Source organism: Pseudomonas sp. P7779 (assembly GCF_013386315.1).
GTDB lineage: Bacteria > Pseudomonadota > Gammaproteobacteria > Pseudomonadales > Pseudomonadaceae > Aquipseudomonas.
Window position 1 is genome coordinate 54367 of the sequence record NZ_JACARZ010000040.1, and the last position, 113185, is coordinate 167551.

The following is a 113185-nucleotide window of genomic DNA, read 5'->3' on the forward strand; positions in this document are numbered from 1 at the left end:
ATTCCTGGAGCCGCTTAACGGTGCGACCGTAAACGAGACCCGCACCCAGTTGGGCCCGACAGTCGCCGTTTCACGGCGGTTGAATACCCTGGAAGGCGAGGTGATGGTGACCGTCGTCGGCGAGATCCCGATTGGCACCGCCGAGCGAATTGCGCTGTCACTACGCAGTGGCACCGTGCCCGCCAAGCCTTGAGTTGTTAATCCTATGTTCATCCTGATATTTCAATGTTGCGCAGGAGATAGTTGATGCCTGCCTCTGCCGAGAGCATGAAATGTCTGGATCATTTTTTTCACTTGCTAATATCCCCTATGTTTTTTATAGGTCAGGGCTTAACGGCCCTGGCCTTGTTTTGTTCGCGGAACAAAAATGTCGGTCGCAGTTTTCGGCGTTTATTGAACCCTGTCGCTCAACCCTGCTCGTCGTAACGGGAGCTGTATGTCGATACCACGTTTGAAGTCTTACCTATCCATAGTCGCCACGGTGCTGGTGCTGGGTCAGGCGGTTACCGCGCAAGCGGCCGAGCTGCCTGACTTCACCCAACTGGTGGAGCAGGCGTCGCCTGCCGTGGTGAACATCAGTACTACGCAGAAGCTGCCGGATCGTAAGGTCTCCAACCAGCAGATGCCCGACCTGGAAGGCCTGCCGCCGATGCTGCGGGAGTTCTTCGAACGCGGCATGCCCCAGCCGCGCACGCCGCGTGGCGGTGGTGGCGGCCAGCGTGAGGCCCAGTCCCTGGGCTCGGGCTTCATCATCTCGCCTGACGGCTACATCCTCACCAACAACCACGTGATTGCCGACGCCGACGAGATCCTGGTGCGCCTGGCGGACCGCAGTGAGCTGAAAGCCAAGCTGGTGGGCACCGACCCACGTTCCGACGTTGCCCTGCTGAAAATCGAAGGCAAGGACCTGCCGGTGCTGAAACTGGGCAAATCCCAGGACCTGAAAGCCGGCCAATGGGTCGTCGCCATCGGTTCGCCGTTTGGTTTTGACCATACTGTGACCCAGGGTATCGTCAGCGCCATCGGTCGCAGCCTGCCGAACGAAAACTACGTGCCGTTCATCCAGACCGACGTGCCGATCAACCCGGGCAACTCCGGCGGTCCGTTGTTCAACCTGGCGGGTGAAGTCGTTGGCATCAACTCGCAGATCTACACCCGCTCCGGTGGTTTCATGGGCGTTTCGTTCGCGATTCCGATCGATGTGGCCATGGACGTATCCAACCAGCTGAAAACCGGTGGCAAAGTCAGCCGCGGCTGGCTGGGCGTGGTGATCCAGGAAGTGAACAAGGACCTGGCTGAATCCTTCGGTCTCGACAAGCCGGCCGGTGCCCTGGTCGCGCAGATCCAGGACGATGGCCCTGCTGCCAAAGGTGGCCTGCAAGTCGGTGACGTGATCCTGAGCATGAACGGCCAGCCGATCGTCATGTCTGCGGACTTGCCACACCTGGTGGGCGCGCTCAAGGCCGGCAGCAAGGCCAAGCTGGAAGTGATTCGTGACGGCAAGCGCCAGAACGTCGAACTGACCGTCGGTGCTATCCCGGAAGAAGGCGCGGCGCTGGATGCGCTGGGCAACAGCAAGCCAGGTGCCGAGCGCAGCAGCAATCGCCTGGGCATTGCTGTAGTCGAGTTGACCGACGAACAGAAAAAGAGCTTCGACCTCAAGAGCGGTGTAGTGATCAAGGAAGTCCAGGACGGTCCTGCCTCCCTGATCGGCCTGCAACCAGGTGATGTCATCACCCACCTGAACAACCAGGCTATCAACTCCACCAAAGAGTTCACCGACATCGCCAAGGCGCTGCCGAAGAACCGTTCGGTGTCGATGCGCGTCCTGCGTCAGGGGCGTGCCAGCTTCATTACCTTCAAACTGGCCGAGTAATCCGCTAGTCCAATAAAAAGCCCCGCTCTCGATGTTCGAGAGCGGGGCTTTTTTTTGGCTGAAAGGTTTAGCCCATCATGTCTTTGATCATGCGTTCCTGGTCGATCAGTTCACGCTGGCGTGCGTCGATACGTGACGAAAGCGGGAAGTTGCTGCCGGCGCGACGCTTGGCGAAATCCAATTGCTGGATGGCCTGCTTGAAATCTCCCACCAGCGCGAAGTACTCGGCCCGGGCCTGATGCAGGCCGATGATATTGCCCGACAACCCACGGGTTTCCGCAACCTGGTACCAGACGTCCGGATCGTCCGGGCGAGACTTCAACAATCCTTCCAGGGCTTTTTCCGCGTCAGCGTTGCGGTTCTGCTTGAGCAGCAGATCCACACGAACCTGGTTCAGCGGATAGTTGCCTGGATATTGCGTCAACATTCGGTCCGTACGCTGCTGGGCATCCGGCAGGCGATTGTTGGTCATGTCCAGCTCTATCTGCGCCAGGTTGTAGGTGATGTCGTTGGGCGCCTTGGCCAGCAGCGGCTTGAGGTTTTCCCGGGCCAGGTTGAACTGGGCACCCTTGATCTGAGCGATGGCGAGGCCATAACGCGCGATATCGTTCTTCGGATTTTCATCCAGCTGGGCCTGGAAACGTTTGGCGGCCAGCCCCGGGGTGTCTTCGTAATACAGTTGCACTCGAGCACGGATCAGTTGATAGCGCAGGCTGTCCTCAATGCCACCCAGCTTGGCTTGCTCCGCACGGTTGCGGGTGTCGGCGATCCGCGATTCGGTTACCGGGTGAGTCAGCAGGAATTCAGGCGGCTTGGCATCGAAACGGTACTGGCGCATCAAGCGCTCGAACATGGTTGGCATGGACCGTGGGTCGTAGCCGGCTTTCTCCAGGTTGAGAATGCCGATGCGGTCAGCCTCTTGCTCGTTTTGCCGGGAAAAGCGCCGTTGCTCCTGGATCGCGGCGGCCTGGCTGCCGGCGATCGCGGCAATGCCCGCATCGCCTGCGCCAGCGGCGGCAGCGATGATGCCGCCGAGCAGCGCAGCCATCATCGGGATCTGCATGCGCTGCTGTGCTTCCACGCCTCGTGCGAAGTGACGTTGGGACAAGTGAGCCAGTTCGTGGGCCAGTACCGAGGCATATTCGCCTTCGGTCTGGGCGTTGAGGAACAGGCCGCCGTTGACCCCGACGATGCCGCCCGGTGCGGCAAAGGCGTTCAACTGCGGGCTGTTGATCAGAATGAATTCCAGGCGCCGGTCATTGACCTGGCTGGTTTCCACCAGCTTATAAACGCTGGATTCGACGTAATCCTTGAGCTGCGGGTCGTTGAGTTGCGAGACCTGGCCACGCAGGTAGGCCAGCCATGCCCGACCCAGATCGTATTCCTGTTTTGGCGAGACAATGGCAGAACTGGCGTCGCCAAGTGACGGCAGGTCGTCGGCGAAGCCTGGAGAGGCAAGCAGGCAAGCCAGCGTCAGCAGGGTAGGGCGCAAAAAAGTCATGCACAAAGCCTTTCGACAAAGAGCTTACTGTAGCCGGACACTGAGCTTCGGACCAGATATTCTAAGCGCCCTCGACGCCCACCCGGAGTTAGACCATGACCGACGCTGTAGCCTTCGATGCCGAACTGGATGCCAGTGGCCTTAACTGCCCGCTGCCCTTGCTCAAGGCCAAGCTGGAGCTCAATCGGCTGGCCAGCGGCGCGGTGCTCAAGGTGATCGCCACGGACGCTGGCTCCCAGCGGGACTTTCGTACGTTTGCCAAGCTGGCCGGCCACACCCTGCTGCATGAAGAAGACGAAGCGGGCGTCTATCGTTACTGGTTGCGCAAGGCTTGAATCGCTTGAATATGCTGTCCTTATCGCCTGAGGTTTATTGATGTTCAAAGTGTTACGAGACTGGATTCAGCGCTACTTCTCCGACGAAGAAGCCGTGGTGCTGGCCGTCCTGCTGTTTCTTGCCTTTACGGCCGTGCTCACTTTGGGCGGCATGCTGGCGCCGGTACTGGCGGGGATGGTGCTGGCATACCTGATGCAAGGCCTGGTCTCCATCCTGGAGCGTCTGCGCTTGCCGGGTGGGGCAGCGGTGGGCCTGGTATTTGCCTTGTTCATGGGGCTGTTGCTGGTATTTATCGTGATCGTGGTGCCTTTGCTGTGGCACCAGTTGATCACCTTGTTCAATGAGCTACCGGGCATGCTCGCCAAGTGGCAGTCATTGCTGCTGCTGTTGCCTGAGCGCTATCCGCACCTGGTGTCGGACGAGCAGGTCTTGCAGGCCATTGAGGTGGCTCGCGGCGAAATCGGAAAGTTCGGACAATGGGCGCTGACCTTTTCCCTTTCGAGCTTGCCGCTGCTGGTCAACATCATGATCTACCTGGTACTGGTGCCGATCCTGGTGTTTTTCTTCCTCAAGGACCGCGAGATGATCGGTCGCTGGGTGCGTGGCTATCTGCCCCGTGAGCGTGCGCTGATTACCCGGGTCGCCGAGGAAATGAACCGGCAGATTGCCAACTACATCCGCGGCAAGGTTATCGAGATCTTTATCTGCGGTGGCGTCACTTACATCGGCTTTGTCGCGCTGGGGCTTAACTACGCTGCCCTGTTGGCGCTGCTGGTGGGTGTTTCAGTGGTGGTGCCATACGTTGGCGCGGTGGTGGTGACGGTGCCGGTGATGTTGATCGCGCTGTTCCAGTGGGGCTGGAGTGATCAGTTCATCTACCTGATGGCGGTGTACGGCATCATCCAGGTGCTGGACGGCAACGTGCTGGTGCCGCTGCTGTTCTCCGAGGCGGTGAACCTGCATCCGGTGGCGATCATCTGTGCGGTGCTGTTGTTTGGCGGGTTGTGGGGCTTCTGGGGGGTGTTCTTTGCGATTCCCCTGGCGACGCTGTTCAAGGCGGTGCTGGATGCCTGGCCTCGGCAGGAGCCGGTGGTGGCGCCGTTACTCTGATATTTGTGGTGCCGGTGCAGGGCCTCATCGCGGGCAAGCCCGGCTCCCACATTGACTGAGTTGTCCTGTCGAACAATGATCACAGGTGGGGCTGGCTTGGCTGCGATAGCTATTTCAAAGCCAGCAGGTGAATCAAGCCTGGTTCAGCGCCTGTGCCGCTTCGAGCACTGCATCCACATGGCCTGGCACTTTCACACCGCGCCATTCCTGGCGCAGTACGCCATTCTTGTCGATCAGGAAGGTGCTGCGATCAACACCCAGGTATTCCTTGCCATACAGCTTCTTCAGCTTGATCACATCAAACAGCTGGCAAACCGCTTCGTCCTTGTCGCTGATCAGCTCAAAGGGGAATTCCTGCTTTGCCTTGAAGTTCTCGTGGGACTTCACGCTGTCCCGGGACACGCCAAACACCTCGGTGTTGGCCGCCTTGAATGCAGCATGCTGGTCACGGAAGCCCTGGCCTTCAGTGGTGCAGCCCGGGGTGCTGTCTTTCGGGTAGAAGTAGATCACCACTTGCTTGCCCTTGAGCCCGGCGAGGCTGAAGGTTTGCCCGCTGGTGGCCTGGGCTTCGAAGTCGGCTACCGGTTGGTCGATCACTACAGACATGAAGACTTCCTTACATAGGGTTCTGTGGGCGCCAAGGCTCGATCAGTGCGTCGAGGTTCAGGGCATCGGCGAAATCCAGGAACTGGTCACGCAGCCAACTGATCTGTACGCCGGCCGGCAAGGTCACGGTAAAGGTGGCGTTGAGCATGGTGCCGCCGGTCTGCGGAGCCTGATAGGTGTCGCAGGTCAGGTTTTCCAGCTCGACGTTGTGGTCGATAAAGAACTGGCACAGCTCGTTGACGATGTCCGAGCGGTAGGCCGAACTGACATAGGCCACGTAGGGCAGGGCCTGCGGACGGTTTTCCAGGGCGGCGCTGCGCACCACGTTGACCGTGAAGTCATGCTTCTTCGCCAAACCCGGTAAACCGGTTTCAAGGCGGGCCAGGGCATCCCAGGTCCCGGAAATCTGCAGGACCAGCGCACTGCACTCGCCATGGCGGGTCAGGCGGGAGGTCACGACGGCGCAGCGGTTTTCATGGCTGGCGCGGCACAGGACGTTAGTCAGCTCCATGGGGTTGGCGCCAAGGGCACTGATGACAAGGAATTGTTCGCGGACTGTGGGGGTGGACATGCAGCCTTCCTAAAGCGATGAGCGGTCGATACGATGCAAGCGGTATCAATCAAAGGATGAAGGGTAGCGAAAACCATCGCCAAGGGCTAGGAGGTGGCGTTTTCATTACGTAATCAGCTTCATCAAACCCCGCTTTGGCAGAATGATGGCGCTGCCGCGAACTAAGTTGATCCAGAACGCATCCTCAGGCGGTACTTCGCTTGTACAAGCATCTTGGCGCCAGTACCATTACCGCTCTCTTTTTCCGGCAGGAGCGGTTGCATGATTGCGGGCAGTATGGTGGCACTGGTCACACCCATGGATGCACAAGGTAATCTCGACTGGGACAGCCTGGGCAAACTGGTGGACTTCCACCTGCAAGAGGGCACCAACGCCATCGTGGCGGTCGGCACCACAGGTGAATCGGCCACACTGGATGTGGAAGAACACATCGAAGTGATCGAGTTCGTGGTCAAGCGCGTTGCAGGGCGCATTGCTGTCATCGCCGGCACGGGCGCCAATTCGACCCGCGAAGCGATCGAATTGACCAGCAACGCCAAGAAAGCCGGCGCCGATGCCTGCCTGCTGGTGACGCCGTACTACAACAAGCCGACCCAGGAAGGCCTGTACCTGCACTTCCGCGCCGTTGCCGAAGCGGTCGATATCCCGCAGATCCTCTACAACGTACCCGGTCGCACCGCCTGCGACATGAAGGCCGAGACCGTGATCCGCCTGTCCACCGTACCGAACATCATCGGTATCAAGGAAGCCACCGGTGACCTGCAGCGCGCCAAGGACATCCTGGCCGGCGTCAGCAGCGACTTCCTGGTGTATTCCGGTGACGACGCCACTGCCGTCGAACTGATCCTGCTGGGCGGTAAAGGCAACATCTCGGTGACTGCCAACGTCGCACCGCGCGCCATGAGCGAGCTGTGTGCCGCAGCCATTGCCGGTGATGCGGTCAAGGCCCGGGCGATCCACGAACAATTGGCACCGCTCAACAAAACCCTGTTTATCGAATCCAACCCTATCCCCGTGAAATGGGCGCTGCATGAGATGGGCCTGATGCCGGACGGTATCCGTCTGCCGCTCACCTGGCTCAGCGAAGCCTGTCACGAACCGCTGCGACAGGCCCTGCGCCAGTCCGGCGTCCTGGTTTAATTGAGGAAGCACTACGCATGAAGCGATTGGCCGGACTTTCCGCACTTGCCTTGATTATCTCCAGCACCAGTGGCTGCGGTTGGATCTGGGGCCCGGAAGGCTACTTCCGCGACCGCGGTAGCGATTACCTGGAAGCCCAACAAACCGCCCCGATGAAATTGCCGTCGGACGTCAATGTCGCCAAGCGCCTTGACCCGTTGCTGCCGATTCCGCGCAACGTGGCCGATGACACCGTCAAGGGTGAATACGAAGTGCCGCGTCCACAGCCGTTGTCGGCCGTGGCCGATGCCAGCGACTACAGCCTGCAGAAGAGCGGCGACACCCGTTGGGTCATGGCCCAGCGCCCACCTGCCGAAGTCTGGCCGGTGGCCGTGCAGTTCTTCCAGGACAACGGTTTCCGCCTTGACGAACAACGCCCGCAGACCGGTGAATTCACCACCGCGTGGCAGCACACCAGCGAACTGTCGGCATCCATGGCCAAGCGCCTGCAGGCCGGTGGTGTAGCCAATGACAGCGAAGCCCGCATCCGCGTGCGTATCGAGCCAGGCGTGCAACGCAACACCAGTGAAGTCTACGTAGTCAGCGCCGAGCGTCCTGCCGGCAGCACCGCCAACGTCGACTTCACCCCGCGCTCGGTCAACACCGGCGTGGACGCTGCCCTGGTCGACGAAATGCTCGCCAGCATGAGCCGTATTTCCGAGAAGGGCGGCTCCGTCTCCCTGCTCGCCGCCGGTAGCTTTGACACACCTAGCCGCGTCAGCCTCAGCGAAGACGGCAGCGGCAACGTGGTGCTCAACCTGGGTGAAGACCTGGACCGCGCCTGGTCGAGTGTCGGCCGCGCGCTGGAGCACGGCGAATGGCGCGTTGAAGACATCAACCGCAGCCTGGGCCTGTACTACATCAACCTGGCCGAAAAAGCCGAGAAGAAAGACGACGAGCCAGGTTTCTTCAGCAAGTTGTTCGGCAGCAAGCCGACCAAGGAAGAGATCGAGACCCGCGCCGAGCGTTACCAGGTTCGTTTGAGCAAGGTAGGCGAAAGCGTGCAAGTCACCGTCGAGAAAAACATCAACACCGTGGCGCCGGCAGAAGTGGCGCGCAAAGTGTTGGGCGTGATTCAGGACAACCTGGGCTGATCCGATGCGTTTTGCCGTTCTCGGCAGCGGTAGCCAAGGGAACGGCACGCTTGTAGCCCATGACGACACGTACGTCCTGGTGGATTGTGGTTTCTCCCTGCGGGAAACCGAGCGGCGCCTGCTGCGCCTGGGGGTTCACCCCGCGCAGCTGAGCGCGATTCTGGTGACCCACGAACATGCCGACCACGTGCATGGCGTGGGTTTGCTGTCTCGGCGCTACAATCTTCCGGTGTACCTGAGTCGCGGCACCTTGCGCGGGATGCGCAAACCGATTGAGCCCGCAGGTTTGCTGGCCGGTGGCGAACAATTGCAGATCGGTGCCTTGAGCATCGATGTGATTGAAGTGGCCCACGATGCCCAGGAACCGACGCAATACGTATTCAGTGACGGTGAACGGCGTTTTGGCCTGCTCACTGACCTGGGTTCGTACTGCGCCAAGGTGCTGGACGGTTACCGGGACCTCGACGCATTGATGATCGAGTCCAACCACTGCCGTGACCTGCTTGCGCGTGGCCACTACCCGGCCTTTCTCAAGCAGCGGGTCGGCGGGCAGTTTGGACATTTGAACAACCACCAGGCGGCGTACCTGGTGTATGAGTTGGGCTGGCAAGACCTGCAACACCTGGTCCTGGCCCACCTGAGCAGCAAGAACAACCTGCCGCAGCTGGCCCGGCAATGTTTTGTCGACACCCTTGGGTGCGACCCGGACTGGCTGCAACTGGCCGATCAAGATTCAGGGCTCGACTGGCGACACATCGCCTAGCCCACCTACTTAGCAAGCGGAGCCCATCATGGAAAAACGTGAAGAACTCTACCGCGGCAAAGCCAAATCGGTTTACAAGACCGACGACGCCAACCGCTTGATCCTGCTGTTTCGTAACGACACCTCGGCGTTCGACGGCAAGCGCATCGAACAGCTCGACCGCAAAGGCATGGTGAACAACAAGTTCAACGCCTTCATCATGCAGAAACTCGAAGCGGCCGGCATTCCGACCCAATTCGACAAACTGCTGGGCGACAACGAATGCCTGGTGAAAAAACTCGACATGATCCCGGTCGAGTGCGTCGTGCGTAACTATGCGGCCGGCAGCCTGGTGAAGCGTTTGGGCGTGGAGGAGGGCCTCAAGCTCAACCCCTACACCTTCGAGCTGTTCCTGAAAGACGACGCCAAGGGTGACCCGTTCATCAACGAATCCCACGTGGTGGCATTTGGTTGGGGCACCGCTGAGCAACTGGCTCGCATGAAGGAGCTGTCGCTGAAGGTCAACGACGTCCTGAGCAAACTGTTCGACGACGCCGGCCTGCTGCTGGTGGACTTCAAACTGGAATTCGGCGTGTTCCACGACGGCTCCATCGTCCTGGGCGACGAATTCAGCCCGGACGGCTGCCGCCTGTGGGACAAAGACACTCGCAAGAAGATGGACAAAGACCGCTTCCGCCAGGGCCTCGGTGACGTTATCGAAGCCTACGAAGAAGTCGCCAACCGTCTCGGCGTACCGCTGTAATCGACGCAAGCATCTGATAGCACGGAAAAAAATCGCTTTTGCGCTTTGCTTCCAGGAAACAGGCTGTTATGATGCGCGCCGTTGGAGAGATGCCAGAGTGGCCGAATGGGACGGATTCGAAATCCGTTGTACCTTCACCGGTACCTAGGGTTCGAATCCCTATCTCTCCGCCATACTTAGAAAAGCCCCGTAGATCAAGGTCTCGGGGCTTTTTGCATTTCAGAATACTACGTAAAGATTCTACGTAAAATACATCTCCTTTAGCGCTCCTTTTTAGCCTCTCTCTACGTCGATTGGCCTTATTCGCGACAACCCCAAGCACTTCAACCGTCATTCTCTTTGAGCGGCGTCGTGCGCATCTTCAAGCTAAGCCATGGCTATGTGTGTGCTTCGCCTATGGCCTGCCACACAGGTCCTATATTCAGACGATCCTGCCCCACTGGTTGAGCATGCCAGCGTGCCGAAGGGCGATCAGGTATGGCAGCACGGCGAAGCCTGTGAGCAGCGTGTCGATTCTGACGGCAATTGACTGCGTCAGATTGAAGGCAAAATCCTGGACAAGGCGATCCAGCGGTAAGTGGAGGCGGTAATACCGAGCGGTACTAGAGCCACACCAAGACCGTGGATGACCATTCAACCGAGTCGATTGAGGGCATCAAGACGCTTGAGGTCCTGGGCGCGCTCGAACTGCTGTCGGGTGGGTCTGCGAGCCTGGCGGCGGTGGATGATCTACACCAGGCGATCGGGCGGAAATTGAACTTGGTGGTAGGACAGAAGCACAACGCCACGGTGGCTGGTGATCTGGAGGAAAGGATTCAGGGGCTTCGCGAAAGCGTGGTGGCGGTCAGCCGGCGGCTGGCCACGCCCAAGACTTGGTTTGGGTTCGAGGAGGTGAGCGTGCTGCAGACGTTGTGTTATTTGCTCGCCCTAGTGCAGCAGATTAATGTCCAGTTCTCTGTTCATACCTACGGCGCGCCACCAGTTCCTAGCTCTGCAGCTGCGGTCACGATGAATGCTGAAACAGCTGCTTTACTTTTTTAGACAATTACATCCAATAACCTTATAAAAATGGCGAACGTCTATAGCCACTCTAATAGTTGTAATATTGATAATATGTGTCAAAAATTAACCGGAAAAAGCCGGTAATATCTACTGAGGCTGGAAAAACTAATAGGCAGACCTTGAGTCTATCAACCTGAGTCAGTTTATCCAGCCATCGGGTGGAAGTCCTATTTTCGATGAGATTTAGGTCTTCCGGGAGTTTTCACGGACTCGTACTTTATCCATTCCGATAAGTCGGCCAAGAAAGCTTGATCTTCCGGGCTTGAGGCCATTCTCGTTAGTCTTTGGATGGTTAAGTTGGATTTAGTGAGTTTTGATCTCATATATGTATCTTTATAAACTTCAGGTAGCGCATCAAACTCATCTTTCATCCTCCTGATTGATGATATGCTACCGTAGGTATCACCGGCCTGACAGCTTACGTCAGCCTCCCGATAATTTAGCTGAACTCGAGTATCGTAGTAAGTTTTTCTTAGGCCGTCATCGAGAAGATCGATCTTTAGACTAAGCTCTTCAGTTAAGGTTCTGACCTCTGAGAATTTATGCTGGAACATATATCCGCGACTTAGGCTGATAGCAACTTCTGCCGAGTTGCTATCTAACTTGCGCGCTATCTCGAACTGTTCGACGGCGTCATCTACAGATTCTTCTTCACGTAAAATAAACTTACCAAACCAATAATGTAATTGAGCGGTGTTCGGAGCTAATGCAATAGCTAACTCGTGACTTTCTCTTGCTTCAGGGTAGTTACCATTTTTCTGGTGGAAGTAAGCTAGTACACGAGGTACTTCAAAGTAATCTGGCGCTAATCGTCTTGCTTCTTCAAGAATCTCGTACGCGGGTTCATTTGCGGCTGCCCTCAAATGCTTCATCGCATCGTGGAGCATTTTTACAATCACGCGATCAGCTTTGGAGCGAACTTTAATGTTCATTGGTGAATATCGGTTTCCATTTGTGGCGCTCCGCATTTCTACTACGGAGTTTAATTTGTTTCTATTGGCTTTAACTTTTTGCTGGAAGGCATTTGAAGGGCGGTGATGCTTATTTAAATATGCTCTAGCTAGTTCTGCCAGTTGGTATGTTGTTTTTACGCTGCCGCCGGTAGGTTTGGATGATTCGGCTAGCATATTGGTTGTCATTAGTTCTTGTAATGCTTTTTGAATTCTGATTGCTTCGAAACCAGATAGATAAGAAAGCTCAGCTATATCTTTCCAGCCTGGAGCACACTGCATCGTTGTAGTAAGGTCTCGAGTATCTTGAGACAGAAATTGATATACGTTGCTCATGCAAAACTCAAGGAAGAGCGACGAGTTCTGCAGCACGGCTTCAGCAGCTACCCCGGTCTGAATAGCGCTAACAAACCATTTGATATATCCGGGATTTAGATACATTCTGTTCGCATATCTACGTAAGGTTGACTCATCCTGAGTAGCTAAAGACCCTACGTTTCTAAGTTGACCCAGGGTGCGTATCAGTTTAGCTGCATACCCTTCCTCAATGCCGCCAAGCTTTATGGGATACTCGTATGCGCCTAATCCAATTCTGGACGTGATAATTAGTTTGCTTCCGTCGGGCAAAGAACTCACGAACTTGTGGATGTTCTGGTCCATAATTGTTTCTAGGTTGTCAATGAATAATGCAATTTTGAAGGTGCCTAAATATTCTATGATCTCAGCTAGCGGGTCTCCCGATTCGATACCGCTTAATTGCGCTGATATTTCTTGAAGGACACCAACCGAACTAGTTATCGCTCCCTTAATGTCACGTATTTCATTGACGGTGATTTGAGTTGTTTTTGAAGTTACCCATACTACAGCATCGAATGGATTAACTTCTTCTTCTAATAGCTCATAAGCTACCTTAAGTGCTAAAGCGCTTTTGCCAACGCCGCCCTCCCCAACAATGGAAATTACTGGGAATCCGCCCAAGCACAGTTTTTTTATTTGCTTGACTTGCTGATCTCTACCGATCAGACCGGTTTCATCGAAGTCAGGTAGTGGCAAGTTGTGAGGTATTTTGTCTCTGTCAGCATCTAATAGTGGTATTTTTAGATCTAGAACAAAACTAGGATCGTCATCTAAGCGATTGAAGGTGTCTTGTAAATTTTCCCAGGAATAAAAACTATTCCCTACAAGGTCGTTGCAGAAGTCAGTTATCAGTGGAAGATCATCAAAGTTAAGAGGTCTGATGTGCATGACTCTGTTTCGAATAGGAATTATCTTTTCGAACTGTTTTGTTCTTGATTTGATCGCCTGACTAAATTCCTCATCAAAGCATGACTGGTTCGAGTTGATTATTTGATAAGTGTCGCCCAGATCAAAGTAGTCGATTAAATTATCAAGAGTGGATTCGTCATACGAAGATCCGATTTCTTTTTCTAGTCTGGATTTGCATCTTAGAATAAGTTGCTGATCAAATCTATGATCTTCATACCTCTCTCTTCCCAAACGACCTTTTATTGCTGTTCTTAAATCTTCTTCTAGTCCACTTAAAAGAGCATACACGGTCATTCTGGACAAACTATAAGCCATATAAAACATCCCTTTAGCTATGGGCTGATATTGTAAATTGAATTCGACTACCTATGATGGCACATTGGCTTGCCAACGTCCAACCCGCTACGAATGGCGTGCGAGTGTCTATAACGTATTGATATTATTAAAAAATATGCTCGTTCGCTTAACTTTACGCTCCTCAATGAACTATTTACACCTACATCCATTAAGATTCAGTCGTTTAGGCGATTGGTAATTATTCCGTGGCGAATTTTTCGGTCGAATGTGGGTGTGAGGCTCTCGTCGGCACTGCATGGGATTAATGAACAAATAAATGCGTATAAATGGAATAAGCCACTTTAAAAAAATATGGAAAAAAGCACTCCCCCTCCTGCCGACGGGGTTTGCGTCCTTTTTTTGTGCAAGCCCAGATGTAGCGCAAACGAACTGGCAGCCAAGGCGGGCCGGGACGCTCTACGGGCGACCGGCAATTTCACGGATTGCAAAGATTTGAAGAGAAGTGCAGGGCGGTCGCACAGCGACGTAGCAGGCGATCATGAACGGGGCAGGGTTGGAGGCCCCGGGTTCATTGGTTGAAAGGGAAGGAAACGTAGGAATACGGGCGTTTTCCGAAACGAGATAGATCTTTTTTCTAACCGTCTGTAGCTGTCTTTTAAGAGGCTGAGAGCTGCTATAAGTCACGAAACGTATGGGCCTCGTGGAGATTGAAGCGTTTCACAATTTGTCCTGCCTCCTTAGCTGGCTCCTGATCTCTTCAGGCGTGCCAAGCCTTGCTTGATATGCCCGGCGTTCTCACCGATTGCCTCTAAGGCCCCACGCACGTTTTCAGCTACGTCTACTGAGCCTTGTTGTTCCAAGCGTAGGGTGATCTCCATCATAGCTGTTTCAAGTGCCAACTGATTCTCATCCATCCTTTCAAGCACGTCTGAGAGCGAATATTCATGCGCCATATAAAGGTTCCTATAATGAACTCTCAGACTAACCACAAGCTGCAGGATTCGCCTCACAGACGGCTATTTTGGAACCAGTGCTGGGAAAAAAGTAATTTTGGTTAGGAAGGGCACTAATACTGCTGCAGCCCACGTAGTCTGTGGGTTTGACGCATTACCTTGAGGGGTAATATTTGGTAATGGCAAAGGTAATATTCGCCCAAGTGTCCGGTTTTACTGGGGATTGAGCTTGTCAGGAATTACCCGAGGAAAAGTTAATGACCTAACCTATAAATTACTAAATCATTACCTTTCTAAATATCTATCAAGCCATTTAAATTAAAGGTGTTTGCTATTTTTTATCAAGCGTATTACCAATATTGTCTTTTTTCCATTCCTCAACATAAACCGGCCGGCTTGCCGTTTTTTATCCCCCTTCAACCCTTGCGCACTAACCTGGTGCGAAAGCCATAGGACTGCCATGGGACTGAGAGTGCCGATTTTTTGGAGAGGTAGCATCGCTTTAGCCCGTGTAAACCGTGGACTTGCAATGTTAAAGTTACTTTGTGGGTAGTTTCGTATCTCTCCTTCACCGCCCCATTTAGAAAAGCCCGTGAATTCAGTTGCTTAGAGTTCGCGGGCTTTTCGTTTGTACTACTCTCGTATAGCGTTTTCTGCCAAACAAGAATTCAACTCGATCAAAAACCAGACTCGCGATGATGTTTTGGGTGATTACCACTCATACCAAAAGCTAACTTTGAAAATTCACCGCAAGCCCGCATCAGTCAATGCTTTCACAGTAGCCAACAAAGAACTTATCCTACTAACTTCGTACCCATGGATAAACATAAAAATTCTGAAGGTGCATAGGGCAAGTGCAGACTCTCCAAGTAGAGTGAGGTAACAGTAAGGAAGCCAAGCTTTACTCGGTACCTCCTCTATGCCCTTCACGAGCTATACAGCTGGAAAAAAGCTCCTGCACCCTGCGTATATAGGGCGTAGGAGCTTGCTCGTAAGTGCTCCAGCACCATCGCAGTGTGGTTAGGTTTTATCGGCAGTCAACAGATTAAACAGTTTGTTGACCTCATTCACATTGCTGCATAGGGCGTAGATTTCGTTTTCGCTGTTGGGGTCGTAGACTTTGAAGTATTTGTTTTTTTGAACGGTTTCAAGAGCCATTTGATTAATGTCGGAAAAAATCGGCATGCTGCGGTATGACTGCAGATCTTTCCAAGTTTCAAGAGTCATCGTAATTCCTTCAATATTACGCGTAAAGTCTACATTGTGTTCGTTTTCCATCGCTGACGCTCCATGAATAATCGAAATTGAAGATTCTATAGTAGCACAATGGTGCTTCCTAGAGAGCAATAGTTCAAAATTGGTACGAGTTATGAGCGTGTTTCTCTACGGTCTTGAGTAGGCGGGACTCATCCTAGTACGGGATTTTTAGGTAAGTGGTGGGGGGGCGTATACTTGGCCTGCCGGATTAGTAGATCCAGTCCATCACTGATATGGAAGTTGTTTCGGTGCGAGACTGGCATCAATCAATATCAGACGGATAATTGATTTCAATATTTATTACATGTTCGATGCTTATTTCCAGATAGTAGCACCCGACGGGTGCGAGTCAGCTGCATATACCGTCGGTTCGTGTGTCAACCAGGCGCAAGTACTCCAAAACAAAGAAAGCCCAGCGCCAGTATTTGAGTTAAGTAGGTGTGCTATTTTTTGAGTTCGTGGGTTTTGTGGATACTTCTAACTTTTTAATAAGTTCCATAAGGATTTCATGAGTGTTGATTGGGTACGGATCACTACCCGCTTTGGAGAAGTCCTTCCCGCTGAATATCCTAGAAGCAATGGCGGCTTTGATCTTGTGTCGCTCATCCTCGGGTAGGGAAGCTAGGAACGGCGAAACCGCCTTCATGTCGAGTGAGGTTTGCTGGTGCTGGTACTGCTGCTCCCTATGCTTGGCAGACTCTCTCGCTAAGTAAGCGGCTGGCACAGAAAGTAAGAACACCAAACTGACGCGGCTCAAGAATCTTGGCCATTCAAATTCGTTAGTAATGGTTGCGGCCACTGCAGTGCCCAGAACCGCTACAATAAGTGCCATACACGCTAAAGCACCATATCGCAGCCAGTCCGCCATCACCTTCTCATCGGTCGCGCTTTTCTCATAGTCGCCTGCAATCGCTCGGCCTGAAACATGACCCAGAATATTATTGATTTCTGACTTCGAACTCTCTATGGCTTCTACACCTTCAGCATATAACGCTACAATTTTATTGATCTCACCCTGTGCTTTATGTTCTAGGTGTTGAAGCATTTTTTCAAGTTCTGCGATACGAACTGAATTCTCATTCAGGATTTTTCTTGTTTTATCGTCATTATAAACATGCTCAATGGATGAGGGTCTGTTTTTGATAGCTTCCTGTAAAGACTCACAGTCTATTTCTAAAAGCTTCCCAGTGTTCCGAATTGCATCGTGTTGAATTCCCTGAACTTTCGCAGCCAGCTGTATCCCATAGATGCTAATCATTTTGGCATGCTTAAGCGCTTCTTCCATGCGGCCAGCATTGAAGAGCTCTTCATAATTTGAGAGTTCTTCTGCTATCCCGGAAAAGAGACTTAGCAAATCTCGAGATTCTAGTTTGCCCTCGAACAAAGACTGCAGATGATCTGAAGTACTGATAGCCGTTCTGACTTGTATGTTGATATCTTCGAACATGTCTGCTCGCTAGTTAATGATTTAGGAAGGCCGCCGGCCTTTTTCTGGAGTGGCTAGAAGCTACTACATTACAAAGCACTTTTCTAGACGGGGCACGACTATCCTTGATTTTGTTGCAAAAAATATGCATGAGCTCTGCCAGAGTAGCGCACTCCTTCAGCAAATCAATGTGCGTATTGGCAGCGCGACCTTTTTATAGGCAGCTGGAAAGGGGGAGGTCATGAATTAACGGGAAATTGGGATGGAGCCAGAGAATGTCTTTTAGGTGGGTATTTTCTATTGTGTATCAGCTATCTGGTGATCTCGTGACCTTTGTAGACCTTGGGAGCCATTCAGAGTTGTTCGGTTGAAAGCAAAAACAAACTCCATTAGGTCAGTTCTTGCTGGAACCTAAGATGACTAATCTAAGAAACCCACTCTAGTGGTTTTTTTTGAGCAAAATCAGTCAAAGAAAATTCAAGCCGCTTAGTCGAGCTGGGCCTTGTTTTATATGACCTGCATTTTCCCCAGGCGCTTCAAGCGCACCCCGGACATTCTCTCCTACGTCTGATGCGACTCGCTGCTCTGGCCATAACGTTAGCTTCCTGGCTGCCGCCTTTAGTGCCAATTGGTTCTGATAAGTCCTTTCCAGCACGTCCGTCAGAGAATACTCGCTCGCCATCGCTATCGACCTGCTTTCAAATTCTGAAGCATAGCAGTGGATGTGCTCGGCACCGGATAATGAGCGGGAGGATGAAAAGCTACTAAGCATGACAATCTAGGTACGAAAGTGGTACGCAGCTTTCAGTTCGGCTCTGTAGGGCAGGGAGTACGTGGCCTTCAGGTTTAGCAGTTCCAATCCATCATTGTACGTTTCCTGATTAGGCCTGTGAATAGACGAGAGGAGTCCGGCACTGCTCGGTACATCTTCGCAATCTCAGGGAACGATCGTCCGCGTTCTTTCAGGCAGCCCCTTTTTGCTTTGATCGAGCTACGGATGCGGTTTCCGTCGCCGAGTAAGTACGTTAAGTGACTTCTGTAGCCTCATCCTTCCTCTGCTAGAAGTTCTTCAAGGTCAATTGCCAGTTTCGTAAGCGTAATTCCAAGAATGCTGCACAGATCGCGGGCCTGTACTACATCCAGTCGGCGCGTCCCACTCTCAACGTCACTCATGAAGGATTGCGGGCGCCCCAGCGCTTTTGAGCACTGGACCTGGGTCAGGCCTGCCTCGTTTCGGTATTTCTTCAGCAGTGACAAGAGCACAGCGTGCTCATGTCTGTAGATCGTTTTAGGCATGGTCGTCAGCTATGGAGATTAGCTGCTCAACCTATATCTGCTTTTCAGATATCTGAATTTCAGATATTTTGTCCACTCAACACTCCAGTGTTTATAGGTGAGCACAATCATGAACGAACGAATCTACGTGCTGAACAGCCAGAGGAAGACTACCAATCACGTTCTGCATCTACTCCTGTGCATACCTACAGCCGGGTTGTGGCTAGTGTTTTGGTTTCTTGTCGCTATGCAGAATAGTAGGCATAACAGAAGAATTGATAAGAAGATCGCTCGAATACTGGAGCACAAAGAATCTGGGAAGTCCGACGTGGAAGCGTACCAGGCTATTCGCAACGAGGATCAATACAAGAACAAAGTATTGTTGATGATCATTTTTGTAATCGTTTTCATTGTCTATCTGAACTCTCATCACTGAGTGGTGTTGGCTAAAAAAGGGGGCGAAGTTGCATTTGTAAGCCTCTACTAGCTTCTTAGGTATCTCGTGTGCTGTAAGGTGAGGTTTGGGCTGCCTGGCAAGGGAAAAGCTCTCATATCGCACTACAGGGCCTTGCAGAGTGATAGCTCGCTGTTGTCCAACTATGCTTATACTTTTCGCTATGATGTAGCTTGAACTTATACAGCAACTTACATATGTAAATTCTGGTTGACAAAACAGGGTCATGTGGAGTATGTTTGCCACCTCTCCAGCAACCCAGCACTAAACGTTCTCGACTTTCCTTATTGCAACGTCAGGCGGCGGTTTTGTTCTGTCTGGGATTTGACCAGCTACTTGTCAGCAGTTCACTGAGGGCATCGTGCCCCCTATACATAGGTCAACTTGCCCCCAGTGACAGAGGGCAAGATACCCCATTATTAAGATAGAGGGTATTAAGAAAGAGAGTAGTAAGATTGGTAGCGCAAGAAGCACCCTTCGGGTCTTGTTGTACGGTAAAGCAAAAGAGCTTTCTGATCGCAGTCGATCATATGAATTGATCGTGCAAGGATCTTCAATCACCGGTGCTAGCACCATATACAAGTTAGATAGAGTTCACACGGGGCATCCTGCCTTCTGTGAGTTTTCATCGCGCAAGGAGACAAATGAAATGAACATTCAGTTTCGGTAACACAGTCGTGATTGGCTTAAGGGTGGTAACGGCGATAGTGGTCCAAGTGCAGCAGCTCGCGTTGCTCACATGATCGAAATGATAGCGCTGTATCGAACGGGAGTCTTGGAAGAATCCAAGTTCCTAGAACATATCAAGAACCTTTGAAAATACATGCGAGGAATACGATGACCGAACAATTTTGCAAGCTTACGCACGAGATGATGAGGGCAACACACTGGACCAGCAGAACAACTGGCGAACAATTTAAGCTCACTGGTGATCAGAAAGTTATGTGGACGTGGATGGAGAAGAGATATAAATTCTTTAGATCACTCGGCAAGGATTGGTTTGATAATCAAGAAGATATTGCAGAGTCTACAGGATGTGACCCAAGTACAGTGAAGCGCTTTATTAGCAGGCTGACACAGCATGGCTATATTGAGGTTGAGCACCAGAAAGGTAGAGGCTTTATACGAAGTAATAAGTATAAGATCTTGGCCCCACTTCAAGTGCATGCCAGCAAGACCTCTGTAAGCCCCTCTGAGCTTAGCTTCAGTAACATTTCACCCACGGCAAGGGTGGGTCTGGACGGGCCTCTAATCGACTCGCAGGAGCTTGTAGGAGAATTGATTCCTGCTTTTGAGAATGTACCGATTGGGGTATACGTAGATACGCCTCCAGAAGCGCCTGTTATCGTCCATGAGCGGTTGCAGGGATTCGGGTATGGTTTGGATGTCCACCCTAGCGAAGATGCCCCTTTGGTTAAAAGGGGGGCGGTCATCGAGTATATTAGTAATGACCCTCTACGTTGGTAGTGCTAGCTCTTCGTGCTGTCGATGGCGAAGTTGATGAACGCCGAACAGCAAATAAGCATGAATCTAGCATCTGCTTGGGTAAGTTCAGAATTCTCCATTAGGGCATGGCGTATACCGTCAGAGTCGTTGGTATATCCGTACAAAGAGGAAAATGCCTTCTTCAAGGCAGGGTGCAGTTTGTGACTCTTCTCCAGCACTTTCAAAGCGCCCTCGAGGGTTGCGGAGGGATTGCCTACTAAGTGTTTGGCAAGTGACTCAACAGAGCTAATGCTCTCTTTTATTGAATTCCGATAGTCAGGATTCTGTCTGTCGGTTAGCAAGCCCAGAGCTGTTTGAAGATGCGTCTTTACTCCGTTGTAACGGTCAGAGCCTAGTATCGCTTGCTCGATTTCATTAATTTCCTGTGGAGAAGTTATCGGGGTGATTTGCTCGGCGACGAATCGATATGCTGAGCTTTCGCGCTCATAGATTTCGTTGCAAGTGGCAAGAAAATTCTTTTTGTTTGTTTCTGGGCCATGTTGTGCAATGAACTCTACAAAGTCGTACACTTCGTACCATTGGAGTTTGTAGAATGTTGTTCTGATGTCGCTGAGGAAGTATTCCCAGTATGTTTCAATGGTGTCGATGGGTTTTTTGTAGTGAAACATATAAATTGCTAAGGCAAGCTGGTGCAGGTTGGAGCCTGTTACATAATCACCCCTTCCCATGCCGCTGTTGTAAGGAGGTTTATAGAGGCTCCAGTAAAACGCTGTTATAGCATTCCAGAGTGAGTTTCTTAGGTCCATATCCATAGATTCGGATTGAATGGCCTTGGTGCTCGGAGTGATACCGATTCGTTTAGAAAAGCTCATTATGCCCCCGGGTTTCTATTTTCTGGCGATACTACATGAATGTCGATGAGTTTTGGCAACCCTTGCAGTAACCTCTGAAAACTCTCTTTTAACCTTGTTATACGGCGTCCTTAACTGGAGTTGCGGGGATCATTATCTACGTTGGGATGGCTCGTAAGCCTCAGTTTCCGGGGCTTGAAGGTGGACATGGCTAAGCTTTTTCCCGTGACTGCGATCAAATCGAGGTTTTCACACTAAAACGCCCGTTCTGATCCGGAAATCGCTAATTTCTGCAACACGGCGACACCCAGCCCCAGCCAGCTTCCCGGTGGGCTAGTCTCTCGGTACCACTGCTCAAGGATGACCCGCCATGCCTACCAAATCAAACCCCGTTATCCTCGTTGCGGACCTGTTGACGCTGCTCTGGGAAAATCAGTTGGCAACTGCTGCGTCCATTGAGGAGTCGGGCGTTTGGGTCAGGTCTCAAGGTGGAGGTGACGCACATTCCCAAGCAGTGGAGGCGCTTGAGGCGCTAGACAGGAACGCCAGCGCCATCAGCAATGGAATCATGGCTCTACGTGGTCACTGATCACGTACCGATACGGGTATAGATCAGGCCGTACCGTTAATCGGCTTGTTTTCCCGTACCGAAAATACCCCTTTCGCCACCCTAGTCGGTACACCTATAATAGGTACATCCAAAACGGTATAGGTGGGGTGATTGAAATGTTCATACGTGCATACCTGCGAGCATCCACCGATGAGCAAGATGCTCTGCGTGCTAAGGCAGAGTTGAAAACGTTCGCAGCAGATAACGGCCAACGTGTTGCCAGCTGGTATGTCGAGAATGAATCGGGCTCAACCTTGCAACGTCCCGAACTATTTCGCCTGCTGGATGATTGTGAAGCTGGCGACATTCTGTTGATTGAGCAGGTGGACCGCCTTTCGAGGTTGAATGATGCTGACTGGAAGAAGCTACGGGCAATCCTCGATACCAAAGGTGTGCTGGTGGTGGCCCTTGACCTGCCTACCTCTCACGCTGCCATGCAACCACCCCGTAATGGTGACGACTTCACAGGTCGCATGCTGGCCGCAATCAATTCTATGCTGATGGACATGTTGGCCGCTGTAGCTAGGAAGGACTACGACGACAGGCGCCGTCGTCAGGCTCAAGGCATTGAAAAGGCTAAGGCCATCAATGTGTACCAAGGCCGTCCAGTGGATGCGAAGCTGCACAATCGCATCAAAGACTGCCTCTCCAGTGGCATGTCTCTTCGCAAAACAGCTACTACTGTTGGATGTGCTTTGAGTACGGTCCAGCGTGTAGCTAAAGCCTGACTGTAACGCCTCCCAGAGCCCGCCTTGAGCGGGCTTCGTTGCATTTGATATCAAGTGACAGCACGCGGCTCAATGCCTGCCAGAAGTGAGCCCAGCGGCGCCCAGTCATACTGTTATTTGTATCTTAAGACGGCTTACCAAGCCCACTGTCGCAGGTTGTTGAGCCGCCCCCGCAACTGTCTGGAATTCCGCCCAGCCACACTCAAACCACCCTTGACGGGCATCAAAAAATTCGGCGGGGCTTGGGTTCCAGCAGAAAAAGCCTTGGGCAGATCCTTCCACATGATTTCCCTACAGCAGCGCTGTAAGCATTGATTTAGAGCGGTTGTATATAACTACTTATTTACGGTTGTAATATACATAGGCACGTGGCGCGTCCGCTGCTGTTGCTCTACCCGAGAGCGGTAGCTCTCAAGTTGATCCGCCGTCGACGTTCCGTCGCAAATGAAGTTTTTGATAGCGACGCGCTATCAAGGTCAGGAATTTAATAGGCTTGAGCTGGTCCCAAAAAGGCTGATCGTATGGGCACAGTTGTGGATGGCATTCAAGTTGTTAACCCAGTTGAAACTGTATGTCATGATGGCACTTTGAACAGTCTAAGGAGCAGGGCGTGGAATTTTCGGACGAGTTTCTAGAAAACATCAATGAAGACCCTTTGGGCGTCGGGTTGTCGGTTTGTCGCACCGTAACAGGAAGATGTAAACCGACAAATGCGGAAAGCCATGGTCCACTCTTGCTAGAGGCGACTTTACTTTTAGGTTCGATGGTAAAGGGGGGGCTGCTGCAAACGCTTGCTACGCCACCAGTAATCAATAGCGGTAGCCTGCGCAGAGCATCTGATGCCTACTCGTATGTTGTGCAAATTCAACGGGAAATCGAAGCAATTCTGGCACGTGACAATGCCGTCCAATTACAGTCTGAGATGGAACAACGCTTCAATCGCCTTATAACTGGCACCTTTGGTTATGAGCTCACTGAAGGTGACCTCAATGAAGTGCAAGATTTGTTGAACCGTCTCCGTGACCTAGTCACAAAAAGTGAGGAGCTAACTGATAATCACAAGGAGCGTTTGCTAAAGCGTTTGGAAGAGGTTCAGCAAGAGCTTCACAAGAAGCTCTCCAAGCTAGATAAACTTTACTGCCTTGCCATCGAGGTTAGCGTAGTAGCGGGCACGATTGGCAAGAACGCAGAGCCTCTTGTAAAAGTCGCCAAAGCTCTTTTTGGTATATCTTATCGGACCCATGCCCACACAGAGGGGCTCCCATCTAGTACAACACCGCAACTGCTTGGAGACGATAGCGTCTCGAATCTGCTCGACTAGTCGAGAACTTTGCGGCAATGCTTTTCGCGTAAATGGTGTCTTCGCCACTATCTGTCATCAATATCCATTTTATATAGGCGACAGCTAGTGGCTAGGCATCGTGGGCAGCTTCCTGATGGCATCAAGCTTCTGTCTGGGTGATGAGCCCTTGCTGTATACATCGAACGTCACCGTTCCCGACTCATGACCAGCAATCTCCCTGATCAATCTGTCTGGTACATCTGCACGCACTAGCAGGGTGATGACCGTCGCACGGATCGAGTGGAATACGTGCGTACTGCCAAACCCTTGGGCCGTTTTCAATCTGCCAAACGCCTTGGACAGTGCATCTGACCGAATGCCGTATTTGTTCTTGCTTTCGGATGGTATTAAGAATCCATCGGCAGACGCGGCGGCAAGGCGAGCAACGAGCCTCTTTAGCTTGGGATGAATCGGAACCTGTCTGATTCCAGCGACAGTCTTTGAGTCCGTGATATCGAACATTGTCACGCCTTCGACAGTGATCACGTTCTCCGTGCGAAGCTGGCATAACTCCTCGATTCGTCCACCGCTGTAGGTTCCCAACAGGATCAAGTCTGCAAGTGTGCTTAGGCCCTGCTCCTTTGCCGCAGCATGAAGGGTGCCAATCTCCTCAATGGTGAAAGCTTTCCTTGCTGCTTCCTTTTTTGCCTTGCCCTTCATGGTGGGCAGGATGTGCTTTTCGAACGGGTTAACTTGGCCTTTATAGTTCTGTCGCCATTGCGGTTCATGCGTGCAAGCCCATTGCCAGAACTGACTACCAGCGAGCAGGTATTGCTGCTTGGTTTTGCTGCTGAGCGCCATACCTTGCAACCAAGTGCTAACTGCATCGAAGTCGAGAGGACTACCGGATTGTTGAAGGTGGTCCGATAGGCTCAACAGTTTCGCTTCCTGCTGGTTTACCGTCTTGAGTGCCACGTGATGTTCAAGGCGGTATGTGCGGAATGCTGCCAGACGTGTCTTGGTGATAGGGGAGCGAGCTTTGTAACTGGAAGGGTCTTTGATCAGGACTGCCAGTTCGTCCTTCTGGTCAGGGGTTAGGTTGTGACTTTCGGTAAGTCGTCTTCCCACAAACCCCTTGAACATGTCGGCCAGGTCATCCTCAAGTTTGATCATCCCCATTGGCTCACGCCTGCGGCGCTCAATCATCGCTTTAAGGGCTGCTACTACCTCCGGGTTTTCCATCGCATGCTTCACCGCTTCGGGATCAGGGACTGGCGGAGGTAGGATTCTCTCGCCGATTCTTTCTCGCTTGGCGCTAGTCGCCATTTGGTCAAGTTGCTCAACCATCATAGCTACGTTGTCTTGCCAGCCATCCGGCAACTGTTTGCCTTGCCGTGCGATTTTTATCTGACTTTTCCAAGCGTGAAGGATAGGCAGTCGACGGTATAGGGCCTCTTCTCTCGATCCCGTTTTCAACGATTGGGATAGCACCCGGCGACCGCCAAATGCTTCCCGCACGTCCTTGGGAACGTCCAGCCTTACGTGGTATGTCCCGCCTTGGAGTTCTAGGTTGTTTGCCTTTGCCATGATCACCTGCCAGCGGCCAATTCTACGTAAAGATTCTACGTAGACTCACATGGAAAGCCTTGTGGTACAATGATTGCTGGGGTTTTTCGTGGTGTGTGGTGAGTCCCTATCTCTCCGCCATTATTGAAAAATGAAAAACCCCCGATAACTTCAATGTTGTCGGGGGTTTTTTGCTTTCAGTCAGAAACTGCATAATGAATTCTGCTACGGTCTTCGTTAATTGGCGCTTCGGACATCGGTCATGAATTTTAAAAAAGTACTGGCGCATTTGCAGGCTGAAGTTCCCGAGCTATTGGCTGTGTATGTGTTCGGTAGCCAAGTGACGGGTGAGGCAGGTAGTGAGAGTGATCTGGATGTTGCGGTCCTTTCTGCGGGAGTGGTCGAGCCTTTATTGCTATGGCAGCTTTCTGGGGAGTTGGCCGATATCGTTGGAGTTCCCGTCGACTTGCTTGATTTGCGCGCAGCCTCAACGGTAATGCAATACCAAGTATTGACCACTGGGCGTCGGCTCTGGTCCGGGAACGTCCAGGCGGGTCTATTCGAGAGCTACGTCCTGAGCGAAAAAACCGCGCTGGACACGGCAAGGGCTGAGTTGTTGGCGGATATCCAGAAGGAAGGGAAAGTTTATGGTCGATGATGTTCTCATCAATAAAGCAGCCAGCATTGAGCGGTGCGTTGCTCGCGCCCGTCAGGAATACGATAAGGATCCCACCAGCTTCGCCACAGATTTCACGCGCCAGGATGCGGCGATTTTTAATATTCAGCGTGCCTGTGAGGCAGCGCTGGACATGGGTCAACACTTGATTCGTCGTGAGCGCCTGGGTGTTCCACAAGGAGCTCGTGACGTGTTTGAGTTGTTATGTCAGGGCGGTTGGGTCAATCCTGCGTTGCTGACCAACCTGAAGAACATGGTCGGGTTCCGTAACATTGCTGTTCACGAGTACCAGACGCTTCAATTGCCGATTACTGTAGCGATCATTACAAAACACCTGGATGAGTTTCTAGCATTTAGTTCGCATATTTTGACCAAGGATGCGGGGTTGGAAAATAAACAAGTCTAATCTGTAAATTTTCCATCCCTCTGAATAAGTTTTCCTGCTGCGGTGTTCACCACACAGACCACTCAGGAAACGCCCATGAACAATCCCGCCGACCGCTACGACCGCCTGACCCGCACCTTCCACTGGCTGACCGCCGCCCTGGTGATCTTCATGTTCGCCAGCGCCCACGTCTGGGAAAACCTGGAAAAAGGCACGCCACTGCGCAAGGGCCTGCAATCGGTCCATATCTCCCTGGGCATCGCCATGGCGGTGCTGATCGCTGCACGTATCCTCTGGCGTGTGTTCGGCGGCAATCACCCAAAGGCCGACAATCACCCTGCGCTTAACGTGGCCGCCAAAATCGCCCACGGCTGTCTATACCTGTTGTTACTGACGCAGGTGACCCTGGGCTTCCTGTTCCGCTGGGCCCAGGGCGAGCCCTTCAACTTTTTCGGACTGTTCCCGGTGCCAGCGCCTTTTGTGATTGATCACGAATTGCGTGGCACCCTGGGCGGCCTGCACAACAATGTCGCCTGGGCGATCATCGTACTCGCCGGGCTGCATGCCTGCGCCGCGCTGTGGCATCACTACATCCAGCGCGACAGCACGTTGCGCCGCATGCTGCCGGCCCCTCGTGGCGATCTTCCCTACTGAGTTTGCTGCTGTACTTTCCCTATCGTTACGGAGCATGAATGCCATGAAGAATCGTCCCGAGCACGCCGTTGGTTACCGCACCGCTTTGTTCTTTGGCGCCTGTATGGCCGCCGCGCTATTGGCCGGCCAGGCCCATGCCTCCGGTGACGAATCGGCGCCGCCCAAGCCCAACTGCCCCAAAGGCCAGGTCTGGGATACCAAGACCGGCAAGTGCGTGCTGCAAACCAGCAAGGCCACGTCGGACGCCGACCGCACCGACTACGCCTACCGCCTGGCCAAGGACGGGCGTTACGAAGAAGCCCTGTCACTGCTCGACACCCTGCAAAACCCGAACACCGCCAAGGCCCTGAACTACCGCGGCTACGCCACCCGCAAACTGGGGCGCACCGATGAAGGCATCAGCTACTACCTGAAGTCCGTGGCACTGGACCCCAACTACGCACAAGTCCGTGAGTACCTGGGGGAGGCCTACGTCATCAAGGGCCGTGTGGACCTGGCCCAGGAGCAACTGGTGAAGATCAAGGCGTTGTGCAGCACCACCTGCGAAGAGTACGAAGACCTGGCTGAAGCCATCGCCGCCGCGCCTCAGGCTTGAACCTGTGAGCGAACAGTCGGGAGATTGCCATCACCACAGACGCTGAGTTGCGCCGAGAGTTGAGCCAGCTGTTGCCACGTTTATGGCGATACGGGCTGGTGCTGTCGCGACAAAAGCATGTGGCTGATGACCTGGTGCAAGCCACCTGCGTGCGGGCGTTGGAGCGTGCAGGCCAGTTCGTGGCTGGCACGCGGCTGGACCGCTGGTTGCTGACGATCATGCATTCGATCTGGCTTAACGAATTGCGCGCCCAGCGAGTACGGCAAGGGCAGGGGTTTGTCGACGCCGAGCAGGCGTTGTCGTTCGACGGTGAAGCCCTGGCTCAGGACCAGGTCCTTGCCGCACAGGTGATCAAGCGCGTCAATGCATTGCCCGAAGCGCAGCGGGAGACTGTTTTTCTGGCCTACGTCGAAGGCCTCTCATACAAGGAAATTGCCGAAGTCCTGCATATTCCCGTAGGAACGGTGATGAGCCGGTTGGCCGCTGCACGCATGAAGCTGGCTGAAACTGCGCACTCAAGCGGCTTGTTGGATAAATCGAGCGGAGAACGACGATGACTCAAAATACACCACCGTCGGATGAACTGCTGGTGGCTTACCTGGACGGTGAGTTAGACCCTCGGCAGCGTCAGGTTATCGATAACCTGCTGGGGATCGATCCTGCCGTGACCGCCCGCTTGGAGCTGCTCAAGCGCGGCCACTTGCCGTTCAAATCAGCCTTCGATTCGGTTCTCGATCAAGCCCCTACAGAGCGTTTGCAGGTGATGCTCGATGCCTTGCCGCCGGCACAAACACCCACCCTGAGTCGACGCAAATTTCTCGCGGTAGCAGCAAGCTTTGCGGTGGCCGGTGTGGTCGCTGATCGATTGTTCATGACCTGGCCCCGGCCTGAGCCCGGTTCGGGCTGGCGTGCCTCGGTTGCCGAATACATGGCGCTGTATACGCCCCAGACCCTGGAAAACCTCAGCGCCGATCCCGACTCCCATATCGCCCAGCTGAGTTCGGTCGGGACCCAGCTCGGCCTGCCGTTGAACCCGGATGCAGTACACCTGCCTGGCGCCGAATTTCGCCGCGCACAAATCCTTGATTATGACGGCGTACTAATCGGCCAACTGACCTACCTCGACGCGCGCCACGGCCCGCTGGCGCTGTGCATTACGGCGGCGAAAAAAGGTGTGGTGGCCATGGCCACCGAACAGCGCCGGGGCATGAACGTGGTGTTTTGGTCCAGCCCGTCCCATGCGTTCATGTTGATTGGCAGAAACCCGTTCGAGGATTTGCAGATCATGGCGCGCAGTGCCGAGAAGGCTTTGTCGGCATAGCGTCAATGAGACGATGAGGGCGTCTGCAACGCCCGCCACCGAGCCGGCGTCGTCCCCTCCCAGGAACGAAACGCACGATAAAACGAGTTGGTATCTTCATAGCCCACCAGGCACGCGATCTCGTCTATCTCAATCGACGGCTCGGTGAGCAGATGCCGCACTACTTCCTGGCGGGTTTCCAGCATCAGTTGCCGAAAACTGGTGCCGGCCTCGGTAATGCGCCGTTGCAACGTGCGTTCGCTCATGCCCAGCTCCCGCGCTACCTCGACCATCTCGGGGCGGCCACTGGCCAGGAAGCGCTTGAGGGTGATCTTGACCTGATGGCTGATGCTGGCTGGTGTCGAGGCTTCGGCAAGCGCTGCCACCAGGCCCGGGTTCAGCATTTCGAGCATTTGCGGGTTGTAACCCGGAAAAGGTCGGTCCAGATCAGCGGCGTCCAGTATCAGCGCGTTGCGCCCGGCACCAAAACGCACGGAGCAACCGAAAAACTCGGCCAGTGCACGGCTGCCATCGTCCGGGCGAGCCAGTTCGACCTGCAGGGGAGTGATCTGCGTCCGTGCTCCCCGTCGCCCCAATTCAACAAACGTCGCAAACGCCGCATCCACCAGCAGCGCAGGCGGTAATTCTGGCGTGTGCAACCAGTCGATGGTCACCGTACAGGCACGGCCATCCTCGCAAACCAGCAGGCGCTCGGGTGTGCACAATTGCTTGAAGCGGGCGAGGCGGTGCAGGCCATCGCGATAATCCCGGGCGATAAAAGCGGCAAAGCTGGAGGGTGGAAGCGCGGTGATATCCAGCCGCGTCACCAGTAATATCCCGACAGCCGGATCAGGATTAAGTATGCGCACCGCCTCCCACAAGCGAAAGAACTCCAGCGTCGTCACCTGCCGCCGGTCTCGCCGCTCGCGGATATGCAGGGTCATGGGCAAGCGTGCCTGACGCAACACCACCGACGGCTCCAGCCCGACGCTCTGCAGCGCCAGCCAGAACACATCCGGTATGTTGAAACGGGGTTGGGTCACGTCAGGCATGCGCCACCTTTTTCAAAAGCGTGAGATTAATCCGAGGCTGACACGCTGAGGTCATGCCACTTCTTATCCGACTCGGCCAAGTCTGCCGCTGCCCGGGCGGCGTATTGCACGGCATCGCTGCCGATCAGCAAGCGTAGCGGGGCGTCTTTGTTCAGTGCCAGCTCCAGCACGATTTCGGCAACCCGGTCCGGACCCGTCGGCAGGATGCCGGGGGAGTTGAGCAATTCAACCAGGGCGCCGACCGTTTGTTGGTAGGGCTCACTGATGGCCGGAATCGTCATGGAACTGCCCGACCAGTCCGTGCGCATGCCGCCCGGCTCCAGCACGGTCACCTGGATGCCCAGTGGCGTGACTTCCTGTGCCAGTACTGTGGAAAATCCACCGACTGCCCATTTCGCACTCTGATACGCGGCCAGGCCGGCCATGCCGATGCGGCCACCCAACGACGATACCTGGAAGATATGCCCACGGCCCTGGGCGCGCAGCACCGGCACCACCGCCTTGCTCACGTGCACCACACCATAGAAGTTGGTGCTGATCTGCGCGGAAAAATCCTCCAGCGTCACATCTTCCACCGACGCCAGGTCACCGTAGCCGGCGTTATTGACCACCACATCCAGGCGACCAAAATGTTTCACCGCGGCATCCACCGCTTCCAGCACCTGCTGGTTATTGGTCACGTCCAGCGTGACCGGATAAATCGCCTCGCCGTATTCGGCCACCAGGTCATCCAACTGCTTGGGATTGCGCGCGGTGGCAACCACACGATCACCGGCGCGCAGGGCGGCTACGGTAATCGAGCGGCCGAGGCCGCGGGAACTGCCGGTGATAAACCATATCCTGGACATTCGAACACCTCTTCGTTTGAGACTGCGGGAGTAACTTGTGAACGAATGATGGTCGACGGGCCTCTCTCATACACTAGCAAGAGGCCGCCAAGTGACTTGCATATCACGCCATTTATTCTGCGGCCAACCGTGCCGACAGGCTTTCGATAAACACCGTCTCCGCCCGGCTCATCTTCTGCTCACGGTTCCACAGCAGGTGGATATCCACGTCGGTAATCCCTTCGTCTGGCGGCAAGCGCCAGAGCAACCCATGCTTCACATCCTCGGCCACCACATGAATCGGCAGGCAGCCCAGGCCAAACCCGGCAATCACCAGGCGCCGCACTTCCTCCAGGCTGGAGGACGACGCCACGATGCGCCCGCTGAAGCCCTGCTGGTCGCGAAAGATCGTCAACGGCGAGAGCATCCCGCCGATCTGGTCGCTGGTAAAACTCACGAAGTTCTCCGACTGCAAATCTCCCTCCGCCAGCCCGGTGCGTCCGAACAACGGGTGATGCCGCCCGCAAAAAAATGCATAACGCTGACGCAGGAACAGGTGCTGCTCCAGCCGTGGTTGCGGCCGGCGATTGAGGCTCAGGCCCAGCGTCGCGGTTTTCTCCAGCAGGGCGGCGACGATGTCAGAGCTGCGCATCACCTCAACGTCCAGGTCGACCCGGGGATGCTGGCGATGGAAGTCCGCCAGGAAGTCATCAAAGGTGTCCGAACTGATCCGGCTGATCATCAGCAACCGCACTTTGCCAAGCACCTCGTCGCCAGGCTTTTGCAGGGCGTTGCTCATCTGCGAGACCTGGCCATACATCTCGCCGGCGATCGCGAAAATCTGCTCGCCGGCTTCGGTCAGCACGAAGCGCGGGCCGCGCCGGGCGATCAACTGGCAGTCGAGCTGTTCTTCCAGGCGCTTGAGCGCCTGGCTGATGGCCGGCTGGGTGAGGTGCAGGCGGGCGGCGGCGCGACTGATGCTCAACTCCTGGCCGATCACCCGGAAGGTGCGCAACAGGTTCCAGTCCAGGCGGTCATTGAGCAGCGGATGAACATCGCGGCGATTTTCAGGCATGTCGACAGCTCGATAATAAGCAGGATTTATAATCGGAATAATAAATAGAAAATTGACTAATCATAGGGCCGAGACGAAAAATCACCCTCAACCAGCGCCATCAGAGCGCGTACGCCAGACCTTTCTCCTGCCAAAAAAATAACCAAAGGAGCCAGCCCCATGAAGCCTTCCGCTTCGCCGCAGCCGCGCCGTGCCGCGGCCGCCGCTTTCATCGGCACCATGATCGAGTGGTACGACTTTTACATCTACGCCACCGCCGCCGCGCTGGTGTTCGGTCAATTGTTCTTCCCTTCCGACGACAAACTGTTCAGCACCATGGCCGCGTTCGGCACCTTTGCCGTGGGCTTTTTCGCCCGGCCATTGGGCGGCATTGTGTTTGGGCATATCGGTGACCGTATCGGTCGCAAGAAATCCCTGGTGATCACGCTGGTGATGATGGGCGTGGTCACCGTATGTATCGGCCTGTTGCCGACCTACGCGCAGATCGGCGTCGCGGCGCCGGTGTTGCTGGTGCTGCTGCGCATCGTGCAGGGCATCGCCGTTGGCGGCGAGTGGGGCGGGGCGGTGCTGATGGCCGGCGAACATGCACCCAAAGGCCGTCGCAATTTCTTTGCCTCCTTTGCGCAACTGGGTAGCCCGGCGGGTTTGATCCTGTCGTTGCTGGCCTTCAGTGCGGTAACCCGTCTGCCGGAAGCCGACCTGCTCAGTTGGGGCTGGCGCGTGCCGTTCCTGGCCAGTGCCTTGTTGTTGATCGTCGGCCTGGCGATCCGCCTGGGCGTCAACGAATCCCCCGAGTTCTTGGAAGACAAAGCCAAGGCCGAAAAGGCCCGGACCATCACTCAGGATCAGGCCCCGGTGATCGAAGTGCTGAAAACGGCCTGGCGCCCGCTGCTGCTGTGCATCGGCGCCAACACCCTGGGGATTGCCGGGGTGTATTTCACCAACACCTTCATGATTGCCTACACCACCCAGCAACTTAACCTGCCGCGCTCGTTGATTCTGGAATGCCTGTTTGTCGTGGCCATCATCCAGTTCTGTGTCCAGCCGCTGGCGGCCTGGGTGGCGGAGAAGGTCGGTGCCACTCGTTTTCTGTGTGCGATGAGCGTGCTTGCGATGGCCTCGCCTTATCCGATGTTCGTGCTTGTCAGCAGCGGCCAGGCGCCATTGATCATCCTCGGCATCGCCCTGGCCGTGGTGTGCATGGCCTCGTTTTATGCGGTGATTGCAGGCTTCGTCAGCGGCTTGTTCGAAACCCGCGTGCGCTACACCGCCATCTCCCTGGCCTACCAAGTGTGCGGCGCACTGGCCGGTGGCCTCACGCCGTTGATCGGCACCTGGCTGGCCCATGAATACCAGGGCCAGTGGTGGCCGATGGCTGTGTTCTACAGCGCGATCGCGGCGGTTTCGCTGCTGTGCGTACTTGCGTTGTCCCGGCGTCACGCCACCGCCCACCGTCTTGAAATGGCTTGAAGCGTTTGATTGGAGAATGTGTATGTTGAAGATTAATGGCGAGCGCCTGTGGGCCAGCCTGATGGCCATGGCCGAAATCGGCGCCACGGCCCGCGGTGGCAGTTGCCGCCTGGCGTTGAGCGCCGAAGACCAGGCGGGCCGCGCACTGTTCAGCCGCTGGTGTGAAGAGGCCGGGCTGACCCTGAGCGTCGATGCCATCGGCAACCTGTTCGCCCGCCGGGCTGGCACCGACCCTGAAGCTGCGCCGGTGATGATGGGCAGCCACCTCGACACCCAGCCGGAAGGCGGGCGTTTTGATGGCGTCTATGGTGTGCTGGCCGGACTGGAAGTGATCCGCAGCCTCGACGACCACGGCATCAAGACCCGCAAACCGCTGGAAATCGCGGTGTGGACCAACGAGGAGGGCGCCCGGTTTACCCCGGCCATGCTCGGCTCGGCCGTGTTCACCGGCACCTTGGCGTTGGATAACGCGCTGGCCACCCGGGATGTCGCCGGTGTCAGCGTGGCGGATGCGTTGCGCAGCACCGGCTACAACGGCGAGCGCCCCTTGGGTGGCGCGGTGGATGCGTATTTTGAAGCGCACATCGAGCAAGGTCCTATTCTGGAAGACAACGCCAAGAGCATTGGCGTGGTCACCGGTGGGCAGGCGATTCGCTGGCTCGACGTGCGCGTGGAAGGCATGGCCGCCCATGCCGGGACCACGCCGATGCCACTGCGCAAGGACGCCTTGTACGGCGCCGCGAAGATGATCCAGTCGCTGGAAAACCTGGGGGCTGATTTTGCGCCTGAGGGCCTCACGACCGTGGGTGAATTGAGCATCGCCAAGTCGTCGCGCAACACCATTCCCGGCTTGCTGAATTTTACCGTCGACCTGCGTCATCACCGCGACGCCGACATAGAAGCCATGGAGCAACAGGTGCGTGCCCGCTTGCAGGACATCGCCGCCCAACGTGGTCTGAGCGTCACCGTCAGCCCGCACTGGATCAGCCCGGCGACACCGTTTGATGCCGAGTGTGTCGCCTGTGTGCAGTCCGCCGTGGATGCGTTGGGTTATGCCCAGCAATCGATTGTCAGCGGTGCTGGCCATGACGCCATCCACCTGGCGCGGTTCTGCCCCACGGCGATGGTGTTCATTCCGTGCGTGGGAGGCTTGAGTCATAACGAAGCCGAAGATGTGCTGCCCGAGGATGTTCGCCAGGGCACCGATGTATTGCTCAATGCCGTGTTGAAACGTGCCGGCCAGGCTAATTAACGAAACATTTCTGCAAGGTTGAACACGATCAAAATGTAGGAGCTGGCTTGCCTGCGATAGCGGTGGTTCAGGCAACAAATTTGTATCTGAGCCACCGCAATCGCAGGCAAGCCAGCTCCTACAGGTCCGGTGTTCAACCGCAGATGTGTGCCCATCAGGAGAAATCCCATGCGTACTTATTTCCACCCCGAACAACTCCTGCACCATCCTCGCAGCTACTACTCCCGTGGCCAGATGCGTACCCCGCAGGAAGTCCCGGAGCGCGCCCGCAATCTGCTGCTGGCCGCGCAAAACCTGGGCTTCGACATCCAGCAACCCCACGACCACGGCCTTGATCCACTGCTGGCTGTGCACGGTGCGGCCTACCTGGCCTTCCTCCAGGAAGCCCACCAGCGCTGGAAAGAAATCCCCGAAGACTGGGGCGACGAAGTCATGTCCAACATCTTCGTGCGCGAGCCCAACGCCCTGCGCGGCATCCTTGCCCAGGCGGCGCGCTACCTCGCCGACGGCAGTTGCCCGATTGGCGAACTCACCTGGCGCTCGGCCTATTGGTCCGCCCAAAGCGCCGTCGCTGCCGCCCGGGACATCCTCGACGGCGCACCCGCGGCCTACGCGCTGTGCCGCCCGCCAGGCCACCACGCGCGTTTTGATGCAGCCGGTGGGTTCTGCTATATCAACAACGCGGCGGTTGCGGCGCAGGCGTTGCGCGCTGGCTTCGAGCGCGTCGCCGTGCTCGACACCGACATGCACCATGGGCAAGGCATCCAGGAGATTTTCTACGAGCGTGATGACGTGCTGTACGTGTCGATTCATGGCGACCCGACCAACTTCTATCCGGGGGTTGCAGGCTTTGCGGAGGAGCGCGGCGCAGCCAAGGGGGAAGGCTTCAACCTCAACCTGCCGATGGCGCATGGCGCGAGTGAGGCGGTGTTTTTCCAAAAGCTGGAACTGGCATTGAAGGCAGTGAAGGACTTCTCGGCGGACGTGCTGGTGTTGTCGCTGGGGTTCGATATCTACGAGCTGGATCCGCAAAGCAAAGTGGCGGTGACGCGGGAAGGATTTGCGCGGCTGGGGGAGTGCATTCGTGGATTGGGGTTGCCGTGTGTGATCGTGCAGGAGGGCGGGTATCACCTGGAAACGCTGGACAGTAATGCTCAGGCGTTTTTTGCAAGTGCGCAGGCGTGGTCGATGTAACCCGCTGAATAAAGCGCCCCGGACTGCCTTGGAAATACATTCAAGGCGCGTCCGACCCGTGGGCCTTTTACGTCGATAATTTATATCTCTTAACTTCTGGTCGACACCCCTAAAGTCCCGCCCTGACTGGCCGAAACTCTGTCATACGATGTCGTATGCCCATAATGAGAACAATCGCCATGTCGCTCCGCAGCCTGTCCATCGCCCGCCGTGCGGGTCTCGGTTTTGCCTTGATTGCCTTGCTCGTGGCGCTGTTGGGGTTCTTTGCGCTCTCGAACATGGCAAGCATCCGCGAAAGCGCCGTGCAGGTTGAAAGTGGCCTGGTGCCGAAAATGCGCCTGGTCTCGGATATCCGCGAAATCATGCTGCGCATCCGCACTATTTCCCTGCGCATGGCCCTTGATCCCAATCCCGCGAGCCTCTCGCAATACCGCAGCCAGATGGACACCCGCAGCCAGGATCTGACGAAGAAACTGGCCGACCTGAATGCGGTGATTGATACCCCCGAGGTACGCAATCTTTATGATCAGTTCCAGGTCTCCCTGCGTCAGTATCAGCAAGGTCTCACTCAGTCATTCATCCTCGCCGACAAGCAGCAGACCGCCGAGCTGAACAAGTTGCTGCTGGTGGACATGAAGACCGTGGTCGACGGTTCCGGCAATCAGCTCAATGCCCTGGCCGACTATTACAACGCCCAGATAAACCTGCAGGGCCAGACGGCCGAGTTGCAGTACAGCCGCTCGCGCACGATGGTCTTCGGCTTCGTGCTGCTGGCCGCGTTGAGCACCGTGGCCTTGGCCTGGTTGCTGACGCGTAGCATTGTCGGCCCGCTCAGCCACGCGGTGCGCGTCGCAGAAAACGTCGCCCAAGGCGACCTGACGCAAACCGTTGAAGTGACCGGCGATGACGAAGTGACGCGCCTGCTGGTGGCGTTGCAGACCATGCAAGGCAGCCTGCGCAGTACCTTGCAGCTGATTCGCCAGTCGGCCGGGCAGATGGCCGCGTCGGCCACCGACCTCAACGGCATCACCGACCAGAGCAGCCGCAGCCTGCAAAAGCAGACCGCTGAAATCGAGCAAGCCGCCACCGCGGTCAACGAGATGACCTCGGCCGCCGATGAGGTGGCACGTAATGCAGTCTCCACTTCCGAATCCACCCGGCTCTCCAATGAAACGGCCCGTGACGGCCAGCAGCGCGTCGGCGAAACCGTCAGTGCGATTCAGGCGTTGAGTACCAACATCGGTGAAACCTCGAGCCTGGTGCAAAACCTCGCCGATCAATCGCGGGACATCGGCAAGGTGCTCGATGTGATTCGCTCCATCGCCGAGCAGACCAACCTGTTGGCCCTGAACGCCGCCATCGAGGCGGCGCGTGCCGGTGAGTCCGGACGTGGCTTTGCCGTGGTGGCCGACGAAGTGCGTGCGCTGGCCCATCGCACCCAGCAATCGACCCTGGAAATCGACCAGATGGTCACCGCGATGCGCAGTGGCTCCAGCGAGGCACTGACCTCAATGCAATCGAGCACCCAGCGGGCCAGCGAAACCTTGATCCTGGCCGAAGGCGCCGGTGGAGCCTTGAGCCAGATCACCGACTCCATCGACCAGATTCACCAGCGCAACCTGGTCATCGCCAGCGCCGCCGAGGAGCAGGCCCAGGTGGCCAAGGAAGTGGACCGCAACATCGTCAATATTCGTGACCTGTCTGCGCACTCGTCTTCGGGAGCGGGGCAGATCAACGGGTCGAGCCAAGAGCTGGCGCGCTTGGCCGTGTCGCTCAATGAGGCGGTGGCGCGGTTTCAGCTGTAACCGGGTCTAGTCGTGCCACGGATGGCACCAGCTCCAGGATCCGGTCACGACCCCCTTCGGCCACCAGGTACGTTCCCTTCGTCGTACGCACAATCGACTGTGGCGCCTTCAGGAAAGACAGAATCGTCTGCTGGCGTCCTTGCTTGTCGATCAACAACAAACGCGCGCGGTGGGTGGAATCCTCGTTGATCCATAACCCGCGTTCATCGCACATCAGGAAGGTGGGTTTGTTCAATTGGCTCAGTACCACTGGATCGCTACCGTCCTCGGTTAATTCGCGGACCACACCCTTCTTCTTTTCCGTGTAGAGCATGCGCCCATCGGTACAGCGAACGATCGACTCGCCTTCGCTGAGTTGGTCACGCACGACGCTCAAGGTCTTGTCGCTCCAGCGATAGCGCAGTATGCGGGCAGCTACCTTGCGGTCTTCGATGGCGTAAAGGAACTCGCCGTCGTCCCACAGCCCTTGCACGCTGTCGCCCTTGAACAGCTCGGTAACGACGCCGTCCTTGAGGAAACTGACCGGCGCGCCGTCCACTTCCTGGCTGAATACCCAACCGCCTTGAGTGGCGACCATCCCATCCGGTTTGGATAAATTTCCTACCACCTGTTCGCGTTTTCCGTCGGGCAAGATGCGCACGATACTGCCAAGGCTGTTGCTCAATTCCTGGCTGACCATCAGCGAACCGTCAAGCATTGGCATCAGCGACGCAGCCTTTTCCACATTGCGGTGGATCACTTGCACACTCCAGTTATTGGCAGCGCTGACCGGATAGAAACTTTGCCAGGCGAAGAAGCTCAGGGTGGCAAGGCAGAGCAACCCCAGTAGCCACAGACCCAGAAGAAGCGCGCGATAGAGAGGCGCTGGGTTGGAAGTCCTTTTTATTGTGTTATCCATTGAGTGCGCTGCCGGTAGGTAGTCGTGAATAGAAAAGATCTGAATATAAATTAATTGTCGTGGTCACCTGCAAGAGGGCTGCATATCGTGCCCCACCTGAAACGTCTCTGGGAATCACCTGATCCCTCTGGCAAGCCACTGGCGGTATAGCTTACGGGCGACTTCCATTCGCGCGATAAGGATAACCAGCCAGATCATCCCGCCCATCGAGAGCAAGGCGAACCACAGCAGGAGCCCGCGCTGTTCGCTCAAACCGTCGCGCACGTATTTACTGTAGTTTTTATCGATAAAAAATGAGCAGATGACGTCGAGCTTTTCTTCTGGCAGACCGGGAAGGATGAAGGCTTGCAGAGACCCTGATGACCGACATTGCTCAACAGTGAGCCTTGCGTCGGACCATATCCCGAACTTCACGTTTTCTTCGGAGAGGTAGAATGATGGCGACTCCGGAGAGTTTTTCAGTGACACCATCAAATACCCGGATTCAATCAAAGGTGGAGTGATCGCTACGCCTGCCAGCAGCACGATGGCCAACAAGAAACAGCAATTGGTCCTCCATTGCGCGAACCTTCTGGTGATGAAGCTCAAGGCAGTGAAGTCGCTCCAGTCAATGTAGCGCTTCACTCGACCGAAATCGCGTGGGGTGAATCCATTGTTGTACATCCACTCTTCAGCCGAGTCTGCATCCTGCAAGGTGTTTGCAGGAATGTTGAACTCATAGCGGTAGTACTCCAGCTCACGGAGGTCCTTGCGCATGCGTTCGAAACGTTCGGTTTCGAAGTGCGGCTGCCCACCAAAAAAACGCCAAATCCAGTCGCGCAGAAACAACAGAGAGCCGGAGCGTCGGTAGATGAAACAAAGCAGCCACACAACGGCGAGTAGAGTAACGATGCCGCTGAATGCAGGGAAATTTTCAACATACCAAGTCAGCGGTGTGCTTTTGGAGATTGGGGCGGTCATGGCTTAATCCTTAGTCATAACGAGTCGAACGCGCGATTCTAGGCAAACTGGGCAGAGGTGTCTTTGCTTCAGGAAAAACAGGAAGAAGCTGACTTGCACGTAGGAAGCCGGACAGCATCAAGAGGTCATTGAACTGAAACGCTTATACGGTGTGCAGATTCACGTAGACCTGCTGATCAAGGGTTTTGACGGTGCCAGCGAGCGTGTGAAGCTTGATGCCAGTTTTGCGATAATTGACGCCCTAATACCCGAGACCTATGATCAAGCCCAGCTCACTGAGCTGTTAGCAGAGGCAGGATTTTTGTATACGGCAGATACCGGAAAAACCCAGCCTGTTGCTGGGTTTTTTGCATCTGAGCGTTTTTCTCCCGCGACTACCCAACGGCCCACTCGATGATCATCAACTTCGACCTCAACGACCTCCAGGCCTTTCGCGCCGTCGTAGACAAGGGCAGTTTCCGTGCGGCGGCCGAAGCCATCCGTATCTCCCAGCCGGCCCTCAGCCGGCGTATCGAGAAGCTCGAATCCGCCCTCGACGTCAAACTCTTCGAACGCACCACGCGCCGGGTCAGCCTGACCATGGTCGGCCGCGCGTTCCTGCCGCAAGTCGAGCGCATGCTCGATGACCTGGACATCGCCCTGATGGGCATCAGCAACGTCGCCTCGACTCGCATGGGCAATGTCACCATCGCCTGTGTGCCGTCCACCGCGTACTACTTCATGCCCCACGTGATCTCCGAATTCCACAAGCTCTATCCGAAGATTCGCCTGCGGGTCCTGGACGCGAGTGCGGGCGAGGTGTGTGCGGCGGTGGAAAGTGGCGAGGCGGATTTCGGCGTGAGTTTCAGCGGCAGCCTGGCAGACGGGGTGGAGTTCGAGCTGCTGTTGCAGGAGCGTTATGTACTGGCCTGTCGCCGGGAGCATCCGCTGGCGGACCGCGCCAGTGTGACGTGGGCCGAGGCGTACGAGCACGACTACATCACCGTGGACAAGACCTCAGGCAACCGCTTCCTGCTGGACCAGGCCCTGCGCGGCGTGCGGGTGAAGAAACCAAGCATCTGCGAAACCCATCACGTGACGACCATGATCGGGCTGGTGGAGGCGGGGCTTGGGGTGGCGATGGTGCCGTCGATTGCGATGCCGGGCGGCGAACATCCGATTCTGACGAGCGTGCCGCTGGTGGAGCCGGAGGTGGTGCGCAACGTGGGGTTGATCAAGCGCCGCGGGCGTACGTTGACGCCGGCGGCACTGGAACTGGAGCGGTTGACGCGGGAGATGCCGTTCCGGTCAGTGTGAGACCGAATCCAGGCCGGTGGATTGCACCACGGGTTGCGCCTGGGGCGAGGCGAGGAATTGCAGGAGCTTTTTCGCCTGCGCCGGGTGCTGCGCATTTACCGGAATGCCGGCGGCAAAACGGGTGACGGACTGCACGTCTTCAGGGATCTTTCCGACGTAGGTCACGCCTGGAATTGGCAGCAGTTCGGACACCTGTTGCAAGCCCACTTCGTAATCACCCTTGGCCACCTGTGAGGCCACCGGGATGCGTTCGATCATGGTGCCCTTGGACGGCATGCCGAGCTTCTTGAACAGTTCCTTTTCGACGTAGACGCCGCTGGCGCTGTCCGAGTACGCGACGGATTTGGCGTTGGTCAGTACCGTCTTCAGTTCGGCATCGGTGGCAATCGAGGGCTTGGCCGCGCCTTCCTTGACCACCAGGCCGATGCGCGAGTCCGCCAGTTCAACCCGGGACGCTTTGTCGACCTTGCCTTGCTTGATCAGCTCATCCAGGGCGTAGCCGACCATGATCACCACGTCGGCGTGTTCGCCACGGGCCAGGCGGTTGGGAATCGCTTCCGGCGCCTTGCCCATCGACGGGCCGAGGATGGTGTCGAGGGTGTCGCCGCTCTGGGTGGCGTATTGCGCACCCAGCACCTTGTAGGCAGCGGTGAAGCCGCCGGAGGTCATGACTTTCAGCTCTTCGGCGTGGGCGACCATCGCCAGGGAACCGATCGCCAGTACCGCCAGTGTTTTCAGCATGGGGTTCATCAGTGCGACTCCTCAGGCAACTTGCAGACGGGCGCTGGCGCGGCGATACAGCGCGAACGTCGCGCACAGGGCGCACAGCGCGGCGAACATCAGCCAGTAGGCGGGCGATGCCTTGTCGCCCGTCTCGTGGATGAACCAGGTGGAAATCGCCGGGGTAAAACCGCCGAAGATCGCGGTCGCCAGGCTATAGGCCAGGGAGAAGCCGGCCACACGCACTTCCACCGGCATGATCTCGGTCAGGGCCGGGATCATGGCACCGTTGTACATGCCGTAGAGGAAGGAGAACCACAGCAGGGTTTCCAGCATGTGCGCGAAGCTTGGCGCATTGACCACGTAGGAAAGTGCCGGGTAAGCGGTCAGCACGGTCAAAGCAGTCATGGCGATCAGCACCGGCTTGCGGCCAAAACGGTCACTGAGGGTGCCACCGATGGGCAGCCAGATGAAGTTCGACACGGCCACCAGCAGGGTCACCAGCAGGGCGTCGGCGGTGGTCAGGTTGAGTACGGTTTTGCCGAAGGTGGGTGCGTACACGGCGATCAGGTAGAAGGCCGTGGTGGTCATCGCCACCATCATCATGCCGCCGATCACGATGGTCCAGTTCTTCACCAGGGTGGCCAGCACTTCGCGCATGGTCGGGCGATGCTTGCGGTTGGCGAACTCTTCGGTTTCCTGCAGGTTGCGGCGCAGGACGAAGATGAACGGGATGATCACGCAGCCGATGGCGAACGGAATGCGCCAGCCCCAATCGGCAACCACGGCTGGTTCCATCCACTGGTTCAGGCCATAACCCAGGGCGGCCGCGACCACGATGGAGATCTGCTGGCTACCCGATTGCCAGCTGGTATAGAAACCCTTGCGGCCCGGGGTGGCCATTTCGGCCAGGTACACCGACACGCCGCCCAGTTCGGCACCGGCCGAGAAACCTTGCAACAGCCGGCCCATCAGCACCAGCAGCGGTGCCCACAAACCAATGGTGTGATAGCCGGGCACCAGCACGATCAGCAGGGTGCCACTGGCCATGATCGCCAGGGTCACGATCAAGCCTTTGCGACGGCCCACATCATCGATGTACGCGCCGAGGATGATAGCCCCCAGCGGACGCATCAAAAAGCCCGCGCCGAACACGGCGAAGGTCATCATTAATGACGCAAATTCATTAGCGGCAGGGAAGAAGGCGGCGGCGATATAGGTGGCATAGAAACCGAACAGAAAGAAGTCGAACTGTTCGAGAAAGTTGCCGGAGGTGACGCGAAAGACCGCGCCGACTTTGGAGCGGGCAGAGTCAGGCCGTGAAGGGTTTTGCATTTTCTTGTGTCTCCAGCGTTCTTTTTAAAGTGCTTGTTTCGCTTAAGACCGCGGATAGTGGCTGACACATTTGGAAATGATAAGTGAGTTGTTTACATGTATTGATGCGTCGTGGTTATCAATTGCCGGATGCACACAAAACCGCTCCCTCATCTATGCTTGCCCAGTGTGTCCAATTCTTACGGATGGGAGGTGGGGATGAGCAACGAACAGAAGCAGCGCGAAGAGTTGGAGCAGGAGCGGGCGAGGAAGCTTCGCGAGGAAGAAAAGCCGCAGACCTGGAAGCATCCGGACGATGGCACCGAGCTGTCCGAGCGCGATCAGGAGCGCCCGCTCAGGCCTTGATGCAGGCATTTCATTGTGGCGAGGGAGCTTGCTGTGGCGAGGGAGCAAGCTCCCTCGCCACATTACGATTCACTGAATCGGCATTCCCAACTCCACCAGCGTGCCATCTGGGCACCGCACACTAGAAACAACCTTTGCGCCTCCCCACGCCGCCCTTGAAGTTCATCCCGCCCTGCGAAGCAGAGGGTGGTGTCGCCGGTATCCCGCTCGCCATAGATCCCTGATTAATACCGTCGACGGCGACTGAAGCCATACCGTCAACGGGAAACTATTTGACATATTTGATTTGTGATCACATATTGGAGCCATAAGAACGACAACACAGGTTTTGACTCATGACAGATGGCCCGCTACTCCTTCCGACCTTGCGCCAGGTGTCCCGCGATACCTTGCAAGACCAGGTCTATCGCCAGATCCGCGAAGCCTTGATGAGTGGTCGTTTCCAGCCCGGCCAGAAACTCACCATCCGCGGCCTTGCCGAAGCCCTCGGCTCCAGCCCCATGCCAGTGCGCGAAGCCCTCCAGCGCCTCAGCGCCGAAAACGCCTTTGAAGTCACCGAAACCTCCCGCCTGCGGGTACGCATGATGACGGTCGAACGCCTGCGGGAAATCCGCGATGCGCGGGTCGCCCTGGAAGGTTTGCTGGCAGAAAAGGCCGTATTGCTCCTGGAAAAAGCCGACCTCGACGAAATCTCCGACCTCTGCCAACAGATGCAACAGGCCGCCGACGAAGTCGACGTTTCCCGCTACCTGTGGACCAACTTCGCCTTTCACCGTCGGATCTATGCCGTCGCCCAGGCCGAATTGACCATGGCCGCCGTGGAAAACTTCTGGCTGCACATGGGCCCGTGTTTTGCCCTGGTCGCCCCCGATAAAGCTCACTTGCAACGCTCGATGGAGGCGCATACGCGCATCGTCGAAGCCCTGGCCGCCCGCGATGGCGCCGGTGCCCGCGCGGCCGTGACCGATGACATCATGCAGGCCGCCGATTCCCTGGCGCGCCTGCTCGTCAAGAACGACCGTTCGCGGTCGTCTGTTTCAGGAGGTAAACGTGCATGAGTGTCCTACAGCGGCTGCAGCCTTATCCTGGGTTACGTGTGTTGATTTCCGGCGGGGCTGCCGGCATCGGTGAAGTGTTGGCGGCGGCCTATCTGGAGGCGGGTGCCAAGGTGCATGTGTGTGATGTCAGCGAAGCGGCCCTGGCGGCGTTTCGCGACAAGTACCCGGGCACTGTCGCCACCCGTGCCGACGTGAGCGATGCCGCGCAGATCGAGGCGGTGTTCCAGGTGCAGCGCGAGCAATTCGGCGGGCTGGATGTGCTGGTCAACAACGCCGGGATTGCCGGGCCCACCGGCGGCATCGACGCCATCAGCGATGCCGAGTGGCAAGCCACGATCAATATCAACCTGACGGCGCAATACCGCTTTGCCCACCACGCGGTGCCGATGCTCAAGGAATCGTCCCACGGCCATCTGCTGCATATCGCCTCGGTCGCCGGGCGCCTCGGCTACGCCTGGCGCACGCCATATGCGGCGACCAAATGGGCCATCGTCGGCCTGATGAAATCCCTGGCCTCGGAGCTGGGCGAAAGCGACATCCGCGTCAACGCCTTGCTGCCCGGTATCGTTGAAGGCCCGCGCATGGACGGCGTGATCCGCGCCCGTGCCGAACAGGTCGGTGTGCCGGAAGCCGAGATGCGCCAGGAATACCTGAACAAGATCTCCCTCAAGCGCATGGTCACCGCCGAAGACGTCGCGGCCATGGCCTTGTTTCTCTGCTCGCCCGCCGCCCGCAATGTCACCGGCCAGGCGATCAGTGTCGACGGTAACGTCGAGTACCTGTAGGCCGCGTCAGCGTTTAGCCAGGGAAGAACACACAAGTTACACCCGGGATTTTTTTCATAAGAATAAAAGTCGGAGAATCGTCATGTCCAAAAATCGTCCTGTGATCATCACCTGCGCCGTCACCGGTGCCATCCATACGCCGTCGATGTCGCCGCATTTGCCGATCACCGCGCAGGAAATTGCCGACGCCGCCATCGGTGCCGCCGAAGCCGGCGCCGCCATTGTCCACCTGCATGCCCGTGATCCCATCGATGGCCGTCCCAGCCAGGACCCCGCGCTGTTCGCCGAATTCCTGCCGCACATCAAGGCCGCCAGCGACGTGGTGATCAATATCACCACCGGCGGCGCACCGACCATGGGCGTCGAAGAACGCCTGCAACCGGTGATCCAGTTCAAGCCGGAACTGGCCTCGCTGAACATGGGCTCGATGAACTTCGGCCTGTACGAAATGCTCAACCGCTTCACCGAGTTCAAGCATGACTGGGAGCGTCCGTACCTGGAAGAAAGCGACGACCGGATCTTTCGCAATACCTTCCGCGACATTACCCACATCCTCAATTCCTGCGCCGAGAACCGCACCCGTTTTGAAATCGAGTGCTACGACATCGGCCACCTGTACACCGCCGCCCATTTCCTGGAGCGCGGCCTGCTGAAACCACCGTTGTTTATCCAGTCGGTATTCGGTTTGCGCGGTGGCATCGGCGGGCACCCGGAAGACCTGGCCCATATGCGCCGCACCGCCGACCGCCTGTTTGGCGACGACTACGTGTGGTCGATCCTCGGCGCCGGCCGTGGGCAGATTCCGCTGGCCACCATGGGCCTGTCCATGGGCAGCAACGCCCGGGTCGGCCTGGAGGATTCGCTGTGGGATGGCCCGGGCAAACTGGCCGCGTCCAACGCCGACCAGGTACGGCGCATTCGCACAGTGATCGAAGCCCTCGGCCATCAGGTCGCCACGCCGGATGAAGCGCGGGAAATCCTCGGGCTCAAGGGGCGTGACCAGGTCAATTTCTAAGTGATAAACCGGCCGCGTCACGGCGCGGCCATGCCCATCCCGCACAACAACAAAAAAGGGGATAACACCATGCGTATCGAAGTGCTTGTGGACGTGAAGACCACCCTGGGCGAAGGCCCGGTGTGGGACGTCGAACAACAACGGTTGTACTGGATCGACAGCGCCGACGGCCGGATCCTGCGCTGCACCGAGGATGGGCGCGAATTGCGCGCCTGGGATGTGGGCCAGAAAATCGGCTCCATGGCCCTGCGCCATAGCGGCGAGCAAGCCATCGTCGCCCTGCAAAACGGCGTGCACCTCCTGGACCTCAACAGCGGCGAACTGGTCCTGGTGATCGACCCGGAACCCGCACTACCCAACAACCGCCTCAACGACGGCAAGGTCGACCGCCAGGGGCGCTATGTCTTCGGCTCCATGGACACCCTCGAAGACAGCGCCAGCGCCAAACTCTACCGCCTCGACGCGGACCTGAGCCTGCACACCCTGGACGAAGGCATCATCGTGTCCAACGGTCCGTGCTGGAGCCCGGCGGGCGATACGTTCTACTTTTGCGACACTTGGTCCGGCGAGATCTGGGCCTATGACTACGACCCAGCCAGCGGCGCGGTGAGCAATCGACGCACCTTCGCCAAGGTCGATACCAGCGGCGGTGGCGCTGCCGACGGCTGCACCGTGGATGCCGAAGGCTGCCTGTGGCAGGCGCTGGTCTACGCCGGAAAACTGGTGCGCTACACACCCGACGGCGAGGTCGACCGGATCATCCAGATGCCGGTGAAAAAGGTCACCAGCCTGACCTTTGGCGGGCCGAACCTGGACACCCTGTTTGTCACCTCCATGGCCAAGCCACCGTTGCCGCGTTTCCCGGCCGACGGTCAGCAGCGCGGGGCGCTTTTTGCGATCACCGGGCTGGGCGTGCAAGGAATAGCCGAGCGACGGTTCGCCAGCTAGCGCGTTTTTTTCAACAAGGCACTTTCCTTTCGCAACCTTGTGTCAGTGCGCGCCCTCGCGCGCCTGGAGAAACCCATGGCAACCTTGAAAAAAGCCTCGCTGCGCAGTATTCACCGGCACTCCTGGGTGTCGCTGCTGGTGTGCTGGATGATCTGGATCCTCAACGCCTACGACCGTGAGATCGTGCTGCGCCTGGGGCCGACCATCTCCAAGCATTTCGATTTGTCGGCCGACCAGTGGGGCACCATGGCCACGGTGATCATGCTCGCCCTGGCCCTGCTGGATATTCCCGGCTCGATGTGGAGTGACCGCTACGGCGGTGGCTGGAAGCGCGCACGGTTCCAGGTGCCGCTGGTGCTGGGCTACACGGCTATTTCGTTCCTCTCCGGGTTCAAGGCCCTGAGCGGCAACCTCGCGACCTTTATCGCGCTGCGGGTCGGCGTCAACCTCGGCGCAGGCTGGGGCGAGCCGGTGGGCGTGAGCAACACCGCCGAATGGTGGCCGGTGGAGCGTCGTGGTTTTGCCCTTGGCGCGCACCACACCGGTTACCCGATCGGCGCCATGCTCAGTGGCATCGTCGCCAGCTTTGTCATCAGCACCTTCGGTGAAGACAACTGGCGCTACGTGTTCTTCTTCGCGTTCGTGGTGGCGTTGCCGCTGATGATTTTCTGGGCGCGCTATTCCACCGCCGAACGCATCACCGCGCTGTACGTCGACATCGCCGCCAAGGGCATGACCCCGCCGGACAACGCACCGGCCAGCCAAGTGAAGGGCCACGCCTGGCGCACGTTTATCGCCACGTTGCGCAACCGCAATATCGCCCTGACGGCGGGTAATACGATGCTGACCCAAGTCGTGTACATGGGCGTCAACATCGTGCTGCCGGCGTACCTGTACAACATTGCCGGGCTGTCCCTGGCCGAGTCGGCGGGGATGAGCGTGGTGTTCACCTTGACCGGGATTCTCGGGCAACTGGTGTGGCCGTCGCTGTCGGACATCATTGGCCGGCGCGTCACCCTGATCATCTGCGGGGTGTGGATGGCGGCCAGTGTCGGTGCGTTCTACTTCGCCAATACCCTGACCCTGATCATCGTCGTGCAACTGCTGTTCGGCCTGGTGGCCAACGCAGTGTGGCCGATCTACTACGCGGTGGCCTGCGACTCGGCCGAGCCGTCGGCGACCTCCACCGCCAATGGCATCATCACCACCGCGATGTTTATCGGTGGCGGCCTGGCGCCGGTGCTGATGGGCAGCCTGATTGCCATGGGCGGCGGCTGGACCACCTTGCACGGCTACACGGTGTGCTTCTTCGTGATGGCCGGCTGCGCCCTGGGCGGGGCGCTGCTGCAACTGTTTTCCCATCGCCCGCCGGCGCTGGTTGCGCAACTCGAACCCTAGAACAACACCGATGCGTCCCCCAGCCGTTGCGCTGGCGGGGCGCCAAGAGGAATTGCCCGATGAAGACTGCCAACACCGCCCGTGAACCACGGGAGTTGAACAAACTGATGTTCGTCAAGCTGATGCCCTTGCTGATCATCGCCTACGTGCTGAGCTTCCTGGACCGCACCAACATCGCCTTGGCCAAGCACCACCTGGACGTTGACCTGGGAATTTCAGCAGCGGCCTATGGCCTGGGCGCCGGGCTGTTTTTCCTGACCTATGCGCTGTCGGAAATCCCCAGCAACCTGATCATGCACAAGGTCGGCGCGCGGTTCTGGATAGCCCGGATCATGGTGACCTGGGGCCTGATTTCGGCGGCCATGGCGTTCGTCCAGGGTGAGACCTCGTTCTATATCCTGCGCCTGCTGCTGGGCATTGCCGAAGCCGGCCTGTTTCCCGGGGTGATGCTGTACCTCACCTACTGGTTCAACCGCGAGCAACGGGCGCGGGCTACCGGGTATTTCCTGCTCGGCGTGTGTTTTGCCAACATCATCGGTGGCCCGGTGGGCGCGGCGTTGATGCGCATGGACGGGCTGCTCGGCTGGCACGGCTGGCAGTGGATGTTCCTGCTCGAAGGGCTGCCGGCAGTCGCGTTTGCCTGGGTGGTGTGGTGCAAGTTGCCGGACCGTCCGAGCAAGGCGCCATGGCTCTCGGCCGCAGAGGCGCGCGGGATTGAACAGCGCATCGCGATGGAGACCGAAGAGGGCGCAGGCGAGGGCGGGCATTCCCTGAAGAACTGGCTGACACCGCAGATCCTGCTGGCGATCTTTGTGTATTTTTGCCATCAGATCACCATCTACACCGTGATCTTTTTCCTGCCGAGCATCATCAGCAAATACGGTGAATTGAGCACCATGAGCGTCGGCTTGCTGACCTCATTGCCGTGGATTGCCGCAGCGGCCGGCGCTGTGTTGCTGCCGCGCTTTGCGACCACGCCCACCCGTGCCCGGCGGCTGTTGATTACCGGTTTGCTGACCATGGCGTTGGGGCTGGGGATTGCCTCGGTGTCGGGGCCGGTGTTCAGCCTGCTGGGCTTTTGTGTGTCGGCGGTGATGTTCTTTGTGGTGCAGTCGATCATCTTTCTCTACCCGGCCTCGCGCCTCAAGGGCGTGGCGCTGGCGGGCGGGCTGGGCTTCGTCAATGCCTGCGGATTGCTCGGCGGGTTTGTCGGGCCGTCGGTGATGGGCGCGATCGAGATGAGCACCGGCAATGCCACGAATGGCTTGAAAGTGATTGCCGTGGTGCTGGTGGTGGCCGCGTTGGCCGCCTTGCGTTTGCGTCAGGGGCAGGAGCAGGAGCCCGGTCACACCAGCAACGAGGTAGGAAACCCCGAAGCCAGCACCAGGTAAGCCACGACTGCCGCCAGGCACAAACCGACAAATACCCGTAACAGTGTCCTGGCGGTGGGATGAGCGATGAATTTGATGGCCCAGAGCAAAATCCCGGCAACCAGGACGCTCAAGGCAGAAATGACCAGCACGATGGTGTTCTCGCAAGCCTTGGAAGCTGCTTTATAGTCCCAAAGGCCCGTGTTGAACAGTGTGCGCATAGACGCAGGGCCCCGGGTGTTTCTAAACTGCGACTTATCCAGGGCAGTGGGGCGGTCGCCGATGAATCGCAATGAATTACGCAAGGCCGACATCAATTTGATGGTGGTCTTTGAAACCTTGATGCTCGAACGCAACGTGACCCGGGTGGCGGAGAAGCTGTTTCTCGGGCAACCCACCATCAGTTCGGCCCTCAACCGCCTGCGTACGTTGTTCAATGACCCGCTGTTCATTCGTGTCGGCCATCGGATGGAACCTACCGCGCGGGCCGAGGAAATCATCAAGCACCTGTCGCCGGCCCTCGACTCCTTGTCGTCGGCCCTGAGCCTGACCCACGATTTCGACCCGTCCATCAGCACCATGACCTTTCGCATCGGCCTGTCCGATGACGTCGAGTTCGGCCTGCTGCCGCCGCTGCTGCGCGCCTTGCGCCAGGAAGCGCCGCAGGTGGTGTTCGTGGTGCAGCATGTGGATTACTGGCGCATCCCGGACCTGCTGGGTTCCGGGGATATCACCGTCGGCATCACCCAGACCCGCGGCCTGCCGGCCAATGCCAAGCGCAAATTATTGCGGCATATCCGCCCGTGCCTGCTGCGGGCGGACGCCTCGGACAAACCCCTGACCCTCGACGAATATTGCGCACGGCCCCATGTGCTGGTGTCCCACACCGCCAACGTGTCCGGGTTTGCCGATGAGTGGCTGGCGGAAATCGGTCGCAAGCGCCACGTGGTGCTCTCGGTGCCGCAATACAGCGCATTGCCGGCGCTGCTCGCCGGCACCGACATGATCGCCAGCCTGCCGGACTACACCGCCCAGGCCATGGCCGCCGGAGGCAATCTGTTCTGTGAACCGTTCCCGTTCGAAACCCCGACCCTGGACTTGTCGATGGTCTGGCTCAGCCACGTTGACACCGATCCGGCGGAGCGCTGGATGCGTTCGCGGCTGGAGGCGTTCATGAGCGAGCGGGACATGCTGCCGGTGGTCGCACCCAAATCTTGAGATAAAACCTTCAGGGAGATCCAGGCATGGCCCCATCCCGTTCCTTGCTGCGTGGGCGCGGCAGTCATGACAGCGGCAAGGTTGGCATGGTCGAGCTGTTTTTCGACCTGGTGTTCGTGTTTGCCGTGACCCAGTTGTCCCATTCGCTGCTCGCCCACTTGTCCATCGGCGGTGCCGTGCAGGTGGCGTTGATGATGGTCGCGGTGTGGTGGGTGTGGATCTTCACTTCGTGGGTCACCAACTGGCTGGACCCGGAAAAAATCCCGATCCGCATCGGCCTGTTCGGTTTGATGGTGGCGGGCCTGTTGCTGTCCTCGTCGATCCCCAAGGCGTTTACCGATCGCGGGCTGTTGTTCGCCGGCGCCTATGTGTTCATGCAGGTAGGACGCACGCTGTTTGCGTTGTGGGCGGTGCGCGGCGAGTCGCTGAACATGACCCGCAATTTCCAGCGGATCCTGGCGTGGATGCTGTTTTCCGGGGTGTTCTGGATCACCGGTGCGCTGCTCGAAGGCGAGCAGCGCCTGGCCTTCTGGGCCCTGGCGCTGTTGATCGAGTTGATTTCCCCGTCGGTGTATTTCTGGGTGCCCGGGCTTGGGCCCTCGACGCTTGCGGACTGGAATGTGGAAGGCAACCACATGGCCGAACGCTGCGGCCTGTTTGTGATCATCGCCCTCGGTGAGTCGTTGCTGGTGACCGGTGCGACCTTCGCCGAACTGCCCTGGAGCGTGGACGGGCTGGCGGCATTCCTGGTGGCGGTGGTGGGCAGCATCGCCCTGTGGTGGATCTATTTCGACAGCGGCGCCGAGCGCGCCCACCATCGCATTGCCAGCTCTGCCGACCCGGGCCGTCAGGCGCGGATCGCCTACACCTACCTGCATGTATTGATCGTCGCCGGGATTATCGTCAGCGCCGTGGCCGACGAACTGGTGCTGGTGCATCCGGGGCATGCCAGCCAGGCGGGCGTGGTGGCGATCATCGCCGGCCCGTGGTTGTTCCTGCTGGGCAGTGCGCTGTTCAAGTGGGTGATGAGCGACCGGCCGTTGCCACCGTTTTCGCACCTGGGCGGCTTGCTGATGCTGCTGGTATTGCTGCCGCTGGGATTGCAGCAGGTGTTTTCGGCGTTGGTACTGGGGGCGTTGACGTCGGCGGTGTTGGTGATCGTGGCGATCTGGGAAAATCGCTCGCTGCACAGCCTGACCGAAGTTTCACACTGAAAGCGGTCTGATTCCGCCCGGCCCCGTGCTATATGTATGACTCTTTTCCTACAACAACTCGGAGCCTTTCATGCCGCATCTGCATCTGGAATACACCGCCAATCTCACAGAGCTGGCCGTTGAGAAAACCTTGTTGCGGCTCAACAACGTGCTGATGGCGTCCGGGCAGTTCGGTTCCGAGTTCGATATCAAAAGCCGCGCGCTGAAGGTGGAGACATTCCAGGTTGGCACGTCCATCAGCCCGCGCGCTTTTATCGCGGTCAAGCTGTCGCTGCTCAGCGGGCGTTCACCGCAGGTCAAGAAGCAATTGTCGGAAAGCCTGTTGGCGGCGCTGCAGGACCTGGGCGATTGGCCTGCAGACCTGCAGGTGCAGCTCAGTGTCTTGCTGGTCGATATGGATCGCGAGTCCTACAGCAAAGTCACCATCGGCTGACGGGCAATACTCTGAGGCGAGGGAGCTTGCTCCCGCTGGACCGGGCTGGCGCTCCAGTGCGAAGCGCTCCCAAAATTCTTGGGGCCGCTACGCAGCCCAGCGGGAGCAAGCTCCCTCGCCACAGGGGGTCATAATAATCCCTGATCCGCACACACCTTCACCACCTGCTCCCTGAACCACGTGTTGGCGCTGTCCTGCGCGCTGTGTTCATTCCACTGCATATCCAGGGTAAACCCCGGCAAACCGTTCGGCGCTTCGCAATGCCCGAACACGGTCGTGTCTGCCAGCAGCTTCAGCACTCGACGGGGCAAGGTGACGATAAAGTCAGTGCCGGTGATCATCTTCAGCGCCGCGCTGTAGCTGTTGGCGCGGGCGATCACCTGGCGTTTGTGGGACTGGCGCGCCAGCCAGCCGTCGATCATGTTGGTGTCGGAACTCCAGGGCGTGGGGAACACATGGCGCCGGGCGACGAAGGATTGCAGGCTGAACGCCGGTTCCCGGGGCGCCGAGTGTTTGTCGAACACGCACACCAGGTCGTCCTCCAGCAGCATCTGGGTCTTGATGTCCTTGTGCTCGCGATGAAAGTGCGGCCCGAAGCAAATCACCAGGTCCAGACGCCCGTCGCGCAAGGCGTCGGCCGGGACCTCGGTTTCGAGCTTCTGCACGTTGACGATCACCGGCAGGTCGGCGCGGTCGAAGTTTTTCAGCAGGCGCGGCAGGATCAACTGTTCGAAGTATTCTGGGGCGCAGACGTTGAAGGTCACAGCCTTCTGGGTGGGGTCGAACGTTTGGCTGCCGGCATGGCACAGGTTGATGCTTTCGAGGATTTTCTGCACATGCCCGTACATGGTGGCGGCTTTGTACGTAGGACGCATGCCCGCCCGGGTGTTGATAAACAACTCGTCTTCGAAGCTGGTGCGCAGCTTCTTCAGGCTGTAGCTCACGGTGGACTGGCTGACGAACAGGGTTTCGGAAACCTCGGTGACGCTGCTTTGGTCGTAAACAGCGACAAACACCATCAGGTCCTGCATATCGAGCTTTCTAAGCAAGTTGCTGTTTAGCATCCGTTCCGTCCGCAAGCGCTTTGTACCGAACTCGGTACAAGACAATACAAAATGTTAACGGAACGCTCGTACCAATAGAAAGTTCTGTCGGACCTTTCTCTGTTTGAGGTGGGACAAATAATGTTTACAACACGACCTCAGCGAATATGCCGCGCGTAATGCCGGGGATCGAAGCGCAGTACGATCAGCAGCATCACCACCACCACGGCCGTCAGTGACCACCAGGCCCACTCGAAGCTGCCCAGCTGGTCGCGGATCATCCCGGCAATCAACGGCGACAACCCGGCGATCAGGTAGCCGATGCCCTGCACAAAGGCCGTCAGGCCACCGGCGCGGCGCGGGTTGTCGAGGTGGTCGAGGGACAGGATCAGGCTCATCGGAAACAAGCCGCCAATCCCCAGGCCGAGCAAACACGGCCACAGCAGGCTCAGGTATTGCGGGCTCAGGATCAGCCCGCAGAAGCCGGCGATGATCAGCACCAGCAGCACCGCGACCACACCCCGCTTGTCCCTCCGGCGGTTGGCGATGGCCGGGGTAATCAGGCCGGAGACCACTTCCATGGCCGTCAAAAAGCCCAGCAACAGGCCGGCGTTCTGTTCACTCCAGCCTTGTTCCACGTAGTACGGCGCCAGCCAGGCCAGCACGCAGGTGTAGGACGCGGTACCGAGGCCGAAGAAAATCGCCAGCAACCAGGCCCTGCGATTGCCGAAGAATGACGCCTGCGGGCCTGCGCCGGCTTGCGGCAGCGGCGGCAGCACCGAGCGTTGGGCGTACCAGAACACCAGCGCCAATACCGCGAGAACCGCCCAGATGGCCAGGCCGATGCGCCAGCTGCCGGTTTGCACCTGGATAAACGGCGAGAACGAAGCGGCGAGAGCCGCGCCGCCCATGATCGCGGTGACGTACAGGCCCATGAACAGGGAAACGTTGTCGCTGAAGCGCGACTTGATCAAGGCGGGCATCAACGCCTGGATCATCGCGATCCCCACACCGGCCGCGATGGCGCTGAGGATCAGCTCAACCGCCGAGTCCAGGAACAACCGGGAGACGGTGGCCAGGCCGATCACCACCAGCGACAGCACAATGCTGCGATGCTCGCCGAAGCGTTTGGCCACGCCCATGCCAAAAAACATCGCCAGGCCCATGGCCATGACCGGCAGCATGGTCAGCAGGGAGGCCGTGCTGAAACTCAGGGCCACATCGGCGCGAATCGACGACAACAACGGGCCGACGGCGGCCATCGACGGGCGCAGGTTGAGGGCAACCAGCACAACGCTGATCATCAGCCAAACGGCGGTGGCGGGTTTTGCGCGGACGTTTTCCATGGGCGAGCCTTGAACTGACAAGGGCAGTATTAGGCCGGGCGTGGGGGAGGGCGGCAAATGAGAAAGTCGTTGGCGCTATTGAAAAAATGCATCTGCTGACACGGCACAAATCAACAGGTAGGAGCTGGCTTGCCTGCGATAGCGGTGGGTCAGGCAACACATCTGTGTCTGATAGACCGCAATCGCAGGCAAGCCAGCTCCCACAGGGAACAGTGGTGCTCTTGAGTGTTTCTACACCACCCGGATCACATGCTTGATCTCCTGAAACGCCTGCAACCCCCACGGCCCCAGTTCCCGGCCAATACTGCTCTGCTTGTAACCACCCCACGCCGTTTGCGGGAAGATCACCTGCGGCGCATTGATCCACACCAAACCCACCTGCAAAGCATTGGCCACTCGCTCAGCCGCTTCCACGTTGCTGCTCAGCACGCTCGCGACCAGGCCAAACTCACTGTCATTGGCCAGCGCCACCGCCTCGGCCTCATTGGCAAAACTGCGCACGCACAGCACCGGGCCGAAGATCTCCTCGTTCCACAACGCGCTGTCCAACGGCACTTCAGTGAAGACCGTCGGGCGAATGAAATACCCATGAGGCAAATCCGCCGGGCGCCCGCCGCCACACAGCAGCTTCGCGCCGGCTTGCACGCCACGTTCGATATGCCCCAGCACCCGCTGGTACTGCGCACGGTTGACCAATGCGCCCATTTCCACGTCTTCGGCAAACGGGTCCGCCACGCGAATGCTCTCGGCCCTGGCCTGCAAGCGGGTGAGAAACTCGTCCGCCAGTTCGTCGGCCACCAACACCCGGCTGGTGGCGGAACACATCTGCCCGGCGTTGAAGAAACCACCGCCGCAGGCCAGTTCCACGGCCAGGTCGAGGTCGGCGTCCGCCAGCACCAGCAACGCGGATTTGCCGCCCAGTTCCAGGCTCACACCCTTGACCGTTTCGGCGGCGCGCTGCATCACCTGCACGCCCACGGCGTTGCTGCCGGTGAAGGAAATTTTCGCGATCCGTGGGTCAGCCGCCATCGGCGCGCCCACCGCCAGGCCAGTGCCGCAGACCAGGTTGAACACACCGGCAGGCAAGCCCACCGAGGCGATGATCCGGGCCAGTTCCAGCTCTGCCAGCGGCGTCACTTCCGAAGGCTTGAGCACCACGCAGCAACCGGCCGCCAGCGCGGGGGCGAGTTTCCAGGCGGTGGTCACCATCGGGAAATTCCACGGCACGATCAGGCCCACCACGCCGCAGGGTTCACGGCGTACGCGGGCGCTGAAGTCCTCGGTGGGCAGCGCCACCGGACGGTCCTGGGTGGCGTCCATTTCGTCGGCTAGGTTCGCGTAATAGGCAAAGGTGGCGATCACGTCATCCACATCGATGCCGGCTTCAAACAGCGGCTTGCCGTTGTTGCTCGATTGCAGTTGCATCAGGTGTTCACGCTCTGCGCTCACACCCTCGGCGATCTTGCGCAACAGTGCGGCGCGGTCGCGGCCGGTGCTTTTCGACCATTCCGGGAAGGCCGCGCTGGCGGCGCCGATGGCCTCAGTCACCGCGCCTGCATCACCCACGCTCACTTGGGCCAGGGTGGCCTCGGTGGCCGGGTTGATCACGTCCAGCACGTCATGGCCGGCACGCCACGCGCCATTGATAAACAGCCCATTCAATACCGCGCTCATACCGCCACCTCCTTCATCCAAAGGCCCTGGTCGATTTCAATCAGCGTCGGGCCCTGGCGATCAGTCGCGGCACGCAAGGCGCTGCGTAATTCCTCAACACCCTGGATGCGCTGGGCAGCAGCGCCGAGGGCCTTGGCCACGCCGATAAAGTCCGGGGTGTAGATGTCCACGCCCACCGGTTCGATGGCGCGGTTGACCATGTATTTCTTGATCTCCTCATAGCCCTGGTTATTCCACAGCAGCACGATCACCGGCGTGCGCGCTTCCACGGCGCTGGCCAGTTCCGGCAGGGTGAATTGCAGGCCGCCGTCGCCGATCAGGCACACCACCGGCGCACCGTTGCCGCGCCCCAGCCACGCACCGATGGCCGCCGGCAAGGCGTAGCCGAGGGTGCCGTAGCCGGTGGAGGAGTTGAACCAGCGGCGCGGCTGGTCGAGGTTCAGGGTCAGGTTGCCGGTGTACACCGGTTGAGTGGAGTCGCCCACCAGTACGGCGTCGGGCAGTTCGTCCAGGACGGTGTTGAGGAACAGGGTTTGCGCGCGGGTGGCGGCGTCCCAGGTGGGTTCCAGTTCGCTCCACAGGCGGGCGACGCGGCGGGCGCCCCAGTTGCTGGCCCGGGCGGCCAGGGGTTTGTTGCCCAGCTCGGCAAGCAGTGCCTGCGCAGCGATTTGCGCGTCGGCTACCAGCGCGACTTGCGGCGGGTAATTGCGCACGGTCTGGTCGGAGTCGATGTCGATGCGCAGCAGGGCGCCGGGAATGTCGAAGCCGCCGGCGAAGGTTACGTCGTAGTCGGTTTCGGCCAGCTCGGTGCCGATCGCCAGCACCACGTCTGCCTCGGCCACCAGCGCGCGGGTGGCGACCAGGGTTTGGGTCGAGCCGATCAGCAGCGGGTGGTTGGCGGCCAGCATGCCCTTGGCATTGATGGTCAGCGCCACCGGCGCGCCGAGGGCTTCGGCCAGTTGCGTCAACTCGGCGGCCGCGTCGATGGCACCGCCACCGGCGAGAATAAGTGGACGTTTCGCCGCCGCCAGCAACTGGCTCATCTGCTTGACCGCCGACGGCGCAGCACCGGCGCGGGAAACGCTGACCGGCTCGCTGCCGAGCAACGCGTCGGCGTTTTCCACCAGCACGTCCAGCGGGATTTCGATGTGCACCGGGCGCGGTCGTCCGGCCTGGAACAGCGCAAATGCCCGGGCCAGTACACCGGGCAACTCGGCCGCCGACATCAAGGTATGGGAGAACGCCGCCACGCCCGCGATCATCGCGTTCTGGTTCGGCAGCTCGTGCAGCTTGCCGCGCCCGCCGCCCAGCTGGCTGCGGGACTGCACGCTGGAGATCACCAGCATCGGGATCGAGTCGGCGTAGGCCTGGCCCATGGCGGTGGTGATGTTGGTCATGCCGGGGCCGGTGATGATGAAGCACACGCCGGGCTTGCCGCTGGTGCGCGCATAGCCGTCGGCCATGAAGCCGGCGCCCTGTTCGTGGCGCGGGGTGACGTGGCGGATGCTCGAGCGCGCCAGGCCCCGGTAGAGTTCCACGGTGTGCACGCCGGGGATGCCAAACACCTGGTCCACGCCGTAGCCTTCCAGCAGGTTGACCAATACTTCGCCGCAGGTCGCCATTGTCGTCGCTCTTATTGTTGATAAAGGCCCGTATTGGAACGGCTGGCCCGTAGCGGCAACAATCGATAAAAAGTCATACTAGCCATGTCCTCACGTCATGGCTGCGCCCTTATGAAACGTCTTCCGCCGCTGCCGGCCCTGCACACCTTTTGGGTCACGGCCCAGTGCTGCAACTTCACCCGAGCCGCCGAGCAATTGCACATCACCCAGGGCGCGGTGAGTCGGCAGATCGCCGGGCTGGAAAGTCATCTGGGCTATGCGCTGTTCCAGCGCCAGGCTCGTGGCTTGAGCCTCACCGAAGAGGGCCGCGAATGGTCACTGCGGGCGCAGCAGGTGTTCGGCCTGATCGGCGAGGCGGTTGAGCAGATCGGCACCCGCCGCGAGACCTTGCAGCTCAAGGCCTCCACCTGCGTGATGCGCTGGCTTCTTCCACGGCTGATGCAGTGGCAGCAGGAACGCCCGGATGTGCCGGTGGAGTTGACCACCACCGTGGCCTACACCGTCGACTTTCGCCGCGAGCAGTTCGATGCCGCGGTGATCTACGCGCCGATTGCCGAGCAGTCGGCCCAGGCCCGGCATCTGTTCGATGAGCGCCTGACACCGGTGTGCGCGCCGGCCTTGCTCGGTGACTTGCACACGCCCGCCGATTTGCAGCAACAGGTGTTGTTGCACCCTACGCGGGATGAGCGGGATTGGGCGTTGTGGTTGAAAGCGGCGAATACACGCTTGAGCAATCTGGCCCAGGGGCATCATTTTGAAACCCTGGACCTGGCGATGACGGTGGCGTCCCAAGGCTCGGGCGTGGCAATTGGTGACAGTGCGCTGATTGGCGAGGACCTGAAGGCGGGGCGGTTGGCCACGCCGTTTGAACTACGGGTGCCGACGGGGATGGGGTATTACCTGGTGTACCCGCCGGGCACTGAGCCCTCGGCGGGGTTGGAGCAGCTTATGGATTGGCTGGTGAGCCAGGCACAGTCGCCGTCACAATGAAGATCAAAATGTGGGAGGGGACTTGCTCGCGAAGGCGCCGGGTCAGCCAATCCATCTGTTGACTGACACACCGCATTCGCGAGCAAGCCCGCTCCCACATTTTTAGTGCGCGTCAGCCTTAGTAGCCGACGGTGAACCGCTGGCGCGAATGCTTCGGTGTTTCCACTTCATCAATCAGCGCAATCGCAAAGTCGGCAAAGCTGATCCAGCTGCGGCCTTCACTGCTCACCAGCAATTCATCCCGGCCCAGGCGGAATGTGCCGGTGCGTGCGGTCTCCACGAACTCCGCCGAAGGTGACAGGAAGGTCCAGTCCAGGTCTTTTTCCTGGCGCAGGGTATCGAGGAAAACACTGCCGGCGCTGGCTTCGGCTTTGTATTCCTCGGGGAAGCCCGGGCTGTCGATCACTCGGCTGCCGCCCGGCAACAACAGCGAACCGGCACCGCCGACCACCAGCAGGCGCTTCACGCCGGCTTTTTTCACCGGGTTGATCACCGCTTCCGCAGGCAGGGTGGCGAAGTGCGCCGCACTGATCACCACGTCGTTGCCGCGGATGGCCTGTTCCAGCGCCTGGGCATCCAGCGCATCGACTTGCTTGGCGGTGACGCCAGGGCGCGCGCCGATCTTGTCGGTATTACGAGCGATGGCCGTGACGGTGTGCCCGCGACGCAGCGCTTCTTCCAGCAGTTGGCTACCGGCACGACCGGTGGCACCAATGATTGCGATCTTGCTCATGACGTTCTCCAGTACGGTTAAGGGTTGAATCAACTCACCACTGCATTTCGCCCTTGGCGACTTTGGCGCCCAGTTCCAGGGTGCTCTCGTCACCCAGGTTCGGGTAACGCTTTTGCATCGCCGCAATCAGGGCGGCGGAGTCCTTGGCCTTGGCGGTTTCTTCGTCAAAGGCCTTGATGTAGTCGGCGGTGAACGCCACGGATTTGAGCGACGGCGTGCCCAGGTAGTGACCCGGAATCACCGTGCGCGGTTTCAAGTCCTGGATACGTTGCAGGGTGGCCAGCCAATCGGTGTGGGACTTCGCGGTCTGCGTATCGGCCATCCACACATGAATGTTTTCCGCGACGACTACACCACCGACCACCGCCTTGATCGACGGGATCCACACAAAGGTGCGGTCCGGTTGTGCGCCGTCGAGGCCGATCACCTCCAACTGCTTGCCTTCGAGGGTCAGGCTGTGGCCCTCAAGCACCTGGGGAATGACGGCTTTGCCAGGCTTGTCCGCGCCCAGTTTCGGGCCCCAGAACGCCAGTTTGTGTTCAACGGTGGCCTTGATATGGTCCACCACCGGCTGCGGTGCCAGGACTTTGGCCTGGGGGAAGGCGGCGGTCAGGGTATCGAGGCCGAAGTAGTAGTCCGGGTCGCCGTGGCTGATGTAGATGGTCGTCAGGCGCTTGCCGCTGGCGCGGATTTTTTGCACCAGTTGCTCGGCCTGGGTCTTGCCGAATTGGGCGTCCACCAGGATCGCATCTTTGTCGCCGCTGACCAGTACCGAGGTGACCGGCATCATCGCGGTTTCGCCCGGGTTGTAGGCGTCCAGGGTCAGGTCGGCCGCCATGGCGTGCGCGGCGAAGGCCAGGGAGGCGGCGGCCAGGGCCACGCGCTTGAGCGGGGAGAATCCAAACATGTGCAGCTCCAGTCATCGGTAAGGTGTGGACAGAGCTTAGTTGCACCAAACGCTACAAAAAATGCGATGCTTGGACATAGTTTGTTTCTAAAAGCGGGCAAATCATGGATCGTCTTCAAGCAATGCGGGTGTTTGTCGCGGTGGTGGACTTGGGCAGCCAGTCGGCGGCAGCCGACCATCTGGACCTGTCGCGCCCGGTGGTGTCGCGCTACCTGGCGGAGCTGGAAGACTGGGTCGGCGCGCGCCTGATGCACCGCACCACCCGCAAGCTCAGCCTGACCGCCGCCGGCAGCGAAACCCTGCCCCGTTGCCGACAGATGCTGGAGTTGTGCAGCGACATGCAGGCCGCCGTCAGCGAACCCGACGAAGCGCCTCGAGGCCTGCTGCGCCTGAGTGTCAGCACCTCGTTCGGCCAGGCACAGCTGGCCGATGCCATGGCCGAATACGTCAAGCGCTACCCGCTGGTCAACATCGATATGCAGATGCTTGATCGCACGGTGAACCTGGTGGATGAGCGCATCGACCTGGCGATCCGCACCAGCTTCGAGCTGGACCCCAACCTGATCGCCCGCCGCCTCACGCTGTGCCGTTCGGTGATCTGCGCATCGCCCGCTTACCTGCTGGAGCATCCGCAGCCGCAGCAGGTACAGGACCTGGCCCGGCACAATTGCCTGACCCACTCCTACTTCGGCAAAAGCCTGTGGCACTTCATGGAGAACGGCGAGCCGGTGTCGGTGCCGGTGCAGGGCAATATCAGCGCCAACGAGGCCAGTACCTTATTGCGGGTGACGCTGGCGGGAGCAGGGGTGTCGCGGCTGCCGAGTTATCAGGCGGGCGACTACATCCGCAGTGGCGAGTTGATCCGCTTGTTGCCCGAGGCCGAGCCGCAGCAGATGAACATCTACGCGGTGTACGCCTCGCGCAAGCATATGCCGGCGGCGCTGCGCAGCCTGCTGGATTTCCTGGTATTGAGGTTTCCGGAAGAGCCGGTGTGGGACGTCGGTCTCTAAGCCGACATAAACAGGTTGAATGTCGCCCGATAATGGCGACTTGCCCCAGCTGACCTATGCTTATCAAAGCACCTTCTTGATCGGATCAGAGGTCAGCATCATGTCGATCAAAACAAGAAAGTACCTGATGATTTTCACCCTGTGCGCCGCCGCCACCGCGCTCTATGGCACTGCCGCCTACCGCGTCGAACAGACCCGCATGCAGCCGGGCTTCGCCTCCAGCTGCAATCACGGTCAATGCGTTGGCCACATGGCTGCCTTCAGTTCGCTTCGCTAGCGTCCTGGTCGGCTTTCAACTGCTCCCGAAACGCCTTCGGGGAGAACCCGACGCGTCGGCGAAACAGCCGTGAGAAGTTGGTCGGGTCGGAAAAGCCCAACACCTCCGACATTTCATTGATGGTCATGCTGGTGTAGGTCAGCAGGCGCTTGGCTTCCAGCAACTGGCGGTCGTGCATGATCTGCAACGCGGGCTGCCCGCCCAACTCCCGACACGTACCGTTCAGGTGTGAGACCGAGATCCCGAGCTTGTGGGCCAGGTCTTCGATTTTCGGGTGCTCGCGATAATGTTGCTCTACCAGCTGGGTGAACCGGCGGAAGTATTCGCGGCCCCGCGGTGCCCGTGGATGCCGGCGCTGGATGGCCTGGCGGCTGATCCACACCAGCAGCACGCTGACCAGGGCGTGCATCATCATGTCCCGCGCCGGTTGGTCGCTGGCGTATTCCTCCTGCAGGCGCGCAAACAGGCTGTTGAGGTAGTCACTGTCGTTGCCGGCAGGGTAGCTGCCCAGGGCATTCAGGCCATCCAGCGCCGCGCCCAGTTGCCCCTGCAGGTGCGCCATCAGCGGCGCGGCCAGGGTGACCACAAACCCCTCAACGTCTTCGGAAAAGCGAAAGCCATGCACGCATAACGGCGGCAGCACCTGCAGCGTCGATTCATTCAGGGTGCTGCGCTGCCCCTCGATCTCCAGTTGTGCCTGGCCTTTGTGCACGTAAAGCAACTGGCACAGGTCCGCATGCCGGTGGGGCTGGATTTCCCACTGGTACTCACGGCTGCGCCGGGAGATGGTTTCACAGTGCAACAAATCCGGGGTCGGCCATTGCTGGCTCTCACCGTAGAGTTTGAACACTGGAATCGCGGCACTGGCAGTTTTGGTCATGGCTTCATCCGATACTTCGGGAGAGTTGTGCGGTAATCGCCCCAATTGGCGAAAAGCGCAGCTTTGGGCTCAGTTTTCACCTTCTTATGCCGGGCACTCAAGTGAAAAATGCCAGCAACACCTTCAATGACAACTCTTTCACCGGATACGTTCGGGTGAAGCTTGCGGGCCATAAAAATAATGAAAACGCTGAAAACCCAAGTCGCCATCATCGGCGCCGGTCCCTCGGGGCTGCTGCTCGGTCAACTGTTGCACAACGCCGGGATCGAAACCCTGATCCTTGAGCGCCAGACGCCGGATTACGTGCAAGGGCGCATACGTGCCGGGGTGCTGGAACAAGGCATGGTCGACCTGCTGCGCCAGGCCGGCGTGAGTGCGCGGATGGATGCCGAAGGCCTGGTGCATGAGGGCTTTGAGCTGGCGCTGAATGGGCAACTGACCCATATCGACCTCAAGACGCTGACCGGCGGCAAGACGGTGATGATCTACGGGCAAACCGAAGTCACCCGCGACCTGATGGCCGCGCGCCAGGCCAGCGGCGCGACAACGTTGTATGAAGCCGGCAACGTGCAGCCCCATGATCTGAAAAGCCCGGAGCCGTGGCTGAGCTTCGAACATAAAGGCGAGCATTACCGGCTGGACTGCGACTACATCGCTGGCTGCGATGGATTTCACGGTGTGGCGCGTCAGTCGATTCCCACCGAGGCATTGAAAGTCTTTGAACGGGTCTATCCATTTGGCTGGCTGGGCATCCTCGCCGACACCCCGCCGATCCACGATGAACTGGTGTACGCCAAGCACGAACGCGGTTTTGCCCTGTGCAGCATGCGTTCACCGACCCGCAGCCGTTATTACCTGCAGGTGCCGGCCGATGAGTCGGTGGACGACTGGTCCGATGCACGCTTCTGGGATGAACTGAAAACCCGTTTGCCCAACTCACTCACCGAGCAACTGGTGACCGGCCCGTCCATCGAAAAGAGCATCGCGCCGCTGCGCAGTTTTGTGGTGGAGCCGATGCAGTACGGCCGCCTGTTCCTGCTCGGCGACGCCGCCCACATTGTGCCGCCCACCGGCGCCAAGGGTTTGAACCTGGCGGCCAGCGATGTCAGTACCTTGTTCAATATCCTGCTCAAGGTGTATCGCGAGGGCCGGGTAGAGTTGCTGGAAAAGTACTCACAGATTTGCTTGCGGCGGATCTGGAAGGCCGAACGGTTTTCCTGGTGGATGACCTCGATGCTGCATCAGTTTCCTGAGGCAGACGGCTTCAGCCAGCGCATTGCACAGAGCGAATTGGAGTATTTCGTGGACTCAGAGGCGGGGCGTAAAACCATTGCAGAAAATTACGTCGGACTTCCTTACGAGGCTATCGAATAGTCAGCTATCTAGTACACTGACGAGCATTCCCGTGGGCCTTCTTCTCCCGCGGGCCCTTGCTCGCAGGTTCTGCCGTGACCAACCTCAATCAGCCCGCCACACCCGCCGTGCGCAGTGTCCTTGTCGCCTTGATGATGGCGATCTTTCTCGGGGCCCTGGACCAGACCATCGTCGCCGTTTCCATGCCGGCCATTTCCGCGCAGTTCCATGACGTCAACCTGCTGGCCTGGGTGATCTCCGGCTACATGGTGGCGATGACCGTGGCGGTGCCGATCTACGGCAAGCTCGGCGACCTGTACGGGCGCCGGCCGATGATGCTGATCGGCATGGGCCTGTTCACCCTTGCTTCGCTGTTCTGCGGCATGGCCCAGAGCATGGAGCAGTTGGTGCTGGCGCGGATCCTCCAGGGCATCGGTGCTGGCGGGATGATTTCGGTCAGCCAGGCGATTATCGGCGACATTATTCCGCCCCGTGAGCGCGGGCGCTACCAGGGTTACTTCAGCAGCATGTACGCGGTGGCGAGCGTGGCCGGCCCGGTGTTGGGCGGCTACATGACCGAGTACCTGTCGTGGCGCTGGGTGTTCCTGATCAACCTGCCGCTGGGCGCGGGCGCCTGGTGGGTGGCCCATCGCACGCTGGTGGGGCTGCCGGTGCCGCAACGCAAGCCGGTGATCGACTACCTCGGCACTGTGCTGATGATCGTCGGTTTGACGGCGCTGTTGCTGGGTATCACCGAAATCGGCCAGGGCCATCATTGGCGCGACGATGAAGTGCTGGGGCTGTTGGTCTGTGCCGTGGTGGCGTTGACGGTGTTTGTGTGGCACGAGCGTCGGGCGCGGGAGCCCTTGTTGCCGATGCACCTGTTTGCCAACCGCAGCGCGGTGTTGTGCTGGTGCACGATTTTCTTTACCAGTTTCCAGGCGATTTCCCTGACGGTGCTGATGCCGCTGCGCTACCAGACCGTCACCGGTTCCGGTGCCGACAGTGCCGCCTTGCATTTGCTGCCGCTGGCGATGGGTTTGCCGATGGGGGCGTATTTTGCCGGGCGCATGACCTCGGTGACCGGGCGTTATAAACCGATGATCCTGATTGGCGCCTTCCTGAGCCCGATCGCGATTTTCGGCATGGCGTTGAGTGCGCCTCAGGCGGTGGCGGTCACCAGTCTGTTTATGTTGCTGTGCGGGATTGCCGCCGGGATGCAGTTTCCGACTTCCCTGGTGGGTACGCAGAACTCGGTGGAGCAGCGGGATATCGGGGTGGCGACCAGCACCACCAACCTGTTCCGTTCCCTGGGCGGTGCGGTTGGGGTGGCATGCATGTCGGCGCTGTTGCTGGCGTTGTTGCAGGACTCCAGTTTTGCGCACCTGGCCAGTGGGGCGCTGGTCGCGGAAGGGAGTTCGGGGAATGTGCTGCTGGATGGCTTGAATGCGGCGCCTGGGCCGGCGCAGGATGCCTTGCGGGGGGAGTTGTTGATTACCTTCAGGCATTTGCTGATGGTCAGTGCCGGGGTGTCGTTGTTGGGGTTGGCGGCGGCGATTGCCATGCCTGATCGGGTGTTGCGGGGGCGGGAAGACAAGGCCAAATAGTCGAAAAAATGAAGATTAAATGTGGGAGCGGGCTTGCTCGCGAATGCGGTCTGTCAGTTGATAAATAGGTTGGCTGATACACCGCATTCGCGAGCAAGCCCGCTCCCACATTCGATTGCGTTCCAGCATTTAAATAGCTGACATTCACGGGCTGTAATACCCCACAGCCACCATGAAATGTCCGGTTTTGCGCAAATACGCATGCTTGTTCTCAACCTTTCCGGTCACCGGATTTTTCCAGCGGTACTTGTATTCCCCCTGATCCTGCTCGGCCATGACCGCCAGGATCGGCTCACCCACCGGCTTCCCGTCGGGATCCTTGATCTTGCTGAAATCCGTATTCACCAACCGCGGAGTCGTGCCATGGGCCACGTAGCGCTGGGTGTCGAGGTCAACCACAAACACATACAAATCGTCCTGTAGAAAACCACCCTGCATGGCGTTGATGGCCTTGAGCGTCCCAACCGGGTCTTTCTCCAGCGCCTTGACGGCTTTGTTTCGCAGCGCTCTGGCATGTTCCGGCGTCGCCCGCGGCAGGTAGTAGCCAACGGCCAAAATCCGCTGCCCGACGCGCTGGTAATACACATGCTTGCGTTCCACCTTGCCGTCATTCCAGTTCTGCCACCGGTAATCGGCCTGCTGGATGCCACTGCCTTCCGGCACCGCCAACGCCTCCTTGAACGACTTGTTCAGATCCGGCCCCAGTACCTCGGAAACATTGCGCCCGATCAACGCAGAAGAGGGCCCGCCACTCGCCAGCAGCACGCCCTTGGTGTTGACCACGAACACGTAACGGTCCTGGTCGACGAATTCACCCTGGCGGCTGAACGCCGCAAAAGCCTTGTCACCATTCGTCTGGTAATACGCCAAGGCCTTTTCCAGCAAGGCCTTGGCGGCTTGGGCATCCGCCTCCTCAGCGGTGGCGGCGTGCACCTGGCCAACACATAACAGCAGCAGCCAGGTGGCTCGGAGCATTGCCTTCATTACCCGTCCCTCGTTCTTGTTGGTGTGCCAAGAGCGTAGACGGTTTGCCGGCAAATCAGAACGGTTTGGTCGGCAGGTATTTGCCATCCAGGGTGATCACCGCGCGGGAGCCGCCGTCCGGGTCTTCGACCTTCTTGATGTCCAGCTTGAAGTTGATCGCACTGATGATGCCGTCGCCAAATTGTTCATGCACCAGGGCCTTGAGGGTCGAACCGTAGACCTGCAGCATTTCATAGAAACGGTACATGGTCGGGTCCGTCGGCACGCCGCCCGGAAAGCTGCCGCGCAGGGGCACGGTTTGCAGCAGGCGGCTGGCGTCCTGGTCGAGGCCAAGCTTGTCGCAGACCACATCGGCAGCGTCCTTGGGCAGCGGATGCTGGCCGAGCAGGGCGGCGGTGACGAACGCCAGGCTCAGGCCGGTGCCGTCGGTGAGGTCCTGCCATGACAGGTTCTTGCGCGCCTTGATGTCGATGACGGTGTCGGCCAGGGCCAGGCGTGGGGATTGGGCGAATTGGGATTGCAGCATGGTGATGTCCTCTTGGGTTTGAATAAGGTTCAGGCGGCGTGGGCACGGGTGGCCGGGTGGTCGAGCAGCGACATGAAGCGCCCGCTGCGGCCATCCAGGGCGTCGATGGCGCCGCTTTCGATGTCGTAGACCCAGCCGTGCAGGCTCAGCCGGCCTTGTTCCAGGGCCAGGGCCACGGAAGGGTGGGTCTTGAGGTTGGCCAGTTGGGCGACCACGTTTTCCCGTACCAGCGAGTTCAGCCGGTCGGCATCCGATGCGTGAGTGCGGGCGGCGTTGATCACCTTGGCCGACTCGGCGTGGCGCAGCCAGTTGGCCACGGCGGGCAAGTGGTCGAGGCATTTGCAGGTGGAGATCGCGGTCATGGCACCGCAGTCGGAGTGGCCGCAGATCACGATGTCGCTGACGCCGAGAACGGCCACTGCGTATTCGACGGTGGCCGACACGCCGCCAGGCTCCGGCCCGTAGGACGGGACGATGTTGCCGGCGTTACGGATCACAAACAGGTCACCGGGTTCCTGCTGGGTCAGCAGTTCCGGGACTACGCGGCTGTCGGAACAAGACACGAACAACGTGCCGGGGTTTTGCGTGGTAGCCAGGTGTTTGAACAGGTCGCTGCGTTGAGTGAAGGCTTCACCCTGGAACTTGCGGAAGCCGTCGATGAGATCTTGCATGGTGGTTCTCCTTGCGTCGCTGATGGGGCAAGGATGGAAGTTTTCAGCTATAGCGTCCAAGACCGGCTTATTATGGTTTCTATAAGTCATGCCTATAGTTGGAGCGCCTTCCATGTTGCTGCGTCATATCCGCTACCTGCTGGCCGTTGCCGAGCACCGTAATTTCACCCGGGCGGCGGAGGCGCTGCATGTGTCGCAGCCGACCTTGTCGCAGCAGATCCGGCAACTGGAAGACACTCTCGGTGCGCCACTGCTGGACCGTTCCGGCAGAAGCGTCAGCCTGACCGATGCAGGCGAGGCCTATGTGCGGTTTGCGCGCCTGGCCTTGCAGGATCTGCAGGCCGGCACCCGCGCCATGCATGACGTGCAGGACCTGAGCCGTGGCAGCTTGCGCCTGGCGATGACGCCGACATTTACCGCTTACCTGATCGGGCCGCTGCTGGCGCGATTTAACGGGCTGTATCCGGGGATTACAGTGAGTGTCGAGGAGCTGACCCAGGACCGCATGGAGGCGGCACTGACGGAGGATTTGCTGGATATCGGCATCGGTTTTACCGGCGAGCATTTGCCGGATATCGAGTGTGAAGGGGTGTTTGTCGAGGCGTTGAGCGTAGTGGTGAGCGCCGGTCATCCCGGCATTGATCGACAGTCGTGGCTCCAGCAGCCGTTGGTGCTGCTGAATGCCGGCTTCGCCACGCGTCGCTATATCGATGAGTATTTTCGCAGCCAGGCGGTGAAACCGCTGATTACCATGGAGGCCAATTCCATCAGCGCGATTATCGAAATCGTACGAAATACGCAGTTGGCGACCATCCTGCCCAGCGCGATTGCCCAGGTGCAGCCGGGGTTGCAGGCGGTGCCGCTGAGCCCGCCGTTGCCGCAACGCACGGCGGCGTTGCTCAGCCGCAGGGGAGGCTATCGCAGTGCGGCGTGCAAGGCGTTTGTCGAGCTGGTCAGGGCGCAGCCAGCCACTGATTGATGATGCCGTCGTACACGCCGGTCACCGTGCTCAAGTGCAGCCACTGGTCCACATAACTCTTCCATGCGACATCATCGCGGGGCAGCAGGAACGCTTTTTCGCTGTACTGCATGTACCGCTCGGGATTCACCGCGCACAGTCCCGGCTTGAGCTTCTGCTGATACCGCGCCTCGCTGGCGTCGGTGATCATCACGTCCGCCTTGTTCGCCAGCAGTTCCTCGAAAATCGTCACGTTATCCGGGAACAGCGTCAGTTGTGCCTTGCCCAAATGCGCCCGCGCAAATACTTCATTGGTGCCGCCCGCAGGCTCGATCACGCGTACCTGCGGCTGGTTGATCTGCTCCACCGTCTGATAGCGCTGCACATCGGCGCAACGCACCAGCGGGATCTTGCCGTCGACGCCCAATGGCTGGCTGAAAAACGCCTTTTTCTGCCGCTCCAGGGACACTGAAATACCACCCACCGCAATATCACAGCGCTGGGCCAGGAAGTCCGGCATCAGGGTTTTCCAGGTGGTCGGCACCCACTTCACCTGCACCCCAAGGCTCTTGGCCAGGGACTGGGCCATCGAAATGTCGATGCCTTCGTAGCTGCCGTCCGGGCGCAAATAGCTGTAGGGCTTGTAGTCGCCGGTGGTACAGACGCTCATTTCGCCGCGCTGGAGCACTTCATCCAGGCGCGACGCGGGGCTGTCGGCCAGGGCCTGGGCAGACAGGCCGGCCAGCAGGGAAAGGGTCAGCAATGCTTTCATGCGGTCGGGTCCTTGGGCATGGGGAGGGCCGCCATTATTTGCAAATGTTTAGCCACGGCACAACCAAACTCCATCAAGACTGGATTTAACGGCTTAACCTCGCGTGTGAGGCTGCCCGGCATCTCTTTACTGTGAATCCCGCATGGACGGTTCCCCCGACACACACCCTGAGACATCGCCAGGCGCCACCGCGTCCAGCCGTCCGGATCGTCGTCGAGTCACCGCTGATGCCCTCCCTTCCGAACTCGCCTTCTGGGCGCTCTGGCACTGCCGCCACGCGCGCCCACCGGACACCTTTCTCCTACGTTGATTTGCCCGAATGGATGCCCCGCGCATCTGCCCGGCAGCGCCCGCGCGCCTGCCTGACGCGAACGTATGAGAATGCCCATGAGCACGCCCTTTGCCACCCTGCACGAAGCCCAGTCCTTTCTTGAGCAGAACCCGGATATCGAGATGTTCGAGCTGTTCATCCTCGACAACAACGGTGTGCCTCGCGGCAAACTGCTGCACCGCGATGAACTGCTGGCGGTCTATGAAAGTGGCCGGCCGCTGCCGAGTACCATCCTCGGCCTGACCATCAATGGCGACGACGTGGAGAACTCCGGGCTGGTTTGGGAAGTCGGTGATATCGACTGCCGCGCCTACCCGGTCAGCGGCAGTTTGCAGCGCATGCCGTGGCGCCTGATCCCGACGGCAGCAGTGCAAGTCAGCATGCACCCCACCGAAGGCATGCCCGCTACCGTGGCCGATCCCCGGCACCTGCTGGCCAGGGTGATTGACGACCTCAAGGCCGACGGCTATTACCCGGTGATGGCGGCGGAGCTGGAGTTCTATTTGCTCGACCAGAAACCCGACAGCAACGGCCGCCCGCAACCGGCGCGGGATGTCGACGGCGGGCGCCCGCGCTCGACCCAGGTCTACGGCCTGCGGGAGCTGGAGCAGATCGAACCGTTCCTCGCCGACCTCTACAGCGCCTGCAAACTCCAGGGTATCCCGGCGCGCACGGCGATTTCCGAATACGCCCCGGGCCAGGTGGAAATCACCCTGGAACATCGCAGCGATGCCCTGCAAGCCATGGACGAGGCGGTGCGTTACAAGCGCCTGGTCAAGGGCGTAGCCCACAAGCACGGGATGACCGCGTGTTTCATGGCCAAGCCGTTTGACGATCTGGCCGGCACCGGCATGCACATGCACGTCAGCCTGGCCGACCGCGACGGCAATAACCTGTTTGCCAGCGAAGCGCCCGACGGCACGCCGCTGTTGCGCCACGCGGTGGGCGGCATGCTCAGCACCTTGCTCGACTCGTTGCTGATGTTCTGCCCCAACGCCAACTCCTATCGACGCTTCCAGACCAACAGCTACGCGCCGCTGGCCGCGACCTGGGGCGTGGACAACCGCACCGTCACGCTGCGGGTGCCCGGCGGGCCGGCGTTTTCCCGGCATATCGAACACCGTATCTGCGGCGCCGACGCCAACCCGTACCTCGCGGCGGCCGCGATTCTGGCCGGTGTCCACCGGGGCATCCGCGAACAGCGCGACCCCGGCGCGCCGGTGGAAGGCAACGGTTATGCCCAGGCCAAGGAGTTGCTGCCCACCGATTGGCTGACCACCTTGCGTGCGCTTGAAGGCTCGGTTTGGGCGCGGGAGGCGTTCGGCGGCGAATTCCTCGGCGTGTACCTGGCGGTCAAGCGGGCCGAATACCGTCAGTTCATGGGCGAGGTGGGCGAGCAGGATTGGCGCTGGTATCTGCACCAGGCCTGAAGATGAAGGCGCTGATCACAGACAGTTAACAGACAGGCAGCGGGCTGGATACTGGTTCTGCATTAACGGCGAACAATCCTTCGACCTTTTTTTCACGAGACGGTGGTTAAGCTGCGAATGTCTGATCCATTAACAGAGTCGTGTGATGCCGTCGCAACCGCCGTCTTCCATCGAGATTGAATTTGCCGAACGCGCTGGCCAGCAGCATGCCCTGGTCTGCGCCGACACGCGTCCGCCGGGGCTGTTGCGGCGCCTGGGGTTGTGGCGCGATGAGCAATTGGTGCGCCGTGCACTGAAGATCGCCGGCGAGCCAGGGCTGATTCTCGACCTGGCGTGCGGCTCCGGGCGCTTTTGGCCGGTGCTGGCCGAGCACAGCAACCGGGTGATCCTGGCGTCGGACAATTCCCAGGACATGCTCGACCACGCCCGTACCCACCACGCGCCGGGCTTGCTCAAGCGGATCAAGACCTTCCAGGGCTCGGCATTTTCCATCGGCCTTTCGGCCAACGCGGTGGACTGCATTTTTTGCCTGGAGTTGTTTCGCCATGTGCCAACGGCAGAAGGGCGCCTGGCCCTGCTCGGTGAGTTTCATCGGGTAAGCCGCGACACGGTAATTGTTTCGGTCAACAGCGACAGCGGCTACCGGGCGTTGCAGCCTGGCCCGGCGGCAGTTGCCAGCCACCGGGCGCAAGTGGAGGCGGAGTTTCGCCTGGCGGGTTTCAAGGTCCTCGGTCAACAGGAGTTCATGCCCGGCTCAGCCATGTGGCGGGTGTATGTCCTGCGTAAGAGAGGATAAGTACCGACTGTCGGACTATTCTTCAGCTCCTATAAGAGTTTTCATGGCGGATGCTGTACTGCGAATGCTCGCAACTCCCTTTCGCGATATATACTGCGCGCCATTCTTCAAGGGAGAGCCGTGTGGCCATCGATATTCACTGGATCTGCGACAACGATAGCCTCGGCCAGCACTGCGCCGAATGGCAGCAGTTGCCATTCGTCGCCCTCGACACCGAATTCATGCGGGTCGACACTTTTTATCCCATTGCCGGGCTGATCCAGATCGGTGATGGCGTGCGCGCTTACCTGATCGACCCCCTGACCATCGACAACTGGCAACCCCTGGCCGCCTTGCTGGAGAACCCGGCGGTGATCAAGGTGGTACACGCGTGCAGCGAAGACCTGGAAGTGTTGCTGCGCCTGACCGGCAGCCTGCCGGTGCCGTTGTTCGACACGCAACTGGCGGCGGCCTACCTGAACCTCGGTTTCTCCATGGGCTATTCGCGGTTGGTGCAAGCCGTCCTCGATATCGAGTTGCCCAAGGGCGAGACCCGCTCCGACTGGTTGCAGCGGCCATTGTCCGAGACGCAAATCAGCTACGCCGCCGAAGACGCGGTGCACCTGGCAGAAGTCTACACACGCCTGCGCCCGAAGCTTTCCGACGACAAATACGCCTGGGTCCTGGAAGACGGTGCCGAACTGGTGGCCAACCTGCGCCGCGAAGTCGACCCGTACGAGGTTTACCGTGACGCCAAGCTCGCCTGGAAACTCTCCCGTGCCCAGCTCGCCGTATTGCGGGAACTGTGCGCCTGGCGCGAACAGCAAGCCCGTGCCCGTGACCTGCCGCGCAACCGGATCATCCGTGAGCACTCGTTATGGCCCCTGGCCAAATCCCAGCCGGATAACCTCGCCGCGCTGGGCAAGATCGAAGACATGCACCCGCGCACCGTGCGCCAGGACGGCGAGTTCCTGCTGGGCCTGATCAAGCGCGCCGGCAGCGTGCCCATGGACCAGTGGCCACCGGCGGTTGCCGAGCCATTGCCGGTGGACGCCGCCACGCTGATCAAGCAACTGCGCGCCCTGGGCCAGGCCGAGGCCGAACGCCTGGACATGGCGCCGGAACTGATGCTGCGCAAGAAAACCCTTGAAGCCCTGGTCAAGAGCGGCTACCCCGAGGGGCCTTACCAATTGCCAGATTCGCTGCGTGGCTGGCGCCGCGAACTGATGGGCCAGGCGCTGCTGGACAGCCTGGCCACTGCCGGAGAACAGCCTTGAAACGTATCTGCTCCATCTATCGCAGCCTCAAACGAAACGAGATGTACCTCTACGTGCTGAAAAGCGATGCACTGGAGCGCGTGCCGGAAAGTCTGCTGGCCGCCTTCGGCAAGCCGCACCACGCCTTCGACCTGGTGCTGAGCCCGGAGCGCAAGCTGTCCCGCGAGGACATCACCGTGGTTCTGGAGAACCTCGAAAAGCAGGGTTACCACCTGCAAATGCCGCCGGCCGAGGACGAGTACATCGAACACTTGCCCGAAGAGCTGCTGCGACGCAATGACCCGATGTGATCGGTCAGTGCCCCGTCCGGGGCACATTCATCAATGGAATTCAATTTTTGGCGGCGGCCGCACGGTACAGTGAACTGGACCGGCGGCCGCCTGCAGTGTTTTTGAAAGGTTTGAACCATGCGCGTTCTGATTGCTGAACACGATCACCCGCTGTACGCCCGGCTGCTGCGCGAAGCGGCGCCGGACCTTGAGGTCATGACCAGTGGCGACTCCGCCGAATTGTCGCGCCTGGCGGCCGATTGCCCGGTGTGGCTGGGCCAGCCGGATCTTCTGGCCACCTTGCTGCGCCAGGGGCACCAGCCACAATGGCTGCAATCCACCTGGGCCGGCATTACGCCGCTGCTGGCCGACGGCCTGCCGCGGGATTACCGCCTGACCCGCGCCGTGGGCATTTTTGGCCAGGTGATGGCCGAATACGTGCTGACTTACATGCTTGGCCATGAGCGTGAAGTGCTGGCGCGGCTGGTCAGCCAGGTCGAGCGCAAGTGGGATAACCGCATGGGCCAGAGCCTGGCGGGGCGCAAAGTGCTGATCGTCGGTACCGGTGATATCGGCCGCAGCGTTGCGCAATTCCTGCAGCCGTTTGGCGTTGAGCTGTACGGCATTGCCAGTGAGGCCCGTGAGCAGGCGCCGTTTGTCGAAGTTGCCGGGCTCGACGCGTTGCCGCGCCTGGTGGGTGAGGTGGACTACGTGGTCAACCTGCTGCCTAACACACCGAACACCCACGATTTGTACAATGCGGCGCTGTTCAAGCAATTCAAGCCGACCGGGTTGTTCATCAACGTCGGGCGCGGCGTGGCGGTGGTCGATGCAGACCTGGTGGAAGCGTTGAAGGAAGGTCATCTGGCCGGCGCGGTGATCGACGTTTGCCGTCAGGAGCCATTGCCCCAGCGCCATCCGTTCTGGACTGCCTGGGGCTTGCTGTTGACCGGCCACAGCTCGGCGCCGACTTCGCCGGGGATGATGGTGCAATTATTTGTCGAGAATTTGCGCGCGTACCAGGCGCAGGAAACGTTGCGCGGCGAAGTGAGTTTCGAGCGCGGTTACTGACAGCGCGAAGGCCCGGCAACGCGTGTTGCCGGGCGCTTACAAATTTCTGCAAACACTAATCAGATGTTCGTTTCGCAGGCCGTATGTGAGGCTCGTACCCCTCTCCAGATGGGTACATTCTCATGTTGAATGCTGGCACTGTGTCTCTCCCTCCACGGGTAACTTCGCAACTTTCCCTGCTTTCTACCGAGCCGGCGGAGCTCCCTCTATTGCCCTCTGCTCTGGGTGCTACGGCCGATCGCGATACGCAGGCCCTCGCCCCAGTCCCCCGGCAATCCGGTCTCACCGCGGCGTTGGGCGACCGCGAGAATCTGCGGACACTGGGCCAGAAGCTCAACGAAATCGCCAGCCGTCTTGGCGTGAATGCCAGCCCTCAAGCGGTGCTGGCCGCGCTGCAAACGACACCGATGCAAATACACCCCGACTCGTCCTACCCGACCCAGGCGGGTAAAGCGCCGACGGTAGAGACCTTTCTCGGAAGTATCGGCTTGGGGTTGCCCACCAATCATTTTCAGCTGACCGGTCATGCCCATGCGGTGAGTGACAGGGCACTGGAGCATCCGCTCGGCAATTTTGGCGGCGGGTTGTCCTGGCCTGTTCCCATGAGCGCCGCTGAACAGCGCAGGTTACTGGCGGCGGCTACCGACCATGGCAGCCAGAACCCCAATGCACCACACATCGGCGCAAGCGTGGGTGTACTGGAATATCTGAACGCGAACCAGCCGTTGTCGGGCGAGGCATTGGCTGATCCTGCCAAGGCACTCGAAACCCTCGTCAGCTCCACCCGCGGGCAGGCACTGGGGCAAGCCATCCGGGATCAGCTCGGGGGCGTCGCCACCGATGCCAGCGTGAACGAATACGTACTGAGCGCAATCCACCTGCTGCTGGATCCCGAGTCCATTACGGCGCCGCACCGTAACCGTGTGGCAGGTTTCGACCTCGCGCAACACGCCCACTGGGGCAGGCCGGCTTCGGCAGTGCTCGAGCGCCTGAGCACTTTCCTGCACGAAAATCACCAGACCAGTCCCGAGATGGCCAAGGCCGGCGCCTATTTGTTACTGGCACGAAAGGCGCCCGAGTTTTTGATCAAGGACATCCCCGACCGCGTGACCTACGGCAGCCCGGCCTGGGTAAGTCTCGCGGTCGCAGCGGCGGCCATAGAGGCGCAGTTCCCCGGAAAGGTGGCGCACATGACCTTTGCCCAAGTCATGTCCAGCGCGGAAAACGCGATCCTGACGAATCGAGCCGCCGCCGAACATGCACAAAAGGCGGCATTGGTGGACTGGGCCGTGGTCAACGGGATCGTCACATGCCAGCCAGGTGATCGTTACAGCGACGATGAGATAGACCGTGCAAGGACGGCATTCAACGCACAACTGAAGTCGACGCTTGCGGCTACCGGTTTGTTGGAAGCGGAGATTCCAAGCCGTAAAGACATTGCGTTGGCCCATTTGAAGGAGCGGTTTGGCGAACACGTACCTTTTGAAGAGAAACGACTGAAGATCGTTGACTCGAAACAACCGTCAGCCCAACCACTTTATGATCCGAACCGGGCGCCCGGCGGGCTTTTCTCGTTGTTGGACATCGCCATGAGCGGACTTGGCCAATACCCATGGGAAACCAGGGACCCGAGCATTGCCGAGGCAATCAAAGGCAAGAGCCTGGATTTCAGCGTGAACAAAATCTTCAACGAAGAATTTGAACAAGCAATCACTTCTCGCCAGCAAGGGGTTCGCAGCGTCATCAAGCACCTTGTCGCAACACTGCCCTTGGTTGACCGGGAAAACCTGGAGTTTGCAAAGCTCGAGTTTTTTCAGAAAAACACTTATGAACTGGGCCTCGACTTCACCTCTAAAAAACGGCAGGGCGCGGAAAACAAACTGTGGGTCAAGGCCACCGGAAGAAATGGCAACACCGTTTATGAAATTGATTTGAACGCAGGTGCAATCAAGTCGGTGCCGGCCTCGGAGTTAACAACAAAACGCGAGCGGCAGGCCAACAAGGAGTTCAAGACGGAGCCCTTCAAGCCCAAGACCGTGAGCGAGGCTGCCCTTGGCCAAAAGAGCCAGGACGGCTTGTCAACGCCGCCCCCCAGTTTTTCCAGTGCGCGAACCCAGCACATCGCCGATGCCTTTGTTGAGCATCTTGATCTCGACAGTGATGACATAAAAACCTATGCCCGGGGTGTCACCTCGTTCGATAAACAAATGGCAACCGAGTGGAACGTCACCCACTTTTTTCTTGACCTGATTCCGCTCAGGTCCGCCATCGTGAATTTTTCCAGGGGTAACCACCTGGAAGGGGCCAGTGACCTGGCGCTGGATGTCTTTGGTTTTGTCACGGCGGGCGCGGGTGTGGCGGCGAAAGTCACGAAGGCGGGGGCCAAGGTCGCGAGCGCCGCCGCCAAGGCCATTCAAGTGGCAAAAGTCATCGGTGTGGCTGCCATTCAAGCATTCAACCCATTGGATGGCTTCAGCGAACTGGTCGCGGGCGGTGCCCGATTGCTGGGCAAAGGCGCCAACTTTGTACGCGCCACGGGTGCAGAGGTGGTCAACAAGCTCAGGGGCGCGAGCGGCAGCTATGACCTGTTGAAGGCTGCCAGTAAACACTATGACGCAGCAGCGACGGGTACCTTCAAGGTCGCCGGGCAAAGCGTTGATGGAGGCGCGGTACTCCAGAACGGTCGATGGTATGCGTTTGATGTGGACAGGATGCGGCCTTACGGCAGCCCTCTTGAAGGCTTCACCGCAAAAACGAGTGCGATGGATGGGGCGATCATCACCACGCCTGCCGAGCAGGGCAGCGCCCTGAACAACCGGTTGCTTGGCGACTACAGCGTGGCCGAATCGAAAATAGCCGGGCTTGCGCGCAACAGTCAGGGGATCTATGTGGCGGCGGACGGTCACTTGTCCCACATCCGCCATACCGATACTGCCGGCAACACTGCGGTCTACGAAGTGCGGCAAGTGACTCGCACCGCCGACGGTGCCGTACAGGCGCAGATTTATCACAACAACCGGCAAACGCCGTTGCTGGTGCAGCACCTTCAGGGGGACCAATGGCAGCGCCTGGGGGCACGCGGCGGTAACCCGCCTTCTGTGGCATCAGACCTGGGGCCGGAAATTGGCGGGGGCGGTGAGGGGACGATCTACGACAGTCTCGACGGGAAAAGTGTCTATAAGGACTATGGCCCTTCATCCATGACTTCTGCCGACGACTTTGTCGATAACGAGACCCTGTGCCTGAACAGCTATTACGGTGACGGCTTTGCAACCACGATATTTGAAAATGGTCGCCGTTATTTGAAAATGGGCAAGCTGGACGGGGTGGATGTAAATACCCTGGCAAGGGGAAGTTTGCCCCCAGAGGCCAGGCTTTTACTGGATGACGCATTTCGGCGCATGGAACAGAAAAATCTTTACCACAACGATCTGCAGTTAAGTAATTTCCTGTATTCAGCGAGGGATAATAAAATCTATCCAGTGGACTTGAACGCAAACGGTCTTGAAGACATGACACCGTTTCTCGTCAGTATGTACAAGCGTGATCGAGACGAGCTGCGCAGGGCCTATTACGCGCTGATCGCCAAGGCGTAGCTGCACTTGTGGCGGGTGTACCCTGCTGTGATCGCAGCAGCAGGGTTTTGACGTGACCGTCAACGACTGCCAGAGCGTGTTCAGTCCTGGTGGTTGAAGTCGCCTTCGGACACCAGCTCGTTCAATGGACGACGCGGGCTCGGGGTTTCCCGGGCTTGCAGGTAGTCGGCCAGGGTCGATTTGTCGCCGAGCTTGCCAATCGCCACGGCAGCGTGCAGGGCGTAACCTTCAGGAATCTTCAGTTCCTTGCGGGTCAGTTCCTGGTCGAAACCGGCCATGCCGTGGGTGTGCCAGCCGCTGAGGCTGGCTTGCAGCGCCAGGTGGCCCCAGGCCGAGCCGGTGTCAAAGGTGTGCCACAGGGCCGGGGTTTCTTCGGCGGCACCAGGCACGGCAAAGGTCGTCTTCGACGCGACGATCACCAGGGCCGAGGCATGCTGCGCCCAGCCACGGTTGAATTCGTTCAGCAGGCCCAGGAAACGTTCCCAGTTCGGCGTGTCGCGGCGCGCATAGAGAAAACGCCATGGCTGCGAGTTGTAGGCCGAAGGTGACCAGCGCGCGGCTTCGAAGAAGCTCAACAGGGTGTCCACCGGGATGCTTTCGCCGGTGAAGGCGCGCGGCGACCAGCGGTCGGTGAATTGTGGGTGGATCGGATAGTCGGCGACGCGTGGGTTGCTGCTCATTGGGCTGATCCTGATGAAAAACCGGGGTTCAAAACTACTTCGCCGCCGGGTGGCTGACAAGTCTTGTTCTACCGACAGTCGTAAGCGCTTGGCCCCGGGGGCCATGGGCACTAGACTGGCGGCCTTTTAACATACCGATATTGATGTAGAGCCATGGCCGCCAAAGTCGAACCTTTCTGGATCCGCAAAACCCTCGAACAACTCGACCAGGATGAGTGGGAGTCGTTGTGCGACGGCTGCGGCCTGTGCTGCCTGCAAAAGCTCGAGGATGAAGACGACAACAGCGTCTACTACACGCGCATCGCCTGCAAACTGCTGGACCTGAAAACCTGCCAGTGCACCGATTACCCCAACCGTCGCGCCTCGGTGCCCGATTGCATCCAGCTCACTCCGGGCCAGGCCGACCAATTCAAATGGCTGCCGCCCACCTGCGGTTACCGGCTGGTCAGCGAGCGCAAGGATTTGCCGCTGTGGCACCACCTGGTCTGCGGCGATCGCGACGCTGTGCACCAGGAACGCATTTCCCAGTCCGGGCGCATGCTCAGCGAAGGCAGCGTGCCCGAGGATGACTGGGAGGATTACCTGATTTTTCGTGCAGGCTGAGAAGGAGTGTGTATGACGGTTGGAGCCAGGCTGGCGGCGAGCCTGCTGTTGTTGGTATTGAGTGCGCCGGCGTGGGCGGCGAAGAAAGTTGACCTGGACTATCACGTCAAGCTGTTGCCCCAAAGTGATCAGGCAGAAGTGCGCCTGAGCCTGTCCCAGGGCTCGGCGGTGCGCAGCCTCAACTTCGACCTGGGCCGCGACGGCGACTACAGCGACTTCAAGGCCGATGGCCAGTGGCAAGTGTTGCCGGGCATTACCCCGGGTGACAGCCGCGGCCTGTGGCAACCGAGTGCCGACAAGGCCAGCCTGACCTACCGTGTACGCCTCACCCACGCCCGCAAGAAAGGCGTCTATGAAGCGCGGATGACCCCGAGTTGGGCGCTGTTTCGCGGCGAAGACCTGGTGCCCACTGCACGTCTGGATCAACAGGACGGCATTGAACTGGTGTCGCGCCTGGTGTTTGAACTGCCTGCCGGCTGGAAAAGCGTCGAGACGTCCTGGCCGCGCATCGGCAAGAACAAATTCCGCATCGATAACGTTTCCCGCCTGTTTGACCGGCCCACCGGCTGGATGCTCGCGGGTACGCTGGGCAGTCGCAGGATGCGCCTGGGGGAAACCGAAATCACCGTGGCGTCGCCCAAAGGGCAAGGCATGCATCGCATGGATGTGCTGACCTTGCTGACGTTTGTCTGGCCGCAAGTGCAAGCGGCATTCCCACGGCACCCGGCGAAATTGCTGGTGGTGGGCGCCAGTGACCCGATGAGGCGCGGTGCGTATTCGGCGCGGGACTCGATTTACCTCAACAGCCGTACGCCGTTGGTCAGCGAGAACGGCAGCAGCCCGTTGATCCGTGAAGTGGTGCAGGCTATCGGCCGCTTCAACGACCACCAGGGCAGCGATTGGATCAGCGAGGGCTTGGCGCAGTACTACGCTATTGAACTGATGCGCCGCGCAGGGGGGATCAGCGACGATCGTTATGCCGCCCTGCAGGCCCGGCTGGCCAACGAAGGCAAGGACGTGACCACCCTGCGGGTCGAGCACGCCAATAGCGCGACCGTCTCACGAGCGGTGGTGTTGTTGCAGGAGCTGGACCGCGAGATTCGTGTGAAAACCCACAACAAGCGTTCGCTGGATGATTTGACCCAGGCGGTGATGCGCTTGAACAGCATCAGCACAAATGAATTCGTGCAGCTGGGGGAGAGCATTATTGGCGAGTCGTCGGTAGTACTCGATACCAAACTGCTGCACTGAAACCAAGGTGGGAGCGGGCTTGCTCGCGAAAGCGGTGTATCAGAAACACAGTCAGTGACTGACACTCCGCTTTCGCGAGCAAGCCCGCTCCCACTTTTGATCGGGTTAACCCACAGTTTTGCTGGCGTTTTCAGCCGCCACTTCAGCCTTGGTCTTGAGGTTTTTCAGTTCCTCACCGGCGCGTTCGATCTTGGTCCGCACGCTGTTCATTTCCTGGCGGCTGCGCTCCAGCAACTCTTTCGCCGAGCTATGCCCGCTGATCCCGCGTGCCAGCGCTACGCCGCCAATCGCCACCTGGATCAAACCGAAAAAGCCGCCACGGCGCAGGCCTTTGCCCATCATCACCACACCGCCAGCCAGGGAGCCGATGCGTTCCCAGCCCTGGACGTTTTGCGTGGGTTGGGGCTCGAACGGGGTGGACCGGATAACGGGTCGCAGGGTTTTGCTGTCGCTCATGATCTGTCTCCAACAAGGGCTGATTGATATGCAGCTGACTGCACACAGGCCGCGGATGTTCCCAAAAAATCAGTATTTGGGGCCCGAACGGGTGTTGTTGCCCTTGGCCAGACGGTCGTAAAGCACCACGTTGACGGTGGCGGCGAGGTTCATGCAACCGGTGGTCGGGATGTAGATCACGTCTTCACACCAGTCGCGAATCTCTTTGTCGAGGGAGCCGTCTTCCGGGCCGAAGATATACAGCGCACGGTCTGGATGGGTGTATTCGGGGAGAGGGCGGGCGCCTTCCACCAGCTCGACGGCGACGGGGATGCAGCCCAGGGGCAGGATCTTTTTCAGGTCGTCGATACCGATCAGCGGAATGTCGTGGTGGACCTTCTTGGTGTCGGTAATAAAGTCCCGGGCCCGCTCATAGCGCTTGCCGGTGTAGAACACCGAGGCCACGCCGTAGCAGCCGGCGGCGCGCATCACCGAGCCGACGTTTTCGGGGGATTTGGGGTTGTACAGACCGATGCAGCTGTAGCGTTTATTGCCCACGGGAAAGGGTGCCTTCGAGAAAAACCGCGATTATACGGCCTCGGGCTAATGCATTGCTTGGGCGATCGCTATCGCGGGCAAGCCCGGCTCCCACATTTGGAATGCAATCCCTTGTGGGAGCCGGGCTTGCCCGCGATGAGGCCGTCACATTCAGCGAAGATACTCAGTCGTCTTTCTTCATCAACCCGGCCAACGCCGCAAACGGGTTGTGCGTCGCCTTGGCGATCGTCGGGCTGCTGGTGGAGCCTTCGCCGAAATACTGCTGGTCGGTATAACGCGAGTGTTCGTTGTCGTGGCAATACAGGCACAGCAACTCCCAGTTGGAGCCGTCCTGGGGGTTGTCGTCATGGTTGTGGTTGCGGTGGTGCACGGTCAGTTCGCTCAGGCGCTTGCCGGCGAATTCACGGGCGCAGCGGCCACACACGTGGGGGTACATCTTCAGGGCTTTGTCGCGGTAGCCCATTTCCCGGTCGCGCTGGGCATCGGCGAGGATGCGATCCAGCTTGGCGGTGTGGGAGGGCGGGTTGGTCGAGCTCATCATGGCTCCTGTCTTTTAGTGGATCACGGATAGCGTTGATTCTAGCTGCTTGCGGGCTAATAAACCTCCGGCTTTTTCAGGCGCGGTCATGCCGGTGAGGGGGATTGTTTGTAGTATCGACGAACTGAATTCATAAGGAGCGGTACTCATGCGGATGCATTCATGGTTGTGGGCGCTGCTGTTGTGCGCCGTCAGTGTTCAGGTCCAGGCGTTTTCCACGCCCCAGCCAGGCGAGGTGATCGATGTGGAGCTGGAGCAGCTCCACCCGACCCAGGCCGTCATCGGTTTTGATCAGATTCATTACAAGCTGGGAGTATTTGCCGAGTCGCCCAAAAAAGTGTTCGACGAATATTGTGAAACCAACGGCCAGGGCGGTGTCGACAAGGTGCCTGAAGATGCCGATCTGCATAAGCCAGGCAGCTTCACCTGCAAAGACCCGGTGGGCGCTCACGTGGCGGACATGAAAACCGTGGTGGTCGGCCCCGCTGGCCAGTTGTACCTCACTGACGGCCACCACTCGTTCAGTACCTTGTGGGAGCAGCCAGGTGCCGGCGCCAAACTGAAGATGTGGGTGCGGGTCACCGATAACTTCAGCGACAGTCCCGACCTGGCGACTTTCTGGAAACGCATGGAGCAGGGCCGCAAGGTCTGGCTCAAGGACGGCCAGGGCAAGACCATCACGCCTGAGCAAATTCCGGCACACCTGGGCTTCAAGGACCTCGGCGACGATATGTTCCGCAGCCTGGTTTACTTCTCCCGCAAGGCGTCCTACGGCAAGCCGACCTCTGGTGAGGTGGTGCCGGAATTCCTGGAGTTTTACTGGGGAGGATGGTTGCGCACGCAGATTGACCTCGGCGCGTTCAACCTGAACAAGCAAGGCGGGTATGAAAAGGCAATCGAGGCGGTAGCCAAGCGCATGGTCAGCCTGGCGCCCGAGGCACCGGTAGGGGACAGCGGCTTCAGCGCCCGGCAGTTGGGCGGCTTCACGTCACTTGACCGCAAAGAACTGAACGATACGTTCAAGAAGAAAGTGCCCTACGTTATCGACAGTAGAAGTAACTAAGTGACGAACCGGCAGGGGCGGCCTTGTGCTGTTTCTGTCGGGCGTATAACGGCTTAATATACAGTAAAGATCCGGCAAATATCGATTTAAATGCCGTGGGGCATTTAATTGGCTTCAGGGTGATAAAGTGTTGGACTAACTTTGCCAGTTTGTTTAATGTGGCGCCTCTTGGCCTACTGCCGTTAGTGTGTTCTGTGGTGGCGTCAGGTAGTCAATACGTCAGGTCTTTCCTGGCGACTGTCAGTTTCCCGCAAGCCGGGCTTTCCTTTCACGATATCAACCCCCCGTGGTTGACGTTGTGGCGTTTCAAATCAGAAGCGCTCATCCAGAGCGTACTGCTTCCAATAACCGAAGTCGGGTGGTTGAAGTGTCTGATGATCGTCGTGCAAATAATAAAAAATCGACGCGTTACCCTGTTGTTATAACTTGAAGATTCGGGATAGGTGTCCTGTGCAAGTTGTAAGTTTATGGTGCCCGTTAATAAACTTCTGATGTTCATCTCACTGACATTCACACTGCGTGAATGCAACGGCCTGCTTCAATTGAATGCATGCAATTTTTTGTAGAGGCTGTTGTGTCTAAAGGCGTTGTTCTGGCGGTTTCCGCTTCCTTCCTGTTTGGTGTGCTGTATTTCTTTACCTCCCTTCTTGAACCCTTGAATGGCCAGCAGATATTTGGCTGGCGAATGCTCATCTCCTTGCCCTTCATGACGTTGCTGCTGTGCCTCTCCGGAGACTGGAAGTGGGTGCCGTTGATCTACAAGCGTCTGCGGGAGAAACCCGCATTGCTGCCTTGTGTCGTGCTCACCAGTGCCCTGGTGGGTGTGCAGTTGTGGATCTTCATGTGGGCGCCCCTCAATGGCCACGGCCTGGATGTGTCGCTGGGCTATTTCCTGTTACCGCTGACCATGGTCATCACCGGGCGCATCGTTTACGGCGAACGCCTTTCCCATCTGCAAAAAATTGCCGCTGCGCTGGCGGCGGTGGGCGTGGCCAACGAGCTGTATCGCACGGGCGGGTTCTCCTGGACCACCCTGGTGGTGTGCGTCGGTTATCCGCTGTATTTCGTGCTGCGCAGGCGTTGTGGCACCGGCAACCTCGGCGGGCTGTGGCTGGACATGATGCTGATGATTCCGGTCGCGCTGTGGTTCGTCCTCGGTAGTGAGCCCATCAACGAGACCCTGGCGCAGCGCCCGGCGCTCTATTGGCTGGTGCCACTCATGGGGTTGGTCAGCGCGGCGGCGGGTTATTCCTACATCCTGGCCAGCCGGCTGTTGCCGTTCAGCCTGTTCGGTTTGCTCAGTTACGCAGAGCCGGTGCTGCTGGTGGCCGTGTCGCTGATGCTGGGAGACGCCCTCAAACCGGGCCAATGGATGACCTACCTGCCGATCTGGCTGGCCGTGGTGGTGTTGGTGCTGGAAGGCTTGAGGCATTTGAATCGACTGCGCCGGTCGATCTGACCTACGACCCGCGCAGTGAATTCAGGCGGCTGTTTCAGCCCTTGAGTTTCTCGGCAATCCAGATGGTATGCCGCGTGCCCTTGTTGCCATGGGCAAACACTTGCACTTCCTCGGCCTTGAAGCCGGCCTTGCGCAGTTTGTCGCTGAACTGCTTGTCGGCGCTGGCCGACCACACCGCCAGCACGCCCTTGGGCCGTAGCGCCTTGGCGCAGGCGCTTAGGCCACCGGCGGAATACAGCCAGCTGTTGGCTTTTTGCGTCAGGCCTTCGGGGCCGTTGTCGACGTCCAGCATGATCGCGTCAAACCCCTGGGGCTCGGCCTGCAGCACCTTGGCCACGTCTTCCAGACGGATCACGGTGCGCGGGTCCAGCAGCGGGCGGCCGGACTTTTCCCCCAGTGGCCCGCGATTCCACTCGACCACGCCGGGCACCAGCTCGGCAACCACCACTTCGGCAGTCTTGCCCAAATGCTTGAGCGCTGCCGCCAGGGTAAAACCCATGCCCAGGCCGCCAATCAACACCCTGGAGCCGGGCCGGCCGGCGACTTTGCGGCACGGAATCTCCGCCAGCGCATCCTCGGAACCGTGCATGCGCGTGTTCATCAACTGGCCACCGTCACCGCCCTGAATCTTGATGACAAAATCCTCACCGTATTCGAACAGGCACAAGGCACCGCCGTTGTCGGGGATCGGAGTGGTGTCCAGCAGAACGAAACGTTTCATGGAAATCTCATTGGGAAGGGCATTCTTGCGCGGTTGGGAGTAGCCTTACGACTTTACGGTCAGGCCATGGAGCCATCGATGAAGTGCAGCATTCTAACGGTCATTGTGTGGAGCGCGCTCGCCCTTGGCGGTGTGGCCCAGGCTCAGGAGTCGCAAACCGTGCCGATTACCCCCGCGCCTACGGCGGGTTCACCGGGTACTGCAACGCCCACGCCTTATCCGCAAGTCACGCCACCGGCAACGCCAAAGGCGGCCGGCAGCGGTGAGCCATTGTTGGCACCGATCGTGCTGCCCGCGCCGCCGAAGGACCAGACGATCCCCGGCTTGCAGCAAAACGACATCAAGCCCAAGACCCCGGGCGGCTAAAACTGCTGGGACAGCAATTGCCCGTCCGCCATGCGCAGGCGCCTGGACAGGGCGATAGCAATCGCACGAATGATCTTGGCCGCGATTTTCGGTGCATCGTTGAGCATCTTTTCCAGGGAATCCTTGCCCAGGTTCAATAGCACGCAATCGCTGGCCGCCACACAGCTGGCGGAGCGGCGCTCGCCGTCCAGCACAGCCATCTCGCCAAAGGTCCGCCCGCTGCGCAAGGTGGCGATAGTCAGGCGCTGGCCTGCATGGTTGGTCTTCTGCACCGCCACCTGGCCTGAGTGAATGATGCACATGAAGGTGCCCGCGTCGCCCTCGAGGAAAATCACCTCATCGCGGGCGATGCTGCTGATGTTGAAATAGCCCGCCGCTACGTGGAAGTCTTCCGGCAGCAACGGGTCGAACAGGCCGCAATCCATCAGCATGTCGCGGATTTCGTTATTGAGTAAGGTCGGTTCTGGCATGAGGCTTACAGTCTTTGTCCATAAATCGTGCAGGGCGCGCCCGGCGGTCAAGTGTTCAGACCGGCCCGCCAGGCGGAGTTCCTTAAATCAGCCCCAGCGCCTTGAAAACAAATGCATATTCGAGTGCTACGTCACGTAATCCCTGGTAACGACCACTCATGCCGCCGTGGCCAGCGCCCAGTTCGGTCTTGAGCAGCAACAGGTTGTCGTCGGTCCTGGTGTCGCGCAGCTTGGCCACCCACTTCGCCGCTTCCCAGTACTGCACGCGGCTGTCGTTGTAGCCGGCGATCACCAGCGTCGCCGGGTAGGCCTGGGCGCTGACGTTTTCGTACGGCGCGTAGGCCTTGATCCGCTCATACACCTCCGGCTCTTCAGGGTTACCCCATTCGTCGTATTCGGTGATGGTCAGCGGCAACTCGGGGTCGAGCATGGTGTTGAGCACATCGACGAACGGCACTTCGGCAATCGCCGCCTGGAACAGCTCCGGGCGTTGATTGAGCACCGCGCCGATCAACAGGCCGCCGGCGCTGCCGCCGCTGATGGCCAGTTGCTTGGAGGTGGTCAGGCCCTGGGCGATCAAGTGTTCGGCGCAGGCGATAAAGTCGCTGAAGGTGTTTTGCTTGTGCTCCTGCTTGCCGCCGCGATACCAGGCCTCACCCAGTTCGCCGCCGCCGCGTACATGGGCAATGGCGAAGGCCACGCCACGGTCCAGCAGGCTCAGGCGGGCGTGGGAGAACCACGGGTCGAGGCTGTGGCCGTAGGCGCCGTAGCCGTACAGATACAGGGGCGTCGGCTTACCCAACTGGTCGCGTCGGACGACAAGACTGATCGGCACCTGAGTGCCATCGGCCGACGTTGCCCACAGGCGTTGGCTGACGTAGTCGTCGGCGTTGAACACGCCCAGCACCGGGGTTTCCTTGAGCACTTGTTGTGCGCCGCCGGCCAGTTCCAGCTGACGAACCTGGGCCGGGCGGTTCAGGGCCTCATAGCGCAGGCGGATCTTGTCGCTGGCAAATTCCAGGCTGTTTTGCACATAGAGGCTGTAGGCCGCGTCCGGTAACTCCACGCGATAAGCGGCTTGCCCCTGTGGGTGCACTTCGATGATCGGCAGGCCGCCGATCCGCAGGCTCAGGGTCATGGCCCGGGCATTGAGGCTTACGCCATCGAGCATTACCGCGTCGTCGTGGGGGATCAGGTTCAGCCAGTCGTCCTGGGTCGGCACACTGCCGGTGTCGGCCGCCTGGAACAGCGCAAAGTTGATGCCGTCACGGTTGCTGCGGATAAACCAGGTCCACTGGTCGTCCAGCTTGCCGTGGTCGACGTCATATTCATGGCCTTCGACCCGTGGCGCCATGCAGGTAAACGCCTGCTGCGGCTTTTCGGCGTCCAGGGCCCAGATCTCGCTGGTGGTCTTGCTGCCCAGGGCCAGCAGCAACTGACGCTCGGAGCTGGAGCGGTAGCAGTGCAGGAAGAAACGTCCGTCAGGCTCGTGGAACACTTCTTCGGCGGCAGTGCCGTCCAGGCGATAGCGATACAGCTTGTGCGGGCGATGGGTGTCGTCCAGTTCGGTGAAGAACAGGGTCAGGCTGTCGTTGGCCCAGGTCATGCTGCCATCGCAGTCTTCAAACTCCAGTTCGCTGACCTTGCCGGTGGCCAATTCCTTCACGTAGAGGGTGTAGATCTCTTCGCCGCTGGTATCCAGGCTGTAGGCCAGGCGCTGGTGGTCCGGGCTGATGCTGAAGGCGCCGAGGGAGAAAAAGCCGCCATTGGCCAGTACGTTCGGGTCCAGCAGCAGCTCTTCCGCGCTTTCGTCGACCTGTTGGCTGTCGTCCGCCGGGCGCGGGCAGCGGTAGTGGCGGGCGTATTCGTCGCCGGCGGTGGTGCGGGTGTAATACAGGTACGGGCCCCAGGGCGAGGGCAGGGACAGGTCGGTTTCGAGAATGCGGCCCTTGATCTCCTCGAACAGGGTCTCGCGCAGCGCCTGCTGGTCGGACAATTGTGCTTCTTGCCAGGCATTTTCCGCCTTGAGGTAATCGAGCACCTCGGCGCTGTCACGCGCTTGCAGCCAGGCATACGGGTCGGTGCCTGGGGCCTTGCGGGCGATCGGGGCGGCAGTGATGTGGGTCGATGGGGGCATGGATCACTCTCTGTCTGGCGGTTGGCCGACGGCATTGCAGCCTCGGCACTGAAAAGCCGTTATCATAGCGGCCTGTTTGCCTACCTTGCCATGGACACCATGACCGAGAACGACTATCTGATCGCTTGGGGCCTCTACGCCTTCGCAGCCCTGGGTTGCCTGTTGGTGTGGTTTGCCATGACCCGCTGGATGTGGCGCTGGCTGCGCGAGCCACTGCGGTTGCTGGTGGCGGTGCTGCTGTTCAGCCCGACCATCGTCGACCCGGTGAAGACCCAGTTCGCCCCGGCCGTGGCCATCACCGCCCTGGACCTGGTGCTCAAGGTCGGCAACAACGCCTGGCGGGCGATTTCCGATCTGTTCATGTATTGCATGATCGCGTTCGGCGTGTACCTGGTGTTCGTGCTGATCCGCTGGCCCATCGAGCGTGCCGCCAGGGTTCGTCGTGAGCAGAAGGCCGCCGCTGCGGCAGCCGCTGCTGCCGAGCCGGAGGATGACGACGAACCCTTCGCCGATGAGCGTTACGGTCGCCCGGCACCTGTCAGCGGTATGCGGGTCGAACCGCGCCTTTAACGTTGTACGCCCTGTATCGAGAAGCCTGGCATGTGTGAATTATTGGGCATGAGTGCCAACGTACCGACCGATATCGTCTTCAGCTTCACCGGGCTGATGCAGCGCGGCGGACGTACCGGGCCCCACCGCGACGGTTGGGGCATCGCCTTCTACGAGGGCCGTGGCCTGCGGTTGTTCCAGGACCCGGCGGCCAGCAGCGAATCGGAAGTCGCGCTGCTGGTGCAGCGTTATCCCATCAAGAGTGAAGTGGTGATTGGCCATATCCGCCAGGCCAATGTGGGCAAGGTGTGCCTGTCCAATACCCATCCGTTCGTCCGTGAACTGTGGGGCCGTAACTGGTGCTTTGCGCATAACGGTCAACTGGCGGACTTCAACCCCCGCGCCACGTTCTACCGCCCGGTGGGCGATACCGACAGCGAAGCGGCGTTCTGCGATTTGCTCAACCGAGTCCGTGAAGCGTTCCCGGAACCGGTGGACATCGAACAGGTGCTGCCGGACCTGATCGCCGCCTGCAGCGAATACCGCAGCAAGGGCGTGTTCAACTGCCTGCTCAGCGACGGTGACTGGCTGTTCTGCTATTGCTCGACCAAACTGGCACAGATCACCCGGCGTGCGCCATTTGGCCCTGCACGGTTGAAAGATGTCGACGTGATCGTCGATTTTCAGGCCGAAACCACCCCCAATGACGTGGTGACGGTAATTGCCACCGAACCCCTGACCGAAAACGAGACCTGGACCCGCTACGAACCGGGCCAGTGGAGCCTGTGGCGGCGCGGCGAATGTGTCAGCCAAGGTAAAACGGAATAAGGACGTCGAATATGTTGCTCAGCTATTTGCGACTGGTGTTGTTTGCCGTGGGGCTGTTGGTCGGTGTGCAGGTGCCGGGGTTTATCAGCGACTACGCCAAGCGCGTCGAAGCCCACTTGATCGAAGCCCAGACCGGCTTGCGCGGCTTCGATGCCACGGCGCAACAGTTCTTCAACGGTGACTTGCAGGCGCTGGTGGCCCATTACCGTGCCAGTGACGACCCGGTGTTTCGCAGCGATGCCAACAGCCTGGGCACCTTGCTCGACCGCCAGGCAGCGCTGGATAAGCAGTTCCAGGCGATGCAGGGCCCGTGGTACATCCGCGCGCTGCAAGTGGCGGTGGCCGCCGACCCGGCGATTCGCCAGGAAACCTGGAACGGCTACAGCTACATGCTGTTGCTGACCCCGGAAGCCATGGGCTGGGGCCTGGGCGGGGCGATGTTGTTGTCGTTCGGCATCGAGTGCCTGTTCCGCCTGATCGACTGGGTGGTGTTGGGCGGCAAGCGCCTGCGCCAGAGCCGACCGATTGAAGAGCGGGACCTCAAGGGGCTTTAAAGGCTGACGCGGTCAAATTGTGGGAGCGGGCTTGCTCGCGAATGCGGTGCGTCAGTGACATAGGGGTTGGCTGGCACACCGCATTCGCGCGCAAGCCCGCTCCCACAGTTTTAAATCGGTTCCTTCAGTGGCATGGGTTTGCTCAACACCATCAAGTCCTCGCCCACCTTCTGCGCATACTGCTGCACCACGCTCTGGCACAGCGCCACAATTTCCTCCACCAACTCCACGCCCACTCGCCACGACACCACCACCTGCAGGTTCGGCGGCCGTTGTTCCATGGGCAGCATGGTCAATTCACCTCGTGCCAGCTCTTCACTGACCAATACGGGCGGGAACGCACCAATCCCGAACCCGTCCCGCAGCAGGCGGGTGATCGCTGACACCGAGTTCACACAGTTCATCCGTGGGGCGGATACGCCGTTAGCCTGCATCAGGCTGAGCACGTCCTGGTGCGGACAGGAGTTTTTCGAGTAGGTGATGATGCGCTCCTGGGCCAGTTCGGCGAGGGACGCGTAGTCGCGGTTGTAGATCGAGTGGCTGGCGACGATCCAGCCCATGGGGTGGCTGGCCAGTTCCAGGCTGCGCAAGGTTTCCTGGCGCAGCAGGTCGGTTTGCAGGATCAGGTCGAGAAAGCCTTTTTGCAACTGATCGCTGAGGTTCAGCGCGGTATCGGCGACCAACTCGATTTCTACCCGCGGAAAGTTGTCCGTCAGTTCTGCCACCAGCGCGCTCAGCCAGGTGTGGATCACCGTGTCCATCACTCCGATGCGGATACGCCCGACCTTGCTGCTGGTGGTTTCCAGGGACTGCTTGAGCCCTTGCATGGTCGCCATCATCTGCTCGGCATAATCGAGCACCTTCAAGCCTTCCGGCGTCAGGCTCACACCTCGGGAATCGCGCAGGAACAGCTTCACCCCCAACTCGCTTTCCAGCACGGCGATACGGCTGGAGATCGAGGCCTGGGTGGTGAACAGCTTCTCTGCCGTGAGGCGAAAGCTCTTGAGCTTGGCCACCCAGACGAAGGTTTCGAGGAACTTCAAATTCATGGGATCAACTTTTCTTATGCATGGATTGTTTTTTATTAGTTGGACGCAGCGTGCCGCAACCGCCAAAAATCGAGCTGTCTCACGATAAGCGTCGTTGGGGCTCGGGACAACATCGTTGCGAGATCTTGGTAAAAGATCCCACACTACAAAAAAATAAAGCCTACAGGAGCCCTACCGTGAGCCGCCTGCTATTGAACTGCGACATCGGCGAAAGCTTTGGCAACTGGACCTTGGGTCTGGACGCCGAAGTCATGCCGTTCATTGATTGCGCCAACGTAGCCTGCGGTTTCCACGCCGGCGACCCGAGCATCATGCGCAAGACCGTCAGCCTGGCCTTCGAGCATGGCGTGCAGGTGGGCGCGCACCCGGCGTACCAGGACCTGCAGGGTTTCGGCCGCCGCTCCATGGCCTACACCCCGCAGGAAATCCAGGACCTGTTGCACTACCAGGTCGGCGCCCTCGACGGTATTTGCCGGGCCCAGGGCGGGCGGGTCAGCTACGTCAAACCCCATGGCGCGATGTACAACGACATGATGGCCAAGCCTGCGCAATTGCGTGCGGTGATCCAGGCCGTGGCGGCCTACGACGCCAGCCTGCCATTGATGCTGATGGCCACCCGCGACAACAGCGCCGCCCAGGCCCTGGGTGACGAATATGGCGTGACCCTGTGGTTCGAAGCCTTTGCCGACCGTGCCTACGACAGCGCCGGCCATCTGGTCTCCCGCCAGTTGCCGGGCGCGGTGCATCATGACCCGGAAAAGATCATCCAGCAGGCCTTGATCATCGCCCGGGGAGAACAGTTGGTCGCCAGTGATGGCAGTCCGTTGCACCTGCAAGCCAATACCTTGTGCGTGCATGGCGATAACGCCAGCTCAGTGGCTGCCGTGCAGCGCATCCGCGAGGCGTTGACCCCAGCATGAAGCCACGGATTGAAGTGGTGGCCATCGACTGCCTGATGGTGCGCCTGTTTGAGGTGATCGCCGAAGACAACATGCCCTGGATGCTCGCCGCCACCCGCCGTTTGCGCGAAGGTTTTGGCCCGGCGCTGGTGGACCTGGTGCCGTCCTACACGACCCTGATGGTGCACTACGACCTGCTGGCGCTGGACCCTGGCCAGGCACGGGCGTTGATCGACCAGGCGCTCAAGGAATTGCAGCCCGAACCCAAGGGCAGCGGGCGATGCCATGTGTTGCCGGTCTGGTATGACCTGAGTGTCGGCCCGGAGTTGGCGTTGCTGGCGCAGCGCAGTGGCCTGGCAGTGGAGGAGGTGATTCGCCGTCACAGCCAGCATGAGTACCAGGTATTCGCCTTGGGCTTCGCCCCGGGGTTTGCTTTTATGGGGCTGGTGGATGAACAGCTCGCGACACCGCGGCTCAACACCCCGCGCAAGCGGGTGGCGGCGGGCAGCGTGGGCATCGCCGAGCGGCAGACGGCGGCTTATCCGGTGGTCTCGCCAGGTGGCTGGAACCTGATCGGCCGCACACCGGCCAAGTTGTTTGACCGCGAACGCGACGGCTACAGTCTGATGCAGCCGGGGGACACCGTGCGTTACGAAGCGGTCAGCCATCGCGAATTCATCAACCTGGGTGGCGATGACACACCGTTGGAGGCCCAGGCATGAGCCGCTTGTTGATCGAGGCCAGCACCCCGCTCTGCTTGTTGCAGGACGCTGGACGTTTTGGCGTAAGGCACTTGGGCGTGACCCAGGGCGGCGCGCTGGATTGGGTGTCGATGTCGTGGGCCAATTGGTTGCTGGGCAATGCCCTGGATGCGCCGGTGGTGGAAATCACCTTGGGTGGCTTCACCGTGCAGGCCGAGGCCTATTGCCTGCTGGCGCTGGCCGGGGCGGACTTGGGCGCGTATGTCGACGAGCGCGCGATCAGCCCGGGGCGCAGCTTTATTCTGCAAAAGGGCCAGCGCTTGCGTTTTACCCAGCCATTCAGCGGTGCGCGGGCTTACCTGGCAGCGCCGGGCGGGTTTGATGCGCCGCAGGTGCTGGGCAGCTGCGCCACGGTGGGACGTGAAGAACTGGGCGGGCTGGATGGCTTTGGCCGGTCACTGGCCGAAGGTGCGCAATTGACCTATTCGGGCGTGGGCGGTGCGATGCAGGTGTTGTCCGCCGGGCAATTGCCGAAGCTGGATTCCAAGGCGCCACTGGAGGTGATCCTCGGGGCGCAGATCGGTCAGTTTGGCGGGCAGAGTCTGTTTGATGTGTTCAACAGCGAGTGGACCCTCGACAGCCGTTCCGACCGCATGGGCATGCGCTTGCTTGGCACGCCGCTGGAGTATCAGGGGCCGTCGCTGATCTCGGAAGGCATCCCGCTGGGGGCGATCCAGGTGCCGCCGGACGGGCAGCCGATTGTGTTGCTCAATGACCGGCAGACCATTGGCGGCTATCCGCGACTGGGGGCGTTGACGCCATTGGCGTTGGCGCGGCTGGCGCAGTGCTTGCCGGGGGAGAAGGTGAGGTTGGCGCCGGTGGTGCAGGAGACGGCGCATCGCCAGCAAGTGGAGTATTTGCAGTACCTTGCCAGAAACTAAAGACCGCCGCAGGACAAAATGTGGGAGCGGGCTTGCTCGCGAAGGCGGTGTATCAGCCAATATATTCGGTGACTGACACTGCGCTTTCGCGCGCAAGCCCGCTCCCACATTTGATCGTGGTTGTCTGGGAAACAACTTACTTCGACAAAAAGCGCATCCCTTCCTCAAGCCCGCGCAACGTCAACGGAAACATCTGGTCTTCGATCAAGTCCCGGACAATCCCGGTGGACGCCGTATAGCCCCAGGTATCTTTCGGGTACGGATTAATCCAGATCAGCTTCTTGTACTTCTCCATGAACCGCTGCATCCACACATACCCGGGCTCTTCATTCCAGTGCTCGACGCTGCCGCCGGCCTGGGTGATTTCATACGGCGCCATGGCCGCATCGCCGATAAAGATCACTTTGTAGTCGGCACCGTACTTGTGCAGCAAATCCTGGGTCGAGGTGCGTTCCGAGCCCCGACGCATGTTGTTCTTCCACACCGATTCATAAATGAAGTTGTGGAAGTAGAAATACTCCAGGTGCTTGAACTCGGTCTTGCACGCCGAGAACAACTCTTCGCAAGTCTTCACATGGGCATCCATCGAGCCGCCGATGTCGAACAGCAGCAACAGCTTGATGGTGTTACGCCGCTCCGGGCGCATCTGGATATTCAGCAGCCCGGCATCGCGGGCCGTATGGTCGATGGTGCCGTCGATGTCGAGCTCTTCCGCCGCACCCTGGCGTGCGAACTTGCGCAGGCGGCGCAGGGCGATCTTGATGTTGCGCGTGCCCAGTTCCACCGAATCATCGAGGTTCTTGTACTCGCGCTGGTCCCAGACCTTGACCGCCTTGCCCTGGCGCTTGCCGGCATCCCCCACGCGAATGCCTTCGGGGTTGAAGCCGCCGGAGCCGAAGGGGCTGGTACCGCCGGTGCCGATCCACTTGTTGCCGCCGGCGTGGCGTTCCTTCTGTTCTTCCAGACGTTTCTTGAATTCTTCGATCAGCTTGTCGAGGCCGCCGAGGGACTGGATCTGTGCGCGTTCCTCGTCGGTCAGCGAGCGTTCGAATTCCTTGCGCAGCCAGTCTTCGGGGATCAGCGCCTGCAGGTGATCATCGAGTTTTTCCAGGCCATTGAAGTAGGCGCCGAAGGCCCGGTCGAACTTGTCGAAATGCCGTTCGTCCTTTACCAGGATCGCCCGGGCCAGGTAGTAGAACTCGTCCATGTCGGCGAAGGTCACGCGCTGTTTCAGCGCGTTGATCAGGTCCAGCAGCTCACGCACCGACACCGGCACCTTGGCTGCACGCATTTCATTGAACAGGTTGAGCAGCATGGCAATCGCCCTTATCGGTTACCGCGACGGCTCATGAACGCCAGGCGTTCCAGCAACTGCACGTCCTGCTCGTTCTTCACCAGGGCACCGGCCAGGGGCGGGATGGCCTTGGTGGGGTCGCGCTCGCGCAGTACCGCTTCGCCGATGTTGTCGGCCATCAGCAGTTTCAGCCAGTCCACCAGTTCGGAGGTGGACGGTTTTTTCTTCAGGCCCGGTACTTTGCGCACGTCAAAGAATACGTCGAGGGCTTCGCTGACCAGGTCTTTCTTGATGTCCGGGTAGTGCACGTCGACGATCTTTTGCAGGGTGGTGCGGTCCGGGAAGGCGATGTAGTGGAAGAAGCAGCGGCGCAGGAACGCGTCCGGCAGCTCTTTTTCGTTGTTGGAGGTAATGATGATGATCGGGCGCTTCTTGGCCTTGATGGTCTCGTCGATTTCGTAGACGTAGAACTCCATCTTGTCGAGTTCTTGCAGCAGGTCGTTGGGGAACTCGATGTCGGCCTTGTCGATTTCGTCGATCAGCAGGATGACCCGCTCCTCGGACTCGAAGGCTTCCCAGAGCTTGCCCTTTTTCAGGTAGTTGCGTACGTCGTGCACCTTGTCCACGCCCAGTTGCGAGTCCCGCAGGCGGCTCACCGCGTCGTACTCGTACAGGCCCTGGTGCGCCTTGGTGGTGGACTTGATGTGCCAGGTGATCAGCTTGGCGCCAAAGGATTCGGCCAGTTGCTCGGCGAGCATGGTCTTGCCGGTGCCCGGTTCGCCCTTGACCAGCAGTGGCCGCTCCAATGTGATGGCGGCGTTGACGGCCAGTTTCAGGTCATCGGTGGCAACGTAGGCCTGGGTGCCTTCGAACTTCATCTATCAATCCTCGAACGTGACGCCGAACGGTGCAGGACCGAAGCGGGCGAGTAATCAGCTTGGCCCGACTATACCGCGCAGCCCCGGCGACTGTGAACGCAGACGGGCTATTCAGTCTCTGAATGGGCAGTCACGTTGAAGATCAATCTGTCGAGGGCTTGGGTTGTTCATAGCGGGCGTTGAAGGCCTGGACAAAACCATTGCGCAAAATCTGCAAAAACGCCTGGAACGCGCTGATATCTTGCTGGTGCACGTTGCCGCTGAGCTCCACGCGGGTGGCGAACTGGTTTTTCTGCTGGTTCTTCAGCACGGTTTCGCTGACGCCAACCACCGCCTCCCAGATCGACCGGAAGATGCCCTTGTCCTTGTTCTCGACATCCTGCTGCCAGTTGAACACTTCGACATTGCGCAGCAAAGGCTTGATGTAGCCGGTCAACTGGCCTTTTTCGGCCTGGGCTTCCACCACCAGGTCGCCGGTGCCGGCATTGAAGTCGAACTTGCCGTAGGCCGAGGCGAAGTCATTCATGCGCTTGAGTTCGATATCCCGGGCCCGGAAGCGGAATTCGAAGTTTTCGAAATTGCTCAAGGGGTCGAACGTGGCGGTGGCTTCCAGCGGTGCCTGGCCCAGAAACAGCGCCTTGCCGTCGAAGCGCGCGTCGCGCTGGCCTTTGACATCCACCACGTTGGTCAGGTTGTAGAAGCTGGCGTTGACCTGGGTCGCGTACATATTGACCGGCGGTTTCGAACTGAAGTTATGGAACGCGATCTTTCCGTCGTCGATGCGTACCTCGTTCAGGGTGATCGGCAACAGTTTGCTCAGTTGGGCCCGCCAGTCGGTGCCCTGACCGGTCTGGGACGCCTGTTTGTTGGTGCCGCCGTCGACGAAGTTCAGCTCCGGCTTGATGAACTGTGCCTCGGCCACCACTGCGTGGTCGTACCACAGCGAATGCCAGCTCACTGACAGGTCGATCACCGGCGCCTTGACGAACGGTACCGGCACCTTGCCGTCGACCTTGACGATCTGCAGGCCGTTGATCCGATAGGCGCCGCGCCACAGTGCGAGGTCGACATCGGTGACCTGGCCGCGGTAATCGCCCATGTCGGCGAGTTTGTCATTCAGGTAATTGCGCACCAGATAGGGCAGTGCGATATCCAGGACGACCAGCAGTACCACGACCCCGACGAGGGTCCAGAGCGGCCAACTGTAGCGACGTTTCATAGGAAAATTCTCCATCCGTGTAGGCGATTGACTGCTGGCGCCGCCGGACGTTCGCTTGACTGGACGCCTTGCAACACGAGGCATACCCTTGGGGCCTTCCTGAAATTGCCTTAAGGACCCGTCATGAGCCGCATTTTTGCAGACAACGCGCACTCCATCGGTAACACGCCCCTGGTTCAGATCAACCGTATCGCGCCGCGTGGCGTGACTATCCTGGCCAAGATCGAAGGGCGTAACCCGGGGTATTCGGTGAAGTGCCGGATTGGCGCAAACATGATCTGGGATGCCGAAGGCAGCGGCAAACTCAAGCCGGGCATGACCATTGTCGAGCCGACTTCCGGCAACACCGGGATCGGCCTGGCATTTGTCGCCGCCGCCCGTGGTTACAAGCTGTTGCTGACCATGCCCGCCTCCATGAGCATCGAGCGCCGCAAGGTGCTCAAGGCCCTCGGCGCCGAACTGGTGTTGACCGAGCCGGCCAAGGGCATGAAGGGCGCGATTGAAAAAGCCGGCGAAATCCTTGCCAGCGACCCGGCCAGGTACTTTATGCCGGCCCAGTTCGAAAACCCGGCCAACCCGGCGATCCACGAGAAAACCACCGGTCCGGAAATCTGGAATGACACTGATGGCGCGGTCGACGTGCTGGTAGCGGGCGTGGGCACTGGCGGCACCATCACCGGGGTGTCGCGCTATATCAAGAACATCCAGGGCAAGCCGATCCTGTCGGTGGCGGTGGAGCCGATCAGTTCGCCGGTGATTACCCAGGCGCTGGCCGGTGAAGAGATCAAGCCCAGCCCCCACAAGATCCAGGGTATCGGCGCCGGTTTTGTGCCGAAGAACCTCGACCTGTCGATGGTCGACCGGGTCGAACTGGTCAGCGACGAAGAATCCAAGGCCATGGCGTTGCGCCTGATGCAGGAGGAGGGGATTCTGTGTGGTATCTCCTGCGGCGCGGCGATGGCCGTGGCGGTGCGACTGGCGCAGAAGCCGGAAATGCAGGGCAAGACCATCGTCGTGGTGCTGCCGGACTCCGGTGAACGCTACCTGTCGAGCATGCTGTTCGCCGATTTGTTCACCGATCAGGAAAACCAGGCTTGATTCAAATCAGCGCGATGGCGTGGCCCTTATGCATAATTGGCCCGTTATCGCGCACCGCTAGATGCTGATTGTTGGAGTGCGCGGGTTTTTCCCGAGGCCCGGAGTGTTTATCATGGCCGGCTGCTACGTCTGGTTTCCCCGTAACGGGAGGCTAATGGCCAGACGCCTATTTCCAGGAGTTGCTGCATGACCTTTTCTTTGGCCGCCAAACTGTCGGTGTTGCTGCTGTTTATCGGCAGCACGCTGTATGTGCATTTGCGTGGCAAGGCCCGTTTGCCGATGTTGCGTCAGTTCGTCAACCATTCAGCGCTGTTCGCCCCGTACAACGCCTTGATGTACATCTTCTCCGCCGTGCCGTCCAAGCCGTACCTGGACCGCAGCAAGTTCCCGGAGCTGGACGTGCTCAAGGACAACTGGGAAGTGATTCGCGAAGAGGCCATGCACCTGTTCGACGAGGGCTACATCCGCGCCGCGGAGAAGAACAACGACGCCGGTTTCGGCTCGTTCTTCAAGAAGGGCTGGAAGCGTTTCTACCTCAAGTGGTACGACAAACCGTTGCCGTCGGCTGAACTGCTGTGCCCGAAAACCGTGGCCCTGGTCAGCAGTATTCCCAACGTCAAGGGCGCGATGTTCGCCCTGTTGCCGGGTGGCAGCCACCTCAACCCGCATCGCGACCCGTTTGCCGGTTCCCTGCGTTATCACCTCGGGCTGTCCACGCCGAACTCCGACGACTGCCGTATTTTCGTCGACGGCCAGGTGTACGCCTGGCGCGACGGTGAAGATGTAATGTTCGACGAGACCTACGTGCACTGGGTGAAGAACGAAACCGAGCACACCCGGGTGATCCTGTTCTGCGACATCGAACGCCCGCTGAGCAACCGCCTGATGACCCGCATCAACCGTTGGGTCAGCGCGCAACTGGGGCGCGCCACCGCACCGCAGAACCTGGATGACGAACGCGTTGGCGGAATCAACCAGGCGTATGCCTGGAGCAAGCGCTTCAGCGACAGCTTCAGTGGCGTGGTCAAGCAGTGGAAGCGCAAGCATCCGAAGGCTTATCGCATCCTGCGGCCAGTGCTGGCGGTGGTGGTGCTGACGGCGCTGGGGTATTGGTTGTTTGGTTAAGGCTTTTGCTGGCACGAAAAAACCGCTCCGATGAGCGGTTTTTTTATGCGCTGGATTTGTGCGGGCGAAGTTATTGCAAAGCATGTCCCCAGCTGGTTATAGTCGGCCGCAGGTGTTTCCAGACACCTTGTTCATCCCTTCATAAAAGATCAGCACATGCCAGCTTCCCTGCGCATAGCGGTAGTCGATTCAGCGGTCAACGCTGCGGTCGTGCCGTGCGGGAGCCAGCAGCCTGCGCAGATCAGTCACTACCCCCCACCTGTCAGTAGCACGCCGGTGTACGCAGTCGTATCACCGCCGGGTGTTGGCATTTCGGGCTGATCAGCTGATGGCTGTTCCCCTGTGCCCGCCTGAAAAAACCTACTGAATTTCAGCTGTTGCTGAGTTGGCTTTTTGCCTGATCACAGGTGGTATCCATGTCTGTTCTTTCGAAACAATCCGTGGCCGCGGCGGCCTCGACGAGCCTGTTTGTCTTGCTGTGGAGCAGCGGGGCGATTTTCTCCAAATGGGGCCTGGCCCACGCTTCACCCTTTGCGTTTCTGCTGATCCGTTTCGCCATCGCCCTGGCGGGGTTGGTGATACTGGTACCGATCCTCAAGCTGAAGTTGCCGCGTCCCGGCAGGCCGATGCTTTACGCGGCGGCTACCGGGCTGGTGCTGTTGGGGGCCTACCAGATTTTCTATCTGCTGGCCCTGGACCTCAAAGTCACGCCCGGCATGATGGCAACCATCATGGGCGTGCAGCCGATCCTGACCGTGGTGTTGATGGAGCGCCGGCGCTCCTGGAGCCGGATGTTCGGCCTCGCGCTGGGATTGGCGGGGTTGATCATGGTGGTGTACCAGGGCATCGGGATGTCCGGCATGTCCCTGGCAGGCATGCTTTTTGGCCTGTTGGCCCTGGCCAGCATGACCTTTGGTTCGATCATGCAGAAGCGCATCACCGATAACCCGTTGGGCACGCTGCCTGTGCAATACCTGGCCGGCTTGCTGTTGTGCTCGGTGTTTGTGCCGTTCCAGCCGTTCCACTTTGAACACAACACCGGCTTTTTCGTGCCGGTGCTGTGGATGGGGCTGGTGGTGTCATTGCTGGCGACGCTGTTGCTGTACCGGCTGATTGCCCGGGGCAACCTGGTGAATGTCACCAGCTTGTTCTACCTGGTGCCCGCGGTGACCGCGGTGATGGACTACCTGATCTTCGGCAACAAGCTGGCAATGTTGAGCTTGCTGGGGATGGGCTTGATCATCGTCGGATTGGCTTTCGTGTTCCGTAAGGGCTGATAAAACCAACGCTGTAGGAGCCAAAAAGCTCCTACAGCTTGCGGGCCAATTTCCCCGGCCGAAGCACCAGCCACAACGCCCCCGCAATCAATAACCCGCCATACAGATGCGCCATGGACAACGGCTCATCCAGCAGCAACGCGCCCCACAACACCCCGAATGGCGGAATCATGAAGGTCACGGTCATCGACTTCACCGGGCCGATGGACGTCAGCAAGCGGAAGTACAGGATGTAGGCAAACGCTGTGCATACCAGCCCCAACCCCAGCAGCGACAACCATACAGGCCAGCCACCCCAGCTGACCGGTGGATGGCTGATGGCACTCCAGGCAAACAGCGGCAGCAGGAACAGCGTGGCCCCGAGCATGCTGCCCAGGGCCGCCAGGCGACTGTCCAGCCCGCCCTGTTGATCGAGCCAGCGGCGTGCCAAAAAGCCGGCAAAGCCATAGCAGGTGGTCGCCAACAGGCATGCCAGCGCCCCCATCAACAATTCCATGTCGAAGGCCACCGGCCCGGCGCGGGTCAGGATGCCAACGCCGAACAGGCCCAGGCATACCCCGGCGATTTTCGACGGCGTGAGGCGCTCACTGAAGAACAACCCGCCAATCAGCACGCCCATCAGTGGCGTCGTGGCATTGAAGATCGCCGAGTAACCGGCCGGCAGCACTTGGGCCGCCACTGAATACATGGTCGCGGGAATGCCCGAGTTGATCACCCCGAGCAACAGGACCGTCTTGAACTTGCCCTGGAAATCCCAACTCACCCGCATCATGGCGAGGATCACCAGCAGGCCGGTGGCGGCAATCGACACCCTGAAAAACGCGGTAGGAAGGGTGCCGATTTCCGGCGCGATAATTCGCATGAACAAAAAACTCGCGCCCCAGATAGCGGCCAGCACCAACAGGTGCAGGGTGTCGACAGGTCTCACGGAGGAACTCCAGTTTGATAAGGGCGGAAGTGTTGCCCACCGACCTGTCTGACACAATCGCTAATACATGTTTTACAGCACGAAACGCGTCACCAAGCCATTGAGGTCCACCGCCAGCCGCGACAGTTCCTGGCTGGCCGCCGAGGTCTGGGTGGCACCGGCGGCGGTTTGCGTCGACAGGTCCCGGATGTTCACCAGGCTGCGGTCCACCTCACGAGCCACCAACGCTTGCTGCTCGGCGGCGCTGGCGATCACCAGGTTGCGCTGGCTGATCTGCGAGATCGCCGCCGTGATTTTCTCCAGTGCACTGCCGGCGCTGTTGGCCCGCTGCAAGGTCTGGCCAGCGTGTTCGGCGCTGCTGTTCAGGGCGCCGACGGTGTCCTGGGTGCCTTGCTGGATACCGTTGATCATCTGCTCGATTTCTTCGGTGGAGTCCTGGGTGCGTTGTGCCAGGGAGCGCACTTCGTCAGCCACCACGGCAAAACCACGACCGGCCTCGCCCGCGCGTGCCGCCTCAATCGCTGCGTTGAGTGCCAGCAGGTTGGTTTGCCCGGCAATCCCGCGAATCACTTCAAGCACCTTGCTGATGTCCTGGGCCTGCGCCGCCAGGCCCTCTGCCTTGGTCGAGGCACCGAGGACTTCGTCCACCAGGTTCTGGATCGAGCTGATGGTTTCGCTGATCTGGTAGTGACCGTGCTTGCTGTCTTCGTCGGAGGCCTTGGAGGCTTCGGCGCTGGAAACCGCATTGCCCGCCACTTCATCGACTGCCGCGCTCATCTGCGTCACGGCGGTGGCAGCCTGTTCGATCTCGTCGTTCTGCGCTTGCAGGCCGCGGGTGCTCTGCTCCATTACCGAACTCATCTCTTCCGCCGCCGAGGCCAACTGCTGCGACGATTCGCTGATGCCACGGATGGTTTCCTGCAGGTTGGCCTGCATGGTGGCCAGCGCGGTGAGCAGTTGCGCCGGCTCATCCTTGCCCTCCACGACGATCGGCCGGCTCAGATCGCCGGAGGCGATGGTGCGGGCCACTGTCAGTGCCTGGCCAATGGGCGCGGTGATGCTGCGGGTCAGCAGCCAGGCCAGCAGTAAAGTTGCCATCAGGGCGGTGACGATGATGGTGCCGACCACCCATTGGGCGCTGGTGTACATCTGCGCCGCCGATGTTGCGGCGTCTTCCACACCTTTTTGGTTGAAGGTGATCATGTCTTCCAGGCTTTTGTTGAGGACCATGCCTTGGGGGGCGAGGCGGCTGTTGAGCAGGTCCATGGCGTTTTGCTGCTGGTCCTGGTCGACCAGTTGAATCATCTGGCCGACGATCGTCATATAGCTCGCAACGTTGGCTTTCAACTGTTTGAGCAGGTCGCGTTCCTGCTCGTTGCTCAGCAGGGTTTCGTGACGGCTCAGCAGTTCTTCAAGGTCGCCACGCTGGCGGGTGATCAGGTTTTTGCTGTTGTCACGCACCCGGGACTCATCGGTGGTGAGCAAGCGCAACGCTTCCAGGCGGATGCTGGCGACGCAGGCGGCGCTGTCGTGAATGTTTTCAATACTCGGCATCCACGACTCTTCGATGATCAGTGCGCTTTCCCGCAGCTTGGCCATCTGGCCTAAACCAAACAGGCCGACCACGATCAACAGGCTGGCCAAAACCCCAAAACTCAGACTGGCGCGCAGGCCGATCCCTATATTCCTCAATGACATCTCAATGCTCCTTTGGCGGTTAGAACCTGTTCCCGGATCGGTCTTCTGACCTTGTTAGGTGGGAGAGGGCGCGCTATATAGCAAAGTGCCACTAGCTAGGGTAGTCAGGGTTTCCCTTACGTTGGATCCAATGGTCGAGAAGCCACCAGTACCGGAGCAGTAGAGCAAAGACTCTTATTTACCCCGGCTCTCACAGGCAGGCCACGTCACACAAGGCCTGTAGATGAAACGTTTAATGCTGGGAGGGTGACGCGCGGGTTTTTTGTTGACCAGTTAGTCGAATTAAATAAAGAGTAAATAAATGTACGAAATGAACAATCTTGTACAAGTCTGAATGAAAAATGATCCTTCTCCTGTTCCCGCACACTGGCTAAGCTCAGCTCACTCCAAATGCCCGCAGAGGTTTCCCGAATGCCGCAGCCAACGCCCGCCCTCGACATTGCGCAGATGATCCTCGACGGCTTCGACGACTACCGCGAGCACTTCCGCCAGATCACCGACGGCGCCCGGGAGCGCTTTGAAAAGGCGCAGTGGCAGCAAGGGCAGGCGGCATCGGCTGCGCGCATCAATCTTTACGAAGAGAAGGTCAGCGAAGTCACGGCGCGGCTGCGGGCGGCTTTCGATGAAGCCGTGTTGCTCGACATTGCCGACTGGCCGCTGGTGAAAAGTGCCTACATCAGCCTGATCGACCTGCGGTTTGACGATGAGCTGTCCGAGACCTGGTACAACTCGACGTTTTGCGGGCTGTTCAGCCATGACCTGATCAGCGACGGCTGCATGTTCATCCATACCACCCGGCCGAGCCTGCGCCGCGCCCGGGCGGCGCAGACCCGAACCTACAAGCCGGGCGGCAAGCTGGCAGGCATGCTGGAACAGATTTTCGCCGACTACAGTTTCAGCGAACCCTACGCCGACTTGCCCGCCGACCTGCGCCGCCTGGAGGCGCAATTGCGCGAAAACCTGCCGGACTGGGTGTGCAAGGACCCGGACCTCAACGTCGAACTGTTTTCCTCGGTGCTGTACCGCAACAAAGGCGCGTACCTCGTAGGGCGCATCTACACCCGCGACGAACAGTGGCCGCTGGTGATCCCGCTGCTGCATCGGGAAGGGCGCGGCATCCAGATCGACGCGCTGATCACCGACGAGGCCGATGTGTCGATCATCTTCTCGTTCACCCGCTCCTATTTCATGGTGGACGTGCCGGTGCCGGCGGAGTTTATCGGCTTCCTCAAGCGCATCCTGCCGGGCAAGCACATCGCCGAGTTGTACACCTCCATCGGCTTCTACAAACACGGCAAATCCGAATTCTACCGGGCGCTGATCAACCACCTTGCCACCACCGATGACCAGTTCATCATGGCGCCGGGCGTGCGCGGCATGGTCATGAGCGTGTTTACCCTGCCGGGTTTCAACACGGTGTTCAAGATCATCAAGGACCGGTTTTCACCGTCGAAAAACGTCAACCGCGCCACCGTGATCGAGAAGTACCGGTTGGTGAAAAGTGTCGACCGGGTAGGGCGCATGGCCGACACCCAGGAGTTCGCCGACTTCCGTTTTCCGTTGAGCAAATTCGAGCCTGAATGCCTGGCCGAACTGCTGGAAGTCGCCGCCGGTACCGTCGAAGTCGAAGGCGATACGGTACTGATCCGCCACTGCTGGACCGAGCGGCGCATGACCCCGCTGAACCTCTACCTGGAAAACGCCAACGAAGCCCAGGTGCGCGAAGCCCTGGAAGACTACGGCCTGGCGATCAAGCAACTGGCGGCGGCGAATATTTTCCCGGGCGACATGCTGCTGAAGAATTTTGGCGTCACCCGCCACGGTCGCGTGGTGTTCTACGACTATGACGAAATCTGTTTCCTGACCGAGGCCAACTTCCGCCACATCCCGGCGCCGCGTACCCCGGAAGATGAAATGGCCTCCGAGCCCTGGTATTCCATCGGTCCGCTGGACGTGTTTCCCGAGGAGTTTCCGCCATTCCTGTTTGCTGATTCCGCCCAGCGCCGCCTGTTCGACGAACTGCACGGCGAGCTGTACAACGCCGACTACTGGAAAGGCCTGCAAGAGGCGATTCGTGCCGGCAAGGTAATCGATGTGTTTCCTTACCGGCGCAAGGGCCTGGACAATGAATGAGGGGAGCGCGCGGCGGCGCTTTTCTGCGACAATCCGCCCCCTGCCTATATAGACGACCTTTGCTTACCTGATGACTGACCAAGCGCCCGCTATCGACCAACTGCTGAAAAACCTCGATCACGCCATGCTCGCCGACCGCCACCGCCTGCGGCGGCAGCTGCTTGAGCTGCGCAAGAAACCCGATGAGGAAAAACTTGCGCAGTGGGTGACGCGGATGCAGGCCTCCTGCGCCCAGGTGACGGCGCGGCGCGCCAGCCTGCCGGTGATTCGCTATGACGACAGCCTGCCGATCGCCGCCAAGCGTGACGAGATCAAGGAAGCGTTGCTCAAGCATCAGGTGCTGATCATTGCCGGTGAGACCGGTTCGGGTAAAACCACCCAGTTGCCGAAAATCTGCCTGGAAATCGGCCGCGGCCAATACGGCCTGATCGGCCACACCCAGCCGCGGCGGATTGCGGCGCGCAGCGTAGCGAGCCGGGTCGCGGAAGAGTTGGCGACGCCGCTGGGTTCCCTGGTGGGTTATCAGGTGCGGTTTGAAGACCAGAGTGATTCCAACACCCTGATCAAGCTGATGACCGACGGTATCCTGCTGGCCGAAACCCAGAACGACCGCTACCTCGAACGCTACGACACGATCATCGTCGACGAAGCCCACGAACGCAGCCTGAACATCGACTTCCTGCTGGGTTATCTGAAAACCCTGCTGCCGCGTCGCCCGGATCTCAAGGTCATCATCACCTCGGCCACCATCGACCTGGAGCGCTTTTCCAAGCACTTCGACGATGCGCCGATTGTCGAGGTGTCGGGCCGCACCTTCCCGGTGGAGACCTGGTACCGCCCGCTGACCCTGGAGCAGGACGAGGAGGGCAACCGCGTCGAGGACGACCTGACCGTCGACCAGGCGATTCTCGCCACCCTCGATGAGATCGCCGCCTTCGAGCGCAGCGAGCGCAAGAGCCCCGGCGATGTGCTGGTGTTCCTGCCCGGCGAGCGCGAGATTCGCGACGCTGCCGACATGCTGCGCAAGGCCCAGCTCAAGCACACTGAAATCCTGCCGCTGTATGCGCGCCTGTCGCCGGCGGAGCAGCAGCGGATCTTCCAGTCGCACCCGGGCCGGCGTGTGGTGCTGGCGACCAACGTCGCGGAAACCTCGCTGACCGTGCCAGGCATTCGTTATGTGATCGACAGCGGCACCGCGCGCATCAGCCGCTACAGCTACCGGGCCAAGGTGCAGCGACTGCCGATCGAGGCGATTTCCCAGGCCAGTGCCAACCAGCGTAAAGGCCGGTGCGGGCGGGTCGAACCCGGTATCTGCGTGCGCTTGTACAGCGAAGAGGATTTTATCGGGCGCCCGGAATTTACCGACCCCGAGATTCTTCGCACAAACCTCGCGGCCGTAATCCTGCAGATGCTGCACCTGCGCCTGGGCGAGATCACCGATTTCCCGTTTATCGAGCCGCCGGACGGCAAGGCCATCAGCGACGGTTTCAACCTGCTGCAAGAGTTGTCCGCCGTTGACCGCAACAGCCAGCTGACACCGATGGGCCGCCAGTTGGCGCGTCTGCCGGTGGACCCACGCATGGGCCGCATGTTGCTGGAGGCGGCCAAGCTTGGCAGCCTGCAGGAAGTGCTGATCGTCGCCAGCGCCATGTCGATCCAGGACCCGCGCGAGCGTCCGCCGGAGCGCCAGCAAGCCGCCGACCAGGCTCACGCACAATGGAAGGACGCGGATTCGGACTTCGCCGGGTTGGTGAACCTGTGGCGTGGTTTTGAAGAGCAGCGCCAGGAATTGACCGCCAGCCCGCTGCGCAATTGGTGCCGCAAGAATTTCCTGAACTACCTGCGCCTGCGGGAGTGGCGTGACTCCCACCGCCAGTTGAGCCTGATCTGTCGCGACATGCAGTTGACCGTCAACAAAGAACCGGCGGACTTCCCCAAACTGCACAAGGCGGTGCTGTCCGGCCTGCTCAGCCAGATTGGCCAGAAGACCGAAGAGGGCGATTACCTCGGCGCGCGTCAGCGGCGTTTCTGGATTCACCCGTCGTCGGGTATTGGCAAGAAGCGTCCGCAATGGCTGATGACCGCCGAACTGGTGGAAACCACCAAGCTGTACGCGCGGATGGTGGCCAAGATCGACGCCGACTGGATCGAGCCGTTGGCCGGGCACCTGATCAAGAAAAACCACTTCGAACCCCATTGGGAAAAGAAGCGCGGCCAGGTGGTGGCGTTTGAGCAGATCACCCTGTTCGGGTTGATCATCGTCGGGCGCCGGCCGGTGCATTACGGGCCGATTGATCCGGTGACGTCCCGCGAGCTGTTTATCCGCGAAGGCCTGGTGCGCGGCGAGATCCAGTCCCGGGCCCGCTGCCTGACGGCCAACCAGCAATTGCTGGAGCAGCTCGACGAACTGGAAGCCAAGGCCCGCCGCCGCGACATCCTGGCAGACGAAGAAACCCTGTACGCCTTCTACGACGCGCGCCTGCCCGCCGAGATCCACCAGACTGCGACCTTCGACAGTTGGTACAAGGTCAACAGCCAGAAAGACCCGCAGCTGTTGATCATGCGCGAAGAAGACGTGCTGGCCCGCGAGGCCAGTGAAGTCACCGCCGCCCATTACCCCGACACCTTGCACCTGGGCGACCTGGCCCTGGCCTTGAGTTATCACTTCGAACCCAACCATCCACGGGACGGTGTGACCCTGCGCGTGCCGGCGCCGCTGTTGCCGGCCTTGCCACCCGAGCGCCTGGAATGGCTGGTGCCGGGTGTGATCGAGGCCAAGTGCATTGCCCTGGTGCGCAACTTGCCCAAGGCCCTGCGCAAGAACTTCGTGCCGGTGCCGGATTTCGTCAAGGCGGCGTTGCAACGTATCGAGTTCGGCCAAGGCTCGTTGCCTCAGGCCTTGGGGCGTGAGCTGCTGCGCATGACCGGGGCACGGGTCAGCGATGAAGCCTGGGCCGAGGCTGCGCAGCAGGTGGAGAGCCACCTGAAGATGAACCTGGAAGTAGTCGACGGCCAGGGCAAGTTCCTCGGTGAAGGCCGCGACCTGGCCGAGTTGACCGCGCGTTTCGCCGAGGCCAGCCAAGCTGCGTTGGCGGTGCCGCAGACTGCGAAGAGCCAGCAGCCGGTGGAGGCCAAGGTGTTCGCGGCGGTGGCCGAGAAAACCCAGCAAAACATAGCCGGGCTTTCGATGACGGTGTATCCGGCCTTGGTCGAAGAAAACGGCACGGTCAAGGAAGGGCGTTTCTCTACCGCTGCCGAGGCTGAGTTCCAGCACCGTCGAGCCTTGCAGCGCCTGCTGCTGCAACAACTGGCCGAGCCGGCAAAGTTCCTGCGGGGCAAATTGCCGGGCCTGACCGAGTTGGGGTTGATGTACCGCGAGCTGGGGCGTATCGAAGCCCTGGTGGAAGACATTCTGTTGGCCAGCCTCGACAGTTGCGTGCTGGAAGGCGAAGCCAGCCTGCCGCGGGACGGCGCCGGCCTGGCCGCCCTGGCCGAGCGCAAGCGTGGCAGTTGGACCGAGCACGCCGAGCGCCAGGCGCGCCTGACCCTCGAAATTTTGAAACTGTGGCATGGCCTGCAAAAACGCTTCAAGGGCAAGATTGACCTGGCCCAGGCGGTGGCGCTGAATGATATCAAGCAGCAACTGAGCAATCTGGTGTATCCCGGTTTCGTACGGGAAACTCCGGCGCAATGGTTCAAGGAACTGCCGCGCTTCCTCAAGGCCATCGAGCTGCGCCTGGAGAAATTGCCAAGCCAGGTGCAGAAGGACCGGGTCTGGAGTACCGAGTTGGGCGGCTTGTGGAGCCAGTATCAGAACCGCCTGAACAAACACGCCCAGGAAGGCAAGCGCGACCCTCAGCTGGAGCTGTATCGCTGGTGGCTGGAGGAATACCGGGTTTCGCTGTTTGCCCAGCAGTTGGGCACCAAGGTACCGATTTCCGACAAGCGCCTGAGCAAGCAATGGAGCCTGGTCGAAGCGTGACCGACGTGCGGCAAGCAACTGTGGCGAGCGAGCTTGCTCGCTCGCCACAGGGAAGGTGTTTGCGCGGGATAGGCGCCAAGTGTCCGATGTTGTGGCAAACTTCGCGGTTATAAATGCCGGGATCGTCGAGTTGGGCTGGTGCAGCCGTGGCGCGATGGAATAAAGCGTTTCCAGTTTGAAGGCCGCTGGGCGGCATAAAACTACTTACGGTTTGGTACGACGGTACCAATACCCTTCTGCCTGAACAGATTTAGAGGAACGACCGTGCATAACGTCGTCATCAGCGGCACAGGCCTGTACACCCCGGCCAACAGCATCTCCAACGAAGAGCTGGTGCAGTCTTTCAATGCTTACGTGCAACAGTTCAACCTGGATAACGCCGCCGCCATTGAACGCGGTGACGTGGAGGCCCTGACCGAATCCAGCGCCGCCTTTATCGAGAAGGCCTCGGGCATCAAGAGCCGCTTTGTCATGGACAAGGCCGGCATTCTCGACCCGCAACGCATGGCGCCACGCCTGCCCGAGCGCTCCAACGACGAATGGTCGATCCTCTGCCAGATGGCCGTCAGTGCTGCCGAGCAAGCCTTGCAGCGCGCCGGCAAGACCGCCGCCGATATCGACGGTGTGATCGTCGCCTGTTCCAACCTGCAGCGGGCGTACCCGGCGATTGCCATCGAAGTCCAGGAAGCGCTGGGTATCCAGGGTTTTGGCTTTGACATGAACGTGGCGTGTTCCTCGGCGACCTTCGGTATCCAGAACGCCGCCAACAGCATCCAGCTGGGCCAGGCGCGGGCTATCCTGATGGTCAACCCGGAGATCTGCACCGGCCACCTGAACTTCCGCGACCGCGACAGCCATTTCATCTTTGGCGATGCGGCCACCGCCGTGATCCTGGAGCGGGCCGACCTGGCCACTTCCGAGCATCAGTTCGATGTGGTGAGCACGAAGTTGCTGACCAAGTTCTCCAACAACATCCGCAATAACTTCGGCTTCCTCAACCGCGCGGCGGAAGAGGGGATTGGTGCCCCGGACAAGCTGTTCGTGCAGGAAGGCCGCAAGGTCTTCCGTGATGTCTGCCCGATGGTCGCCGAGTTGATCGGCAAGCACCTGTCGGAAAACCAGCTGAATGTTGGCGATGTGAAGCGTTTCTGGCTGCACCAGGCCAACCTCAGCATGAATCACCTGATCGTGAAGAAACTGCTGGGCCGCGAGGCTTCTGTGGAAGAGGCGCCGGTGATCCTCGATACTTACGCCAACACCAGTTCGGCGGGTTCGGTGATTGCGTTCCACACCTACCAGGACGACTTGCCCAAGGGCGCTGTGGCTGTGCTTAGCTCGTTTGGCGCAGGGTATTCGATTGGTAGCGTGATCCTGCGCAAACGCTGATCATGTTTTGAAATCGAGGTCTTGAATGGCAGCAGCGGACGACGCGCACCTGCTTGAACGATTGCTCAAGGGTGAGCAGCGGGCCTACAAGGAGTTGGTCACCACTTACCAGAGCGCTATGCGCGCGGTGGCCTATGCCATTGTTGGCCAGCGCCATGCCGACGAGGTGGTGCAGGACGCCTGGCTCTCGGTGGTGCGCAACCTGGCGAAATTCGAGGGGCGTTCCAGCCTCAAGACCTGGCTGCTGACCATTACTGCCAACTCGGCAAAGGGCCGCTACAAGCAGAACCGCCGGGAAGTACTGCTCGATGACTTGCCGGCGCCCCATGGCACCATCGGTGATGATCGCTTTGTGCCCGAAGATGGCCACTGGGCCGTCGCGCCGTTTGCCTGGCACCAGGACACGCCCGAAGCCCTGCTCACTGAAGACGAATTGCGTAAATGCCTGGAGCACACACTGGCCAGTCTTTCCGAGCTGCAAAGCAGCGTACTGCTGCTGCGTGAGCGCCAGGGGCTGGAGTTGGAGGAGATTTGTAATCTTCTGACGCTATCGCTCTCCAATGTTCGTGTGCTGTTGCATCGAGCACGGCTTAAAGTCTTCGCCACGGTGGAGCATTTTGAGGAAACCGGCGAATGTTGACCTGTAAGGAACAAGTGGCACGTTCCAGTGACTATCTCGATGGGCAACTGACCTTTCGCGAGCGCCTGCTGGTGCGCCATCACCTGATGTTCTGCCCCAACTGCCGGCGCTTTATCCGGCAGATGCGCTTGATGCAGGCGACGCTGAAGATCCTGCCCGAGCCGCCTATCGCCGATGTTGATGCGTTGGCCGAACGCCTGGCCGCCGAGCGCTCCCGCGACCAATAATATCCATCACTTTTCACACTGAAACGAAGCCCGCATCGATAAAAGATGCGGGCTTTTTTTTGCTCAAAAAACAACCAAGATGAAAAATATTTCATTTTTCATGGGTGTTTTTACATTTTGTATCATCTGCCCTTTTTACCAGTTTTCAGGGCTGGAGCCTTGATTTACATAGGCTCTTGCTTATTTCGAATGGCTATTAAAAAGTTCCCAAGTAACAAAATCTTTATGTTCCGGCAACCCAGCTGAAATATCCCCTCGCCAAGATCGCCCCCCAACACCAGCGGCTCTAAACCGCGTGTTTTACCAATGCACAAGACCATCAATTAGGGGAATTCTTCGATGATCCGCAAGCACTTCGCCGGTTTCTCGGCCAGCGCCTTGGCCCTGGCCGTCACCGCCCAGGCTTTCGCCGGTACTGTCACTACTGACGGTGCCGATATCGTGGTCAAAACCAAGGGCGGCCTTGAGGTTGCAACCACCGACCAGAATTTCAGCTTCAAGCTGGGTGGTCGTTTGCAGGCCGATTACGGCACGTTTGATGGCTTTTACACCAAGAATGGCAACTCGGCTGACGCCACATACTTCCGACGTGCCTACCTCGAATTGGGCGGCACGGTGTACAAGGACTGGAAATACCAGATCAACTACGACTTTTCCCACAACTCCGGCAATGCCGATGATGGCTACTTCGACGAAGCGTCCTTCTCGTACGTAGGCTTCAAGCCAGTGGTGATCCGCGCGGGTCGTTTCGACCAGGACTTCGGCCTGGAAAAAGCCACCAGTTCCAAATGGGTGACCGCCATCGAGCGTAACCTCGGTTATGAAGTCGCCGACTGGATCAACTCCCACGAGAACGGCATGGGCCTGCAGGTCAGCGCCGTGGTGGCTGACATGGCCTACCTGTCCTCCAGCGTGTC

The 113185-nt window shown here is 59.1% G+C and carries 107 protein-coding genes, 1 tRNA gene and 2 pseudogenes (2 of these 110 running past the window's edge); 67 read left to right on the forward strand and 43 right to left on the reverse strand.

Annotated elements, in window-relative coordinates; genetic code table 11:
- On the forward strand, positions 1-193 hold the 3' portion of the coding sequence (locus HX869_RS13410) for a MucB/RseB C-terminal domain-containing protein (RefSeq protein ID WP_003211995.1). The gene continues 764 nt to the left of window position 1, outside the view; only the last 193 of its 957 coding nucleotides appear in the window; the start codon falls outside the window, past its left edge; it ends in the stop codon at positions 191-193.
- Positions 194-436: 243 nt separating this feature from the next.
- On the forward strand, positions 437-1876 hold the full coding sequence (locus HX869_RS13415; RefSeq protein ID WP_003211993.1) for a DegQ family serine endoprotease: 1440 nt from the start codon (positions 437-439) through the stop codon (positions 1874-1876).
- A 67-nt stretch (positions 1877-1943) separates the two neighbouring features.
- Here the strand turns inward: HX869_RS13415 and HX869_RS13420 are convergent, their stop codons facing one another.
- Entirely contained in the window at positions 1944-3377 is a 1434-nt protein-coding gene (locus HX869_RS13420; RefSeq protein WP_087692605.1) for a M48 family metalloprotease, read from the reverse strand.
- 95 nt (positions 3378-3472) lie between these two features.
- Here HX869_RS13420 and HX869_RS13425 point away from each other — a divergent pair, with 95 nt between their 5' ends.
- On the forward strand, positions 3473-3712 hold the full coding sequence (locus HX869_RS13425) for a sulfurtransferase TusA family protein (RefSeq protein ID WP_003211989.1): 240 nt from the start codon (positions 3473-3475) through the stop codon (positions 3710-3712).
- Positions 3713-3752: 40 nt separating this feature from the next.
- On the forward strand, positions 3753-4823 hold the full coding sequence (locus HX869_RS13430; RefSeq protein ID WP_003211986.1) for an AI-2E family transporter: 1071 nt from the start codon (positions 3753-3755) through the stop codon (positions 4821-4823).
- Between the two features lie 132 nt (positions 4824-4955).
- Here HX869_RS13430 and HX869_RS13435 read toward each other — a convergent pair whose 3' ends face one another.
- Positions 4956-5429, reverse strand: a complete 474-nt coding sequence (locus HX869_RS13435; RefSeq protein WP_003211984.1) for a peroxiredoxin — start codon at positions 5427-5429, stop codon at positions 4956-4958.
- A gap of 10 nt (positions 5430-5439) precedes the next feature.
- On the reverse strand, positions 5440-6000 hold the full coding sequence (locus HX869_RS13440) for a glycine cleavage system protein R (RefSeq protein ID WP_003172487.1): 561 nt from the start codon (positions 5998-6000) through the stop codon (positions 5440-5442).
- Positions 6001-6261: 261 nt separating this feature from the next.
- Here HX869_RS13440 and dapA point away from each other — a divergent pair, with 261 nt between their 5' ends.
- The 6 genes and pseudogenes from dapA to HX869_RS13470 all read left to right on the forward strand — a co-directional run.
- Positions 6262-7140: a 4-hydroxy-tetrahydrodipicolinate synthase gene (dapA, locus tag HX869_RS13445; RefSeq protein WP_003211981.1), complete on the forward strand. Its 879-nt coding sequence runs from the start codon at positions 6262-6264 to the stop codon at positions 7138-7140.
- A gap of 17 nt (positions 7141-7157) precedes the next feature.
- Positions 7158-8273: an outer membrane protein assembly factor BamC gene (gene bamC, locus HX869_RS13450; RefSeq protein WP_008437851.1), complete on the forward strand. Its 1116-nt coding sequence runs from the start codon at positions 7158-7160 to the stop codon at positions 8271-8273.
- A gap of 4 nt (positions 8274-8277) precedes the next feature.
- Positions 8278-9036 (forward strand): MBL fold metallo-hydrolase, encoded by a 759-nt coding sequence (locus HX869_RS13455; protein WP_003211977.1) that lies wholly within the window; start codon positions 8278-8280, stop codon positions 9034-9036.
- A gap of 28 nt (positions 9037-9064) precedes the next feature.
- Positions 9065-9778, forward strand: a complete 714-nt coding sequence (purC, locus tag HX869_RS13460; protein ID WP_003211975.1) for a phosphoribosylaminoimidazolesuccinocarboxamide synthase — start codon at positions 9065-9067, stop codon at positions 9776-9778.
- An 83-nt stretch (positions 9779-9861) separates the two neighbouring features.
- A tRNA-Ser gene (locus tag HX869_RS13465) sits at positions 9862-9951 on the forward strand.
- A 210-nt stretch (positions 9952-10161) separates the two neighbouring features.
- Positions 10162-10819, forward strand: a pseudogene (locus HX869_RS13470) (hypothetical protein); the annotation flags it as partial.
- Positions 10820-11007: 188 nt separating this feature from the next.
- Here HX869_RS13470 and HX869_RS13475 read toward each other — a convergent pair.
- The 6 genes from HX869_RS13475 to HX869_RS13495 all read right to left on the reverse strand — a co-directional run bounded on the left by HX869_RS13475 (position 11008) and on the right by HX869_RS13495 (position 18285).
- Positions 11008-13371: an NB-ARC domain-containing protein gene (locus HX869_RS13475; RefSeq protein ID WP_178903185.1), complete on the reverse strand. Its 2364-nt coding sequence runs from the start codon at positions 13369-13371 to the stop codon at positions 11008-11010.
- A gap of 719 nt (positions 13372-14090) precedes the next feature.
- Positions 14091-14306 (reverse strand): hypothetical protein, encoded by a 216-nt coding sequence (locus HX869_RS13480; protein WP_178903186.1) that lies wholly within the window; start codon positions 14304-14306, stop codon positions 14091-14093.
- A gap of 1020 nt (positions 14307-15326) precedes the next feature.
- A complete protein-coding gene (locus HX869_RS13485; protein WP_178903187.1) occupies positions 15327-15584 on the reverse strand; it encodes a hypothetical protein in 258 nt (85 codons plus the stop codon).
- A gap of 409 nt (positions 15585-15993) precedes the next feature.
- Positions 15994-17010 carry a hypothetical protein gene (locus HX869_RS13490; protein ID WP_178903188.1) on the reverse strand — a complete coding sequence of 339 codons (1017 nt, stop codon included), beginning with the start codon at positions 17008-17010 and terminating at the stop codon, positions 15994-15996.
- A 445-nt stretch (positions 17011-17455) separates the two neighbouring features.
- On the reverse strand, positions 17456-17671 hold the full coding sequence (locus HX869_RS31540; protein WP_256736765.1) for a hypothetical protein: 216 nt from the start codon (positions 17669-17671) through the stop codon (positions 17456-17458).
- 362 nt (positions 17672-18033) lie between these two features.
- Positions 18034-18285 carry a helix-turn-helix transcriptional regulator gene (locus HX869_RS13495; protein WP_178903189.1) on the reverse strand — a complete coding sequence of 84 codons (252 nt, stop codon included), beginning with the start codon at positions 18283-18285 and terminating at the stop codon, positions 18034-18036.
- A gap of 1270 nt (positions 18286-19555) precedes the next feature.
- On the opposite strand from HX869_RS13495, the gene HX869_RS13500 reads away from it, so the two are divergent.
- Positions 19556-20185: a helix-turn-helix domain-containing protein gene (locus HX869_RS13500; RefSeq protein ID WP_178903190.1), complete on the forward strand. Its 630-nt coding sequence runs from the start codon at positions 19556-19558 to the stop codon at positions 20183-20185.
- Positions 20186-20187: 2 nt separating this feature from the next.
- Here the strand turns inward: HX869_RS13500 and HX869_RS13505 are convergent, their stop codons facing one another.
- Positions 20188-21036 (reverse strand): AbiJ-NTD4 domain-containing protein, encoded by an 849-nt coding sequence (locus HX869_RS13505; RefSeq protein WP_178903191.1) that lies wholly within the window; start codon positions 21034-21036, stop codon positions 20188-20190.
- A gap of 705 nt (positions 21037-21741) precedes the next feature.
- Here HX869_RS13505 and HX869_RS13510 point away from each other — a divergent pair.
- Together HX869_RS13510 and HX869_RS13515 are read left to right on the forward strand one after the other, a co-directional pair.
- Entirely contained in the window at positions 21742-22353 is a 612-nt protein-coding gene (locus tag HX869_RS13510; protein WP_178903192.1) for a recombinase family protein, read from the forward strand.
- A 610-nt stretch (positions 22354-22963) separates the two neighbouring features.
- Positions 22964-23674 carry a hypothetical protein gene (locus HX869_RS13515; RefSeq protein WP_178903193.1) on the forward strand — a complete coding sequence of 237 codons (711 nt, stop codon included), beginning with the start codon at positions 22964-22966 and terminating at the stop codon, positions 23672-23674.
- Positions 23675-23758: 84 nt separating this feature from the next.
- Here the strand turns inward: HX869_RS13515 and HX869_RS13520 are convergent, their stop codons facing one another.
- Positions 23759-25222: a site-specific integrase gene (locus HX869_RS13520; protein WP_178903194.1), complete on the reverse strand. Its 1464-nt coding sequence runs from the start codon at positions 25220-25222 to the stop codon at positions 23759-23761.
- 241 nt (positions 25223-25463) lie between these two features.
- Between HX869_RS13520 and HX869_RS13525 the strand changes: the two genes are divergently transcribed.
- The 6 genes from HX869_RS13525 to HX869_RS13550 all read left to right on the forward strand — a co-directional run bounded on the left by HX869_RS13525 (position 25464) and on the right by HX869_RS13550 (position 28832).
- Positions 25464-25859, forward strand: a complete 396-nt coding sequence (locus HX869_RS13525) for a nucleotidyltransferase domain-containing protein (protein WP_087692601.1) — start codon at positions 25464-25466, stop codon at positions 25857-25859.
- The gene (locus tag HX869_RS13530; protein WP_008437859.1) at positions 25849-26283 is read left to right on the forward strand and encodes a DUF86 domain-containing protein; all 435 of its coding nucleotides are present in this window, start codon (positions 25849-25851) and stop codon (positions 26281-26283) included. Before HX869_RS13525 ends, HX869_RS13530 begins: the two co-directional genes overlap by 11 nt.
- Before the next feature lie 75 nt (positions 26284-26358).
- Positions 26359-26916 (forward strand): cytochrome b, encoded by a 558-nt coding sequence (locus tag HX869_RS13535; RefSeq protein ID WP_087692600.1) that lies wholly within the window; start codon positions 26359-26361, stop codon positions 26914-26916.
- Between the two features lie 43 nt (positions 26917-26959).
- Positions 26960-27511: a tetratricopeptide repeat protein gene (locus tag HX869_RS13540; RefSeq protein WP_017479232.1), complete on the forward strand. Its 552-nt coding sequence runs from the start codon at positions 26960-26962 to the stop codon at positions 27509-27511.
- 59 nt (positions 27512-27570) lie between these two features.
- Positions 27571-28068: an RNA polymerase sigma factor gene (locus HX869_RS13545; protein ID WP_003211943.1), complete on the forward strand. Its 498-nt coding sequence runs from the start codon at positions 27571-27573 to the stop codon at positions 28066-28068.
- A complete protein-coding gene (locus tag HX869_RS13550) occupies positions 28065-28832 on the forward strand; it encodes an anti-sigma factor (protein WP_178903195.1) in 768 nt (255 codons plus the stop codon). The genes HX869_RS13545 and HX869_RS13550 overlap by 4 nt, the downstream gene beginning before the upstream one ends.
- Before the next feature lie 2 nt (positions 28833-28834).
- Here HX869_RS13550 and HX869_RS13555 read toward each other — a convergent pair whose 3' ends face one another.
- From HX869_RS13555 to HX869_RS13565, 3 genes are all read right to left on the reverse strand, one after another.
- Entirely contained in the window at positions 28835-29863 is a 1029-nt protein-coding gene (locus HX869_RS13555) for an AraC family transcriptional regulator (protein ID WP_177068338.1), read from the reverse strand.
- A 26-nt stretch (positions 29864-29889) separates the two neighbouring features.
- Positions 29890-30711, reverse strand: coding sequence for an SDR family NAD(P)-dependent oxidoreductase (locus HX869_RS13560; RefSeq protein ID WP_008437872.1), 822 nt, complete (start codon positions 30709-30711; stop codon positions 29890-29892).
- 112 nt (positions 30712-30823) lie between these two features.
- The gene (locus HX869_RS13565; RefSeq protein ID WP_003211934.1) at positions 30824-31765 is read right to left on the reverse strand and encodes a LysR family transcriptional regulator; all 942 of its coding nucleotides are present in this window, start codon (positions 31763-31765) and stop codon (positions 30824-30826) included.
- Positions 31766-31924: 159 nt separating this feature from the next.
- On the opposite strand from HX869_RS13565, the gene HX869_RS13570 reads away from it, so the two are divergent.
- From HX869_RS13570 to HX869_RS31835, 5 genes and pseudogenes are all read left to right on the forward strand, one after another.
- Complete coding sequence (locus HX869_RS13570) at positions 31925-33235, forward strand: MFS transporter (protein WP_177040325.1); 1311 nt, start codon at positions 31925-31927, stop codon at positions 33233-33235.
- A gap of 22 nt (positions 33236-33257) precedes the next feature.
- Entirely contained in the window at positions 33258-34487 is a 1230-nt protein-coding gene (locus HX869_RS13575; RefSeq protein WP_178903196.1) for a Zn-dependent hydrolase, read from the forward strand.
- Between the two features lie 168 nt (positions 34488-34655).
- Positions 34656-35681 (forward strand): histone deacetylase family protein, encoded by a 1026-nt coding sequence (locus HX869_RS13580; RefSeq protein ID WP_177035881.1) that lies wholly within the window; start codon positions 34656-34658, stop codon positions 35679-35681.
- 179 nt (positions 35682-35860) lie between these two features.
- Positions 35861-36628, forward strand: a pseudogene (locus tag HX869_RS31830) (MCP four helix bundle domain-containing protein); the annotation flags it as partial.
- A 48-nt stretch (positions 36629-36676) separates the two neighbouring features.
- Positions 36677-37486 (forward strand): methyl-accepting chemotaxis protein, encoded by an 810-nt coding sequence (locus HX869_RS31835; RefSeq protein WP_372865333.1) that lies wholly within the window; start codon positions 36677-36679, stop codon positions 37484-37486.
- Here HX869_RS31835 and HX869_RS13590 read toward each other — a convergent pair.
- Positions 37455-38306, reverse strand: coding sequence for a hypothetical protein (locus HX869_RS13590; protein ID WP_178903198.1), 852 nt, complete (start codon positions 38304-38306; stop codon positions 37455-37457). The two genes, HX869_RS31835 and HX869_RS13590, sit on opposite strands and share 32 nt — an antisense overlap.
- A 192-nt stretch (positions 38307-38498) precedes the next feature.
- Positions 38499-39344 carry a DUF6216 family protein gene (locus HX869_RS13595; protein WP_003211924.1) on the reverse strand — a complete coding sequence of 282 codons (846 nt, stop codon included), beginning with the start codon at positions 39342-39344 and terminating at the stop codon, positions 38499-38501.
- 393 nt (positions 39345-39737) lie between these two features.
- On the opposite strand from HX869_RS13595, the gene HX869_RS13600 reads away from it, so the two are divergent.
- Entirely contained in the window at positions 39738-40640 is a 903-nt protein-coding gene (locus HX869_RS13600) for a LysR family transcriptional regulator (protein WP_008437881.1), read from the forward strand.
- Here HX869_RS13600 and HX869_RS13605 read toward each other — a convergent pair.
- A complete protein-coding gene (locus HX869_RS13605; RefSeq protein WP_087692592.1) occupies positions 40632-41390 on the reverse strand; it encodes a substrate-binding domain-containing protein in 759 nt (252 codons plus the stop codon). The two genes, HX869_RS13600 and HX869_RS13605, sit on opposite strands and share 9 nt — an antisense overlap.
- Before the next feature lie 12 nt (positions 41391-41402).
- The gene (locus tag HX869_RS13610) at positions 41403-42695 is read right to left on the reverse strand and encodes an MFS transporter (RefSeq protein WP_178903199.1); all 1293 of its coding nucleotides are present in this window, start codon (positions 42693-42695) and stop codon (positions 41403-41405) included.
- 198 nt (positions 42696-42893) lie between these two features.
- Here HX869_RS13610 and HX869_RS13615 point away from each other — a divergent pair, with 198 nt between their 5' ends.
- The 7 genes from HX869_RS13615 to HX869_RS13645 all read left to right on the forward strand — a co-directional run bounded on the left by HX869_RS13615 (position 42894) and on the right by HX869_RS13645 (position 49635).
- Positions 42894-43040, forward strand: a complete 147-nt coding sequence (locus tag HX869_RS13615) for a hypothetical protein (RefSeq protein ID WP_003211914.1) — start codon at positions 42894-42896, stop codon at positions 43038-43040.
- Between the two features lie 335 nt (positions 43041-43375).
- On the forward strand, positions 43376-44098 hold the full coding sequence (locus HX869_RS13620) for a GntR family transcriptional regulator (RefSeq protein WP_003211913.1): 723 nt from the start codon (positions 43376-43378) through the stop codon (positions 44096-44098).
- Positions 44095-44883 (forward strand): SDR family oxidoreductase, encoded by a 789-nt coding sequence (locus HX869_RS13625; protein ID WP_087692590.1) that lies wholly within the window; start codon positions 44095-44097, stop codon positions 44881-44883. Before HX869_RS13620 ends, HX869_RS13625 begins: the two co-directional genes overlap by 4 nt.
- Before the next feature lie 82 nt (positions 44884-44965).
- Positions 44966-45898 carry a 3-keto-5-aminohexanoate cleavage protein gene (locus tag HX869_RS13630; protein WP_178903200.1) on the forward strand — a complete coding sequence of 311 codons (933 nt, stop codon included), beginning with the start codon at positions 44966-44968 and terminating at the stop codon, positions 45896-45898.
- A gap of 69 nt (positions 45899-45967) precedes the next feature.
- Positions 45968-46846 (forward strand): SMP-30/gluconolactonase/LRE family protein, encoded by an 879-nt coding sequence (locus tag HX869_RS13635; RefSeq protein ID WP_178903201.1) that lies wholly within the window; start codon positions 45968-45970, stop codon positions 46844-46846.
- A gap of 75 nt (positions 46847-46921) precedes the next feature.
- Positions 46922-48244 carry an MFS transporter gene (locus tag HX869_RS13640; RefSeq protein ID WP_003211904.1) on the forward strand — a complete coding sequence of 441 codons (1323 nt, stop codon included), beginning with the start codon at positions 46922-46924 and terminating at the stop codon, positions 48242-48244.
- A 59-nt stretch (positions 48245-48303) separates the two neighbouring features.
- A complete protein-coding gene (locus HX869_RS13645; protein ID WP_087692587.1) occupies positions 48304-49635 on the forward strand; it encodes an MFS transporter in 1332 nt (443 codons plus the stop codon).
- On the opposite strand, the gene HX869_RS13650 is transcribed toward HX869_RS13645, so the two are convergent.
- A complete protein-coding gene (locus HX869_RS13650; protein WP_023659101.1) occupies positions 49590-49835 on the reverse strand; it encodes a hypothetical protein in 246 nt (81 codons plus the stop codon). The two genes, HX869_RS13645 and HX869_RS13650, sit on opposite strands and share 46 nt — an antisense overlap.
- 61 nt (positions 49836-49896) lie before the next feature.
- On the opposite strand from HX869_RS13650, the gene HX869_RS13655 reads away from it, so the two are divergent.
- From HX869_RS13655 to HX869_RS13665, 3 genes are all read left to right on the forward strand, one after another.
- Positions 49897-50832 (forward strand): LysR substrate-binding domain-containing protein, encoded by a 936-nt coding sequence (locus tag HX869_RS13655; protein WP_003211897.1) that lies wholly within the window; start codon positions 49897-49899, stop codon positions 50830-50832.
- A gap of 26 nt (positions 50833-50858) precedes the next feature.
- Positions 50859-52046: a low temperature requirement protein A gene (locus tag HX869_RS13660; protein WP_008437907.1), complete on the forward strand. Its 1188-nt coding sequence runs from the start codon at positions 50859-50861 to the stop codon at positions 52044-52046.
- A gap of 70 nt (positions 52047-52116) precedes the next feature.
- Positions 52117-52479 carry a 5-carboxymethyl-2-hydroxymuconate Delta-isomerase gene (locus HX869_RS13665; RefSeq protein ID WP_102368307.1) on the forward strand — a complete coding sequence of 121 codons (363 nt, stop codon included), beginning with the start codon at positions 52117-52119 and terminating at the stop codon, positions 52477-52479.
- Positions 52480-52607: 128 nt separating this feature from the next.
- On the opposite strand, the gene HX869_RS13670 is transcribed toward HX869_RS13665, so the two are convergent.
- The 4 genes from HX869_RS13670 to HX869_RS13685 form a co-directional block, all read right to left on the reverse strand.
- The gene (locus HX869_RS13670) at positions 52608-53543 is read right to left on the reverse strand and encodes a LysR family transcriptional regulator (protein ID WP_023659100.1); all 936 of its coding nucleotides are present in this window, start codon (positions 53541-53543) and stop codon (positions 52608-52610) included.
- A gap of 137 nt (positions 53544-53680) precedes the next feature.
- Entirely contained in the window at positions 53681-54868 is a 1188-nt protein-coding gene (locus HX869_RS13675) for a cyanate transporter (RefSeq protein ID WP_087692582.1), read from the reverse strand.
- A gap of 231 nt (positions 54869-55099) precedes the next feature.
- Positions 55100-56542, reverse strand: coding sequence for an aldehyde dehydrogenase family protein (locus tag HX869_RS13680; protein WP_178903202.1), 1443 nt, complete (start codon positions 56540-56542; stop codon positions 55100-55102).
- Positions 56539-58164 (reverse strand): 5-guanidino-2-oxopentanoate decarboxylase, encoded by a 1626-nt coding sequence (locus HX869_RS13685; protein WP_087692580.1) that lies wholly within the window; start codon positions 58162-58164, stop codon positions 56539-56541. Before HX869_RS13685 ends, HX869_RS13680 begins: the two co-directional genes overlap by 4 nt.
- A 111-nt stretch (positions 58165-58275) precedes the next feature.
- Between HX869_RS13685 and HX869_RS13690 the strand changes: the two genes are divergently transcribed.
- Positions 58276-59154, forward strand: a complete 879-nt coding sequence (locus HX869_RS13690; protein ID WP_177028549.1) for a LysR substrate-binding domain-containing protein — start codon at positions 58276-58278, stop codon at positions 59152-59154.
- A gap of 118 nt (positions 59155-59272) precedes the next feature.
- Here HX869_RS13690 and HX869_RS13695 read toward each other — a convergent pair whose 3' ends face one another.
- Positions 59273-59887 (reverse strand): NAD(P)-dependent oxidoreductase, encoded by a 615-nt coding sequence (locus HX869_RS13695; RefSeq protein ID WP_178903203.1) that lies wholly within the window; start codon positions 59885-59887, stop codon positions 59273-59275.
- Between the two features lie 34 nt (positions 59888-59921).
- Complete coding sequence (locus tag HX869_RS13700) at positions 59922-60794, reverse strand: MBL fold metallo-hydrolase (protein WP_102368312.1); 873 nt, start codon at positions 60792-60794, stop codon at positions 59922-59924.
- Positions 60795-60898: 104 nt separating this feature from the next.
- On the opposite strand from HX869_RS13700, the gene HX869_RS13705 reads away from it, so the two are divergent.
- Positions 60899-61804: a LysR family transcriptional regulator gene (locus HX869_RS13705; protein WP_177035890.1), complete on the forward strand. Its 906-nt coding sequence runs from the start codon at positions 60899-60901 to the stop codon at positions 61802-61804.
- A gap of 100 nt (positions 61805-61904) precedes the next feature.
- On the forward strand, positions 61905-62081 hold the full coding sequence (locus HX869_RS13710) for a hypothetical protein (RefSeq protein WP_162835184.1): 177 nt from the start codon (positions 61905-61907) through the stop codon (positions 62079-62081).
- On the opposite strand, the gene HX869_RS13715 is transcribed toward HX869_RS13710, so the two are convergent.
- The gene (locus HX869_RS13715; RefSeq protein WP_003210655.1) at positions 62065-62961 is read right to left on the reverse strand and encodes a helix-turn-helix domain-containing protein; all 897 of its coding nucleotides are present in this window, start codon (positions 62959-62961) and stop codon (positions 62065-62067) included. The genes HX869_RS13710 and HX869_RS13715 overlap by 17 nt on opposite strands.
- A gap of 189 nt (positions 62962-63150) precedes the next feature.
- Between HX869_RS13715 and pobA the strand changes: the two genes are divergently transcribed.
- Positions 63151-64335 (forward strand): 4-hydroxybenzoate 3-monooxygenase, encoded by a 1185-nt coding sequence (gene pobA, locus HX869_RS13720; RefSeq protein WP_178903215.1) that lies wholly within the window; start codon positions 63151-63153, stop codon positions 64333-64335.
- Between the two features lie 74 nt (positions 64336-64409).
- Entirely contained in the window at positions 64410-65921 is a 1512-nt protein-coding gene (locus HX869_RS13725) for an MDR family MFS transporter (RefSeq protein WP_177019679.1), read from the forward strand.
- A 144-nt stretch (positions 65922-66065) separates the two neighbouring features.
- On the opposite strand, the gene HX869_RS13730 is transcribed toward HX869_RS13725, so the two are convergent.
- The 3 genes from HX869_RS13730 to HX869_RS13740 are packed head-to-tail and all read right to left on the reverse strand — an operon-like array spanning position 66066 to position 68102.
- Entirely contained in the window at positions 66066-66905 is an 840-nt protein-coding gene (locus HX869_RS13730; protein WP_003210658.1) for a cache domain-containing protein, read from the reverse strand.
- 55 nt (positions 66906-66960) lie between these two features.
- Positions 66961-67431, reverse strand: a complete 471-nt coding sequence (gene cynS / locus HX869_RS13735; protein ID WP_003210659.1) for a cyanase — start codon at positions 67429-67431, stop codon at positions 66961-66963.
- Positions 67432-67460: 29 nt separating this feature from the next.
- Positions 67461-68102 carry a carbonic anhydrase gene (locus tag HX869_RS13740; protein WP_177019677.1) on the reverse strand — a complete coding sequence of 214 codons (642 nt, stop codon included), beginning with the start codon at positions 68100-68102 and terminating at the stop codon, positions 67461-67463.
- Positions 68103-68214: 112 nt separating this feature from the next.
- On the opposite strand from HX869_RS13740, the gene cynR reads away from it, so the two are divergent.
- Positions 68215-69081, forward strand: coding sequence for a transcriptional regulator CynR (gene cynR / locus HX869_RS13745; RefSeq protein ID WP_178903204.1), 867 nt, complete (start codon positions 68215-68217; stop codon positions 69079-69081).
- On the opposite strand, the gene HX869_RS13750 is transcribed toward cynR, so the two are convergent.
- A complete protein-coding gene (locus HX869_RS13750; RefSeq protein WP_008437921.1) occupies positions 69056-69832 on the reverse strand; it encodes a transporter substrate-binding domain-containing protein in 777 nt (258 codons plus the stop codon). The two genes, cynR and HX869_RS13750, sit on opposite strands and share 26 nt — an antisense overlap.
- Positions 69833-70219: 387 nt before the next feature.
- Between HX869_RS13750 and HX869_RS13755 the strand changes: the two genes are divergently transcribed.
- The 6 genes from HX869_RS13755 (at position 70220) to HX869_RS13780 (ending at position 78581) form a co-directional block, all read left to right on the forward strand.
- Positions 70220-71593: a glutamine synthetase family protein gene (locus tag HX869_RS13755; RefSeq protein WP_178903205.1), complete on the forward strand. Its 1374-nt coding sequence runs from the start codon at positions 70220-70222 to the stop codon at positions 71591-71593.
- A 145-nt stretch (positions 71594-71738) separates the two neighbouring features.
- Positions 71739-72389 carry a class I SAM-dependent methyltransferase gene (locus HX869_RS13760; RefSeq protein WP_003210665.1) on the forward strand — a complete coding sequence of 217 codons (651 nt, stop codon included), beginning with the start codon at positions 71739-71741 and terminating at the stop codon, positions 72387-72389.
- Between the two features lie 122 nt (positions 72390-72511).
- Complete coding sequence (rnd, locus tag HX869_RS13765) at positions 72512-73645, forward strand: ribonuclease D (protein ID WP_003210666.1); 1134 nt, start codon at positions 72512-72514, stop codon at positions 73643-73645.
- Positions 73642-73935, forward strand: a complete 294-nt coding sequence (locus HX869_RS13770) for a YcgL domain-containing protein (RefSeq protein ID WP_003210667.1) — start codon at positions 73642-73644, stop codon at positions 73933-73935. Before rnd ends, HX869_RS13770 begins: the two co-directional genes overlap by 4 nt.
- Positions 73936-74052: 117 nt before the next feature.
- Positions 74053-74985 (forward strand): D-2-hydroxyacid dehydrogenase, encoded by a 933-nt coding sequence (locus tag HX869_RS13775; RefSeq protein ID WP_003210668.1) that lies wholly within the window; start codon positions 74053-74055, stop codon positions 74983-74985.
- A gap of 209 nt (positions 74986-75194) precedes the next feature.
- Entirely contained in the window at positions 75195-78581 is a 3387-nt protein-coding gene (locus tag HX869_RS13780) for a hypothetical protein (RefSeq protein WP_256736764.1), read from the forward strand.
- An 80-nt stretch (positions 78582-78661) separates the two neighbouring features.
- Here HX869_RS13780 and HX869_RS13785 read toward each other — a convergent pair whose 3' ends face one another.
- Positions 78662-79261 (reverse strand): nitroreductase family protein, encoded by a 600-nt coding sequence (locus HX869_RS13785; RefSeq protein WP_003210670.1) that lies wholly within the window; start codon positions 79259-79261, stop codon positions 78662-78664.
- 153 nt (positions 79262-79414) lie between these two features.
- On the opposite strand from HX869_RS13785, the gene HX869_RS13790 reads away from it, so the two are divergent.
- Both HX869_RS13790 and HX869_RS13795 read left to right on the forward strand, forming a co-directional pair.
- Entirely contained in the window at positions 79415-79864 is a 450-nt protein-coding gene (locus HX869_RS13790; protein ID WP_003210671.1) for a YcgN family cysteine cluster protein, read from the forward strand.
- Between the two features lie 12 nt (positions 79865-79876).
- Complete coding sequence (locus HX869_RS13795; RefSeq protein ID WP_178903207.1) at positions 79877-81115, forward strand: hypothetical protein; 1239 nt, start codon at positions 79877-79879, stop codon at positions 81113-81115.
- Between the two features lie 105 nt (positions 81116-81220).
- Here HX869_RS13795 and HX869_RS13800 read toward each other — a convergent pair whose 3' ends face one another.
- From HX869_RS13800 to HX869_RS13810, 3 genes are all read right to left on the reverse strand, one after another.
- The gene (locus HX869_RS13800; protein WP_003210673.1) at positions 81221-81571 is read right to left on the reverse strand and encodes a DUF2892 domain-containing protein; all 351 of its coding nucleotides are present in this window, start codon (positions 81569-81571) and stop codon (positions 81221-81223) included.
- A 69-nt stretch (positions 81572-81640) separates the two neighbouring features.
- On the reverse strand, positions 81641-82108 hold the full coding sequence (locus HX869_RS13805) for an RNA methyltransferase (protein WP_003210674.1): 468 nt from the start codon (positions 82106-82108) through the stop codon (positions 81641-81643).
- 163 nt (positions 82109-82271) lie between these two features.
- Positions 82272-82646, reverse strand: a complete 375-nt coding sequence (locus HX869_RS13810) for a YajD family HNH nuclease (RefSeq protein ID WP_003210675.1) — start codon at positions 82644-82646, stop codon at positions 82272-82274.
- Between the two features lie 148 nt (positions 82647-82794).
- Here HX869_RS13810 and HX869_RS13815 point away from each other — a divergent pair, with 148 nt between their 5' ends.
- Both HX869_RS13815 and rarD read left to right on the forward strand, forming a co-directional pair.
- Positions 82795-83709, forward strand: coding sequence for a ParB/Srx family N-terminal domain-containing protein (locus HX869_RS13815; protein ID WP_178903208.1), 915 nt, complete (start codon positions 82795-82797; stop codon positions 83707-83709).
- Positions 83710-84283: 574 nt separating this feature from the next.
- Complete coding sequence (gene rarD, locus HX869_RS13820) at positions 84284-85168, forward strand: EamA family transporter RarD (RefSeq protein WP_178903209.1); 885 nt, start codon at positions 84284-84286, stop codon at positions 85166-85168.
- A 34-nt stretch (positions 85169-85202) separates the two neighbouring features.
- Here the strand turns inward: rarD and HX869_RS13825 are convergent, their stop codons facing one another.
- Positions 85203-85889 (reverse strand): spermidine synthase, encoded by a 687-nt coding sequence (locus HX869_RS13825; protein ID WP_003210678.1) that lies wholly within the window; start codon positions 85887-85889, stop codon positions 85203-85205.
- Between the two features lie 78 nt (positions 85890-85967).
- Here HX869_RS13825 and HX869_RS13830 point away from each other — a divergent pair, with 78 nt between their 5' ends.
- Positions 85968-86255 (forward strand): hypothetical protein, encoded by a 288-nt coding sequence (locus tag HX869_RS13830; RefSeq protein WP_003210679.1) that lies wholly within the window; start codon positions 85968-85970, stop codon positions 86253-86255.
- Here HX869_RS13830 and HX869_RS13835 read toward each other — a convergent pair.
- Together HX869_RS13835 and HX869_RS13840 are read right to left on the reverse strand one after the other, a co-directional pair.
- The gene (locus tag HX869_RS13835) at positions 86252-86725 is read right to left on the reverse strand and encodes a cyclic nucleotide-binding domain-containing protein (RefSeq protein WP_003210680.1); all 474 of its coding nucleotides are present in this window, start codon (positions 86723-86725) and stop codon (positions 86252-86254) included. The genes HX869_RS13830 and HX869_RS13835 overlap by 4 nt on opposite strands.
- A gap of 82 nt (positions 86726-86807) precedes the next feature.
- Positions 86808-88862, reverse strand: a complete 2055-nt coding sequence (locus HX869_RS13840; protein WP_177040338.1) for a S9 family peptidase — start codon at positions 88860-88862, stop codon at positions 86808-86810.
- Between the two features lie 21 nt (positions 88863-88883).
- Between HX869_RS13840 and HX869_RS13845 the strand changes: the two genes are divergently transcribed.
- Genes HX869_RS13845 through HX869_RS13855 form a run of 3 tightly spaced genes read left to right on the forward strand, consistent with a single transcriptional unit; the run spans position 88884 to position 90793 of the window.
- A complete protein-coding gene (locus HX869_RS13845) occupies positions 88884-89432 on the forward strand; it encodes a hypothetical protein (protein WP_003210682.1) in 549 nt (182 codons plus the stop codon).
- A 30-nt stretch (positions 89433-89462) separates the two neighbouring features.
- The gene (locus HX869_RS13850; protein WP_003210683.1) at positions 89463-90239 is read left to right on the forward strand and encodes a class II glutamine amidotransferase; all 777 of its coding nucleotides are present in this window, start codon (positions 89463-89465) and stop codon (positions 90237-90239) included.
- An 11-nt stretch (positions 90240-90250) separates the two neighbouring features.
- A complete protein-coding gene (locus tag HX869_RS13855) occupies positions 90251-90793 on the forward strand; it encodes a DUF2937 family protein (protein WP_177040339.1) in 543 nt (180 codons plus the stop codon).
- A 110-nt stretch (positions 90794-90903) separates the two neighbouring features.
- On the opposite strand, the gene HX869_RS13860 is transcribed toward HX869_RS13855, so the two are convergent.
- A complete protein-coding gene (locus tag HX869_RS13860) occupies positions 90904-91842 on the reverse strand; it encodes a LysR family transcriptional regulator (protein ID WP_008437943.1) in 939 nt (312 codons plus the stop codon).
- Between the two features lie 176 nt (positions 91843-92018).
- Between HX869_RS13860 and HX869_RS13865 the strand changes: the two genes are divergently transcribed.
- Genes HX869_RS13865 through HX869_RS13875 form a run of 3 tightly spaced genes read left to right on the forward strand, consistent with a single transcriptional unit; the run spans position 92019 to position 94383 of the window.
- On the forward strand, positions 92019-92762 hold the full coding sequence (locus tag HX869_RS13865) for a 5-oxoprolinase subunit PxpA (RefSeq protein ID WP_087692567.1): 744 nt from the start codon (positions 92019-92021) through the stop codon (positions 92760-92762).
- Complete coding sequence (pxpB, locus tag HX869_RS13870; protein WP_003210687.1) at positions 92759-93463, forward strand: 5-oxoprolinase subunit PxpB; 705 nt, start codon at positions 92759-92761, stop codon at positions 93461-93463. Before HX869_RS13865 ends, pxpB begins: the two co-directional genes overlap by 4 nt.
- On the forward strand, positions 93460-94383 hold the full coding sequence (locus HX869_RS13875; RefSeq protein ID WP_178903210.1) for a biotin-dependent carboxyltransferase family protein: 924 nt from the start codon (positions 93460-93462) through the stop codon (positions 94381-94383). Before pxpB ends, HX869_RS13875 begins: the two co-directional genes overlap by 4 nt.
- Before the next feature lie 136 nt (positions 94384-94519).
- On the opposite strand, the gene HX869_RS13880 is transcribed toward HX869_RS13875, so the two are convergent.
- The 3 genes from HX869_RS13880 to HX869_RS13890 form a co-directional block, all read right to left on the reverse strand.
- Positions 94520-95698, reverse strand: a complete 1179-nt coding sequence (locus HX869_RS13880; RefSeq protein ID WP_003210689.1) for a VWA domain-containing protein — start codon at positions 95696-95698, stop codon at positions 94520-94522.
- Positions 95699-95709: 11 nt separating this feature from the next.
- Positions 95710-96555 (reverse strand): MoxR family ATPase, encoded by an 846-nt coding sequence (locus HX869_RS13885; RefSeq protein ID WP_003210690.1) that lies wholly within the window; start codon positions 96553-96555, stop codon positions 95710-95712.
- 142 nt (positions 96556-96697) lie between these two features.
- Positions 96698-97774, reverse strand: a complete 1077-nt coding sequence (locus HX869_RS13890; protein WP_087692565.1) for a DUF748 domain-containing protein — start codon at positions 97772-97774, stop codon at positions 96698-96700.
- Positions 97775-97897: 123 nt separating this feature from the next.
- Here HX869_RS13890 and cysK point away from each other — a divergent pair, with 123 nt between their 5' ends.
- The 3 genes from cysK (at position 97898) to HX869_RS13905 (ending at position 101274) form a co-directional block, all read left to right on the forward strand.
- Positions 97898-98872, forward strand: coding sequence for a cysteine synthase A (gene cysK / locus HX869_RS13895; RefSeq protein ID WP_008437962.1), 975 nt, complete (start codon positions 97898-97900; stop codon positions 98870-98872).
- Positions 98873-99058: 186 nt separating this feature from the next.
- A complete protein-coding gene (locus HX869_RS13900; RefSeq protein ID WP_003210693.1) occupies positions 99059-99997 on the forward strand; it encodes an aspartyl/asparaginyl beta-hydroxylase domain-containing protein in 939 nt (312 codons plus the stop codon).
- 416 nt (positions 99998-100413) lie between these two features.
- Positions 100414-101274: a DMT family transporter gene (locus tag HX869_RS13905; RefSeq protein WP_178903211.1), complete on the forward strand. Its 861-nt coding sequence runs from the start codon at positions 100414-100416 to the stop codon at positions 101272-101274.
- A 31-nt stretch (positions 101275-101305) separates the two neighbouring features.
- On the opposite strand, the gene HX869_RS13910 is transcribed toward HX869_RS13905, so the two are convergent.
- Both HX869_RS13910 and HX869_RS13915 read right to left on the reverse strand, forming a co-directional pair.
- A complete protein-coding gene (locus tag HX869_RS13910; protein WP_003210695.1) occupies positions 101306-102202 on the reverse strand; it encodes a DMT family transporter in 897 nt (298 codons plus the stop codon).
- Positions 102203-102274: 72 nt separating this feature from the next.
- Positions 102275-103900 carry a methyl-accepting chemotaxis protein gene (locus tag HX869_RS13915; protein WP_178903212.1) on the reverse strand — a complete coding sequence of 542 codons (1626 nt, stop codon included), beginning with the start codon at positions 103898-103900 and terminating at the stop codon, positions 102275-102277.
- A 411-nt stretch (positions 103901-104311) separates the two neighbouring features.
- Here HX869_RS13915 and aceK point away from each other — a divergent pair, with 411 nt between their 5' ends.
- From aceK to HX869_RS13945, 6 genes are all read left to right on the forward strand, one after another.
- Entirely contained in the window at positions 104312-106033 is a 1722-nt protein-coding gene (aceK, locus tag HX869_RS13920) for a bifunctional isocitrate dehydrogenase kinase/phosphatase (protein ID WP_087692561.1), read from the forward strand.
- Positions 106034-106103: 70 nt separating this feature from the next.
- Positions 106104-110015 carry an ATP-dependent RNA helicase HrpA gene (gene hrpA, locus HX869_RS13925; protein ID WP_008437986.1) on the forward strand — a complete coding sequence of 1304 codons (3912 nt, stop codon included), beginning with the start codon at positions 106104-106106 and terminating at the stop codon, positions 110013-110015.
- 264 nt (positions 110016-110279) lie between these two features.
- Positions 110280-111401, forward strand: coding sequence for a beta-ketoacyl-ACP synthase III (locus tag HX869_RS13930; RefSeq protein WP_003210699.1), 1122 nt, complete (start codon positions 110280-110282; stop codon positions 111399-111401).
- A 25-nt stretch (positions 111402-111426) separates the two neighbouring features.
- Positions 111427-112041 carry an RNA polymerase sigma factor gene (locus tag HX869_RS13935; RefSeq protein WP_003210700.1) on the forward strand — a complete coding sequence of 205 codons (615 nt, stop codon included), beginning with the start codon at positions 111427-111429 and terminating at the stop codon, positions 112039-112041.
- Positions 112035-112268 carry an anti-sigma factor gene (locus tag HX869_RS13940; RefSeq protein ID WP_003210701.1) on the forward strand — a complete coding sequence of 78 codons (234 nt, stop codon included), beginning with the start codon at positions 112035-112037 and terminating at the stop codon, positions 112266-112268. The genes HX869_RS13935 and HX869_RS13940 overlap by 7 nt, the downstream gene beginning before the upstream one ends.
- Positions 112269-112607: 339 nt before the next feature.
- A protein-coding gene (locus tag HX869_RS13945) for an OprO/OprP family phosphate-selective porin (RefSeq protein WP_178903213.1) crosses the window boundary here: on the forward strand, positions 112608-113185 show its beginning. Its footprint extends 757 nt past the window's final position; 578 of the gene's 1335 nt are visible here — the first part of the coding sequence; its start codon is at positions 112608-112610; its stop codon lies beyond the right edge, outside the window.

Bases quoted from the DNA above. Each gene is read 5' to 3' on its own strand.
- HX869_RS13835 (WP_003210680.1), bottom strand. From the start codon at position 86,725: ATGCCAGAACCGACCTTACTCAATAACGAAATCCGCGACATGCTGATG.
- HX869_RS13500 (WP_178903190.1), top strand. From the start codon at position 19,556: ATGACCGAACAATTTTGCAAGCTTACGCACGAGATGATGAGGGCAACA.
- HX869_RS13875 (WP_178903210.1), top strand. From the start codon at position 93,460: ATGAGCCGCTTGTTGATCGAGGCCAGCACCCCGCTCTGCTTGTTGCAG.
- HX869_RS13915 (WP_178903212.1), bottom strand. From the start codon at position 103,900: ATGTCATTGAGGAATATAGGGATCGGCCTGCGCGCCAGTCTGAGTTTT.
- HX869_RS13705 (WP_177035890.1), top strand. From the start codon at position 60,899: ATGGATCGTCTTCAAGCAATGCGGGTGTTTGTCGCGGTGGTGGACTTG.
- HX869_RS13695 (WP_178903203.1), bottom strand. From the start codon at position 59,887: ATGAGCAAGATCGCAATCATTGGTGCCACCGGTCGTGCCGGTAGCCAA.
- HX869_RS13610 (WP_178903199.1), bottom strand. From the start codon at position 42,695: ATGCAAAACCCTTCACGGCCTGACTCTGCCCGCTCCAAAGTCGGCGCG.
- HX869_RS13420 (WP_087692605.1), bottom strand. From the start codon at position 3,377: ATGACTTTTTTGCGCCCTACCCTGCTGACGCTGGCTTGCCTGCTTGCC.
- HX869_RS13665 (WP_102368307.1), top strand. From the start codon at position 52,117: ATGCCGCATCTGCATCTGGAATACACCGCCAATCTCACAGAGCTGGCC.
- HX869_RS13640 (WP_003211904.1), top strand. From the start codon at position 46,922: ATGGCAACCTTGAAAAAAGCCTCGCTGCGCAGTATTCACCGGCACTCC.
- HX869_RS13710 (WP_162835184.1), top strand. From the start codon at position 61,905: ATGTCGATCAAAACAAGAAAGTACCTGATGATTTTCACCCTGTGCGCC.
- HX869_RS13650 (WP_023659101.1), bottom strand. From the start codon at position 49,835: ATGCGCACACTGTTCAACACGGGCCTTTGGGACTATAAAGCAGCTTCC.
- HX869_RS13560 (WP_008437872.1), bottom strand. From the start codon at position 30,711: ATGTCCAGGATATGGTTTATCACCGGCAGTTCCCGCGGCCTCGGCCGC.
- HX869_RS13540 (WP_017479232.1), top strand. From the start codon at position 26,960: ATGAAGAATCGTCCCGAGCACGCCGTTGGTTACCGCACCGCTTTGTTC.
- HX869_RS13935 (WP_003210700.1), top strand. From the start codon at position 111,427: ATGGCAGCAGCGGACGACGCGCACCTGCTTGAACGATTGCTCAAGGGT.
- HX869_RS13760 (WP_003210665.1), top strand. From the start codon at position 71,739: ATGCCGTCGCAACCGCCGTCTTCCATCGAGATTGAATTTGCCGAACGC.
- HX869_RS13905 (WP_178903211.1), top strand. From the start codon at position 100,414: ATGTCTGTTCTTTCGAAACAATCCGTGGCCGCGGCGGCCTCGACGAGC.
- HX869_RS13475 (WP_178903185.1), bottom strand. From the start codon at position 13,371: ATGGCTTATAGTTTGTCCAGAATGACCGTGTATGCTCTTTTAAGTGGA.
- HX869_RS13550 (WP_178903195.1), top strand. From the start codon at position 28,065: ATGACTCAAAATACACCACCGTCGGATGAACTGCTGGTGGCTTACCTG.
- HX869_RS13825 (WP_003210678.1), bottom strand. From the start codon at position 85,889: ATGAAACGTTTCGTTCTGCTGGACACCACTCCGATCCCCGACAACGGC.
- cynS (WP_003210659.1), bottom strand. From the start codon at position 67,431: ATGCTGCAATCCCAATTCGCCCAATCCCCACGCCTGGCCCTGGCCGAC.
- HX869_RS13620 (WP_003211913.1), top strand. From the start codon at position 43,376: ATGACAGATGGCCCGCTACTCCTTCCGACCTTGCGCCAGGTGTCCCGC.
- pxpB (WP_003210687.1), top strand. From the start codon at position 92,759: ATGAAGCCACGGATTGAAGTGGTGGCCATCGACTGCCTGATGGTGCGC.
- HX869_RS13900 (WP_003210693.1), top strand. From the start codon at position 99,059: ATGACCTTTTCTTTGGCCGCCAAACTGTCGGTGTTGCTGCTGTTTATC.
- HX869_RS13885 (WP_003210690.1), bottom strand. From the start codon at position 96,555: ATGAAGTTCGAAGGCACCCAGGCCTACGTTGCCACCGATGACCTGAAA.
- HX869_RS13785 (WP_003210670.1), bottom strand. From the start codon at position 79,261: ATGAGCAGCAACCCACGCGTCGCCGACTATCCGATCCACCCACAATTC.
- HX869_RS13855 (WP_177040339.1), top strand. From the start codon at position 90,251: ATGTTGCTCAGCTATTTGCGACTGGTGTTGTTTGCCGTGGGGCTGTTG.
- HX869_RS13570 (WP_177040325.1), top strand. From the start codon at position 31,925: ATGAAGCCTTCCGCTTCGCCGCAGCCGCGCCGTGCCGCGGCCGCCGCT.
- HX869_RS13415 (WP_003211993.1), top strand. From the start codon at position 437: ATGTCGATACCACGTTTGAAGTCTTACCTATCCATAGTCGCCACGGTG.
- HX869_RS13565 (WP_003211934.1), bottom strand. From the start codon at position 31,765: ATGCCTGAAAATCGCCGCGATGTTCATCCGCTGCTCAATGACCGCCTG.
- HX869_RS13790 (WP_003210671.1), top strand. From the start codon at position 79,415: ATGGCCGCCAAAGTCGAACCTTTCTGGATCCGCAAAACCCTCGAACAA.
- HX869_RS13595 (WP_003211924.1), bottom strand. From the start codon at position 39,344: ATGACCGCCCCAATCTCCAAAAGCACACCGCTGACTTGGTATGTTGAA.
- HX869_RS13440 (WP_003172487.1), bottom strand. From the start codon at position 6,000: ATGTCCACCCCCACAGTCCGCGAACAATTCCTTGTCATCAGTGCCCTT.
- cynR (WP_178903204.1), top strand. From the start codon at position 68,215: ATGTTGCTGCGTCATATCCGCTACCTGCTGGCCGTTGCCGAGCACCGT.
- HX869_RS13850 (WP_003210683.1), top strand. From the start codon at position 89,463: ATGTGTGAATTATTGGGCATGAGTGCCAACGTACCGACCGATATCGTC.
- HX869_RS13655 (WP_003211897.1), top strand. From the start codon at position 49,897: ATGAATCGCAATGAATTACGCAAGGCCGACATCAATTTGATGGTGGTC.
- HX869_RS13535 (WP_087692600.1), top strand. From the start codon at position 26,359: ATGAACAATCCCGCCGACCGCTACGACCGCCTGACCCGCACCTTCCAC.
- HX869_RS13660 (WP_008437907.1), top strand. From the start codon at position 50,859: ATGGCCCCATCCCGTTCCTTGCTGCGTGGGCGCGGCAGTCATGACAGC.
- HX869_RS13495 (WP_178903189.1), bottom strand. From the start codon at position 18,285: ATGCCTAAAACGATCTACAGACATGAGCACGCTGTGCTCTTGTCACTG.
- bamC (WP_008437851.1), top strand. From the start codon at position 7,158: ATGAAGCGATTGGCCGGACTTTCCGCACTTGCCTTGATTATCTCCAGC.
- HX869_RS13425 (WP_003211989.1), top strand. From the start codon at position 3,473: ATGACCGACGCTGTAGCCTTCGATGCCGAACTGGATGCCAGTGGCCTT.
- HX869_RS13810 (WP_003210675.1), bottom strand. From the start codon at position 82,646: ATGAGCTCGACCAACCCGCCCTCCCACACCGCCAAGCTGGATCGCATC.
- HX869_RS31540 (WP_256736765.1), bottom strand. From the start codon at position 17,671: ATGGCGAGCGAGTATTCTCTGACGGACGTGCTGGAAAGGACTTATCAG.
- HX869_RS13645 (WP_087692587.1), top strand. From the start codon at position 48,304: ATGAAGACTGCCAACACCGCCCGTGAACCACGGGAGTTGAACAAACTG.
- hrpA (WP_008437986.1), top strand. From the start codon at position 106,104: ATGACTGACCAAGCGCCCGCTATCGACCAACTGCTGAAAAACCTCGAT.
- HX869_RS13435 (WP_003211984.1), bottom strand. From the start codon at position 5,429: ATGTCTGTAGTGATCGACCAACCGGTAGCCGACTTCGAAGCCCAGGCC.
- HX869_RS31835 (WP_372865333.1), top strand. From the start codon at position 36,677: ATGGCCGCGTCGGCCACCGACCTCAACGGCATCACCGACCAGAGCAGC.
- HX869_RS13430 (WP_003211986.1), top strand. From the start codon at position 3,753: ATGTTCAAAGTGTTACGAGACTGGATTCAGCGCTACTTCTCCGACGAA.
- HX869_RS13700 (WP_102368312.1), bottom strand. From the start codon at position 60,794: ATGTTTGGATTCTCCCCGCTCAAGCGCGTGGCCCTGGCCGCCGCCTCC.
- HX869_RS13840 (WP_177040338.1), bottom strand. From the start codon at position 88,862: ATGCCCCCATCGACCCACATCACTGCCGCCCCGATCGCCCGCAAGGCC.
- HX869_RS13575 (WP_178903196.1), top strand. From the start codon at position 33,258: ATGTTGAAGATTAATGGCGAGCGCCTGTGGGCCAGCCTGATGGCCATG.
- HX869_RS13485 (WP_178903187.1), bottom strand. From the start codon at position 15,584: ATGGAAAACGAACACAATGTAGACTTTACGCGTAATATTGAAGGAATT.
- HX869_RS13670 (WP_023659100.1), bottom strand. From the start codon at position 53,543: ATGCTAAACAGCAACTTGCTTAGAAAGCTCGATATGCAGGACCTGATG.
- HX869_RS13530 (WP_008437859.1), top strand. From the start codon at position 25,849: ATGGTCGATGATGTTCTCATCAATAAAGCAGCCAGCATTGAGCGGTGC.
- HX869_RS13800 (WP_003210673.1), bottom strand. From the start codon at position 81,571: ATGAGCGACAGCAAAACCCTGCGACCCGTTATCCGGTCCACCCCGTTC.
- HX869_RS13675 (WP_087692582.1), bottom strand. From the start codon at position 54,868: ATGGAAAACGTCCGCGCAAAACCCGCCACCGCCGTTTGGCTGATGATC.
- HX869_RS13775 (WP_003210668.1), top strand. From the start codon at position 74,053: ATGCGCGTTCTGATTGCTGAACACGATCACCCGCTGTACGCCCGGCTG.
- HX869_RS13615 (WP_003211914.1), top strand. From the start codon at position 42,894: ATGAGCAACGAACAGAAGCAGCGCGAAGAGTTGGAGCAGGAGCGGGCG.
- purC (WP_003211975.1), top strand. From the start codon at position 9,065: ATGGAAAAACGTGAAGAACTCTACCGCGGCAAAGCCAAATCGGTTTAC.
- HX869_RS13730 (WP_003210658.1), bottom strand. From the start codon at position 66,905: ATGAAGGCAATGCTCCGAGCCACCTGGCTGCTGCTGTTATGTGTTGGC.
- cysK (WP_008437962.1), top strand. From the start codon at position 97,898: ATGAGCCGCATTTTTGCAGACAACGCGCACTCCATCGGTAACACGCCC.
- HX869_RS13890 (WP_087692565.1), bottom strand. From the start codon at position 97,774: ATGAAACGTCGCTACAGTTGGCCGCTCTGGACCCTCGTCGGGGTCGTG.
- HX869_RS13525 (WP_087692601.1), top strand. From the start codon at position 25,464: ATGAATTTTAAAAAAGTACTGGCGCATTTGCAGGCTGAAGTTCCCGAG.
- HX869_RS13505 (WP_178903191.1), bottom strand. From the start codon at position 21,036: ATGAGCTTTTCTAAACGAATCGGTATCACTCCGAGCACCAAGGCCATT.
- HX869_RS13880 (WP_003210689.1), bottom strand. From the start codon at position 95,698: ATGCTGCTCAACCTGTTCAATGAAATGCGTGCAGCCAAGGTGCCGGTG.
- dapA (WP_003211981.1), top strand. From the start codon at position 6,262: ATGATTGCGGGCAGTATGGTGGCACTGGTCACACCCATGGATGCACAA.
- HX869_RS13580 (WP_177035881.1), top strand. From the start codon at position 34,656: ATGCGTACTTATTTCCACCCCGAACAACTCCTGCACCATCCTCGCAGC.
- HX869_RS13815 (WP_178903208.1), top strand. From the start codon at position 82,795: ATGCGGATGCATTCATGGTTGTGGGCGCTGCTGTTGTGCGCCGTCAGT.
- HX869_RS13625 (WP_087692590.1), top strand. From the start codon at position 44,095: ATGAGTGTCCTACAGCGGCTGCAGCCTTATCCTGGGTTACGTGTGTTG.
- aceK (WP_087692561.1), top strand. From the start codon at position 104,312: ATGCCGCAGCCAACGCCCGCCCTCGACATTGCGCAGATGATCCTCGAC.
- HX869_RS13680 (WP_178903202.1), bottom strand. From the start codon at position 56,542: ATGAGCGCGGTATTGAATGGGCTGTTTATCAATGGCGCGTGGCGTGCC.
- HX869_RS13455 (WP_003211977.1), top strand. From the start codon at position 8,278: ATGCGTTTTGCCGTTCTCGGCAGCGGTAGCCAAGGGAACGGCACGCTT.
- HX869_RS13490 (WP_178903188.1), bottom strand. From the start codon at position 17,010: ATGTTCGAAGATATCAACATACAAGTCAGAACGGCTATCAGTACTTCA.
- HX869_RS13635 (WP_178903201.1), top strand. From the start codon at position 45,968: ATGCGTATCGAAGTGCTTGTGGACGTGAAGACCACCCTGGGCGAAGGC.
- HX869_RS13555 (WP_177068338.1), bottom strand. From the start codon at position 29,863: ATGCCTGACGTGACCCAACCCCGTTTCAACATACCGGATGTGTTCTGG.
- HX869_RS13480 (WP_178903186.1), bottom strand. From the start codon at position 14,306: ATGGCGCATGAATATTCGCTCTCAGACGTGCTTGAAAGGATGGATGAG.
- HX869_RS13715 (WP_003210655.1), bottom strand. From the start codon at position 62,961: ATGACCAAAACTGCCAGTGCCGCGATTCCAGTGTTCAAACTCTACGGT.
- HX869_RS13630 (WP_178903200.1), top strand. From the start codon at position 44,966: ATGTCCAAAAATCGTCCTGTGATCATCACCTGCGCCGTCACCGGTGCC.
- HX869_RS13755 (WP_178903205.1), top strand. From the start codon at position 70,220: ATGAGCACGCCCTTTGCCACCCTGCACGAAGCCCAGTCCTTTCTTGAG.
- HX869_RS13605 (WP_087692592.1), bottom strand. From the start codon at position 41,390: ATGAACCCCATGCTGAAAACACTGGCGGTACTGGCGATCGGTTCCCTG.
- HX869_RS13860 (WP_008437943.1), bottom strand. From the start codon at position 91,842: ATGAATTTGAAGTTCCTCGAAACCTTCGTCTGGGTGGCCAAGCTCAAG.
- HX869_RS13510 (WP_178903192.1), top strand. From the start codon at position 21,742: ATGTTCATACGTGCATACCTGCGAGCATCCACCGATGAGCAAGATGCT.
- HX869_RS13520 (WP_178903194.1), bottom strand. From the start codon at position 25,222: ATGGCAAAGGCAAACAACCTAGAACTCCAAGGCGGGACATACCACGTA.
- HX869_RS13830 (WP_003210679.1), top strand. From the start codon at position 85,968: ATGAAGTGCAGCATTCTAACGGTCATTGTGTGGAGCGCGCTCGCCCTT.
- HX869_RS13600 (WP_008437881.1), top strand. From the start codon at position 39,738: ATGATCATCAACTTCGACCTCAACGACCTCCAGGCCTTTCGCGCCGTC.
- HX869_RS13690 (WP_177028549.1), top strand. From the start codon at position 58,276: ATGAAACGTCTTCCGCCGCTGCCGGCCCTGCACACCTTTTGGGTCACG.
- HX869_RS13940 (WP_003210701.1), top strand. From the start codon at position 112,035: ATGTTGACCTGTAAGGAACAAGTGGCACGTTCCAGTGACTATCTCGAT.
- HX869_RS13685 (WP_087692580.1), bottom strand. From the start codon at position 58,164: ATGGCGACCTGCGGCGAAGTATTGGTCAACCTGCTGGAAGGCTACGGC.
- HX869_RS13740 (WP_177019677.1), bottom strand. From the start codon at position 68,102: ATGCAAGATCTCATCGACGGCTTCCGCAAGTTCCAGGGTGAAGCCTTC.
- HX869_RS13750 (WP_008437921.1), bottom strand. From the start codon at position 69,832: ATGAAAGCATTGCTGACCCTTTCCCTGCTGGCCGGCCTGTCTGCCCAG.
- HX869_RS13795 (WP_178903207.1), top strand. From the start codon at position 79,877: ATGACGGTTGGAGCCAGGCTGGCGGCGAGCCTGCTGTTGTTGGTATTG.